The sequence below is a fragment of the Algoriphagus sp. Y33 genome, from assembly GCF_014838715.1.
Lineage (GTDB): Bacteria > Bacteroidota > Bacteroidia > Cytophagales > Cyclobacteriaceae > Algoriphagus.
Genome location: NZ_CP061947.1, coordinates 3,286,053 through 3,401,395, shown reverse-complemented (window position 1 = coordinate 3,401,395; position 115,343 = coordinate 3,286,053). Strand labels below are relative to the sequence as shown.

Below are 115,343 nucleotides of genomic sequence, written 5' to 3'. Positions count from 1 at the left end.
AAGTTCACGTCCTTTTTTCTATAATTCAGAGACAATGATGGATTAACCTTTGGGGTATTTTGATATTGGGGACGAATGCCGGGAAGATTGGCTTTCTTTTCCCAGAGTGTACCAAGGCCAAGAGCTAACCCTACTTTTCCATTAAACCCTTCCTGATTTTCCTTTTTGAGAATGATATTGACGATTCCGGCATTTCCGTTTGCATCAAACTTAGCAGAAGGGTTGTTGAAGATTTCAATTTTTTCCACCGATGAAGCGGGTAAATTGTCCAAGCCACTCTGATTCCCAAATCCGGTTAATGCGGTTTGCTTTCCATCAATTAGGACGGTTACCCGGTTATTCCCTCGGATTTGAATTTGGTTGTCCACTATGGCCACACCAGGTAAATTGGACATTGTTTGCAATATCGAGCCACCTCTTTGGCTGATATTTTCATTCAGATCGAATGTTTTCTTGTCCATTTTCAAACCAACAGCATCCTGAACTCCTACGACTTCCACAGCACCTAACTCCTGATAGGAATCACTCATTGCAATTTCTCCTATATTCAAAAATGGGGAGCTCGAGCCAACAAATACTGGGGTTACACTTGTCTGAAACCCTATGAAACTAGCTTCCAACACATATTCTCCCGGCGCTACATCCGAAAGAGTAAAAAGACCTGATTCTTCAGAAATTGCTCCGGTAACAAATGCTGAATCTGATGAGGTTTTGAGGACTATATTCACAAATGACAAAGCTTCCTGGGAAGCCTTGTCGGTAATTTTTCCTGAAAGCTTCACTTTAGTTTCTTGGGCCAGAATTGCCTGGGAGACTAATAAGAGAACTATCAGTGAGAGGTTTTTAATCTTCATCGTCTTCTTCGATCGCTTTCTTTTCCAATAATTTCCCGTTGGTGTCAAATACCAATTCCCATTCTTCTTCTCCTTTTTCTACTGCCACTTCATAGACGCTTGCATCCGATTTTTCAGAAATTTCCGCTTCTTCGATTTTGAAGCCTGCGAAATCCTGAGCTAGGATTTGTTTGATGGATTCTGGGATTTCAGTTGTTTTGATCTCATGCTCGGTCTCCTGCCATGTTCCGTCTGTTAAAAAATTGGCGGAGTATTCTTTACCATCGAGTTTGAATTCCGCTTCCCATTCGGTGGCAGATTCCATGTCCCAGCTCACTTTTTTTGCATCGGGAAATTTCTGTGAGAAAGCTGATTTGACAGCTACAGGGACGTCTTTTTCAGAATGCCCTTGGGCACAGGCTCCTGCTGATAGCAATATGCCAATCGATAAAATTGATAGGGACTTGTTCATTTGAAATTTGGGTTAGTAAAATATGATTACCCAAAAGTCACATGAGATTTAGAAGACATTTAGAATTTGCCGAGGCGAACAGAAAAAACATGGAAAAAATCAGAAAATTCGTAGCTGACTTCCCAGCCATTTTGCTTGCAGATCTCTTTCACGATGGCCAAACCCAATCCGCTGCTTGTAGTCTCCGTAGTTGAGATAGAAAAACGCTTGAAGAGAAGCTCCTGATTTAGCGCCTCCTTGCCTGAATTTTTAAATGAAAAGCCATAAGTATCCCATTCTACCATGACTTCACCATTATCGGAAGTATGCCTAATCGCATTGGAAAGCAAGTTGTTGATTAATGTTTCGGCTAAGAATTGGCTACACTGAAACACACAAAGCCCCCATTCATTTTTAAGTAAGGTCAATTTCTTTTCAGAAATATAATCCTGCAGCAGCTCTTCACTTTTTTCAACTTTCACGGCAAAATTTATATCAGTGATATCCGAAAAATGACTGTTGTCTATCCTGGCCAATAAAAGCAAATTCTTATTCACGCGGGTAAGTCTTGCGAGCGGAACCTGAATGGCATTGACCAGTTCTGATTGGGTTTCACCGAACTTTTCATCCTGAAGGAGCATATCCAATTTGGATTTCAATAAGGCAATTGGAGTTTGCAGTTCATGTGAAGCGTTGGCTACAAAAGCCTTTTGCTGGTTGTAAGCATTGATATTTTCGGAAATCAGCTTAGCTATTGTCTGATTCAATGTTTCGAATTCCTCTATATCACTTACCTCGAATGTTATTGCCTTGCCGCTACTCAGATCAAATGATTTCAGCTTAGTCAAGGTGATGTCAAAAGGCTTCCAGACATTTTTGGATATTTTTCGATTAAGCTGGATAAAGCCAAAAACCAGCAGTCCATAAAGCACTACGGTCACTAAGCCAATCGCAAAGATGGTCTCGTAAGCCTCTTCTACATTGGTTTCAATGTTTAATTGATAGGGCTTTTGATTGATAAAAATAACTGTTTGTAAACCTCGAAAGCGGTCCCATTCCGATTCGTATTCATTGAATTTTGTGACTTCATAAATGCTGTCTTTATCTGAAAAATTTCCAGCAATGGGTTTTATAGTTGAATTGGGCTGGAGCGTGTTCCATGTAGTTAGGATGGTTTCCAAATCAACTTCCGAAACATGGGCTTGCTCAAATCGATTTTCAATTCGCTCCATGATGATTTCATGATTGTCGTCGATTTCAGTCACCCAAATCCAGTCCACTACCAAAAAGTAAACAGGTATGCTTATAAGCAAAATGACCAAGGCATAAATAGTGAATGCTTTGAAGGGTTTATCAAGCAGTTTTGTCATATTTCCCATTTATAACCTGTTCCATAGATTGTTTTAAGGTATCCCCCGTACCCCTGCTCGTTGAGCTTCTTTTTGAGATTTTTCACATGGGCATAGACGAAATCATGACTGTCAAACATATCGGCCAAGTCACCTGAAAGATGCTCTGCCAAAGCACTTTTTGACAATACCCTGTTTTTATTCCCAATAAAAAATAAAAGTAAATCATACTCTTTCTTCGTCAAAACGATAGTGTTTTTACCAATTTGAACAGTTTTAGAAAGCAAATCAATTTTGATTTCTTTCTGTATTATCAAATTTGAGGGATCGAATTGCTTCCTGCGTATGACCGAGTGAATTCTGGCTGCCAACTCGGAATGGTGAAATGGCTTTGCCAAATAGTCGTCCGCACCGATATTCAACCCTTTGATTTTATCTTCAAGCGTATTTTTAGCAGAAATGATAATTACCCCATCCTGCTTATTCTGGCTTCGCAGATGCTCCAAAATTTCAAATCCGTCTCCACCTGGCAGCATCAGATCAAGTAAAATACAGTCATATTGATACAGACTCACTTTTTCTTTTGCCGAAGCAAAATCGTTGGCAGTCTCACATCGATATTCTTCCTCTGAGAGATAATTGACGATATCCCTTGCCAACTCTTGCTGATCTTCTATTACCAGGATTTTCATGGGTTCAAAATAAGCATTGAATTTGGAAGGAATTTAGAATTGGGATGGTATAAAGGATTGAAAACCCGTGGAAACTGGGAAAGAGAAATGATCATCTTGCAAATATTTGCACTTAATTGATGGATTAAAGTAGTTTGGTGTACTTGTGATGTATTTGCCAAACGAACGATTATATTTCAGAAACCCAATTTTTTTACTCCCCCGAGATCCTAGCTCAAACCTAAGTTGAGGCCTTATTTTTTGTTTTTAATAAAATCACATTAAATCTACTGATCAACAGGTCGTTAGTCTTTTTACTCTCATATAATTAGGGTTAAGGTTTGTTAATTAAATTTCCGACTATAGATTTGCGTCCTATTTGTAATAAGTCTAAATAAAAATGAAATACTGTTTAACAATAGTTGCGATATTATTCTCAATTAGCGCTTTCTCCCAATCTGTCTTAACTGGAAAAATAACCGATCAAAAGGATCAGCCACTTATTGGGGTTAGTGTTTATGTCCAATCTTTGCAAAAAGGAGCAGTCTCGGACCATACTGGTAAATTTGAAATAGCAGGATTGGACAAAGGAACGTACAAGGTTTCATTCAGTATGATCGGTTATTTGACAGAAGTAGTGGAAATTTCAGTTGATGGTGAAGGAAAGTTAGAGTGGTTTCAGGTTCTTATGGAAGATCTAGCCAACCTAAATGAAATAGTCGTGTCTGCGAGCAGGCATTCAGAATTTCTTTCGGAAATCCCCGCTTCCGTTACTGTTGTGAATGAAAAACAGTTGGAAGACCTGAGTCAATCTACAAGTAATATCAGTGAAATTCTGGAATTTACGGTTCCAGGTTTGGGTGTTTCCACAGGTACTTTTTCCAACTGGGGGCAAACATTGAGAGGTCGTTCCCTATTGGTAATGGTCGACGGGATTCCCCAATCTTCACCTTTGAGAAATGGGCAACTCGGAATCAAATCTGTCAGTCCTTTGGATATTAGCAGAGTAGAAGTGATCAAAGGAGCTACTTCAATTTTTGGTAACGGAGGAAACGGAGGGTTTATCAACTACATTACCAAAAGACCGAATGCTTCAAGAAAAATCGAAGGCACCACAAGTCTGTGGGGCACGTCCAATTTAGCTAAAACCAAGGATGCATTGGGATATGGGGTTTACCAATCCCTAAAAGGAAAATTGGATAAATTCAGCTATTTAGTAAGTGGTAGTTTTGAACAAACTGGAAATAAATACGATGCAAATGGTGATGTGATCCTGCCAACTTATGGATTGGATAATACCCAAATCGTAACCGGATTAGCGAAAATTGACTATCAGCTATCAGATAAACAGTCAATTACTTTGGGAGGGAATATTTATAATTCACGTCAGGACACTCCTTTTATACCTGTTCCAGCGAGTTTTGAGGTACAGGAGAATGGTGATTATACCTTAACTCCAGGATACGGAGTCGAGGGATCCATTGAAGGAGAGGAACCAACTGGCTCAAAATTGATCAATGGACAGTTAACGTATAATTATTACTCGATTTTTAGAGGTTCCACCGATTTTGCCACCGATCTATATTATCAGAACACCAAAAATGTGTTCTTTTATTCAGACAAATTCGAGAATGGAGGGCAATCTGTGATCAATGCAGAAAAATTCGGTATCAGACCAAATTTCACCTCTAATATCCCAACCAAAGGCTCCACAAACATTACTTTAATTTATGGTCTGGATTTATTGAATGACAAAACGAACCAAGGTCTTCTTGATGGTAGATTATGGGTTCCCAATATTGATATGTTCAGTTGGGCTCCGTATTTGCAATCTACCGTCAAATTTGACCAAGATTGGGTGCTTAAAGTTGGGATGAGGTATGATGATATGCGATTGAATATTGATGATTATAATACCCTTCCATATTCTGCCCTTAGCGACGGTAATTTTACTCCTTCAGTAGCAGTCGAAGGAGGGGTCATTGGGTTTAATAACCTATCATTTAACGCAGGGCTTAGATTTATTAAGCATCAGGAATTTATTCCATATGTTAGTTATTCTCAGGGTTTCTCTATCTCTGATTTAGGCTCTGTTTTGAGATCTGCTACGGCATCCAATATCAACGATATTCAGCTCGAGCCGGCCGTGACTGAGAATTTTGAATTTGGGTTTACTTCCATGTTCAATAATTTCAAACTGGAGGCAGTGGGATATTATAGTACGTCAAATTTGGGTACCGGGGTGGTATTTGACGAATCCATTAATTCCTTTGTTCCCTCAAAACAGCCACAGAATATCTATGGGGCTGAAGTTGCATTGGACTATAGAGCTTTTGACAGTAAACTACTATTGGGAGTGAGCTATTCTTATGTTGAAGGGGTCAACAAAAGTACTGGCAGTGGAAGCACCTTAACCTACCTTGGCGGTGATGTCATTAATGCTCCCAAATTGACAGCCTATGTTACCTACAACCCAAGTGATAAAATCAGTACCTCACTTCGGATGACCTCTTTGGGAGATAGAGATCGATTTGATCCATATCTGGATGGAGCCGGAAATTATACCTATAGACATACCCAGTTTCCAGTAGAAGGATATACTCTTGTAAATTGGTCTGCTAACTATCAAATGCTAGAAAATCTAGGCCTTTCTTTGGCTATCAATAATTTGTTGAATGAGTTTTATTTGCCAGCCAGATCACAATGGGCAGCTCCTTTAAAGACTTTTTCTGGAACAGGGGAAGGAATCAATGCGAAGTTAAGCCTTCAATACAATTTCTAAACAGAAATTGATAAACAACAAGTATGTTTTAATTCAACCCAGAGCCTATTAAGCTTTGGGTTTTGTTATTAAGAAATCAGATTGACACGCTTCCAGAAATTCAATAGAAAACTCCATCTCTGGTTAGGAATAACTTGCGGATTGATTGCATCATTCTCGGGTTTAACAGGTTCCATGTATGTATGGCAGCCCGAAATTTCCGCATTTTTAAATTCTGATTTATTGGAAATCCAGCAAAAGGAGGAATTTGATGAGAGTTGGCTGTTGAATACGGTGAAGTCCCTGATTGAAGAAAGGGGAGGGGAAATCAGTCAAATCCATTTGCCTTATAGAGAGCAGCAAACTATTTCAATCGATTTTAAAGATGGAAAAACGGAGTATTTTCATCCTTATTCGGGTACGTATCTTGGTGAAAAATCGAATTCAATTAAATTTTTCGAAAAATTATTGATTTACCACAGGACCTTGGGAATAGCCGATTATGGTAAATATATCATCGGTACCAGCGCCTTGATTTTTGTTTTCCTCCTTTTAATGTCTGGATTGAAAATTTGGTGGGATATCTATGGAAAAAAGGTGTCAAGTGGATTTAAGCTGAAATGGAATTCGCCAAAAAGACTTTTTAATTATGATTTGCATAAAGTCCTGGGAATTTTCTTCTTCCTTCCATTAGGATTTATGGCTTTCTCAGGTGCATATTTTACCTACAATTCTTCTTACAAAGAAGTCATGCAGGTTTTTGATTTGCCTGAAAAAGTAAATCAAATGTACGTAGATCATAGCATACCGTCTTATCGTTCATTTGGTGAATACTTAACTCATTATGATGAAACTTACTTCATTCGAGCCATATATTTTCCTGTGGATGGGAATGGGAAATATAAAATAAGATTGATAGAGCGTCGGGAAATTCAAACAGGACTAAGAAAAACCAAGGAAATAGAGTTGCATCAAGATGGAAGCGTCTTTACACTATCAGATTTTCCTAATGATCCCTTAAGCTTACAAACGGCCGGTCAATTCTATCCCATCCATATTGGTGAAATAGGAGGGAAAGTTGGTCGTTTTTTAGTGTTTATATCAGGATTTATCCCTTTAGTTTTGCTGGTTTCTGGTTGGGAAATTCATAAGTTAAAAAAATAGAGGATGGATATTTTCACTTAAAAAAGGATAGAAGTTTGTTTACCCAAATAACATGTTCCTCTAATATAGATTCAAACTTGCGATCAAATAACCCTTTTGTCATAATTCAATTTGCCTCTATGTCTCTGAAGTTTATACTGAATAATTTGATTCCAGCGAAAAGGTGAAATTTCAATTTGTTAAATAAATTTGAAACTGTACCCATGGAAATAAATAAGCTGTTGAAAGAATTTCCACAAAAAACAGTGTCTTAATTATTAAAGAATATTAGATTTTTTATCTAGTAAGTAATCCGCTCAACCTAAACTTTGTTCCTACGGAGATGGATTAATTTTTTTATAAAATGTAGTTTCGAAAGGAAGGTTAGTGTCTCTTGGAGTTTTGGATAATGTTTTTTAGTTTTCCTTTATGCACTTCAATTTCACCCCACTTCCCAATTTCGGATGATAAGAAGGATTATATTCTACTAACCCTCGATCTTTTAATTCGGAGATACATTTATGATAGGTAACAATACTTTTTACTCCAGATAGTTTCATGATTTTGCGTCTGGAGATCTGAAAAGGATTGCAGCGTTTCTGCTCTTTCCAGAGTTGTAGCATGGCTAAAAAAACGGATACCCGCGTTGGTTTGATATCCCTTTCTTTTACGATTCTATCCACGTAATATTCCATTTGGAGAACTTTCATAACTGGTTACTTTTATTGTTTGAATAAAGATTTCAACTCTTCGGATTTGTAGTAATAGAGGCCTGAGATTTTAACAGGATGCAATAGTCCCCGAATCCGTAAATTCTGTAAGGCTGCATCGGAAATACTCAGCATTTTTTTTACATCCCGGCTTCTTAGCCATTCCTTTTCGTTTGGTTTATTCTCAGTTGGTTTTTCCAGTAATTTTTTGAGATCTGCAAATAGCTGAAATCGTAAGGTTTCCAAATCTTCTTTAGTGATGGTTTCCATGGTCTTGGAATTGAAATTGAATTGACTTAGGCTTGGTTACTTTAAGGTTCTTTAGCTAATGCGACCCGACTTTGACTCATACGGTTGAACGTTGGCAGGTAGCATATGTAGCCATACTCATGGAGTTGCCGGATGATTTTGAAGTAGGTGGCTGTGCTGGATATCTTAGCAGCTTTCATCAGCTCTTCCCGTTTTATTGGAAAGGGTTCAGTACCTCCATATTCTTCACGTGCATGAAGCAGCACGGAGAAAACCCCGATATGGGAAAGGCATATTCTGGGATCTTTCTCAATCCCTGCCATAAATTCCTCCAATGCTTCTTTCATCTGTACATGCTTTTTTTTAAATGGTCAGATGGAATCTTGCAAGCTAAGTAATACTTCTAATGTATTGCGTTCTCTGTCATGCTTGATTTCATCTGCTCCATTTTGGGTGAATTAACCTGCTACTCCTGCACTTTTCCTTTTTCGTGTCTTCTTCTTGGGACTCTCATCCGATTCTTCATTGACTTCCTGTTTTTGGGATTTGCTCTGTGATTCACTTTTGCCTTCCCGCTGAGTTTCTGTGGTGCGTACCTGATTAGCATCGTAGGTATTCACATTTTTGAACTGTGGGTTTGCTTCTACAAAGCGCTTTTGTTCGCCTTCACTGCCAGTAAAAGTCACCGATTGTCGGTTTCCCTTTTTTAAGGAATCCATCAGCTTGCTTTGGTCTTCAGGATTACCAAGTTCTTTTATCGGGTGCTTTTCCAATGCCTTTTGCAGATCAAAGCCGTAATTCTCATGGAACTGCTTTAGTTTAAAGTTTCCTTGATTATCCGTTTCCTTAAAGTCCAGTTGGACCCAGGCATTATACTTTTCCTGTTCCTTGTTTACCAGATCTTTGTTTACTGCACGTCCGTCCAACAGATTGTATCCTTCCTTCAATGTGATGTTGTTGTCCTTGCCGATGTAAAAGGTCTGATTGATCGCCGGTTCATCCTGTCCGGATTTGGTCAGACTCAGATCGTACTTGTTAAAGAAATACATATCAGTCATTTCTGACTTTCGAAAATGCAGGTTTGAATTGACGGTATCCCCTCCAAAATTTGCTTGATGATTTAGCGTGAAATTGGATTCTCCCTTGCTGATCTTTTCTTTTAATTGAGGCTCCAAAGCTTCGCCGAATCCGGTGTACTTAACCTGGTTTTTGAGGTAATCGAAATTTTGCTCGTTCATGATCTATGTTGTTTGTGGTTAACTGATAAAGATTTATTGATTGGTTTTTCTGTAGGTAAGGAATCTTACTCTACCACAGCTGCATGGATAATGTGGTTGTTTTTGACTTTTATTTTCAAATGTCTTCCGCCTTGTTGTTCCATTAATTCAATTCCTAAATGCTTTTGGTCTGGAATGGTAAACTTGGGAAGTGCGACTACTATAGTCTGGGTTGATTGGGCAGGAATTTGTGCTGTATTGCCAAGAATCTGAATGGGGATTTGCTCCAGTTCCTGTACTGCTGTTCGTTTGTCTTTTCTGTTGTCCCGGATAAAAAAGCGGAACTGTTCCACATCGTAGGTAATATTTGTTTGGTTCTCCAGCCTGATCTGAAAATAGAGTAGGTCTTCTTCGATGTAGATACCGGTCAGACTTAGCCCGGTCATGTATTTACGTTGTCTGATCGGCTTAATTTGCCTGTTTTTTACAGCTACTTTTTGAGCTGTTTCTAAAACGGCCACTTCATTGGATGTTCCCTTTGGGAACTCAGCTGCAGGTTTTTTGGAACCTGGAATTACAGTCAAATTGAGCTGTTGGGGATTTGCTGAATAACTTACTTTAAATGAGTAAAACTTACCGTCTGATGTGATCACAGTTAGGTTGCTATTGTTCATTTCGCTTGTTTCAGCTTTCACCTGAAGGACGTTTTCAACGGTATTTGCACGTTGAACCATGATTTCTCGATTTCCTCGGTCCACACTTTTGATGGCCTGCGGGAAAATCAGGTTGGTAGTGAGCTGCTCGCTGATCTGTAAGGAAACAGAAGGGATTGCTTGCGTAGTAAAGGATGAATTTGATTGGGCTTGTACACTACGGCCAACCAGAGAAGTTATTCCCACAAGCATTAGTGTGACTGTCCATTTTGTAAGTTGATTGCTGTTCATAGCATTGGATTTAGAAGTTAGCGTTGGTTTTTTCATCACTGAGCCAGATCTGATAACCTGCTTTTAGCGTAAACTGAATCAGTTTGGTCTTTTTGCTTAAGAAGGTTTTTGCCGTTTCGATTCCCGCACTTGCAGCCTGAGCTTCCAGTGAGGTATCGAATGTGCTGATCCCAAATCCCTGAATTGCCCGATCACTAGCTTGTGCAGTCACTTCTCTTGATAGTGATCCTGGGATGTAAATTCCTTCCATTCCATCTGCATCATGAACAGTCAAAGCCACGGGTAGGATCTGGTCATGTACCCGAATGTGCTGGATTTCAATTTTTAGACGTTCACCGTTGAGTGAAGCGGTGCCATATACCAGTTGATCTTTGGGAATAGTTAGCCCATTGATACTTGCTGCCTCAGTCAACCGAAGTTTCACTGTAGCTCCTGATGTCAGTGTTTGTGTTTCATGGATTACAGCTTTAATGGAGTTTGCCTGCTCATTTATATCGTCTGGACTTTCTAAGCCAAAGAAGCCATTTCTCTCTGCCGTAACTATTTCTCCTGCAGTAGCTGCCTCAGTAGGGTCTAAACTGGAAATATGTTGAGTATTAGAAATTGGGTTTACACTAAATACCTGGTTTTGCTGCTGGATCTGGTTGGAGCGTATTCTGGCTTGTACACGTTCAGGATGCTGTATGTCCAGAATCTGTTCGAGTAACTGGCTCATTTGCTGCATTTCAGGATCTGTGCTTGCATTTCCTGCCTGCATCTGCTGCATCATGTGATCTAGCCGATCTAAGTCTGCGCTTAGTGTTGGATCACCGGCAGTTTGAGTGAGTTGGTTTGTCTCAACTTTTTTATCGTGGACTTTAGCAATCGGCTTTTCCATAAGCGTTTGGTTGAGTGCTTCCAGTTTTTCCATAATCAACCGTTCATTCGGGTCCTGAAATTCAGCCATAGGAACACTTCCCAACCTGCCATTTTCCAAGGATTGGGAATCAGTTAGTTGATCCTCAATACCGGTGCTTTTTTCCGGTTTATAAGCCATGCGATAGTACGGGTCATTCTTTACTGCCTGTAGAAATCTAGCAGAGTCTGTTTGGGACTTTTTATAATGCCCTAGCTTGTCAAGTACTTGGGTTTTATTATCTGCAATACCTGGCAGCTCCATGTTGATTCCACTTTGCTGGCTTTGCATAGGATCAGTTGCTATCCCGTTTCCACCGCCGAGAGCCCAGAATGTAAAAGTCAAAAAGGGTACTGTGAGCAGGGGTAGCATTAGAAGAAATTTTCGTTTCTGCTGTTGTTTTTGGGTTGTTGTGTTAGTCATGGTTTATATTGTTTTGAAGTGTTAGGGTTTGAAGTGAGACTGTCGGGATCGGAATTTGAATTTCCCAAATCAGGAAAGTAGGGGAGGTTGGTTGTTGGTAATGGTTCTGTTGGAGGAGAAAAGGAGGAGCTTTTAAAAACAAGCAGGTAGGCACATCCACTTAATGAAATGAGGAGAAAGAGAATTAAGTATAGGTATTTAGCTCTTTGACTGAGTTTCTCAGTTCTGTGGTGGAGCAGTTCCGCGAATTTTTGGGCTTGGAGTTGCCCAAATTCTTGGACTGCTTCGATGGGATTGGGATGTGTTTGAGGGGTATTCATGCTTAGCGGTTTTGAATATGTGTATCTGTATTTTCCAATGTCTTCCAGCCTTCGATCAGGAAACCATGAGGATTATTATCACTGCGGGACACCTCGCGCAGGTAACCTTCAGTTACTAGTTTTCGGGTAACGATGGAGCCTGTCCGGGTCAACTGCTGGGTACCATAATACCGGAAGTAAGACGGGGTTTGCTGCAGATCAATGGATACACTGTCCATGTTGATTTCCTGACTGATATTCCCTGCAATGATATTTGAGTAGTAATTGCTTTCCGTCAGGTTATCGTATTGACGTTTTGCAGAAGCATCTGCCAGATAGAGTGCTTTGGCTGTATTGGCGATGATGACTTTTTCATCAGGATCGAGTGTGAAGAAATACCGATGAAAGGCGGATATATGATCTTTTGCCTCGACTAGAATATTATCCCTGCGGTCTGTTGCAAAAGCTTCCAAAGCCTTTCCATTGGCCAGGATGTAGACTTTTTGCTGAAGCGATGCGGTCAATTGCTGACTCTTGTAGAGGGTGAAACCTGAAAAGAGGAGACAAGCGAGGATTATCGTAAGTGTGAATAACCGGATTTGTCGAAAGGCGGTGTCTATGTTTTTTGGTTTGCTGAACATGGGTAGTAAGATTAAGAGTTGCCTTTAAGTTTGCTGGATTGAAAATCACTGCCATCCTTGAAATAACCGGCAGCCGTACCACGTGAAGCCATGGACTGGTTCATGCTTCCTGCCTTATCCCCATAGGAATCAGCAGACATACTTGATCCTCGTGTTGTAGCTATTTTGGCGGCGGAGCTGGCCATGGAAACAGTGCTGAATGCAGCTTGAGTGAAAAAGCTGGATGCTTTATGCGGAAGTGCTCCACCTGAAGCAGCATGGACAATGTAGTTGGCTACTGAGGGTACTGAGAAATAGCCTATGATACCGATCACCAAAAAGATCAGGTATCCTGTATCTGTGGCAGAGAAGAAGGTGTCCCCGGTGCTTTCGATTTGTCCTATGTCCAGCACGAGCATTTTTTCCTGTACGGTGCTGATGATGGCACCGAAGATATTGGCCACGGGTAGCCAGAGGTAGATATTAATATAGCGGGCAAGCCAGACCGTAAGAGTATGCTGGAATCCATCATAGACAGATAGACCGAAAACCAAGGGACCCAGAATGGATAGAACAACCATCTGAAAGGTTCTCAGGGTATTGATGCAAAGCGCGGCAGCTTCAAATAGCAATTGCAATATTTCAGCAAGGGCTTGTTTGATCCAATGTTTAAAATTGAAGCTCCATTTTGCATTTGAGAAAAGTTCGTTGTTCCATAAAGATTCTAAAAAACCTTCCTCCGGAGCAGTAGCTTCCTCAGGCAAACCCTGAGTGTATTTCAACCATTTTTCATAATCCCCCTCCCTGTAATTACTTCGGTACATTTGGCCTTTAATAGTCCCTTTAACGACTTCTTCTTTATGCTTCAGAAGGTTTTCAATAGCTTGGTTGGAATTGTCCATCATCGAGGCTGTAGCGTTGACAGTTGGATTCATCACTCCATTGATCAGGGAAAGAACAGATGGGAATAGCAGGATACAAAAGCCGATGGCAAATGGCCGGAACAAGGGATAGAAGTCTATGGGCTCAGCATTTGCTATGGATCGCCAGACTCTGGAGGCGATATACCATAAAGCTCCAAAGGCAGCAATTCCCTGAGCCACGCTGATCAATTGACTGCATAATGGCATCATCTCAGAGTAAAGGTCTTCCAACACGCCATGGAGTCCTCTATCATAGCCCACCTGGGCCTGAGTAGTCAGTGGTAGAAGGATGGAGAATAAAATGATAGCTATGGATTTAGGAATTACTTTCATGGCGATGGTTGAGCTTAGTTCCCTATTTATTGATAGAGGTTTTTGATTCCATTTACTTCCTGATTTGCCTTGATTCGGCTAATTGCCAGAACCTGGTTCTCCTGATTGAATGCAATTAGAAAAATCAGCTGGTCTTGCATGTGGGTATGGATCTGATCAATGGCTGCCAAGCGTTCCTCATCTGACATCCTAAGTCTATTTGCAGTTAAGACTAAGGTTAGTTCGTCGAGCTGTTGCAGACTTTTTTTGAAGAGATTGTTATACACTGAAGAGAGGTAAGAAATTTCCCTGCTCGTGAACTGACCGGAGTTTTTAAGTTTCGTAAAGGCCGATTTGTAATCCTTCACCAACTTGATTTGAAAACTGATAATTTCTGCGACTTTGTAATAGTTTTTTACCGTTGGATTTACTTGTAGCAAGCCATCCAGGAAGGCTTCATGGATTGTGAAATTTCCTGACGCGATATTTGAAATCTGTGAATAGCCGGAGTTCAGTGTGTTGTATCCTTTTTCCAGATCGCTGAGTATTTGCTTGAGCTGGCTCAGTTTGGTGACATTCAATAGTAACTGAGCAATTTCGTCTGCCTGTGCAGATGCTGGCTGAATGTTTATCGTGAAAATGAGCGGGAAAAGCAGTATCAGTAATTTTTTCATGGTTGAGTAGGTTAGAGTTGATCATGGGTATGAAAGTTTCTTGCTTGGCTAATCCCGTTTAGTTCCTGCTCTCTAAGGCTGGATAATTGAATGGCTTCCTGTCCAAACCGCATTGTATAGGAATAGATGCTTTGCATGTGCAAGAGGAGTTGTTCCAGTCTGATGATGCGCTCTGAATCAGACAGGCTGAGTTCGCTGTTTTGCAAAAGGGCTTGTAGCTCAGTGAGCAGTTGCCCAATTTCTTTTTGAATGTTTAAAAAGACTTGGCTGACCACATTTTCTTCGGAAGCATTGAGCTGATTGAGTGAGCTAAGTTGCTTTTGGTATTGTCTTGATACCTGTTGAATAGTTGAAGCCAACTCTATTATTTGCCGGGTGTCTGGATGGTTTTTTACTTTAGAATTTACCTTCTCAAAAGACTGGAAATGATCCTTATGCTGATCAAAGTCTCCATTTGTAATGTTACTGACCAAGCTGAGCCCTCGTTGGCTAACCTCATAACCTTTTTTAAGGACAGTACGGTAGGATTGTAATGCAAAGATCTGCTCGGCCAGATACTTCTTTTTGGTCTGCTTTTGTTGAAACCATTCCTGGAAGTTCTGTGCTGATACTGGCAAGGCCGTAGCGATGAGGAAAAGGAAAATAAGTAGCTTTTTCATAGGTATAGGGTGTTAGGGTTGGATCCCGTAGAGTAGCTGTATGTGTGAAATCTCTGTGTTGCTTCTCGCCCGTTGTAAACTCAGCTGTCCGTTGCTGCGGTTAAATGAGAGCAAGTCCTGGTAGTTTTGGTCTACCTTTAGAGCAGTTTCATTCAGTAGGGTCAGTCTTTCTCCATCACTCATTTGAAGGGTAAATGCTTTGATAAGAATTGACAGTTGATCCAGGTTTTCTACCGTATCTCCCAGAATTCCGGCATACACCTGCCCCATGTACTCTTTTTCCTGGATGGTGAAATGATCATCCTGCTGGATTACTGCCCAGACTTTTTTGTATTCAGTGACAATCAGTGTTTGTTTTTGGGCGATGTCACGCACCCGATGGTAGCTGGAAATCGCTGATTTGACCTGTTGGAGCTCGTCGAAATATTTTTCGTAGAGTTCGCGTTGCTTTTCTGTCCAGCTGGAGATCTCATCCAACTTGAGTTTGGACATGGTGTTTTCCAATACTTTTTGGGCATTCTGTAGCCAGATCACTTTATTTTGCTGCCTCTGGATTTGAAGATCTACTGCAACGATGACTTTCTTGACAGCAGCCTTAATGATCTCCACAATAGGAATTGTTGCTGCCGCCTGAGTCCGGGTTGGCGGAAGGATAAATGCTACACAAAGTACCGTGAGCAGGACTGTAAGGCGGATGTTTTTATGGGAGCTAATCATGGCTGTGTTTTTAGTGTTGGACTTGTTCTACTGTAAGTGCTGCTATTCCTTTTTGTATGGAGCCGTATCGATGGGCATAATCCATCACCTTGATTTTCTCGGTTTCTTCAGTCGTATAGGCGAGGTACTCTTCTTTGGATACCTCGGTACGATACACTTTGGAGAGCATTCCTCCCAGACTGATGAATACCTCCTTGTAGATGCGATTGGGATCATTGGCCTTGTTGACTGAAAGTACCATTGCCCGTTCCTTGTCAGTTAAGCCCAAGAGTTCTTGGATCTGATCAAATTTGTTCTGGTACTTGGATTGGTCCAGTAGGATCTTGCAATCACTGTTGTTGATGATGGCCTGCTTAACCACAGGGGAGCTGATGATATCCTCGACTTCCTGGGTGACTACAATGGCTTCCCCGAAGAACTTTCGGACTGTTTTAAATAAGTATTTGATGTATTCAGCCATGCCTTCCTTGGCAATGGCTTTCCAGGCTTCCTCAATGAGAATCAGTTTGCGGATGCCTTTGAGCTTGCGCATTTTGTTGATGAAGACTTCCATGATGATGATGGTCACCACTGGGAATAGGATAGGATGGTCTTTGATATTGTCCAGTTCAAAGACAATGAATCGCTCCTGAAGCAAGTCCAGGTTCTCAGTGGCATTTAAGAGGTAATCGAATTCTCCCCCTCTGTAATAGGGGCGAAGCACATAAAGGAAATTGCTGATGTCAAAATCCTTCTCCTTGACTTTATCGATTTGAAGAAGAGGCAGAAAGTCTGACTTCACGTACTCGTAAAAGCTGTTGAAACTCGCAAATAGGGATGAATCTGAAGCCAATTTTTCATAATATCCTTTTAAGGCATTGGATAGCGCTACATACTCGCTACGCGTGAAGGTTTCGTTGTCTTTTTTCCAGAGTGCAAGCAGCAACGTCTTGATGCTTTCTTTTTTTTCGGTATCCAGCTGGTCACCTTCAGCAATGTAAAAGGGATTGAATTGGATCGGGTTTTTCTCATCATAAGTGAAGTAATAACCTCCGACCAGATCACAGAGTCCTTTGTAGGAATGCCCCACATCCACAAGGACTACATGCGTTCCCTGCTCGTAATAACTGCGGATCATGTGATTGGTGAAAAATGATTTGCCGCTACCACTTGGACCAAGGATGAATTTGTTTCTGTTGGTGCAGATGCCTCTTTTCACAGGTTCATCGGATAGATCCACATGAACTGGTTTTCCAGTGAGCCGGTCTCCCAAGCGAATTCCAAATGGACTGAGCGAGTTGCGATAGCCAGTTTCCAGATTTAGGAAACAACTGGCTTGCTCCACAAAGGTGTCAAAGCTATCATTCATCGGAAAGTCGGCACTGTTGCCAGGAATTCCTGCCCAGAAGATCTGGGCAGCTCCGACGGTTTCTTCCCTTGCAGTAGCCTCCATCTGGGAGAGGGCAGCGCCAACCTGCTTTTTGATTTCAGGGATCTGTAGCGGGTCTTCTGTCCAGGTTAGGATATTAAAGTGGGCTTTAACTGGTAGCCTTTGTTCACTGATCGCCTCATTCAAATAGTCATTGGTCGCATCCCTTGCAATGGCATTTTCCCTGCTGTAATTGGCAAGTGACTGGAGACGGAGCCGTTTGGATTCCAGTCTTTTTAGCGTTTGCTGTACATCTTCAATAAAGATGTACTGGTTGTAGATGTGGTTGCAGGGTAGGAGTTGCCCCAGCGCTGAGGCAAAGCCTACGCTGAATTTGGTAGTGTCCGTACTGTATTTGTCGTAGTTGATTCTGCTTCCGCAAAGAGAAGGCAAATCACTGGCATCGGAAAGGGTGAATAAACGGCAGTGCTTGTTACCAATGCTTAGGCTTTGTTTGAAGTTAATGTCTGAAAGCCAGGTTGGTTCCTTGGATTCCGAGAGACTACAGTATTTTTCCAGTATTCCCTTTTGGGTTCGAGTGCTGTAAATGTCGAGTTCTTTTAGTCGCTTTATATGCACAAATCCACTGTCGGTCAGGATGCGTTCGAACTGTCCGCAGGTATCCAGAAAGTTGGGAATGGTGCCAGCAAGAATCAATTCCTCAGGTACAATATGGGAGCGGAGTAGGGTGGAAAACAGGCTGCTTGAAACCTTCCTGTTTTTAGGACTTAGCGTTAAGTATAGGTAACAGCAATGATCTAAATAGGGACGTTCGTGAAAGAAACGCTCACTACTTCTATGCAGAAAGCTTTCTTCGGATTCCGTGAAATTAGCTTGATGGCGGCTGTCTATAAACCAATCCTGTTTGTGTAGAATACTGTGCTTGGGAAGTGATTTGATAGCCTTGATCCACACCTGATGAAAGGCTTCGTATTCCTGATTACTTAAGGTAAAGATCTCTGGAAGTTCTGCCTGGAAAGCTACCGTGATATCCCCTTGTTTGGAAAGGATACAGTCCTGCTCTATACTCAGGATAGGAGAATGGGTTTCAAGTGGTCTTTCCATGGATTGGTTTTATTTTCTCTTTGGGAATGAGGGTTTTTGTGGGTTTGACTAGCGTATATGGGCTATTTTTTAGTTTTGGGTTTCCGATAGATCCCTCTTGATTTAATGCGGATGGCATGTGGGATCTGACGGTGGGCAAGCTTTTTCATCATGCCGTATTCCCCATATTTATGGCTGAGTTGATAGACCTTGACGACTAAAACTGATCCTGAGATTGCGATAATGATCAGACAGATAAAAGGATTTACCCCAAGAATAAAGAGGATGGCGAAGCTGACAAGTAGTGCAAGCACACAGGCACCGAGATACCAGATGTACTGGGCTTTTAATCCTTTGAATTCGATGGACTTATTGATGCCTTTATTGATTTTATAGATGCTAGTTCCCATGGGTGTGTAAGTTTTGATTATACCCCGAAGAAGGATTTGATGACTGTGGCGACTACCACGAGAAACACGCAGCTTCCAAACCAGGCAGCGGCAACTTTTCCGGTGTCCGGGTCGCCTGCATTCCATTTTTGGTAAACTTTTACTGCGCCTATCAATCCCAGAATAGCGCCGATGGCATACATCAGACTTGTGCCTGCATCAAAGTAGCTTCGCACCTGTCGGTTGGCTTCGTTGATTCCTGCAAGACCATCCTGGGCTTTTGCAGTCAGTGTAGAAAAAACTAGCAGTAGGGCAGACAAGCCTGCTCTTGACTTGGATGAGGTAAGGAGTTGCTGGTTCTTTTTCATATTTGCTTTATTTAGTGGTTGTTGTGATGCTGTAAAGTTTTGGGAGGGTTATGCTTGATTGGGATTAAGGAGAATGAGCAGCCCAAGCTTCTTCGAGTTCTGTTTCGCTGAAGGAAATCCTGCACTGCTTTTCAGCGTTTTCTAAAATGAAATTGATAACGGCAACCCGGTAGGCGGGCTCCCGAAGCCCGGTGTGGTTTGACAGCATCTGGATCAGCTGCAATAGCAATGTTTCCTTGCTTGTCCTTTTTTGTCCCGCCTTCCCGAGGATGCCGCTTAATTCCGCAACTGTTGTTTCCAACTCTTCAAAATGATCAGTAGGCTTTCCATCAGTCCTCCTGTGGTCCTGCTCCTCTTCCTGTTGACGGTTCTGACTGATCTTATTTATCCTGCCGGAAAGCAGGCTGCGAAATTCTTTTGGGTAGTATGCTACCAGTATGGTTATATAGTAAGCCGCTATGCCTACTGCCAAGGTGCTGAAGTATGTGTTCCAGGTAATTGCTTCCAACATAGTGCGACTGTTTTAAGTCAGCGTCCTTGTTTTGTCTCGCTGACAGAAGCAAATGTGGGTATGATAAATCCCTGTTTTTTACACCGTTGTGGTAGCTACCAAAAAAAATGAAAGTATTTTTAGGTTGGGGAGTATGTATTTACTGACATCTTGCCTTAGTGGTATGCATATATATCTAGATGGTTATTTGGGATTTATTCTAGGGAATTTGATAGCAAAAAAAAATGAGAGTTTTGGCCCCTGAATTCCTCACCAAGTTAGTCCTCTGGGCTCTGGGCGACCGAAAGCTTCCGGCATAAAGCCGCTTGCTGCGCTGCGCTTTTTATTCCTTTGCCTTCCGGTCTTTGTCGCCCACGGCCTGATGAAGCTTCATAATTCATTGTTCCACAAAAACGAAAAAGATTATGAAGACCCAAGAAAGAAAAATTGATTTGTTTGAAGTAGCTGAGATCAAACTGAGCTACAGCGCAAAAGTAAAAGCTTCACTTCGTCCAAGAGTAGAAAGCTCAAGACAGGTGTATGAGGTTTTTGCCAAAGCCTGGGATCAGGACAGGATAGAGTTTGTTGAGGATTTTAAAGTGATGCTGCTGTCTAGGGCAAACAGGGTTCTTGGTATCGTAACTATCAGTTCTGGAGGAACAGCAGGAACTATTGTAGATGTAAAACTAGTCTATGCAGCTGCTATCAAATCAAATTCCAGTTCTGTTATCTTGGCTCATAATCATCCGAGCGGAAATCTACTTCCCTCAGAACAGGATAAAAGATTGACACAGCGAGTAAAAGAAGCTGGAAGAATCCTAGATATTCCGGTACTGGATCATGTAATCATGACTGCAGAAGGATATTATTCATTTGCCGATGAGGGGGAGCTTTAGGCTTCCTTTTTTATTTTTCTGAATTCAACTCCGTTTTTCATTTTCGATCAGTACGTATGTTTTTATTCAAAGTCATTTTTGCTTTTAGATACGATAAAAATGTGATTGTGATTTCAATAAGTTGACCTATTTCAAATCAGTAAGTCATATAGAGCAAGTTTTTCAAATGCAATTTTGAGGGTTCTTTAGTGTAATGGTTCTTTAGGGGTATTGTGTGAGCCTACAGTAAAACTTTAATTTTTTCTATTCCTTCTTCAGCCAATTTAGCCAGAACCGGTCACACGAGGCAAGAGACTTCGGCATAAATCCCATGCTTTCGCCCCTGCTGGTTTATTCCGATTCCTCTTGCACTTAGTGCCCGGCACAGGCTGGTGCAGCTTCATAAGTATTTGTCAAACCAAAACACAATAGCTATGAAGACTGAAGCAAAAAGATCAGTAAGTGAGACTCCTATAAGGAAGGGCCAGGAAGCCTATTCAAGTAAGGCTGTAATCTCAAGACAGGCAAAAGGATCATCGGATATCTATCAGAAGTTTACCGATCTGATTATCGAGAAACTGGAACAGGGAGTGATTCCCTGGAAGCAACCTTGGCATGAGATGGGATTGCCTTCCAATTACCTCACCAAGAAACCTTATAAAGGGATTAATCTCTGGCTGTTATTATCCTGTGGACATCAGTATCCGTATTACCTGACTTTCAAACAGGCCAATTCATTGGGAGGTAAAATAAAGAAGGGTGCAAAGGCTCTTCCCATCTGCTACTGGAACTTTGTCTTCAGGGACAAAAAGACAGGGAAGACGATTCCCGAGAGCAAACTGGACTTCTATGATCTTAAACAGGTGGGTAGATCCGGATTTCTCAGAGAATTCAAGGTCTTTCCTATAGAACAGATCGAAGGGATAGATTGGGAGTTTCCAGAGGCATCACCTAACACCCAGATACCGGTAAATGGGGCCTGCCAGAAAATTTATGCAGAAATGGTAAGACCTCCCGAGTTGATTCATCAAGGTTCCATGGCATATTACAGAACGGATCTTGATCAAATTACCATGCCGGAAAGGAAATTGTTTCCATCGAGCGAAGCCTATTTTGGAGTGCTTTACCATGAGCTTTGCCATGCGACAGGGCATTCTTCGAGACTTAATAGGACAGAGATCACAAAACCACATTCATTTTATGATTCCGGGTATGCAAGGGAAGAACTTTTGGCGGAAATGGGTGCAGGTTACCTAAATAACTACACAGGGATATTGGATGAAAATCTGCTGGAAAACTCAGCAGCGTATATCCAAAGCTGGTTAAAGGAACTTCGGAACGACAAACATCTACTAATAGACGCAGCCAGCAAAGCGCAGAAAGCAGTCGATTATATTCTCAATGAGTGTCCATTCTAGAGAAAGGGGAGCTATCCCCTTTTTTTGTCATGACTGGATACTGAAAAGGGTTTGGTCTATAAAAGATCCGTATTTAAAACTGAAGCTATTGAGCAGTTGGTGGATCTTTCGAAGGGTAAAAGATGAAAACATATGCTACCAATGGCCACGTGACTTACTGAATTGAAAAATTCAATGTGGCCAGGGAAGCAAGAGTTAGTGAAGAATTACCGGTGTTTGTCTTTTCAGTAGTTTACCGAAAGATGTTTTTTTAGATTGGTTGGAATTGTTTAGTGGTGGAAACTTATGATGGTTTTCTTAGGTAAGTACTTAGAAGTTCAAGCTGGGATGATCTATCTATATTGGAAAATATTCTCATTTTGAAGCTTTATAACTGAAAATATTTAACATTTTTAGTTAAAATCGCTCATGTATTGGAAAAAACTTGCAAGGATAATTTTCCTTATAATAGAAAATATTTGTCTGTTAGTTATTTATAATGGAAAATATTTATAAAATTGAGCTTCAACCTGATTTATAATGGAAAAAAACATCCCAATCCACTTACAGGAAATTATATATAGCTCCTCTGATCCAACCATCTCCAGATTTGTTTCAAAACTGGAAAAAGAAGGTAAAATCAGAAAAATTGCACCTAGATTATATTCAGCTAATTTCGAGGATAGTCCAGCAGCTATCATAAGAAGAAATCTGTTTTCTGTTCTTGGGAAATTATATCCAGGAGCAGTATTAAGCCATCGTTCTGCGCTGGAATTTAAGCCTACGAATGCAGGTCAGATATTTCTGACGTATAAATACACCAAGAAAATTGAATTGCCGGGCATAATGATCCACTTTTTGAAAGGTAACGGGCCAATAGAAGGAGACAACCCATTATCTGGGGAGTTGTATGCTTCCCAACGTGAACGGGTATTTTTGGAGAATCTACAGGTCTCAAGAAGACCGGGGCCTGATTCAAAAACGTTGACATTTCCTGAAATAGAAGATCGCCTGGAACAAATTATAAGGGTAAATGGAGAACAGGAGCTGAATAAAATAAGAGACCGGGCTAGGATCCTAGCGAAGGAATTAAATATGCAAACCGAGTTTGATAAACTAAACAAGATAATCAGTGCACTACTGACAACGCATCCGGCAACTATATTAAAATCTCCGGTAGCTGCCGCACGTGCATTTGGTAATCCCTATGATCCTGCCAGGATTAGTTTATTCGAAATGTTGTTTCAGGAATTGGTTCAACAGGAATTCAAATACAGGGAAGAGCAAAACCTCAGTAACAAGTCGTACAGGAATTTTGCGTTTTTTGAAAGTTATTTTTCTAATTACATCGAGGGTACCGTTTTCGAAGTTGCGGAAGCAAAGCAAATTATCCAGACCCAACAACCACTTTTAAAGAGAAATGAAGATTCGCATGACGTTTTGGGGACCTACAAGATTGTCTCAAATAAAAGCGAAATGAGTACTACTCCCAATTCACCTGAGGAATTACTTACCATATTGAGTTATAGACACCAGCTATTGTTATCAGCTAGGGCAGATAAGAATCCCGGAAGTTTTAAGCATATTAATAATTATGCCGGTCAAACTGAATTTGTTGATTCTTCACTTGTAAGGGGAACGCTGATCAAAAGTTTTGACTTTTACCAAGCACTCAAGCACCCATTTGCGAAGGCAGCCTATATTATGTTCGTTATCAGCGAAATTCATCCGTTTTTGGATGGAAACGGGCGTGTGGCCAGGGTAATGATGAATGCTGAGCTAACAAAAGCAATGCAATCCAAAATAATAATACCAACAGTATATAGGGAGGATTATTTGGGAGCCTTAAGAAAATTAACCAGACAAAATGATCCTAAGCCCTATATTCGAATGCTTTCCCGCACCCATGAATTTAGCGCCACGATTGTAAGCGAAGACATGGACAAAATGCAGGCACTGTTGGAACAAAGCAATGCCTTTTTGGAACATACAGAGGGAAAATTAAGAATTATTGGCTAAGTGCCCAGTAACTATTGATAGCTACATCCAATTGCACCTATTCGGATACTATTTGCGGCAATGCCTCTTTCTTATCCTGTACTCTGTATTACCTATGGTTAGGTAAGGAAATATGGAATCTGGCATTATTTCGGATTATCAGATTAAAGAATTTCCTCCCAATTGATTTCCGGTAGATCTTCCAGTATGTTGTGGAGGTAACCGTCTCCCTGGGCAAATAATATCGGAGGTGTGTTTTCGGTCTCTTTGATTCGCACCGGGATTTCATTGGTGTTTGCTAAAACAAACAACTCCCAACTTCCGGAACGTATCCCTTCGATAGCCTCTTTGGTGCTGATCGCCCATCGCTGACCAGTATTGTTAACTCCTCCGATCTTTAGGATAAGAATTGAATCTTTACTCTTGGAATCCTTTTGTATAAAATGGACGATTAATTTTCTCATGTGTTTGATCTATTCTCGTACAAATATGTCAAATAATATAGAGGAAGTATTAGTTCGTCTACCAAATGCTGATTTATTCTCTAGTCGGAGTGCAAACGGTTATATGATTTTTTTCGCTCTATTCCCTCACCGACTTTAGTTTTACTCCCTTTTCCAGAAGCATTTGTAGGAGAATAGAACCATCCTTTTCATTATCCTGCTCAATAAATCCTCGGATTGCTCTGGAAAGAGATGCAATTTCATGCGCCTTTTTAAGGCGATCAAAAGGGAATGGATCTGGATTTGTGCTTATAATCAAGCTTACTTTTATTTCCACACGCTTCTCTATCCCTTTTAATTCACTACATATTTCTGCCCAGTTGTACATGCGATTTTTGAAATGATTCTTATCGCAATATCGAATGACTTTGAGTTAATATTTTGGTTCTGCCTTGTTTTAAATTCTTTTTGAACCAAACTGTCTCAGTGGTTTTGAAAAATAAGGGAAGGGCTGTGTGTTCGCCATAATCTTCGAGGCAAGGCCTCTTTTATCTTGGCGGTTAATTTAAAAAGGTAATAAATTTCCCCGACCAAGTCATCCCGGAATTTGAGACTGAGTTTGTTGAATTAGTAAAGTGTTAACGGTCACTTCTCAAAAACTATCTTATATTTAAATGGTCATAGATAATTAGTAATGAGGAACTTAAATGGTTATTCTGATTGGGAGCATAGAAGAGACAGGGAAATCGCATTGATTGATTCAGAAACCAGGTCATTAAATGTGTGGTTTTTTAGGGTTTTCATCCTATTCCCTATTATTGTTCTAGTTTTAATTATTACAAATGAATTACTGGGTAATTCTTACAAAGCAAAAGGAACTGTAGTTGGATTTTCTTTTTCTGAGGGTGAATGGGTGGGACCGCCGTCAATGTTTTCTGATCATCCTAGTATGATGTCTTCATTTACCCATTATAGAGAAGATGCGTATAATGTGAGTGCATTAACGGAATCAGGTGAAGTCATATCGTTTTTATGTTTTTCATGTAAGGCATCCAGTTATAAAAGTGGTGATTCTGTTGATTTCATCATTTCCAAACCCTTAGTAGGCCGAGCAAAGTATTCAGAAGCGAAGAAGTAGCTTTCGGCTTATATTATACAGGATTTTTGAAGTAAATTAATTGTTTGCTCACTGTCCTGAAATATAAACTAGGATAGATCAATTCTTATAGGAGAAAAATGAAACTCACCAAAGAAACAGCTGGTGACCTGGATCTAGTGATCAAGGAGCTGATAGCAACTAATTCTAGAATAGCCTCCGTGGAGGATATGAAGGCAGTTCTTTTTTCCGGATAAACATGAGGGCTATTTGATTTGCAGAATACCAAACAGATCAATAAGACGTATTAGTGGACTTTAACCTTCGATTGACCATGATTTTTAGTTTTAATCAAATACTCGTTTTGATCTATGATTTCATTTTTTTAGTAATACGCGTACTTAAAAATAAATTTTCCATTTTGTGTTTTTTTTAAGAATTTCTCCTTAACTATGTAAAATCGTAATTGATGTACTAAGAAATAAAATTGAAAAAAGCACTCAAAAATATAGCGTCCATAAAATCCGGTGTTTTTCTAAAACCCCAGGCTCAAGGTGATTTGGTTTACTTGCAAGCTAAGCATTTCAATGCTGATGGCGAGCTTGACTCCGAGCTTTTCCCAGACGTTCAATGGCAGGATATTTCGGAGAAACATGTATTGAAGCCTGGAGATATCTTATTTTCAGCAAAAGGATTGAAGAACTTTGCAGCTGTCTATGAATCACGGAACTTGCCTGCGATAGCTTCCACATCATTTTTGATTATTTCTATTTGGGAGAAAACGGTGGATCCTGAGTATGTTACCTTGATTCTTAACTCGAGGCATAGTCAGGAATATTTGAAAGGAGTCGCTAAAGGGACTTCGATTCCCTCAATAAGTAAAAAGCAATTGGAGGAATTTGAAGTTGTGATGATTCCAAGGGGAATCCAGCAAAAGTTGGTCGCATTAAGTAAATTAAAAAAAGAAGAAAATGATCTGGTTTCAAAGATAGAGCGATTAAAGAAGCTGAGTTTTGAGCAGGATTTAAATACTATTATACAGCAATATGAGTAAAATAATAACGCAAAAAGACATCAACGACGCGGTCTGGAGAGCCTGTGATACGTTCCGTGGAAGCATTGACCCCAGTGTCTATAAGGATTATGTGTTGACCATGCTTTTTGTCAAATACCTGAGTGATGTGAATGATGACACAGAAGAGGAATACTTAAAAAAATATCACGGAGACCAAGAGCGTGCAAAGCGAGCCATGCGTCACGAGCGATTTATTGTTCCAGAGCATAGCCATTTTAAGTATTTGTATGCCAACAGAAATGCGGTAAATATTGGAGAGTTGATAGATATTGCCCTTGTGGACCTGGAAGAAGCCAATCGCCAAAAGCTGTATAGTGAAGATGGAGCAGGGATTTTTAAAAATATCAGCTTCAATAGCAGTGTATTGGGAGAGCCAAAGGATAAAAACAACCGACTCAAAAATCTACTTTTGGACTTCAATAAGCCTGAGTTGGATTTGAGGCCATCTCATCTTTCTGGGGTAGATATCATTGGGGGAGCTTATGAGTACTTGATTTCCAACTTTGCTTCCGATGCAGGAAAGAAGGCGGGTGAGTTCTTTACACCAAGTGAAGTCTCCACTTTGTTGGCTAAGTTGACTAAATCAGCACCAGGTTCAAGGATATGTGATCCTACATGTGGATCTGGATCCTTGCTGATCAAGGCAGGTCAGGAGGTTGGTTCGTCTAATTTCTCGCTCTACGGTCAGGAAGCTAATGGTAGTACCTGGGCTTTGGCGGTAATGAATATGTTTTTGCACGGATTTGATAATGCTACCATCAGATGGGGAGACACCATACGGAATCCTAAACTGAAAGAAGGGGATTCTCTGATGAAGTTTGATACTGTGGTTGCTAATCCACCTTTCTCCTTGGATAAATGGGGGAAAATCGAGGATAAAGATGGAGAAATAACTACGGTAACTTGGGACCCTGAAACGGATCTATATAATCGTTTTTGGAGAGGGGTGCCACCAAAGAGTAAAGGCGATTGGGCATTTATCACCCATATGATCGAAACGACCTATGAGGGAAAGGGGAAGGTTGGAGTGGTTGTTCCTCATGGAGTACTTTTTCGAGGAAGTTCTGAAGGACGTATAAGACAGAAAACCATTGAGGAGAATCTGCTGGAAGCAGTGATCGGTCTTCCGGCAAACTTATTTTTTGGAACGGGTATTCCAGCAGCAATCCTGATTTTCAACCGGGATAAAAAGCAGGGTAAGAGCGTCTTATTCATAGATGCTTCTCAACATTATGCTGCTGCCAAAAATCAAAATAAGCTTCGGGATTCGGATATCAAGCATATTGTAGATACGTACCGGAATTTTAATGAAGGTAAATCCCAGCCTGGTGTGGTAGAGGATAAATTCAGCTATGTCGCCACATTTGAGGAGATCAAGGAGAATGACTTTAACCTGAATATTCCACGATATGTGGACACCTTTGAGGAGGAACCTGAAGTGGATATCCAAGCGGTGCAAGAGGAGATCAGCAGATTGGAGGGAGAGTTGAAAGTAGTTCAGTTGGAAATGAAAAAGTATTTAGATGAATTAATTAAAAAATAGAAGATATGCTTTCAAAAGATCAAAGAGATCAGTTTAGTGAAATTTTAGAAGAGCTTGGTAAGACTCTGGATATTACTGAAAAACAATATAATTCAGCCGTGCAAAGTTATAATGCGGTCGGTTCTTGGTTGTCTAGCCCTGATTCTACTTTGGCACCCTACCGCCCCGAAATTTTGCCTCAAGGCTCATTTATGTTGGGTACCATGATTAGACCCATTTGCGATGACGATGACTTGGATATTGACCTAGCGTGTCAGCTTAAAGGGAAGAATCCTAACTGGACCCAAGAAGATTTAAAGAATAAAGTTGGCGATCGATTGAAAGCTCATGGTACCTATGAAGATATGATAGATGAAGAAGGTAGGCGATGTTGGACATTATTATACAGGCAAGATTCTGGGAATACACGAGAGAGGTATCATATGGATATTTTACCATCCATTGTTGATTTTGGTTATAGGATGATTCTGGAAAAAGCTTTTTCAGTGAAAGAGTTTGAAGATGTAGAACAGCTAGGAATTAGGATTACAGATCGAGACGATGATGGATATAAATGGGATACAAATCATTTGAACTGGCTTAAAAGCAACCCTTTTGGTTATGGTAGATGGTTTTTTAATCGAGCCAGTTTAGATCTTGAAAAGTCTTTTTCCTTAAGAGAATCAGTTGCTCCAGTACCAAAATATCAGAATGAAAAATTGCCATTGCAGCGTGTGGTTCAAATTCTCAAAAGGCATCGAGACATGATGTTTAATGGTGACGAAAACAAGCCAATATCAATTGTTATCACAACACTTGCTGCTCGAGCTTATCAGAAGGAAACAGATATACTTTCTGCATTAATGAATGTTGTAAGGGGAATGAGAAGTCAAATCGAGGAACGATGGTCTAGTGAGTACGTTAAGTTTATCAAATGGGTATCAAACCCTGTGAACGATAAAAATGAGAATTTTGCAGATAGGTGGCAGCAGTTTCCAGAGCGAGAAGATTCATTTTTCAATTGGTTAGATGAGGTTGAAAAAGACGTGAATTTGATTGTTTCAAAACGAGGAGATTTGAGATTGATTAAGGAATCAATGGAAAAACCATTTGGAAAAGAATTAATCGAAAAATCCTTCAGTGCATATGGAGCAAATCAATTAAAATCCAGAAATGACGGATTGATGAAAATGGCCTCAGGTTCTGGAATGCTGGGCAGTACCGGGATTACTGTCAAAAGACACGATTTTCATGGGGATGAAAGTTAAGATTCATCCTTTAAACATGGCTTTGCAAGCTCAAAGATTAAAAGCGTTGTTTCCGAATTCTGAAATAAATTTTAATTCTCAGGTTTTGAATTGGAGGTGTGTCATTACCCCAAGTCCATTAAGTAGAGAATATCAAATTAAGCTAGTCTTAGGAAGGGGGGAGCAACCAAATGTTTACATTGAAAGCCCGCTCCTTGAATTATATCCTGAGAAAAATAGTCTACCCCATGTTTATAGTACGAAAAAGCAATGGTTGTGTCTTTACTATAAAAAAGTAAAGCAATGGAATAGTGGGATGTATTTGGCTGATACAGTAGTCCCTTGGATTAGTGAGTGGTTGATGCACTATGAACTTTGGCTTTGCACAGGGATTTGGCACGGTGGAGGAATACACGATGAAAAGAAGGTCGAAAATCTAAAGGAAGAACTAATTGAGGGAAATAAAGGAAGAAGTTAAGTTTACCGAAATGGGAAAGGTGTTCTTTAATAAAGAAATCCCTAGTGATTGGGATATAAAAAAATTTGAAGATATCGCTGAAATAGATAAAGAAAGTCTTAAGAGTAGTACTTCCAAGGATTACGAGTTCGATTACATTTCACTTTCTGATGTTGACTCTGGTGATTTCAAAATTGAAACAACAAGACAAACATTTGTCACTTCGCCTACAAGAGCAAGAAGAGTCGTCAGAAAAGGAGATATATTGATGTCAACTGTTCGCCCCAATCTTCAAGGTTTCTCCATAATTAAAGATGAAGTGAAGGATTTAATCGCTTCAACTGGATTTGCAGTGATCACAGCGAGTAAATGCAACAATGAATTTTTATTCCAGTACCTGTTTAGTTCATGGGTTTCAAGGCAATTTTATCTATTGCTGGTTGGGTCTAATTATCCTGCAATAAATTCTTCAGATGTAAGAAGACTTCAAATCCCCCTCCCACCTCTTCCCGAGCAACACGCCATAGCCCAAGTGCTGGGGACGATCGATCAGTCTATTCTGACTACTGAGCGCCTGATCGCCCAAAAAGAACTCCGCAAAAAATGGCTCATGCAGAATCTACTGACGGGGAAGATGAGGTTGAAGGGATTTGATGGAGAGTGGAAGTTTATTTCTATTTCAAATCTTTTTATTCCGGTTAATAGATATGTCGATTGGAACGAAAGCGAGCTATATAAATTAATAAGTATTCGCAGGAGGAATGGTGGTGTTTTTTATCGAGACCCTCTTTTTGGATATCAAATAGGAGTTAAGAAATTGAAAACCGTTCTAAAAAATGATTTCTTGATTTCAAAACGACAAGTCTCACATGGTGCTTGGGCCATTATTAATTCCGACTTTAATAAAGCAAAGGTTTCAGACGAGTATGTTTGTCTAGAAATTGCAGATAAAAAAATAATCACAGCTGATTTTTGTAAGTGGTATTGCCAATTTCCAATTCTTACTCATTATGCAAATGTAGACTCAGATGGTGTGCATATTGAAAAGTCAATCTTTGATTATGATCTTTTCAAGAAAAGAAAGGTATTAATACCAGATACCATTGAAGAACAAACCGCCATTGCCGAGTTGCTGAAAACGGCAGATAAAGAAATCAAGTTACTCAAAGCTATGGCGGAGAAACTCAGGGAGCAGAAGAAGGGATTAATGCAGCAGTTGTTAACAGGTAAAAAGAGATTGGTATGAGTATATCCTATATTTCAGCGACAACAAAATACATTCTATGGGGCAAGGCAGCAGGAAGATGCCAATATAGAGGCTGCAACAAACCCTTGTTTGTTGATGCACTTACCAAAAGTGAGTTTAACCAATCATACATAGCCCATATTGTTGCAGACGTACCTGGCGGACCAAGAGGTGATGTGGTTCGATCTGACTTACTCAAAAAAGATATTACCAATTTGATGCTCATGTGTGACGAGCACCATAGGCTAATTGATAAAAAAGATGTCGCCGGACATCCTGAGCCATTGCTTCTGCAAATGAAAAAAGAGCATGAAGATAGAATTGAAAAAGTAGCTTCAATCAATCCAAATATGCATAGCCATATTGTGACCTATAGAGCCAATGTCGGCGTTCATACTCCAGTTATCTCCTACGAATCGGTTCGTGAATTTCTGCTCCCATCTTATTATCCTGCTCAATCGCAAGCGATTGATTTAAGCTTAAGTAATAGTCCGCAAAGAGATAGGAATTCGAGTTTTTGGCAGACTGAATTAGAGAATTTGGAAACTCAATTCAATGAACAATTAAGGCCTAAGTTCAGAAAGGGGGAAATCAGTCATTTGTCTATTTTTGCCCTAGCTCCAATTCCTTTATTGATAAAACTGGGAACTTTAATCAATGATATTCAAAATGCGGAAATTCATCAACCAGTTAGAGGTCCAAATACTTGGAATTTAAATAGTGACTCTTCTGATTTCCAGTACCATATAAATGAGAATTTGCAAAGTCCTGAATTTGTGGCATTGGCAATTTCATTTAGCGGAACGATTGATAATCAAAGGATAATTAGAGTTTTGGGCGAAGGTTGCTCGATTTATACATTAACAATAGAGGAACCTTTTAACGATTTCTTGAAGTCAAAGAAGCAACTTCAGCTGCTCAGTATCGAAATAAGGTTGCTATTTGATAGAATTAAAACAAGGTTTGGTTCTCAAAAAACTCTACATGTATTTCCGGCAATGCCGGTTGCTACAGCCATTGAATTTGGCAGAGTTTGGATGCCTAAGGCTGATATGCCTTTGAACATCTATGATGAGAATACTGCTAATGGTGGATTTTCTTTAGCAATTCAAATAAAAAACTGAAAATAAAGGAATTTAAAATGACTAAGAATTATTCCCATATTCAATTTCAAAGTAATTAAAAGGTTGACCAGATGATATCTGGTTAATATTTCCAATACTCAGCATATATGACCAAAACCTTCAATTTCTACTGCGATGAAAGCTGTCATTTAGAGAATGACGGTCAGCCCTATATGATGATCGGCTATGTCAGCAGTGCCTACAATCAGGTGAAAATGCACTCCCAAAATATCCGCCAGATTAAGGAAGAACATGGGGTGTTTTCGGAAGTGAAGTGGAGCAAGCTGTCCAAGTCTGCCTATCCGCTGTATAATGAGCTGATCGAGTACTTTTTTGCGACAGATCTCCAGTATAGGGCTATCGTGATCGACAAGAGCAAACTTCGTCATGCGGATTTTTCCCAAGACCATGACGATTTCTACTACAAAATGTATTTTCAGCTTTTGAGTAAGAAACTGGTGCCGGAATATGGTCATAATATCTACCTGGATATCAAGGATACCCGAAGTGCCAAGAAGGTAAACGGTCTCCGGTCTTTCCTTTCTTCCAATCTAATCCAGGTCCGAAACCTTCAGAATATCCGCTCCCACGAAAGTGAGCTGATGCAACTGGCGGATATTATTACGGGAGCTTTGTCTTACCACCTGCGAGGATTGGATCAGGTGATTGCCAAAAACAAAATCATCGAAAAGATCCAACAGCATTGCAGGCTTCCCCTGACTCAGTCTACCCCCAGGGATCATCAGAAGTTCAATCTTTTCTTTATAGATCTGAAGTGATATGATGCCAACCAATCTTTTAAAGAAATATCCGGATTTGCTGGAAATCATGCATTTGTCAGAGAGTGAAAGAACCGGTTCTCTACGCTCAATTTTCAATAGAGATATCGAAGAAAATCCTGGCTTGAACTTCCGAACTAAGATAATTCGCCCCATAAAAGGAGAAGAGCCTGCTATGGATTTGCTTTTTAAGCATTTGACCACGGAGGAAATCCAGGAGGTGGATGCTAATGGAAAGGAGTATCCCAAACGGATTTTTGAAAAGGACAGATCTCAACGCCTGCATTGGATTAGGTTTCATTTGGAAGAGACAAAAAAAGACAGGGTTGAAATCTTCAGTGTTGAAGAAAGAGATCAGAAAAAAAGAGAAGATATCATTAGAACTTACATTTTCGATGTAGATCAAAATTATATTATAGTTCTGGATCCACAGAGAAGTAAAAGAGATTATTATTTGGTTACTGCTTATTTTCTCAATAAGAACTATGGAGCAAAAAAAATCAAAAAACTTTTAAAGAGAAGGCTTCCTGAAGTCCATTAAAACCGCAGGGCTCGATACATATCGTGATGTATCGAGCCCCGAAACTCCTTTTTCCAATGGTAAAATGAGCAAGACAAAAGTATTAGAATGAATTGGTTATAAAAAATTTATTTAAATAAATTAACACTTGACCTCAATTGAATTAGTTGATTTCATTAGTCGATAGTTAAGTTTTGGACTAGTGTTATTTTCAATAAATTAAACGCTTTACAATCTTCCTAAGAAGAAAAAGCCAAAAAAAGCTAAACGAAAAGGATCAATGATGAGCACCAGAAATAAAGAGAATTCAGATAAGCTTTCAAATTCACAATGGAGGATTTAAGAAGAAAACCGCATTTCAATGAATGCGGTCCGCATTTACGGATCTGCGGGCAACCAGGTCTTTCACCCTTTGGGCAATGACCCTACAAATTTCACCATTCTACTTATTTTAAACAATAAAACATTTAATTTTTCCTAATCGATTAGGACTTCCCTATGGATACTCCCAGTTTCAAAGAAGATCATATTTCACAGATTCCTGCAATACAATGGCTCTGCAAACTTGGGTTTGAGTACCTGCCGGAAGGAGAGGCTTTTAAACTGCGTGGAGGAAAAACTACCCAGGTTTTGCTGGAAGAGGTACTTCGAAGGCAACTTCGTTTGATTAATTCTGAAAAGAAAGTCAGTTCCAGTCGTAACACTTACATCAGCGAAGCAAATATTGAAAACGGAATCCGAAAACTTCAGGAGATTCCTTTGAACGAAGGCTATATCCATTCCACCGAAATAATCTATAACCTGCTGACTTTGGGAATGGCCGTGGAGCAGACTGTGGATGGAGATCGGAAAAGTTTTACCCTACAGTACATAGATTGGGAAAATCCCCAAAACAATAAGTTTCAGGTTTCAGAAGAATTCAAAGTCTTACGTAGCAACGGCAAAGATCATTACATTCCGGATCTAGTGATTTTTATCAACGGAATTCCCATTGTGATCCTAGAGTGTAAGCGACCGGACATGAAGGAGCCGATCAAGCAGGCTATCTCCCAACATTTGAGAAATCAGCAGGAGGACGGGATTAGAAATTTTTATGTGTATGCCCAGCTGCTGGTATCATTGGCAAACCAAGAAACAAGCTATGCTACCAATGGTACTCCGTTGAAATTTTGGGCGCAGTGGAAAGAAAAGATTTCATCCGATTTGAAAAGGAAGGAATATGAGGATCAATTAAGGGTAATCAAAAAAGAGAAACTAGATCCTACCACACACCAGAAACTGTTTTCGGATCGCTTTTCCTATGTCAAGCGATATTTTGAAGACTTGGAGAAGGGAGAAGTACAATTTACGGCGCAAGATGAGTTTTTATTCAATTTATGCCGACCGGAGAGGCTTTTTGATTTGATATACAACTTTATTCTGTTTGATGGAGGTACGAAGAAGGTCACTCGATATCAGCAGTACTTTGCAGTCAAGAAGACATTGGCACGTCTTAAGGTTTTAGTAAAAGATGCAAAAGGTAGGGATCGACGAGAAGGTGGGGTGATTTGGCATACACAGGGAAGTGGTAAATCTCTTACGATGGTCATGATGGCGCAGGCGATTGCCATGGAAAAAAGCATTTTGAATCCAAAAATCATTTTGGTAACGGATCGGACGGATCTGGATAGACAAATTACCAGTACGTTTCGAAAATGTGGGATGGCAGTTAATAATGCGTCGACGGGAACGCAACTGGTACATTTGCTCGAAAGTCCAAGTGATGCTGTAGTCACCACAATAATCAATAAATTCACCGCTGCAATAAAGAAGATTCAAAAGCCGCTGGAAAATCCGAATATTTTTGTTTTGATAGACGAAGGACATCGGACCCAGCATGGAACCTTCAATATAGAAATGCAAAAGACCCTGCCAAATGCATGTTTTATTGCGATGACAGGTACTCCTCTTTTCAAGAAAGAGAAGAGTACAGCTGCCAAATTTGGGGGAATGATCGATGCCTACACTGTAGATGAAGCCGTGAAAGATGGGGCGGTCGTCCCACTCTTGTATGAGGGGAGATTGCCATATCTAAAAGTGAATTCAGGCCCTCTAGATCGATTTTTTGATATGGTTTCAGAGCCTTTTAATGATAGGGAAAAGGCTGATTTCAAGCGGAAATTTAGCCGTGCTGACCAGATCAACTCTGCTGAGCAAAGAATTTATGTGACCTGCTGGGATATCAGTAGACACTTTAGGGACAATTGGCAAGGAACAGGGTTTAAAGCTATGTTGGTCTGCGACAAAAAGCTAAGCGCAATCAAATACAAAGACATCTTGGATGAAATAGGACTGGTAAGCTCTGAAGTTTTGATTTCACCCATTGACGACCGGGAAGGAGAAGACAATGCCTATGAGCAAAGCAGTGACAAAGTGCAAAGGTTTTGGAAAAAGATGATGCAGGAGCATGGATCTGCCAAAAAGTACGAGAGCCAAGTGATCAGTCGCTTTCAAAACCTGCCTGATCCAGAAATTATTATTGTCGTAGATAAACTTTTGACGGGCTTTGATGAACCCAAAAACACGGTTCTTTATTTGACCAGAAATCTCAAAGATCACAAACTGCTCCAGGCTATTGCCCGTGTGAATCGAGTAGAAGAAGGTAAAGATTTCGGATTTGTGATAGACTATTATGGAGTCATTGAAAATTTGGACGATGCATTGAAGATGTATGCTGCTTTTCAGGAGTTTGATGAGCTCGATATGGAAGGAACACTGGTGAATATAGAGGTAGAGATCAACAGACTTCCGCAGAGGCATTCTGAACTTTGGGATATTTTTAAAAGTGTAAAAAACACAAGGGATGCGGAGGCTTATCAGCTTATCTTGCGTGACGAGTCAGTTAGGGTGATTTTTTATGACAAGCTCACTTCTTACGGTAAAAGTTTGAAACTTGCTCTTTCGACCATTTCCTTTCATGAGAGAACTGACCCAAAGGAAATCGATCGGTACAAATCCGATCTGCTTTTTTTTATGAAGCTACGTGTCGCAGTTGTTGCCAGGTTTTCTGACAGGATAGATTATAGTCGATATGAAGAGCAGATTCAAAAACTGCTAGATACTCATGTGACTGCAGAGGAGGTAGAGCCCATTACTGATTTGGTCAATATTTTTGACAAAGACAGTTTTGCTAGTGAAGTTGAGAAGACGGTGGGAGAGGCAGCGAAAGCAGACAAAATTGCCAGCCGGACAGCCAAGTATATTTCCGAAAAGATGGATGAAGATCCCGCTTTTTATAAGAAGTTTTCTCAACTCTTATCCCAAACAATTGCCGACTATGAGGCGAGGAGGATTTCGGAAACCCAATATCTTCAAAAGACAAAAAATGTCATGGATGCGGTGCTCAATCATACAGACTCGGACATTCCCGAGCTGCTTAAGGACGAGTCGGTGGCAGCTGCTTTTTATGGATTGACCAAGGTGTTTTTGGATGAAAAGATTTCCAACACCGATGCGCTAAAGTCTATCTGCGAAACTTCCGCATTGAAAATAAATCAGCTTATAAAAGCGGAGGTTTTTGGTCAGGGGCAGAGCCCTATTGTGGAGTGGGAGTCCAAAAGAGAGATTACCGGTAAACTTATTATCGAGATAGGGGACTACCTGATAGATGAAGTCCGTGATAAACATGCGAGGGAGATTTCCTACTCAGAGATCGATTCCTTGGCTGAAAGAATCTTGGCCGTTGCCAAAAAACGCTATCGATCATGAAAGATTCAATTCAGTTTGGTTCTAGGGTGATCGATTATGAAGTGAGTTTTTCGGATCGGAAAACCTTGGGAATAACTGTCACACCTACCTCCGAAGTCTTGGTCAAAGCACCTGCCTTCGCCAACAGAGAAAAGATTAGACAGGTTTTGCAGAAACGTGCTGCATGGATTATAAAGCAGCAGAGTTTCTTTTTGTCATTCCAGCCGAGACTAACAGAGCGTAACTATGTAAGCGGAGAGACTCATCTATATCTGGGAAGGCAGTACCGATTGATGATAGAAGAGGCAAGTCAGGATTCGGTGAAGTTACTTCATGGAGAAATTCGTGTAGAGACTACAGATCGTGATAAAGTGAAAGAATTGATGAAGGCTTGGTATCTACAACTAGCTCGGAAGAAATTTGAGAAAATTGCTTCTGAGTTAATTCTAAAATTTAGATCAGAAGGTGTGGCTCCAGATTCAGTGGTCATACGAGATATGGCTTTGAGATGGGGAAGCTGCACTCCAAAAGGAAAAATAATACTAAATCCTGAGTTGATCAAAGCACCCAAAGGATGCATAGAATATGTCATTATTCATGAGCTATGCCATTTGGTTCACCCGGATCATTCTCCTGCTTTTTTCAGACTTCAATCCCGTTATATGCCTGATTGGGAAAAATGGAAGGAGAAGTTGGAGCGGATGATGGCTTAATTTTGATTCAGAGGCTTAGAAAGTGTTCTTTGTGGGGGTACGCTAAAGCACCAGATTTTATAAAGCAAAAGTAGGTATACGGAATTGATAAGTAAGGAATGAAACAATTATATATAGAATGTAGACTAAATCAGTGGTCTGATATTTTTACTTTAAATCAGAGATTTTTAGATCAATTTGTGTTTAGAGGTCAAGCTAATGAAAATTGGCCCTTATCTACCTCTCTTGAAAGACTTATCAATTCATTGTTCCCAAACTTGGTAGACAAAGCAATGATCCCACACCACGAAAAGGAAATGTTAAAAGAGTTTAAGTGGAAATATCCGCTTTATTCGCAGAATTCGCCGGATAGCACAAATAATATCGAGTGGTTAACTATTATGCAACATTACGGAGCGGCAACTAGGCTCTTGGACTTTTCTAAGTCTCTATTTGTGGCAATAAGAATGGCTATCGCAAATAACGAAAGTAATTCTGCCGTATGGGCTATAAACAAAAATATTTTGACATACAGTATCTCAGATAGTTTTTTGCGAGAAAAATATGAAAAAACGGGGAAAGGTGGAGGTATGAGTATGGATAAAGAGTATCAGCTTAGTAATGAAAAAGCAAACTGTGTAATTACTGACAAAAGTTTCGATAGGGAATTGGAAAAGGAGTTGCTGTTGATAAACCCGGAACAATGTAATGAACGCTTATCTATTCAGCAGGGATTATTTGTTATGCCTACAAACATAATGGTTCCGTTTTCTCATTCATTAACGTACTATTTGTCCTCACCAACCCCTACAAAATTACATTTTGATGACTTGTCAGGATACAACATAAGGGAAATCGCCCTATTAAAGATTACAATAGCTAAGGAATTGAATTATAGTGTACTGAAATATTTAAGACAAATGAATATTACTCCAGAAACTTTATTTCCTGGCTTAGAGGGATTGGGGAAATCTCTAAATTATCCGAGAATTAGTTTTAATAGAGATGGTGATTAGCCTCACACGAAATACTTTTTTTGTAAACTGATAGCACTACTAATGCTATCGAATCAGATTTTAGACAGCAGGTCAAAATAAACCGATATCTAACAGGACTAGGGTGATTGCTATTGGGAATGGATTTAGCTTTATTATAGGGTATATATGATATAACTTTTTGGCATAGGCTCACTATCCCAACCTTAATTAAGATACTGCAAATGTAGAGTCATTAAATGGGTAGAGGTTTTTTATTTTGATCCTACCACGGATTTAAAGGAAGCATTTTCAATTAATGGAGATCATAGGAAGCGATCTCAAATGGAAGGTCTTCAAATGATTCCTTGAAAGCACTTAAATGGATAATATTTCTATAATCATACCAACTAGGAATTATGTTTCCAATAACTTAAGGTTGAACCTTTATTTAAAACTTTGTTCTTCATTCAATCATCTTTGGCCCAAATTAGAGAAATAGGTATGGGGATTGTATTAATATGGTTAATATTAGATGGCTGAAGCATCAGAAGAAAGCCCATTGCAAATTGTTTAGGATATGAGAATTGAATTACAAATTCCGACCAGTCAATACAAACGATCTGAATACCCCCAGAAGGGAATGTTGGCTATTCGATTTTGCTCAGAAGAGGATTTATTTTAATAAAGTTTAAATAGTATGAACCCTATTTCATTGACCATTCAATCGGTATTTCATGTTTAGACAAATTGACTATGCTAAGATCATCAGCCTTTTGGATACAACTAAATCTTTTCCTCCACAACTGGATTTATTAGAAGTTTTATTACCTAGTGATTTAGAGATTCAGGCAAACAGGAAATCAATAAGTAGTTACATCTTTTTGGATTGGCTGAATAATCAAAGAGGGTGGGAGGATTTCTTCCCAAGTCAAGGTTCACATCTGATTGACATAGAAGTTTTCCTCTTAGCTCATATTCAAGGCTGCCTGTATCAAAACCTAGATAAATGTAAAACTATCGGGTCAGTTCGTACTGCTTTGGAAGGGGCCCTGATAGTTTCAAAGTTCAAAAAACTCGAAAACCAACTTGAGTTATTGGCTTTTTCCTGTCTAGTTTACAACAATTCGGGATTTTGGAGTGGATTGGCAAAAGAGTTCGATATGGAAGATTGGGATGATATTTTTCTGCTAGCCGATTTACTTCCTTTTTCTGATGTTTCTGTGGAGGAGTTGTTTGATTGGATCATTAGGATTATGGAAAGAAATCCTAACGATGTTGGGATAGAAGATGTCCTAAAAAAAGTTGTGGTATGGGGAGATTTTTGCAAGTATGGAGCCGTTGACATTGAAAAATTTTTGCCTGTTCTTTTTACATCAGAGTCTGCGAGAAAAGCCCTTCCCGCATTGATCCGAATGATTGATAAAAAGCAATCCAAAGGAGTCAAATATTATCTAAGTTTGTTTGAATCTGATGTATTCGGTCATTTTTGGTATGAGAAAATGTTTGCCATCGGCAATGTCTTGAAAGGTGAGGAAGAAAGGGAGTACTATTTTCAGCACCTCGTCTCATTGAATGATGTTGGAAAACTTAATGCAAAAGATTTCATATTGATTTGTGGCTCTTTCGGTTTTATAGACTCCCGTGTAACAGATTTCATTGATCAGTCTTTAGCCAGACAGGGAAACGGTGACAATTATTATTTAGGAATTGGTTATTTTTTAACCAAGCAGAAATCCAATATAGATTGGGACTGGTTTTTTTCAACGTTAAAGGCTCTTATTTCTGTCGATGAGTTACAGATAGAATACTATCAATCCAGCCTTTTGAGATCTTTGATGGAAGAGAACTTGGATGCCTCCTACGAACTAGTTGAGCACAGGATACAGCTTGACGGGGGTAGCAAGGTTTTGGATGACAGTGTTTTGCGTCTTGCGCAGCTTGACATCATTTTTTTTCAGAAGAAATTTCTGTCTTGGCTTAATTCCGACGATTCCAATTTCCATAGGGGTGTGTTTCGCTTTTCTTCGGGAAAATTACCCGATACCATTTTTGATATCCCAAAAGAGCTGTTTGCGGGATTCTCCGATTTGGATTTGGCGTACATGGCTTCAAAAACTGTCGGTTTTGTATTCTCAAAGGAGCCTCTTCAAAAATTGTTGTTGTCCATAATCAGGTCGGTGAACCATGGATCTTCTGGATTATCTGGGTTTTTGGGCCGTTTGCTGAAACATTACCTGATTTACAACTATCGAAGCACACTTGAAATTATCAAGGAAGATCTAAAGTCTGGAACTCTTTCTCCTTTCACTAAGATTTTGTTCGAAGATGCATTGGTAGTATTCGAGAGATATTTTGAAAACTTGAATACCATTCTCCCAATGAAAGAGCTGAAGCCGTCTTCCAAGCTCGTTCAATGGGTGAATTTCTATGAAGGGCGGAGCCTTACGGAATATTCAAAGGCAATAAAAAAAAGAGGGATTTTTAGTATTGGTAAGACCCTAGCCATAAATTCTCATAAATGGGCTATAAAAAGGCCAAATGAGTTGCTTCATAAAGTCCAACCATTAGGTAACATCAGGGTAGAACGTGAATTTCCCTCGGGAGAGAACCTGAATCCAGTCCATCAAGAATCAATAAGAGTCCAAATGAAACTATTGAAACGGTATGAAATTAATATTGGCTGACTATGTCGCATCGCTAAAAGAAGACAGGGAACTTGATGCTTTGATTGAAGAAATTTTAAGGGAAAATGGGTTTGAGATACTTTTCGGGCCTCAAAAAGGCGTACGTCAGTATGGAGTCGATATTTGTGCGATAGGCAAAGATCCTGATGACAAAAGAAAAAAACTCTTTCTAATTACAGTAAAACAAGGAAATCTTGATCGAAAGAATTGGCAGGGCGGGAACCAGGCACTTGAGCCTTCTTTACGCGAGATTATCTCTGTCTATATCAGAAATAACATCTCGCCTGCACACAAAAGGCTTCCCATTGTCATCGTAATCGCACACAATGGAATCAACGAAGCTGCTATTCAGCAGAATTGGGCTGCATTTCAAAAAGATTACCCAAAATATAGCTTTGATATTTGGCAGCTGGAGACACTTGTCTCCATGGTATATGATTCAATGCTCAACGAGAAGGTTTTTTCCGAAAGCGCAAGGGAGTTGCTCAGAAAGGTGATTGTCAACCTTTATAATTCCGAATATGACCTTTCAGATTATTCTTTGTTGATAGATGACGTATTGGCGGCTAACTCAAAAATTAAGAACACTAGCACGAAGGAGAATCTGAAAATCCTTCATAAAATCAAGCTTATACTAGCAATTGTTTTTAACTACTGCAAAAGGGAAGAAGATAGTATGTTGGCAATCAAGGCAGGAGAACTTACGGTATTAAAGGTTTGGGAGCGATATTGGGAATCAGGGATTCTCTCAGATACATCTCTAATGGAGGTGTTTATTGGCCTGTTATTTCTAAAAAACCAAATCAATCAGTTCTATATGTCCAGGTTACTACCCGTTTGCGAGATTGAAGATGGATTTGGAAAATACTGTTCGAATCCTGTCACTTACAATTCGGTCGTCTATAGCCATTTTGGGCAGATAGCCCTCTGTGGAATTGAAAGTGTGACACTACAGGCATTGTTTGGACAAGATAATCCTGAATTGAGGGATATTCTGGATTCCTATTCAACAGCAGCTGCAAACGGATTGTTGAGGTTATTCGAGAATAACGAGATCATCACCGGGCCGGATACAGATGACAGAATGATCGAGATAAACCTTGCTTTCACGCTACTGTATCTGTTTGGAAGGGGGGAAGATATCCAAAAAATGATAGAGGATTATCTAGAAAGTATGGCTGAAGGAATTGTGCTGATGAAAACTTTTCCTGAATATGGGAATAGCCTGGAAAAAGTAGCGGAATTTCGGGCTACACCAGAATTGCGGAAGTCAGATGCAACAAATTCGTCCTCTCTTTTATCATGTCTGATGGAGTGGATTGCTGTTTTGGATGCTCCGTCATTATATGCCAGAGCACAAATATATCTCAATTCCGTTTTTAAGGAGGTCAACCTTATGCTTTGGTTTCCTGAAAAGGAAACAGAGTCAGTTATGTTCCGTCGTCGGGCTGTTCCTGAGACTGGATATACACTGACCGTGTTGTCATTTCCGGATGACTATCAGAAATTCAAAGATGGAGTGTTATCGGATTTTCTTTATAATTCCCAAGAGTATAGTTTTGGCTTTGTTAGAACTGGCTTTTGGCCAGTTGGTTTAATGTCTTGTCTTCATTACAGAACTTACGTTCCCCCTTATTACTGGCGGCGGTTTATAAAGAATTTCTCCGAATTGCAATCCTGCAATTAAATCTAAAGTTTGAATCAAGCAATTGTCAAAAATATAATGGATCGAATCTGCAAACTTTGCAACAATCATATTGCTGACAAAACAGGATCTCATATAGTGCCGCATTTTTTACTTAAGCGTATTGAAAATGAGGAAGGGAAAACAGGGAGAGGTAATGAACTAGGCTTTGTTATCAAAACTGGAGATACATTCTCTTATTTTGGAAGAGAAGTATCTCCTGAAAAACTTGAAGAGGTTTATGGTGACCTCACAGAAGAGGAAATAGAAGCAAATTCACATCCATTGATAATTGACCATATTTTCTGTTCACAATGCGAGAGAAAACTGGGTGTAATTGAAGAGAAGTATTCTCAAACTTTAAATTTGAAATCAAATAATAACTATTCATCAGGTGTTCAGTCAGCGTTGGGGCTTTTATTTTGGGCAAGTATAATTTGGAGATTATCAATTAGTGGAAATGGAGGAATGCGTCTTTCAGACCCTCAGAATGAAAGGCTTAGAGAAATGCTTTTCAAAATATTAAAAACTGATTTTAAGGAAATGGATCTAACTATTTTGAAAAAGATGAAATCGGCAAAGGGGATTACTTACAAATTGATTAGATCCCCGGATTATTCTAAATCATCCCCTACATTTCTTCATTTTTATCCGGATTCTAAATATCCATATACCCTCATTATTTGGGAATATATCTTATTCTTTTCCTTCAGTGATAACTATACTCATTTCTTAAAAGATAAGTTTTTCGGGATCCAAAATCAGATTTTTGCAGCTTCTACTAATAAACCTGCTGGTGATGAAGAGCTGATCTTTTATTTGCCAATTGATGTGATGAAGAGATTTAACAATGGCCTGATTGAATTTATTAAGAACATAAGGGTTGATAGTATTTTCTCGAAATTAGATGCGTTGCATGTTAAGTTGGGTGGGAATGGTACCTCTATGCCAGATATAATCAAAAAGGAAATAATGCAGGAAATTACCTCAGATGAGAAAAAAATCGGCAGGGCACAGACTGCAGAAGACCTGGCTGCTTCATCAATCAAAGTTCTGCAAAAATATATTAGGAAATAGGTGGGAGCATTATATAAGTTTTTTCCTTGACTTCCCTTTAGGACCAGAGAGAAGGAAGCTAAACAAAGTTTCTAATGATAGACTGAAGAGTATGGTTTTAAATTTTTGGCTCATCCGAAGGTTTAATCTTTAAGAGATTCGAAACCAGTAAAGTCCTCACATCAACCTCCAAAAAATCAGCTATTTCAAAAAGCCTTTCAATTGAGGGTTGAGAATCATTTGTCACCCACCTAGAAACTGTAGTATCTTTAACACCTAGATTTTTTGCTAAATCAATATTTTTCTTTCCTTCTTCAGCCAAAACGGCCTTAATTCTATTGTAATTCTCTCTTTTCATTTGAAAACTGCCAAGTTTCCCAAATATAAGTAAAGGAAAACTTACAGTATTCAGTATTATAATTCCATAAAAAGGGTATAAAATATATTTTAAAGTAAAAATATTATCGTTTTATGAAATCTTTTTATATTTTTGGTATAGTCATTGAAAATAGAGCCTTGATTTTCAAAGAGAAAAATTGGAGAGGTTCCTCAAATGCATTTGCACTTTATAGTCTCGTCTAAGAAAACTGCCAAATTTCAATATAGACGGTAGAAGTGAAGTGAAAATGCTCACGCTACGGCGTGAGCTCACTTTTACTAGATTATATTGAAGCCTTTTCTTTTAGGGACGATTGAAATATTTCCTGTTGGGATATCTCAAAATGACTTAGTAATAACCCAAGTATCATGGAACAGATGGTGATTTTTTCTGGATTAAGTTGCTTCCCGGGCGTAGTATTCTGGAAGAAGGATCTGTCTGAGCTTTTTTATATTGGGTCACATTGCTCACTACCTTTATCCTATTACATCCTTCCAGAGGAACATGGCATCGCCGCGGTCGATCGACTGTATCCTCTAAAGCCCAAGAATCCGATCTAAGGATCAGGGCACTTTTTCTCTCTGATTGCTTCCGATTGGGCTTTGTATGTTTGGCGGAACGATCCTTACAGATCAGAGAGTGACGATTATTTCGTCATTGCGAGAAAAGCCCCTAGATGAAAAGATAGGGGTTGCCGAAGCAATCTTATGAAGGTTTGTACTTCACACTTTGAGACTGCTTCGTCGTTCCTCCTCGCAGTGACGACAAAATGGAGATCATCTGCTGCAGCAGGTCAATAGCTCCATTACTTCTGTTTATTTCTTATTCATTAATGCTGGTTGCCTGAGAAAGGCAGGATGGAAGAGGTATGTCTTGAAAAATGTACCGAGTACCAAGTACAAAGAGCCAAGAATCAAGAAGTTAGAGTTGAGAGATTTCTCATTTGGAACTCCTTCGAAATGACCTGAAGGTCGGTTGTAAGGATTTTAGATTTCTTACTTAAGCTTTTAGCTTTCTGACTTCTGCTCACTGCGACTTCCTGCTTCCAACGCCGGACATCGGGCATCCGACACCGGACACCTTTCTTCCATCTTCGGTCTTCCGTCTTCCAGCTTAAAATCGTAAAAGCATGAAAAAACACATACTCATATGCTTAATGGGACTGCTATGTCTACCCATAAGCACCACCACAGCACAGGTTGCTGATTCACCTACTCCAGGGCAGGATTTGGTTTATTATGCCGGAGTCCATCGGGGCGGGGAGACCCGCTCCGATACCTTGAGTATAGGAGACCAGATTCCTAAGGGCATCGAATTCTCCGAGGTCTTGAAGTTTGACTCGGATAAGCTCCGATTGGACGATTACCGCGGCAAATACCTCATCCTGGAGTTTTGGGCGCCTACCTGCACAGCAAGTATTGCTTCATTGCCAAGGATGGCAAATCTGAGTCAGGAGTTTAGGGATCAGATTGCAATTATTCCTATGACCATCTTTGAAGAAGAGCGGGTTTCCGAGGTTTTTGCCGGTTACGAATCCCTTGTCGGGGTTGATTTACCCCTAGTGCTACATGCAGGTAAGATGCGAGAGCTGTTTCCGCATTCCACGATTCCTCATTTTGTTATCGTGGATCCAGAAGGGAGGGTGATTGCAATTACAGGTTTGGAGGATCTGACTAGTTCCAATCTGGAAAAAATGCTCACAGGGGATGCTTCGGTTTTCCGCTACAAAGAGGACCGTAAAATACTACTGGGAAGGTATGACAAACTGATTTCTGAAAGCCCCCAGGTACCTTCTAAAAACATCTGGTTTCAGTCTGCGCTGACAGGATATATCCCCGATGTATCGGGTTCTATCATTCAGGAATACGAGGACCTTTCCCATATCCGCATCGTCAATATGCCCTTGATCAGGCATTACCAGTTGGCTTTTTCGGAAAGGGATCTGGTGGATTATTATGGGAGAAACCGTATTCAGACTATTGGATTTGAAGCCGAAGAACTCTTTACCAAAAAGACAGGAATGGATTATCTGGACTGGAAAGAACAGGGTAATCATGTTTTTGGCTATGAGTTGATCGCTCCTCCTTCCCAAAATCCCTATGCGCTGATGCGCGAGGATCTAAACAGGTACTTCCCCCATATCAAGGCCTCTGTCAAAAAGGAGAAGCGGAAGGTGTATGCGATAGTTCAGCAGGAAGGAACTAACTACCCCAAAGCGCAAGAGGTTGAAAGCAGCTATCAAGCCGGAGCCTTTGGGCTTAGTATGCAAAATTATCCCTTGCAGGGCTTTGTCTATCACCTTAATTTCTATTTCTATCAACGATCAGAATTCCCTATCCTCAACCTGACCGGAATAGACTATCCCATTGATCTGGAACTGGAAGCACAGCTATCCAGTATTTCCAGCCTGAAGCAGGCGCTACGTCAGGTGGGTTTGGATCTGCTGGAAAAGGAAGTGGAGATCAACGTATTGGTTTTGGAAAAAATAGGGGATGCTAAAGTACTGGCTTTATGAAAAATCTACTGATTCTAATTTTTGTTTTGGCCTTTTCTTCTATGGATCTATGCGCCCAGAATCTGCAAGTTGTAGGAAGGGTGCAGGATCAAACTACCGGTGAAGCATTGATCGGAGCTTCGGTGCGTGTTCTGGAAAGCGGAACGGGGAAAATTACCAATGAGGAAGGTGTATTCCGTTTTGAGTTGGACGCAGGAACCTATACGCTTCGGATTAGCTACCTGGGTTATACTGTCCGGGAAATTGAAATGGAAGTTCCTCTTTCGGAGCAGTTAACTATCCTTTTGGCGCCAGAAGACTTTGAGTTGGGAGGCGTAGAGGTACTCGCCACTGGTTATCAGGAGATTCCGAAGAGCAGGGCTTCAGGTTCTTTTGTTTCCTTGAATGAGGAACTGGTGGATCGTAGGGTAAGTACCAACCTGATTGATCGATTGGAAGATGTTACTTCCGGTCTGATCCTGAACCGTACCGGTGACGTGGGGAGAGATCCCATTTCCATCCGAGGCAGAAGTACCTTGGGAAGGTTTTCCCAGCCTTTGATTGTGATAGATAATTTTCCATATGATGGGAATCTGGAGGATATCAATCCCAATGACGTATCCAGTATTACCGTATTGCGGGATGCAGCTGCAGCCTCTATCTGGGGGGCTCGTGCAGGAAACGGGGTGATCGTCATTACCACCAAATCAGGAAAGAACAATCAAGCCACCCGTGTCAGTTTTACAGGTAATGCCAATTGGATACAACCAACCGATCCTTTTCTTGCTCCAAATCTAGGAGTTGATGATTACATCGATGTGGAAGAAATGCTCTTCGGTCAGGGCTTTTATACTGCCTTGGAATCAGATTTTGGAAATGAGGTGTTGAGTCCGGTGGTGGAAACACTCATCGCAAAAAGGGATGGCTTGATCTCAGCATCGGAAGCGGATGCTAGGATAGCAGCATTTCGAAGTTATGACCTCAGAAATGAGTTGAAACAATATATTTATCGTCCCCAACTCAATCAGCAATACAATCTGGGAATAGCTGGGGGAGGAAATTACCATACCTACCGGATTTCTTTAGGTTACGACGATATACGTCCGGAAATCAGTGGGGATGCTTCCAATCGGATTACCCTTTCCCTCAAAAATGATTTTTCATTTCTTTCGGATAAGTTGAAGGTACAGACAGCTTTTTATGGGGTGAAAAGCAAGTCTACGGATGCCCATATGGCAGCAGATGACATTACTTTCAGCAGTTATGCAGGAACCTATCCCTACGCTAGACTGGCAGATGATTCAGGAACTCCATTGCCACTAAATCGGGATTATCGCAATAGTTTTAAGGAGGAAATGGAGACTTTGGGCTTTTTGGACTGGTCTTTTGTTCCCTTGGAAGAAAGAGGAAGATCAAATTCAAATTCAGTTCGGGATGATTGGCGGGTAAATTTGGGATTGACTTATGAAGTGCTTCCAGGTTTATCAGTTCAGGCATTGTATCAATATTGGCAAAATACTGGTCTTACAGAACGTCAGTATCAGGACAATAGCTATGATGCCCGAAACCTGATTAATCAATTTACACAAATGGCAGAAGAGGGAGCTTTGTCCTATGCAATACCATACGGAGGTATTTATAACTACTCGAATTCGAGAGCTAATTCCCATTCAGGTAGGCTGCAAGCCAATTATGCTAAAGATTGGGAACAGGGATGGAAATTAAATGTACTGGCAGGAGCGGAAGTAAAAGCCTTGGAGTCCAACGCCTTTTCAGGGAGATATTATGGGTATAATCCTGAATTGGCTACCACACAGGTTGTGGATTATGTGAGTTTGTTCCCCTTGTCTACCAATCCTTTTGCTACTGCACGTATTCCCAATACAGATGGAATCAGCTTAATGCGTGATCGATTCTATTCAGGTTTTGCCAATGCTTCGCTAATGTATCAAGAACGATACCTGCTCACTCTAAGCGCCAGAAAAGATGCTTCCAATCTCTTTGGCGTTGCTGCCAATCAAAAAGCTGTTCCGCTCTGGTCTGCTGGTTTGGGGTGGACGTTGAGCGAGGAAGGCTTTTATCACTGGAATTGGATGCCGTTTATGAAGCTTCGGGCATCCTATGGATACAATGGAAATGTGGACCGCAGCCTGACCGCCTTTACCACAGCGCGTTCCACTACATTTAATCCTATTACACAAATCCCGTATTCCATCATCGTAAATCCACCCAATGAAAACCTACGATGGGAACGCATCAAGATCCTGAATCTGGGTCTGGACTGGGAAAACAGATCAGGCAGGATTATGGGCACTTTTGAAGTCTATAAAAAAGAAGGATTGGATCTAATTGGAACAGTTCCTTATGCTCCGTCCACGGGAATTACGGCTTTTTCAGGGAATAACGCCGCTACGCAAACTCAGGGATTTGACCTCTCACTGGAAACGGTCAATCTGAAAGGGAAATTTACCTGGTCTTCGGTACTATTACTTAGTGGAATTAAGGAAAAAGTCACTTCCTACGAAGATGAGATCAATGTGAATAACCTGCTGAACTATGGTATAAACGGGTTGGGAGGAGCCTATTTTCCAATCGAAGGAAGACCGCTTTTTGGGGTTTATTCCTTGCCTTGGGAAGGTTTGAATCCTGAAACCGGAGATCCTGTAGGCTTGCTGGATGGAGAGGCGAGTGAGGAATACCGGGAGATTATTAATGAAGCTACCCTGGAATCGCTGGTTTATCACGGTCCTGCACGTCCTACTGTGTTTGGCTCTTTTAGAAATACCCTCAGCTTTCAGGGTTTCAGTCTTTCAGCCAATATATCCTATCGTTTCGGGTATTTCTTCCGCAGATCTTCGGTGCAATATGAATCTATTTTGCAGGGTCGGGGCGGTCATTCTGATTATAGTCTTCGCTGGCAGGAAGCAGGGGATGAGTTGATTACACAGGTGCCTTCCATGCCAGAGGAAAGGGATGCATTTCGAGATCAGTTTTATAGAAGCAGTTCGGTTTTGGTGGAAAAGGGGGATCATATCCGGTTACAGGATATACGGCTCGGCTATAAAATCCCTTCCTCATCAAATAAGGCTGGGATGTTCAACAATGCTGAATTCTATTTATATGCGAATAATCTAGGCATGATCTGGAAAGCTACGGATACAGACTGGGATCCTGATTTTGGAACGTTTAAACCCAGGAAAAGTATAGCGGTGGGAGTTCAGCTGGATTTCTAAACAGCGAAAAGATCATCAAGAATTAAAAGGGGACTGGTCATACATTTTCTTAATCCTCAATGGCAATCGGGAAGTGAGGGAGGTTCCTCTTTTAGATCTGTTAGGGGAGAAATTCATGGCCCTATTTATCTTATAAACAATCAATCAAATGAAAAATATACTAGAACAGATGAAACGAAAGAAAGGAAGATTGACAATCCTGCTGTTTTGTTTTTCCCTCATAGGGCTGATGTCCTGTGAGGAGTTTTTGGATGCCAAACCGGATCAAAGCCTGGTTGTTCCCAAAACTTTGGCAGATGTGCAGAGCCTGCTGGATAATACGAATGTATTCAATGGGCAGGCAACTTTACCTAGTATTGCATCCGAAGAAGTCTGGATTTCCGATGCAGGCTATGCATCCTTAAGTAATCCTATTGAGCAAGCGGTATATATCTGGTCTGATGATCCCTATCCCTCCGGGTTCAGTGGAGACTGGAACGGGTTATACGAACAGGTTTTTTATGCCAATGTCGCATTGGAAGTTTTGGAAGATTTCGAAGGGGAGAAGACTGAATTGTACAATGTCTTACTGGGTTCGGCTTATTTCTACCGTGGCTATGCTTACCTGCAATTGGTTTCTGAATTTGCGATGCCCTACCAGAAAGTAGGAGGAAATGAGTCCCTTTTGGGTATCGTCCTGAAATCCACAGCAGATGTAAATGAGAACCTGGAGCGAGCTAATCTACAGGAAAGCTATGATCAGATTTATTCAGATCTGAATAGAGCGGTAGAGCTGCTGCCTTCTACCAATGCACCCAAAACCAGACCAACCAAAGCAATAGCTTTAGGAGTGCTCTCCAGAGTATATCTAAATACCTTCCAATATGAATTGGCAGCCAAATCCTCTATAGAAGCTTTGGGGATTTATACTGATCGTCTGGATTTTAATAATATAGATGTAGAAGCTAGAAGACCTTTTACACGCTTTGATGAGGAGACTATATTTTACTCCACCTTATTTAGTTATTCCTATTTGAGATCTACTCAGGTATTTGTGGATTCAGCCTTGATAGATCTTTTTGAGGAAAATGATTTAAGAAAACCTGCTTTTTTTGATGAGACATCCTCTGGAAATTTTAATTATACAGGAAAGCTTTCTGGGGCTACACAGAATTTTGGTGGGATCAGTGTAGGGGAACTGTACCTGAATGCTGCGGAAGCATTGGTCAGAACAGGCGAGGATGACCAGGCATTAAGTATGCTCAATGACTTGCTTTCCTTAAGGTATCAATCAGATTCTTGGGTGCCATTAGCCGAATTGAACTTAGAAGAGGTATTGGAAAGAATTCTGCAAGAACGAAGAAAAGAGTTGATAGGGAGAGGGTTGCGCTGGATGGATTTGAGGAGATTGAATCAGGAAGGTGAAACAGAAACTTTGGTGAGAGAAGTGAATGGGATTCGATATGAATTGGCTCCTAATTCTCCTAGATATGCATTTCCTATTCCATTGGATGAAATCAGCAGAAGTGGAATAATCCAGAATCCTTGATCCACAAAAACCCAAGGCTCAGCAGAGCCTTGGGTTAGTGCCTATAAGTTTTAAATTATAATTCTACGAATTCTCCTTCGCTCAGGACGTTAGGGATGCCAGTCGCAGGGTTATCGTTGGAGAATTCTACCAAACAATCCATTCCACTGGCATTACACTCATAGTCCTCGGATTGAACCTGAATAGTGACATCCCGGTAGCCATTAGGTTGGGAAGTGTCTGGGGTCCAGATTTTAGTTGCCGTAGGTTCGCTGCCTATGACAGGAGCATTGAATGCAAATGCAGCAAAGGCTGCTATTACAAATGCAAAAGCAGGTAATCTTTTAATTAAAGTATTCATCGTTGTGTCCTGTTTTTTAACAAATCAAAAACAGGGAAAACGTTTAGGATTCCCGGATTGAGCTACATGCTGTTTACCGGAAGTGGTTAAAATACCTACTCTGTTTAAAGGGTTTTCGGCATCTCCCTCTTGCATCACCCAGTATAGTCTGGAGTCTCCACTTCCAGATTCGGAGACAGGTAATGCGGTGAATTGAGTTGATTTTCATTAAGCTATTTTTTGGGGTGGGATAATGCCTTTTCCTGCCCCGTTTTTTCAAATGCCTAGTGACAAGTCTTTATTCTTCAGAGCGATAGTGTTTAATTATTTACTCTTTAGATGCTGATGTAATTAATATTTAGTTTATATTGTTTAAGGAAATAGTTGCTATCACCTACTAAAAACTTAACGCCTCAAGGCGGGATCTAAGGATTCCGCTTTTTTGTGAAGTATAGTCCGATGATACTTATTCCAATCATTCCACTGTTAAGCCAGAAATGTGCTTTCCAACCTAAGCTTTCTAAAACTCCCGCACAGTTGCAGGGAACTCTGGGAAAAGCTCCTACCCAGATCAATCCCACATAGGTGGTGAAGACGGTGAGGAGGAGGATACTTGAGAGGTATCCCCACCATCTACTGACTGAAAAGAGTAGGAGTAAGGCAATCAGCAACTCAATAGTCGGTACTGCATAGGCCAGTACTTCTGCCAGCTCTGCAGGAAAGGTCTGGTTATGGAATGCTTTTCTGCTGTCCTGCCAGTGTAGGATTTTGTCAATTCCAGTATAGGTCCATAAGAGGATCAGCAGGATGCTTGGGATAGCTGATTTTTCTGTGTTTTCCATTCATTTTAATGTTCGATGGAAAGTTGGGTATTATAAAAATCCAGAATTCACAAGGTGGGTGATAAACTTAAAAAGTGTATCAATTATACAATTTTAGATGGTTTTGAAAAATAAGTGATTGATTACTTGGTTTTTAGGTGTCGGGATTTTAAACTGGACTACTGTTTTTTTAGTGAATAATAGAACTAAGCAAGTTCGGCAGTTGGGTCTTCAACTGCAAAGGCAATTTAAATGTAAGCTCTGGCAAGGAGTTTTGTTATCGGAAGTACTGTGTAATCTAAACAGTCATCATCATGAATGGGTATGATTTGGATCCAACGTTTTTAAAGAAACTTTTCGGACTGGGAGGTAAAGTGAGTGATAATGCTTTTGAAAAAGTAGGTGAATTTCTGGAAATAAGGATTGCTAAACGAAAAGCTACCATCCGTCATGCCGGTACTGTGGAAACCGAATCCAGGTTTCTGGTGGAAGGAATGATCGGGATGTACTATATGGGTAAGTTGTCCAGACTCTACTTTCCGGGTGATGTCTTTATGGATTTTGAATCCTATCAAACACAGATGCCCAGTAAATTTCGCTTTAGGTCTTTGGGAGAATCTTTTTATATAAGCCTTTCCTACCCAAATGAAACGCTATTGCTGAAGGAAATACCTGAGTTCACAGACTTTTCAAAATCCCAGATTGCAAAAGTCCGACATTCTGATGTGGAATGGCATGCATTTACCCAGATGAACTACCGGGACAAACTCAAGGTGATTGAAGAGAAGTTCCCCAAGTTCACCTATGATCTGACCAATAATGAAAAGGCGAGCCTTCTGGGGGTAAGCTACGCTACAGCAGCACGTATTAAGAAAGAGTCCACTGGTAAAAAACCTGCTGATAAAAGTGGAAAACTTGGAAAATTGCTACACTATCCATTTCCTGCCTATGTCCACACTGATGCAGCTGAAATCGAGGAACAGACTGTCTCCTGGGCTTTTCACTTCCATTCAATCCTTAGGAACAACGTTGAGATCGCCTATTACAAAGAACAAAAATTCAGTTACCTGTCCTCCTGCCTGTATCCGGAAATTGATATTGAAAAAGGGGTTTGGATTTCCAAGCTCTACCTCTGGCTGTTTTATCTGGATGATTTGACAGATGATTTGCATTTCGGGCAGAAAGCAGGTTTTTGGGATTATCTACTGACTGGGGTTGATAACATCATGGGGGGTAAGCCATTGGGATTTAATCCTGATCGTATAACAGTTTTCCTAAATGCTTTTAGTGATCTGGCTACAGAATTCGATGCGCTGGTTTCTGGCCATAAGGAACTGAAGGGACTGATATTTTCCGAGGTTCTGAATTATATGCAAAAGAATAAAATTGAAGCGGAATTTAAGGACAAAAAGACTCTGCCTAGTTGGGAAGAATACCAGGTTATCAGGCCAGCTTTTTCAGGAGGAAATCTAGCCTTGGCCCTTTGTGCCTTTGAATCAAGTGAGAATTTTTCAAGTGATTCTTTTGATTGGAAAGAAACATCCGATCTCCGTGTGCAGGCTGCCAAGCTGATCTACTTAACCAACGACTTGATATCTTACCAAAAAGAAACTGATAGAGGTGATTTTATGAATGCCGTGGCGTTATTGATGCAACATAAAGGAATGAGTTTCAAAGAGGCCCAGCAGGAAATTTTGAACCTGCATGCGGAAACACTGGAGGAATTTATGGTGCTGGAAAGAAGATGGAGAGAGGAATACAAGCCTGAAAACAGTGGTATACTGAAATACCTCAAGCAGATCAAATACAAGATTGCAGGTTCAGTGCATTGGTCACTTTCGATTTCTCCACGCTACAGGAAGAGTTGATTCTTCACTTAAAATTCTAATTTATGAGCATTCTCGCGTTTTCGGACCAGATAATCTCCAGACTGAAAAATGATCTGGAGGTTTTGAAAATGGATGGAGAAAACAAGCTCATCCAATTTGAATCTGCCTTTCACCTAGTGGATAGGGCTTTGGATAAGATCAAACTGTTCATGGATAAATACGAATTTGCGTCTGATACTGAGGAGATAGAATTCTTCAAACACCATATGACCTACCTCCTAAGGGAGTCTGTCTATTTCTCCGAGCTTTTCAATATGGAGTCTGTCAAACCGGCTGGGTCGGAACATGAAATCAGAAAATTCTACGAAAAGGAATTGCTGAGTGTACAGGAGTTCTTACAAAGCAACCAGAACCTTTACAATTATCTCCTAATGAGAAAAGAGAACCAGGACAAGGTTTTTTTCTTAAGAAGTGCTCAGGCGCCAGTATATAAGCCGAATTTATTCTGGCATACCCTGGATACCAGATATTGTACTGTCTATACTTTGTATTGTGCCAGGATCATGGGCACTCTTTCATTGGCAGGCTATATCCATGATCAACTATTGTTCTTACATGACGCCAAGAGCCCAGTTAATGAAGGTAAAAATCCCCAATTGCTTTGGACTGGGAAAAAGGCGGACTTGGTGGAATTGGTATATGCCCTGAAAACTTCAAATGCAATAAATTACGGAAATGCCAGTGTTACGGAATTGGCAACCATTCTGGCAGAAGTATTCGGTAGGGAACTGCAAGGGTATTATAGAACCTTCCTGGAAATTAAGACGCGTAAGAAAAATAGGACTGTATTTCTCGACAAGTGCAAAGAAAGTCTGGAGGCTTATATGAGTAGTTTTGAAGCTGCGAAGTAGTAATCATTCCCTACGTATTAGGATTAAAAAAAGGCACTGAATGAGTTGAGAGGCAATCAGAGTTCTGGAAATAAATAAGGAGGATATGAAAGCATTTGTAGAAAAGCTTTTTGAGGAGATGGAGTTGTCACTGAAAGAGGTGGCGAAAGAAACTTCAAGCGAAATACAAAAAGCTGAGAAAAGTGGAAGAGCTGTCCATGCTATTTTACTCAAACTTAAATTGTTTATGGGGGGATATCAATTTGCTGATAGTACCGAGGAGATAAAGTTCTTTAAGGAGTACAAACCTCTATTTTATAAAGAACTAATATTTTATTCTGAGCTTACCTACATTGAATCAAGAAGACCTATAGGAAAGAAAGAGCTTATCAAGTCGTATTATCATCATGTAATGGATCAGATTCAGGATTTTTTTGCTAGAAACCATCAGCTCTATATCTACCATCAGTTGGATAGGAGTGACCAGGACGAACAGCTGTTTTTAAGAAATTCTCTCCCTGTTTCATTTATCCCAGATTATTCCTTTGATTTTGACCCGGAGTTTTCTACAGTGAACAGCAGTAAGTTGGCCAAAATAATGGCTTATGAAAGTCTGATTGAATATATGCAAGAACAGTTAATAAAATTAGAATTGGGGCTAGGTAAAAGTGGGGACAAAAATTCAAACCATGAATGGACGGACTCAAAGTCTGCATTGATTGAATTGGCTTATGCGCTGCATTCAAGAGGCTCTGTAAATCACGGAAAGAGTGATGTGAAGATGATCATATCGATTCTGGAGAAAATCTTTCATGTGAAAGTTGGGAATTTCTACCGCACATTCCAGAGCATGAGGGGCAGAAAAAAAGGGAGAACAATCTTTTTGGATGGTCTGAAGGAAAGCTTGGTGAAGCGGATGGATGATACGGATATGGGATATCAATAGGACAAATTATGTTTTGGGAAAATTTATTTATTGTATCGGTAGGAATTTGTCTTTTGGGAGGAGGCTTTGCGTTGAGGGTATGGGTGAATCGTAGGAGGTTTTACCGGCGAGGACCTGGAGGCTTGCAATATTATTCCAGATATAGCAAAGCAGTTTTAAGTTCTATGGTTGAAGGTTTTATGATGTTTGTGAGTATTCCAATGATGATCTTGGGAATGCTGATTATATTTTTATGGAGCATTTATCTGATTGACAGAGGTAAGTATAAAATTCAAGACTCTGATAAAACAGAAAAAAGTCAAGAAGATCCCACAGCCCACTTCCTTGTTCCGGCGGAACAGGGCTTTGGCAAAAGATTGATCTACCCTTTACAAACCGATTCATTCCCTCCGTCAATGAATCGATTTGTATAAGGTAGGTTTGATCATTGTAATGATACCTAAGCTTTCTGTATTTTTTAGCAATAAGTAGCCTGTTTCTCCTAGCCTTGACTTGTCAGCCTTTTAAGTTTGGAACTTAGGGTAGTTAGTCCCGCTTTCTCCAAGCTATCGGAGATAATAGCATTCAGCTCTTCTTCTGATTCTTTTGAAATACGAATAGGGTTTTTACCGGGTTCAGATTTTTGTTCCATTCCACGTGTGATTACTTCACTTAGTAATAACACGGTTTTGCGGGGAATTTTCAGATCGATTTTTACTGTGTCATTCATGCCTGGAACGGCAAGTAGGGTATCGTAAATTGTTTCAAGAGATGAGATAGCCATGGCTTCTTTGGTTTTGAGTTGGAAATAATGTTTTCCTAAAACTACTGTCTATCAATGAAATGAGCCTATTTAGAAATTGATCAGGATAGGTAAATGATCCAAGCACTTTTTATACTTGTATCACCTACCGACTGGGATTATAAAATGGATCAGCGATTTTTCCAAAGCTTGAAAAACCTTCAATAAGCTAACGGGATTTCCTGTGTCCTCTGAAATCGGCAAGATGTACGGTTGTATCACAACCGGGATCTTGAACCCCTTACTCCGAAGTCGTGGGGTTGGAATTTGTAAAGATGTTGAACAGTGAATAAGGATCGTGATGAAGGAAAAGAACAAAAGAAGCAAATGGTTGCATGTTAGGCTGACACTTCAAGAATATGAGAAAATCCAAGTGGCATTTGAGCAGACAGTTCAGGATAATCTAAGTGATTATACCAGAAAATTGCTTTTGAAAAAGCCTGTTATCGGGAGGTATAAGGATACCGGAATGCAGGAACTTTTGGCCGAGTTAGCATCGCTGAGGAGAGACTTGCATGGTATTGCTACCAACTATAATCAGTTGGTGAAAAAGATAAATTCAACTACTGGAAATGAACTAAAAATTCACCTTTCTGAGGGAAACATATTACAGCGGGTGATTGAAGATTCACTGAAATCGGTTACCCTTTTTATCAATCAATCAGCAGCGAAATGGTTGCAATCATAAAGACCAGCGCTTCTTTAAGACGACCATTCCACTACAATGAAAATAAGGTAGAACAAGGAATGGCTGAATTGCTTTTGATCCAGAACTATCCGGTTGAGGAAGGGATCAAGTCAGCAGATATTCGTTTGAAATACATGCTTAAACTGACTGAATTGAACTCCAAAACTTCAGTGAATTCAGTGCATATTTCTCTCAATTTTGCTCCTGGAGAGGATTTTGAAAAAGAAAAATTACAAAAGATTGCCAAGGAATACATGCATGGGATTGGGTTTGAAAACCAACCTTATCTGGTGTATAAACATACCGATGCAGGCCACCCACACCTGCATATTGTGACAACCAATATTGAGCTCGACGGCAAGCGGATTCCCTTGCATAATATCGGAAAACTCAAGTCTGAACCGACCCGAAAAGCCATCGAAAAACAGTTTGGTTTGGTGCCAGCCGAGTCTCAGAAACAGGGCCTTTTTATAGCAAAGCCTGTGTCGATTTCCAAACTGGACTATGGTAAATCTGAGACTAAGAGAGCTATTGGAAATGTATTGCAACATGTGTTAAGAAACTACAGTTACACTTCCTTGCCTGAACTAAATGCGTTATTGAAAGGCTATCGGATTTTGGCTGACCGTGGGACTGAAGAATCACGAATTTTCAAAAATAGAGGACTGGTTTACCGGGTGTTGGATGGTCAAGGAAATAAAGTTGGGGTACCTGTAAAGGCAAGCAGTTTTCATTTTCCTGCTACACTTAATGCCATAGAATCAAAGTTTGAATTCAATAAAACAGAACGTAAGAAATATATCAATTCCATTCGCTCAGCAATTGATCTGACTGTATTGAAGATGCATAAAAGCAGTTTGGATGAGGTAATAAAATGCCTGGAGAAGCAGGGCATTGTCACGGTCAAACGGGAGAATCAAGAAGGTCGGCTGTATGGGATTACTTATGTTGACCACCGAACCAAATGTGTGTTTAACGGAAGTGCACTGGGTAAAAAATACAGTGTGAATGGATTGTTAAATCGATTAAAAAGTATTCAGAAAAATGAAACGGGTTCTACCGAATCGTTCCTCAAATCACCAAGTCTCCAGCAGAAAATTTCACACGCTCAGCGATCTATCATACTGAATTCTGATAAGGAAACCAGAACTTCCAATGGCTCTTCAAGTGGTTTGTTTGATGAAGTGATTACACCGATGGAGACGTATAGTTACCTGCCATTTGAATGGCGGAAGAAGAAACGGAAAAAGAGAAAGCAGGTAAAATAACAGGATTAAACTAGGAGGGGATGGGGATGCAAACTGGAGAAAACGAACAGGGATTACGCAAGATTTTGGACATGACCCGCTTAATGGGAGTTGGGGTTTTGGGACTGCATTTTTATTACTATTGCTATGCTACTTTCAAAGATTGGGGACTGGTTTCAGATCTGACTGATGGAGTATTAGAGAATGTTATAAGTACCGGTCTCTTTGAGAATTTTTATACCTCCAAGCTTATTGCGATTGCCTTGCTTGCGATCTCACTTTTGGGAATCAAGGGTAGGAAGAATGAAAAGATGAATGCCAAAACAGCATCGGTTTATGGCGTTTTGGGCCTGGTATTTTATTCAGGCAGTTACGTCTTGATGCTGTGGGAAGCGCCAATAGAATGGATTTCGATTACCTACATGACAGTTACCTCCTTAGGTTTTTTGCTTATCCTTTCGGGTGGAACTAAGCTTTCTAGAATTATTTATGACAAACTCAGTAGTGATGTTTTCAATTCAGAGAATGAAACATTCCCTCAAGAAGAACGGCTGCTAGAAAATGAATTCTCAGTTAATCTACCTGCAAAATATAAACTGAAAGGAAAGGTTAGAGACAGCTGGATCAATGTCATCAATCCATTTCGTGGACTGATGGTTTTGGGAACACCGGGTTCGGGAAAGAGCTATTTTGTCATCCGACATGTGATCACCCAGCACATCAAAAAGGGCTTTTCCATGTTTGTGTATGACTTTAAATTCGATGATCTGTCATCCATTGTTTACAATACCTGGCTTAAAAATAAGGCTAGTTATAATGTAGTTCCAGCATTCTATGTTATCAATTTTGATGATCTTACACGGAGCCATCGCTGCAACCCATTGGCACCGGAGACCATGTTGGATATTACTGATGCAGCAGAATCAGCCCGGACGATATTGATGGGTTTGAACAGGGAATGGATCAAAAAGCAAGGAGACTTTTTTGTGGAATCACCGATCAATTTCCTGACTGCTATCATCTGGTTTTTGAGAAAATACAACGGTGGAGAATTCTGCACGCTGCCGCATGTCATCGAGTTGATGCAGGTTGATTACGATGAGTTGTTCACAGTATTGCGAACCGAAAAGGACATTGATGTGCTCATCAATCCTTTTGTAAATGCCTACCTCAACGATGTGATGGAGCAGCTGGAAGGACAGATAGCATCGGCTAAAATATCCATGGCAAGACTATCTTCAGCTCAGTTATATTACGTGCTTTCAGGCAATGATTTTACGCTGGATATCAATAATCCGGAGGAGCCAAAGTTGGTTTGCATGGGAAACAATCCCCAGAAAATTCAGATTTATGGAGCAGTACTTTCACTGTATGTAAACCGTCTAGTGAAGCTGGTAAACCAAAAGGGAAAGCTAAAAAGCAGTCTGATTTTCGATGAGTTTCCGACCATCTATTTGAACGGAATGGACAGTCTGATTGCTACGGCAAGGAGTAATAAAGTTGCTACTACATTGGGAGTTCAGGATCTTAGCCAGCTTAGAAAAGACTATGGACGAGAACTTGCCGATGTGATTATGGGCATAGTTGGAAATATCATTTCAGGGCAGGTGAATGGGGATTCTGCCAAACAATTATCAGATAGGATAGGGAAGATCATGCAAGACAGGCAGAGCCTTTCCATAAACAGTGCAGATACTTCTGTCAGTCGATCAAAACAGTTGGAGTCTGCTGTTCCACCTTCTACCATATCATCTCTTTCATCAGGGGAATTTGTAGGGATGGTAGCAGATAATCCAGATTGTAAACTGAGCCTAAAAGCATTTCATTCTGAAATTATTAACGATCATAAGGTATTGAAAAAGGAGCAGGATAACTACCAGCCCATTCCTGAAATCCGAAAGCGGGACAATGCTATCGTGCAGCGAAATTATTTGCAGATCAAGCAGGATGTGCAGGATATTATTCAGGCTGAAATGGGAAAGTTATTGAATGATCCAGGGAAGAAGCATTTGGTGATTAGGAAGGGTAATTAAAAATCACTCTTAATTATTCGATGTGGGAATAGGGCAATAGTAATGTTTACATTCAATGGCTTAATAGACTAAAGTAAAGAATTTTTTGAGCGTAAATGGAATCATATTATTATTTCCATTATGTCGGTCTTCGCTTTTTAATTCGAGTGATATTTAACCTCATTAAATACATTGGAATTGATTCGAATTTCTGCCTCGTATTTCTCGTACATTTCCAGGGGTACGGACTGTACGAACCATACGAATTCTGAAATATCATTTTTTGGCAGTCTTCATTCGAACACATTCCTGAATGATGTATGCGTCACTGAATTTGAAGGACGCAACCCTTGAGAGAAAAAGGTTTCCAAAAATTATTTATAAAAAATGTATCCTTTTCCCCACTTTCTGGTCTACTAAGTGAACCAAAACAATTAAAATATGAATTCTTGTACCTGTACATCCTGTTCCTGTGATCAATGCAATTGTGTGGATTGCTCAAAGAGCAATTGTCCCTGTGAAAAATGTAATTGTGAAACCTGCTCCTGCTGTAATTAAAAGGAACAATCTCAGGATTAATTTCTAATTTACTATCTATGGATTCCGAAGAAATTTATCAGAAATATTATTCAACCCTATTCTTCTTTATCCTAAAAAGGGTGAAAGATGAGGTGGCAACAAAGGATATTCTACAGACTACTTTCCTGAAAATCCATGAAAAAAAGTATCAGCTAAAGGACAGGAGTAAACTCAAGGGCTGGCTATTCCAGATTACCAGAAATGAAATAGCCAACTATTTCAATTCACGTGATTCCCAGCCTGTAGAGGAACCAATTTCCGAGACTAATGTGGAAACTCCCTGTTGTCTGGACCGGTTTATTGATGAGCTCCCTAAACTTTACCAAACTCCTGTCCAGCTGGTCTATTTGGAAGGAAAGTCCCAACAGGAAACTGCAAATCTTCTAGGGATCAGTTTGGCATCCACCAAAGGTAGGATTAGGAGGGCAAAGGAGATATTAAAGGAAAGATTCAGGATCTGTTGTAAATATCAGGTCAATGAAAAAAATCAGCTTGTCGGAAAATCTGACTGTGAAGTATGTGATAACTGAATAGGCTATTCTTATGCTTTTTTTACCTCGAAGAAGTGGGAGTAAAACTCTAAAGATAGACAGTTGATTTAATCCAGAAACACCCTTTTTCTAACTATTGGAGCCAGTTTACAACAAATCAGAAATTCATGCTCATCTGCTTATTAAAACATCCCAAAAGGATACTTGGATTTTACTATAGAATTTTCTGCAATAGCCTTGCACTACTTTATTTTGTAGCTTTGCAAATATGAAACGGCTTGGAAATAAATCATTTATTGCGCTACTCCTTTTGGGGATGTTGTCGATGAATTTGGATTTATGCTGTCAGATACAAAAGCTTCCCTTCTTGTTTTTACATTTTGGAGAGCATCAGAAGGAGCATGGTGATTCAGTATTAGACTTCGTCGTTGAAGATTACATAGATCACGGGAATGATAATACAGGTCATGACGAAGAAAATCATGAGAATTTACCATTTCACGGAAATCATACCTGTTCCCACCCTTCAATCTATTTCTCCTCCATTGCTGAATTTGTAGTACCTCAGTCTTTTACTGAGAAGGTACAAGCAGAAAGCTATTATAATTTCCTTTTTACCTCACCGGTTTTAGGTGAACTTTTTCAGCCTCCTCGGGGCTAATTCCCTCATTTCATTTCGTAGCAATTTATCCTGATCAGAATACTTGATATTCCTGTTTAGGATTGCTGTGAGTGCTTTTTTCTTTGGGCAAATCTGCCCACTTCCATTTTAATTCATAAAACTTAATTCCTTATGCTGGATAATATAATCCGGTTCTCAGTTAAAAATAAACTGATAATCGGGCTACTTACCATAGGATTAGTCATTGTGGGCGGGTATTCACTTACCCAACTTCCCATTGATGCAGTTCCTGATATTACCAATAATCAAGTACAAGTAATCACTACTTCCCCGTCATTGGCGGCTGAAGAAGTAGAGCGTTTAATCACATTTCCCATCGAAATCACGATGGCCACTATTCCTGACATTGAAGAAATCAGAAGCTTTTCGCGTTTCGGGTTGTCAGTTGTTACCATTGTGTTTAAGGAGAATGTGGATGTCTATTGGGCCAGACAACAGGTAAATGAACGCATGTCCGAAGTCAAAGAACAAATACCTCCGGGGATAGGAGCTCCGGGGATGGCTCCGATTACCACAGGGTTAGGGGAAATTTACCAATATGTAGTTGGTGTAGAACCTGGCTATGAAGACAAATATGATGCACGTGAACTTAGAACTATTCAGGATTGGATAGTCAGAAGGCAGCTACTTGGTACGCCAGGGGTAGCTGATGTGAGCAGCTTTGGAGGGTATCTCAAACAATATGAAATCGCCATAGAGCCTGATCGGCTCAAATCTTTGAATGTATCAATTGCTGATATTTTCCAGGCGCTTGAAGATAATAATGAAAATACCGGTGGAGCCTATATTGAGAAGGATCTAACTGCTTTATTTATTCGAAGTGAAGGCTTGGTAGGTTCTTTTGAGGATATCAATAATATCCCCGTACGGGTAAATGAAAATGGGATTCCAGTTCTCATTAAAGATGTCGCAAAAGTACAGCTTGGTAATGCTGTGCGCTATGGGTCTACCACCAGGAATGGTGAAGGTGAAGTAGTCAGTGCGATTGTAATGATGCTGAAAGGTGAAAATTCGGCAGAGGTTATTGATAACGTCAAATCAAAAATCGAAGAAATTAAAGAAACATTGCCCGAAGGGGTGACTTTAGAGCCTTTTTTGGATCGATCCAAACTTGTGGACAATGCCATTGGCACAGTTAGTAAAAATCTGATTGAGGGCGCCTTGATTGTCATTTTTGTTTTGCTGCTTTTGCTTGGCAATTTGAGAGCAGGGCTGATAGTGGCTTCGGTAATTCCACTTGCCCTGCTTTTTGCTTTCTCACTCATGAATCTATTCGGGGTGTCTGGTAACCTGATGAGTTTAGGGGCAATTGATTTTGGATTAATTGTAGATGGAGCCGTCATTATAGTTGAGGCAACCATGCATCATTTAGGTTTGGTGAAAAGGAAAACAAAGCTGACACAGCTGGAGATGGACGAAGAGGTGTTTCTTTCTGCAAGTAAAATCCGAAATTCAGCTGCGTTTGGTGAGATTATAATTCTTATCGTATATCTACCAATTTTAGCATTGGTTGGAACTGAGGGTAAGATGTTCAGACCAATGGCACAGACCGTGGCTTTTGCTATTCTTGGTGCATTTATACTCTCGCTTACTTACGTGCCCATGATCTCTGCACTTTTTCTAAGCAAGAAGATCAGTGACAAGCCTAATATTTCTGATAAAATCATGGGATTTTTCCATCGCTTCTACGACCCTTCCATTCGATGGGCTATGCATCATAGGGGAATAGTCATTAGTGTAGCCTTGGTTTTATTGATTGTTTCAGGTTGGGTTTTTTCCCGTATGGGTGGAGAATTTATACCTACTCTGGAAGAGGGGGATTTTGCTGTGGAAACGCGGGTGGTCACTGGTTCTTCCCTTCAGAATACCATGAAGGCTACAACCCAGGCAGAGAAGATTCTTTTGGACCAATTTCCAGAGGTAGTTGAAGTTGTATCTAAAATCGGGGCAGGTGAAATTCCAACGGATCCCATGCCAGTTGAAGCTGCGGATATGATGATTGTCTTAAAGGATAAAAGTGAGTGGACTTCAGCTACCAACAGGGAAGATTTGGCAAATAAGATGTCTGAAGCTTTGGAAGTTTTGCCAGGGGTCAACTTTGGATTTCAACAACCCATACAAATGCGCTTCAATGAATTAATGTCTGGGGTGCGTCAGGATGTGGCTGTCAAAATTTATGGAGAAGACCTTGAAAAACTATCTGAATACGCCAACCAGATAGGACAGATAGCACGAGGTGTAGAAGGAGCGGAAGATATTTATATAGAGGAAGTGACGGGAGTGCCACAGATAGTCATTGATTACAAAAGGGCTCAACTGGCTAAATATGGACTAAGTATAAAAGAAGTGAATCGGTCTATACAGGCAGCATTTGCAGGTGCTTCAGCCGGGAAGGTTTATGAGGGGGAAAAACGGTTTGATCTGGTAATAAGACTCGATCAGACTAAAAGAAATGATATTGAGGATGTTCAGAATCTTTTTATCGCCCGGGCTAACGGAGAGCAGATCCCGCTATACCAAGTAGCTGAAGTTTCAGTAAAAGAAGGCCCCTATCAAATCCAGCGGGATGATACCCAGCGGAGAATTGTAGTCGCATTCAATGTGAGAAATCGGGATGTAGAAAGCATAGTTAATGAAATAGAGTCCAAAATTGAAAATGCTGTAACATTTGAAACGGGTTATTTTGTGACATTCGGAGGCCAATTCGAAAATTTGGTTGAAGCAAAAGCCAGACTGGGGATTGCAGTTCCGTTGGCTTTGTTATTGATTTTTGTCTTGCTGTTCTTCACATTCGGTTCTATCAAACAGAGTATTTTGATCTTTACGGCTATCCCTCTTTCCGCCATCGGAGGGATTTTCGCTTTGACCTTACGTGGAATGCCTTTTAGTATATCTGCAGGAATTGGGTTTATTGCACTGTTTGGCGTAGCTGTACTTAATGGTATAGTTCTGATTGCTGAATTTAACAATCTGAAAAAGGAAGGGGTCACGGACATATTTGAACGGATCTATTCGGGAACTAGAACCCGGTTAAGACCCGTAATTATGACTGCTTCCGTAGCATCTTTGGGCTTTTTGCCAATGGCGCTTTCATCTTCAAGTGGAGCGGAAGTTCAAAAACCACTGGCTACCGTAGTGATTGGTGGACTGATCACGGCCACCATCCTGACTTTGGTTGTATTACCTATATTATACTATTATTTCGAAAGAGGTTTGAGAAGACCCAAAGGCACCGTAGGGTTACTGGTGATTGGATTCTTGGCCTTAGGAAATTTATCTTCCTATGCACAAACTCCAATGCATGTTACTTCCCTGGATCAGGCAATAGAACTGGCTTTGGAAAACAATCCAAGTGTCAAAGCTGAAGGACTTAGATTGGAACAACAGCGGGCATTAAAAGGGGCAAGCTGGAATATTGGGAAAACAGCTGTGGACATGGAATATGGCCAAACAAACAGTGCCTTCACCAACGACAGCCGGTTTTCGGTTTCCCAGACTTTTGAGTTTCCGACCACCTATAGCCGACAAAATGGATTGGCTGAATCTAAAATAGTTTCTGGTGAGTTGGCAGTGGAGATGAGTAAAAATGAATTGATCAGATCCGTGAAATCCACTTGGTATGCGTTGTGGACTGCAAGGGAAAAAGGGAAATTACTTGCCAGGCAAGACAGTATTTATGACCGGTTTGCATCTGCAGCTTCCTTGAGGTTTGAGTCTGGTGAAACCAATCTCTTGGAAAAGGCAACCGCAGAGACCCAGGTGGCTGAGATCCAGGCTATGATAGCTCAGAACAATGCCGATGTGGAGATCAATACCAAACGGTTGACAATGCTTATCAATGCAGAAGTTACGATTGAGCCTGAAATGGGAGAATTGAAGGAAAATTCACCTCAGCTTTCTCTGGACCAGAATAGTATCGCCGACAACCCTACATTAGCCTGGGTTCAGCAGCAAATTGCCATTACAGAAAAGGAAAAGTCAGTCGAAAAATCTCGGTTGATGCCGGACATCAAACTAGGGTATTTTAATCAGTCCTTCAATGGGCCAGGTCAAACGATGTCTGGAGATCCCGTAGTTTACAGCTCAAAAGACCGTTTTGATGGATTTCAGGTGGGTTTAGCCATTCCTATTTTCAGTTTGAAATCACAATCAGCGATTATTAAATCAAAATCAATTCGAATTGCTGAAGCAGAGGAACAAGAAACAGCATTCACCATTGAGCTCGAAAACCGATTCACCTCTTTACTTCTCGAGTACCAAAAATTCCAGACCAGTTTGGATTTTTATGAAGATAGTGCTCTTCCTCAAGCAGAGCTTATCCTAAAACAATCCCAGAGAGGTTTCCAAAGTGGTGAAATTGGCTATGTGGAATACACACAAGGACTCAATAGAAGCTTGAATGTGTACTTCAACTATCTGGATTTACTGGACAAATCCAATCAAACACTTATTCAAATCGAATTCTTATCGGGTATCAACTAAAACCGATCAAACGGAAATAATATGAAATCAAGCATGAATAAAAAGTCAGATTCTAAGGTGATTAAGGAATGCGAGATTCATATAACCATAGCAAATCAAACTATAAACAGATGAAAAAATATATCATAAATAGTCTCTTCACATTACTTGTTCTTGGAATTGCCACGTCCTGTGGGTCTAAGGTTGACAGCATTGAAATTCAGGGGGATCATGAGGAAAATGAATCTAGGGTCGAACTGAGTCAGGCACAATTTGATGTCACCGGGATTGAGCTAGGCAAGCTGGAATTTAGGGAAATTGGCAGCGAACTGATGGTCAACGGGGTGATAGACGTTCCGCCTCAAAATAATATTTCCATCACAATGCCTTATGGGGGATTTGTGAAGAATACTACACTCCTTCCTGGGGATGAAGTGAAAAAAGGCCAACTACTCGTGACAATAGAAAATCCTGAATTCATTCAGTTTCAACAGGATTATTTGGAAAGCCTGGCAAACAGTTCTTATCTGAAGTCTGAATATGAACGCCAGGAGAAATTGTACAGTGAGCAAGTGGCATCCGGAAAGACATTTGAAGAATCCAAAAGTAATTTTCTGGCCAATGAAGCTAGAATCAGAACCTCCAAAGCCAAGTTGACCATGATTGGCTTTGATCCGGAGAAAGTGGAGTCCGGGGAAATCAAATCTGTCGTGAATATTTACTCTCCTGTGGCTGGAGCTGTGCTGGATGTATATACCAATATTGGCAAATATGTAAACCCACAGGATGTAATCATGGATTTAACGAATTCAGATGATCTCCATGTGGAGCTTTCTGTCTATGAAAATGACATCCCCAAAATCAAGAAAGATCAGCGCATCAAATTCAATCTCGCCAATACGAATGATGAATGGAGAGAAGCCCATGTGTTTTTGGTTGGTAAGGGAGTTCGAAAAGATAGGTCGGTGACTGTTCATGGGCATTTTGACAGTAAAAACACCGATTTGCTCCCAGGGATGTATGTGACAGCAAAAATAGAAACTGCAAGCGAAGAAGTCTTGGTAGCACCAGATGATGCGGTGGTAAGATTTGGGGAGAAGCATTTCATTTTTTCTTACTTGGGGCAACGGGACGAGAATGGAGAGCCCGCATATGACTATGAAATGATAGAAGTAGAAATGGGTAATAAGGAGGACGGATTTACGCAGGTGACCCTTTTGGATTCCAGTCTTGTCTATCAGGATATTAAACTGGTGACAAAGGGAGCATTTACCTTACTTTCAAAGGCAAAGAATAGTGAAGAAGAAGGCGGGCACCATTAATCATTTTGTGAAAAACACTACTAACATGAAACTTAAATAGAAAACCTATGGAACAGGAAAAAGTGGAACACTCTGGGATATTCGGAAAGAATAGTGAATTGATTTTCTCCATTTGCTGTGGAGCTCTTTTGGGAATTGGGTTTGGCCTGAGTTTTTTAGAAGATGTGCCTCAATGGGTAAGTCTTGCCATGTATATAGGAGCCTATTTTTTTGGGGGCTTCTATACCGCGAAAGAGGCGATAGAAACCATATTAAAGGGAGGTTTTGAAATTGATTTTCTCATGTTGGTCGCAGCCATAGGTGCTGCGATCCTGGGAGAATGGGCAGAAGGTGCATTGTTGCTGTTTCTATTTAGTCTTGGGCATTCATTGGAACATTACGCTATGGGAAAAGCGCATAAGTCCATTGAATCACTTGCAGCTCTTGCACCAAAAACCGCCTTAAAGAAAACTGAAGGCAGTTCGGTGGAAGTGGGAATTGAAGAGTTGGAGGTCGATGATATCATCATTGTTAAGCCTAATTCCAGAATTGCGGCAGATGGGGTTATTGTAAAGGGAAGTAGTGCTGTGGACCAATCTCCTATTACTGGTGAAAGTATACCTGTGGACAAGGAAGCTATAAAAGAACAGGATGAACAGCATATTTCCCTAGATAATGTGCCTCAGGAAAACAGGGCATATTCAGGAACGATCAACGGAAACGGCACCTTGGAAATTAAGGTGTTGAAAATTGCAGAAGACTCTACTGTTTCCAGGTTAATTACCTTAGTCAATGAAGCCAAAGCGCAGAAATCACCCACTCAGCTGCTGACCGATAAATTTGAGAAGTATTTTGTCCCATCGGTTCTGGTATTGGTAGTACTACTGTGCTTTGCCTTTTTGGTGTTGGATGAGCCTTTTAGTGATAGTTTTTATCGCGCAATGGCAGTTTTGGTGGCAGCAAGTCCGTGTGCGCTAGCAATTGCAACACCTAGTGCGGTATTGAGTGGCGTTGCCCGGGCAGCAAAAAAAGGAGTTTTGATTAAGGGAGGAAGACCACTGGAAGATTTGGGAGTTCTAACCGCAATTGCATTTGATAAAACGGGAACTTTGACAGAGGGAAAACCAAAAATCACAGTGGTAATCGCATGGAATAGTATTTCAGAAGACGAGTTGCTGGGAACCGCAGTTGCGGTGGAAGGGCTAAGTGATCACCCCTTGGCGAAAGCCGTGGTGAGAGACGGTAAAGAAAGGATGGAAGGAAAGAAAATCCCAGAGGCGGATTCATTGGAAGCCGTTCTTGGCAAGGGCATAAAGGCAAATGTGGGAGCAGATAAAATTTATATTGGCAATCTGGATTTGTACGAAGCGCTGGATGATAACAAACCCTCACAAGAAATTATCGAGAAAATAGAATCTTTGGAATCCAATGGGAACACAACCATACTGGTGAGGAAAAACGATACTTATATTGGTATCATCGGGTTAATGGATACTCCAAGAGCTGCGGCAAAGTCCACCCTTGCGGCGCTCAAGGAAATTGGGATTAAAAAGATGATTATGCTCAGCGGGGACAATCAGAAAGTAGCAGATGCAATAGCCCAAGAGGTTGGACTGACGGGGGCAAAAGGAAGTCTGTTGCCTGAAGAAAAGGTTGAGGCTATCAAGCAATTAAAGCAGTCAGAATCCAAGATAGCTATGGTAGGTGATGGGGTGAATGATGCTCCGGCTATGGCAGCTAGTACTGTTGGTATTGCAATGGGGGCAGCAGGGTCTGATGTAGCTCTGGAGACTGCCGATATAGCTTTAATGGCTGATAAGTTGGAAATATTACCTTTTGCAATTGGACTGAGTAGAAAGGCTAAAGGGATTATCAAACAAAATCTGTGGATCAGTTTAGGTGTAGTGGGACTTTTAATACCTGCTACAATTTTTGGATTCGCATCTATTGGAGTTGCTGTATTGATTCATGAAGGTTCTACCATTGTAGTTGTAGTAAATGCATTGAGACTGCTTGGCTACGAAAGGAATTGATAATATTGAATGAATGAGCAGCAGTTTAATTATTTTACTAAATGGAGAAGTCACTATTTGAAATAAAACAGATGGATTGTCCTTCCGAGGAAAATCTGATTCGGATAAAGTTGGATGGAATTACTTCTGTTAAAAACCTGGAGTTTGATATACCCAACAGAAGATTGATTGTCTTTCATATGGGGGAAATAGAACAGATTGAAAAGTCAATTTATGAATTGAATTTGGGAAGTAGGAAACTATCCACAGAACTTACTAACCAGACTGATTTCCTTGAGGATTCCAACCAGAAAAGGCTCCTCTGGTATGTACTTGCAATCAACTTCGTTTTTTTTCTTATCGAAATGGCTACAGGAATATTTTCCAAATCCATGGGGTTGGTTGCGGACAGTTTAGATATGCTTGCAGATAGCTTAGTGTATGGCATTAGTATATTTGCGGTGGGAGGGACTATTCGGAAGAAAAAACGAATTTCAAAACTTGCGGGGTATTTTCAAATTGTACTTGCTCTAATAGGTTTTTCAGAAGTGTTAAGTAGGTTTTTCGGGATGGAAGAAGTCCCCAACTTTTCAACGATGCTTATAGTTTCAATTTTTGCACTACTCGCTAATGCTCTTTGTCTTTACCTTTTACAAAGGTCAAAAAGTAAAGAAGATGCTCACATGAAGGCAAGTATGATTTTCACCTCCAATGATGTAATCATAAACTTAGGCGTTATAGTAGCTGCTCTTTTGGTCAACTGGTTGAATTCCAGTCTTCCAGATTTGATCATTGGAGGAGTAGTTTTTGTTTTGGTGGTCCAGGGTGCATTCAGAATTTTGAAATTGAGCAAATAGGGAGTTATATAATTTTAATAAACTTTACTCAACATGGAGAATTCTATTTTTTAGATTGCCTTTTTTTCTTAAGAGTCATGATGAATAAAGTGAAACCTGACCCTACAGCCGCTAACCCAGCAAGAGAAAATATCCTTAAGAGGAGGTTGTTGAAGTTGTCTCTCCCCGCATAGTCCATAGTGTGGAACATCCAAAGAAAGTCAAACCAACGCCAAGCTCGGTGCCTGACTTTGGTAAACTGGCCACTCTTAGCATCTACATATGCTACCAGATTTTCAGAGGTATCGAAATGTATTGCCCATGCAGGAAGCGATGTACCTCGGTATTCGTGATGAGCCCCAGCATCAGTCAGGTAATTAACTTCCCTGATTTGGAGATTTTCTTTGATATAAATTTGAGCGATTTCTCGTGCTTCAGCCTCAGAAATCTCTGAATGAAGCTTTCCTGATTTGGCATCAAATAGCTTGCTTTCATTCACCCAATAGTAGGGTTCATGATTTACAAATCTAAGTTCTAGGGTTGAGATCTTTAGGGTGGAATCGAGCTGATTGATGTCGATTAGTTCGCTAGCATTTTCATGCATCATATGATCATTACGAAAATGATCTCCATGTATTTCATCGATATCTGTCCAACTGAAGTATAGCCCGGAAATAGTCCAAAAGATAAATTGGATTCCTATAAATACACCTAGAAATCTATGGATTCTCCGTGCATAATATTGATTGTTTTTTCTCATTATTCAGCGTTCACTGCTTCAAACGAGACCTTAGTCTTGTCCCATGAAATTGCGACTGTAGTTGTTTTGGCATCTTTTTCTTTGACTTCGAAAGTCAGCGCTTCCACAGTTTCATTTAATTTTTCCGGTTTTACATTGATCCTGATCAGATCATTGGAAGCATTATAGTCATCTGCCAAATGCATGTCCCAATCCTGATTCAGTAATATTGTCCATTCCTCTTTTCCTGGGATGGTAAAAAACCCATATTGGCCAGCCTTTATCGTTTCGCCGTTTATGATCACATCTTTGTCAAATTTGATATTGGTAGCTTTGTGGGCACCTGTCACCCAGACTTCATTATAAGCCACAAGCCCGCCAAAAATCTGTCTCCCTCTTACACTTGGAGCACTGTAATCAATATAAATATGATTACCACCTGTCATGGCCATAGCTGAAGTTCGGGGGCTTTTGGGTACTTCCGCGGGCTTCGCCTCATGAATTTCATGAGATTCTGATTCCATTTGATGTTCCATGTGATCCATTTCATGGTTTTCTTTATTTTTTGGATTGCAGGCTGCAGTCGCAAATAAGGCTAGTAATATTAGTTTGATTTTCATGTAGTTGGGCGGTTTTATTATTGAATTGTTTTGGTGACTTCTCCACAGGAGAGCATAGCTTTTCCAAAGTATGGGTTCATAACTTTTTCCTCCAGACTCAGCCAATCAGCACCTTTGTTGGAATCTGCCATTGGACAATGCTGCACATAAATTTTGGAAGCCAAAGGCGTGAAATTTTCGGCCAAATCAACCATTTCGTCTGAGATAGAAAGAAATGAATTTCGGATCTCTTCCAGAGATTTGGCACTCTTAATTCTAACCAAATCGACTTTAATGTTTTTTTCGTATTTCATCCATTCCACATGGGCATCTCCTTTGAACTCGGACATATTTACTTTTTCCACTGAAGCAAGCATTGTAGCAGCGCTAGCTTTGGCAATGGACAGATCATCTTTGGTCAAAGCATTTTTTAATTCGAAATAGCTGTCAAAAATCAGCTTCAGCTCATCTTTAGCTTGGGGCGTTAACACTACCGCTCTTGGCGATGAGTGATTAGTAGTTTCCATTTTCATTCCAGGCATTCCACCATGATTGTGTCCAGTCATTGCAGCTCCTCCATCAGGAGACATCATACTCGGTTTCCCCGCAAGTTGAGCGGCAGCATCAATGCTGAATGTGCCATTTACTGCGATTTCTTCTCCTGATTCTAAACCTGAAGTAATGACATATTCTGAGCCCAAAGATGCGCCAAGAGTTACTTCCCGAAGCTTAAAACTTACTGCTTGATCTGAAACATTCTTCACATAAACCACAGATCTCGTTCCTGTCCACATCACAGCCGTTTTTGGAACTATGATGCTGTTATCTATAGACTTACCGTTACTTTCCACTTTCCCGGATACAAACATTTCAGGCTTGAATTTCAGGTTAGAATTACTCACTTCCAGCCTTGCTTTTGCTACTCTTGTCTGAGGGTTGATCATCGGGTCGATGTAGCTGAGTTTTCCGGTGAAAGTCTCACCAGGAAGGGACTGAACAGTAAATTCGATTTGATCACCTTTTTTCACCCATTGCAATTCTGATTCATAGACGTCAAATAATACCCAGACTTTGCTGAGATCAGCAATTTGATATATAGGTTCCCCTTTGCTCACATAGTCGCCCAGATTCACCATTTTATCAGTGACATATCCTGATACATTCGCTAAAATTGGTAGTTGCTCGGTTACTTTTCCTGTAGCAAGAATTTGTGCTATCTGGGAATCAGTCAGTTTCCAATTTTTAAGTTTTTCTTTGGCTGCATTGAAAAGCGCAGGTTGGGAATCCTTGATCTTCTGTGCCTGAAAAAGTTCTTCTTGGGCGGTAGCCAATTCCGGTGAATAAATTTGGCCTAATACCTGGCCTTTTTTTACATATTCACCCGTGAAGTTTACGGACAATTCTTCAATCCTTCCCGGTATATGCGCTGATTGTGTATAATTCTGACGTTCATCAGCTTGAATTTTTCCGTTCAGACGAATTGACTTTCCAGCATCAGCATTACCAACTAGGATTGATTGTACCCCTGCAAGTTGCATTGCAGTAGGAGACATGGTTACAGCCATAGGATCAGCATCAGCATTATCATTCTCCAATGGGATTAGGTCCATTCCGCAGATTGGACAATCACCTGGCTCATTCTGTCGGATTTGAGGGTGCATGGAGCAAGTGTAGGTAATAGGGATTCCAGCGATCGACTCGACATGCTCATGTTCATCGGCTTCTAGTTTTGGAGAAGGAGCAGGCTTAAGTAGCCAACCTATGGTCAGTCCGATCAGCAAAGTGACAGCAATCAGGACAAATTTGTTATTGAATATATTTTTCATTTTGTGTATTACTTAGAATTTTTAATCCTAATGTTTACTATGTCAAATTCAATTTTTAAACTAAAATCATGAATTTGTTAAATTCCATTCACTGTAAGTTTTGCAGGTAAGCAACGAGTTCCTTTCGGTCTGAGTCAGATAATATTGCATCCCGATGTATGAGAGTGTATGAGGAAATAGGCATTTTTTTTTGCTCAATTTGTTTAATCATACTCTCTAATTTCATTTTTTCCATTCTCTCGGATAGTGATCCATATTGAGAAAGATTTAATTCTTCCTTACCCTCCCGGATATGTTTTTCAAGTAACCAAGCAGCAGGCTGAAGTTTGCTATACCATGGGTAGTTGATCTGATCACTATGGCAGTTGTAGCATGAAGTTTTAAGCATCTTTCCAATATTCACAGGTGGATTATTAAGAATTATGAAATCATTGGAATCTTTAGGCAGGTAAGGATTTTGATTGGTGGGAATGAATTGAATTCCCACCAAGACAATAAGGAGTAAGGTTGTAAAAACCCCGACTACTTTTTTCATCCGATTTCTATCACTTGCTTTACAGCTCCACAGGTTTTCATTTTACCAGCAAACAGGGGATTCTTTATTTCTTCTGAATCACTCAGCCATATGCCACCTTCATTCTTGTTATACATTGGACACTGCTGCTGATATAGCTTTCTGTCCGAGCCTACAATTGCCAATAGATCTGTGAAGTCTTTTCCCATTGCCTCAAAATGCTCAATCTGATGATCCATTTCACTTTTGGCGATGTGCTCGCTGTGTTCTTGGATAACTTCCAATATGCTACTTACTTCGGATTTCTTTTCATCGGTTAACTGATCGAATGAAATGGTTTTTGCATTCTCAGCCAGTTTAGTTGCTGCTTTTGCAGCTTCTTCCTTACTGTTGTTTCCAAGAGCTGTTTTGATTTCCAAGTACTCATCTATTAGATCAGTCTTAGTGGCCGGTCCACTCATGTCCATTCCTTTATCCATGTTGTCCATAGATTCAGACATTGCATTATGGTCTTCTGATCCCATGGTATGATCCTCTTGTTTCTTTTCTCCACATGCAATTAGTGAAAAAGAAAGTCCAGCAATTAATGCCAGCGATAGAATTGTTTTTTGAGTTTTCATTTTACTTCATTTTGAATTTTACGGATACTTAGTTTTATTTATTGATGTTTACCTATGCTTTAAGTTTCTTATCTAAGCGCCTAGCAGCCAGAAATCTTATGTGCCAATGGGTGGTTTATGTATTTCTTTTTTAGATAATGTCAGTTAAGATTTGATCTGCCGTTTTAATAATTGTGCGTTGAAGGCCACGATGACTGTACTTAAACTCATCAGAGCTGCACCAATTGCTGGGCTTAGAATAATTCCGGCGCCAGCCAATACTCCTGCAGCCAAGGGAACGGCTACGATATTATATCCTGCTGCCCACCAGATATTCTGCATCATTTTTTTGTAAGTAGCAGTTCCGAATAGGATCAGGTTGGCGATGTCTATTGGGTTGCTATTGACCAAAATGATATCGGCAGTTTCAGCAGCAACGTCAGTACCTGATCCAACAGCGATTCCTACATCTGCCTGAGCTAAAGCTGGGGCATCGTTGACACCATCTCCGGTCATAGCCACGAATTCACCTTTAGCTTGTAGGTCTTTGATGATCTTTTGCTTGTCTTCCGGCAATACTTCTGAATAATAGCCGTCCAGCCCGAGTGTCTCACTTACTGCTTTGGCAACTATTTCATTGTCGCCGGTAGCCATTAAGATCTTAATTCCGTGCTTTTTAAGTGTATTGATAGCTTCTTGAGACTCATCACGGATTTCATCCGCTAATGCGATGTAACCAATAAGCTTTTCATCCGAAAGTACAAAGACTACTGTTTCATCTTCTGTTTTGAAAGCACCTTCAGGTTGTTCTATTTCTTTTTGTTTTAACCCGCCCGGGCTTAAAATACTAATCTCTTTCCCGTCAAGATTGGCTTTTATGCCCATTCCAGTGATGTTTTGGAAGTTTTCTGGCTTGCCTAGTTTTAATTCTAGCTCCTTTGATTTTCTTACAATTCCAGCTGCAATTGGATGTTCAGAACTATTTTCAAGTGCTGCTGCAATGGCGAGTAACTCTTTATCATCCATTCCCTCTGCTACACTTTTGAATCGAGTCACTCCGAATTCACCTTTGGTCAAGGTTCCTGTCTTGTCAAAAATGATGGTGGTCAGGTTCCTTGAATTTTCGAATGCAGTCCTGTTGCGAATCAACAAGCCGTGCTTAGCAGAAACGGAAGTGGAAATAGCAACAACCAATGGCACTGCCAGACCTAATGCATGGGGACAGGATATTATCATGACCGTGACCATTCTCTCCAGGGCGTAATTGAATTCTTTGCCAAGGCTTAGCCATACTACCAAGGTGATAATTCCTGCTGCCAAAGCGATGTAGAACAACCAGCCTGCAGCTTTGTCAGCCAAATTTTGAGTATTGGACTTCGTTTTTTGTGCCTCTGTAACTAATCCTATTACTTTGGACAAGTACGACTCTTCTCCAGTGTGCTTCACTTTGATTTTTAGGGCACCATTATCATTCACTGATCCACCGATCACTTCATCGTCTTTCTGTTTTGCCACTGGTTTGGACTCACCTGTAAGCATGGATTCATTTACATGACTGCTCCCTTCCAGGATTTCACCATCAGCTGGAATTTTTTCACCTGGTCTCACTAAAATTGTGTCTCCAGATTTTAGCTCTGCAATAGGAACATCTTCGGATTCACCATTTTCCTTTATTCTCCTAGCTTCTGAAGGCATCATTTTAGCCAGTTCCTGAAGAGCATTAGAAGCTCCCATCACTGATTTCATTTCTATCCAATGTCCTAGCAGCATGATATCAATCAAACTAACCAATTCCCAAAAGAATATTTTTCCAGAAAGGCCAAAGACTACAGCTGAGCTATAGAAATAGGCTACTGAAATCGCCAGTGCAATCAATGTCATCATGCCTGGTTTTTTCTTTTTCAGTTCCTCTACCATGCCCTTTAAGAATGGCCAGCCTCCATAAAAGAAGACCACCGAGGAAAGGGCGAATTGCAAGTATCGGTCTCCTTCAAATCTGAATTCATAGCCCAAAAGCCCTTGGATCATTGGTGCCAAGACTACTATTGGCAAGGTGATCACCAGAGAAATCCAGAATCGCTTTTTGAAATCTTGGATCATATGCATATGATGCATGCTATGGTCATGACCTTTCATTCCATGCTTTCCCTTTTGATGGGATTCATGTTCCTTACGTTTATGGTCTGAATGTTCCATTTTATCTTTGTTTAAATAGCTGTCTAAAAGATTTTAAAATCTAACTGTCAATCCACCACCGGCGCCAAAACGATTGTCGTAACTTCCCATGACAGAGAAGTTTCTGGAGAAAATATAACTAGCACCCGCTGACCAGGTAGTCTCCCCTTTGTAGTTGGAGTTTTCGCCTGATTCGGGAAGGGTATTTGTCCATCCAAAATCCATTTGATATTCATAATTAGCGAAAATGGTAGTTCGTGGGAAAATCATGATTTCTCTGTTGATTCTGAATTCTGGTCTGAGTTTGCTATCAAGCCTTACATCGAGATTGAATAAGTAAGGTGTGAGGAATCGAATCCCGACCACTGCCGTAGCATTGATCTCATCAAGACTTTCGGCCACCTCATTTTCCAGGTTCACTCCAGCGAATACTCTGAAATAATCATAGAGATATCGTTCGTAGCTTACCTCTGCTTCAAAATTCTGGTTATATCCATATTCCATATTCAGGTTGAACTGATTGCGAATATTTGAAGACATTAGGTTTAGACCTACCATTTGAGAGGCTACATTCGCAGTTCCCCAGTTAAAATATTCATCACTTTCTTTAATAAGTTTTTTTAGCGGAAAGCCTTTTAATCTTGGATCTCGTGGGTTTTCGTAAGAGAATATCCTGGCCATTCCACCCATCATATGATAAAGCACATGACAGTGGAAAAACCAATCTCCCTCTTCGCTACCTTCAAATTCAATAGTGATCTTTTGCATTGGAGGCACATTCACCGTATGCTTGAGAGGTGAATATTCGCCTTTATCGTTGATTACTCTGAAGAAATGGCCATGAAGGTGCATCGGGTGATGCATCATCGTGAGGTTGTTCAAGGTAATTCGGGTCACTTTTCCGCCTTCGATTTTTATCTTATCAGCTTCAGCTAGTGGTACTCCATTCATGCTCCAGATGTAGCGCCACATATTTCCTGTAAGATTCAGCAGAACTTCATTTACAGCTTCATTGGCTGGGAAGCTGGTTTTTTCGGGTGATTTTAGGTAGTCGTAATTGTATTCGGCGAACATATCCATACCAGGCATTTTGTCCATAGACGCACCCATGTCCATTTTACCATCCGTTTCCATAGGTTTAGCCATTGGTTGATTGTGGTCCATTTTGGAATGATCCATGCCTTGCATAGTAACTTTTTTAGAAGAATCACTTGAGCTTTTCTCCTCCATATTCATCTTGGAATGATCCATTGTCATTTCAGTCTTCTCCATCTTCGAGTGATCCTTATTCATTTCATTAGGATTCATGTCGTCCATGTTCAACTTATCATCCATTTGCATTCCCCACTTATCCATCATTTCTATTGGATTCTCTTCGGAAGGTTTAAACTTCATGGCTGGGGCTCCCATTTTCATGTCCATCTTTGCCATTTTCATCATCATTCCTATTTTGTCGGGGCGGGGGACATCTGGAGCACTGAGGATATTTCCATTTCCTAAGAAAGCAGACGTTTGCCCTGAGCCGTCTTGTGCAGTTGCTCTGATTTCTATCTTTCCAGAATCTGGAATAGTGACAATGAAGTCGTAGGTCTCGGCGATGGCGATAAAAGTCTTATTGTGGACTATTGGCTCCACGTCCAGACCGTCAGCAGACACAAGCAGGGGATCCGCTCCTCCGAAAGTCAACCAAAACTGTGATGATGCAGATCCGTTGATAAACCGTACACGCACTTTCTCCCCAGGTTTCAAATCGGGGTACTCTGAGGTAGACTGGCCATTTGTAAGGAAAGCATTGTAGTAAATGTCTGCAATGTCAGCACCTTCCATTCGTTGTTTCCAAAAATTCATCTGAGCACCGAAGCCTCCTCTTGCTATCACTTGATTTAGAGGTGTTGCAGTGCCTTTTTTGATGTTATACCATTCATTTCCTCGCTTTAGGTTTCGCATTACATTCATGGCTTTCTGATTAGTCCAATCAGACAGGAGAATGACCAAATCTGTATCATATTCCAGTGTTTTTTCCTTCGGCTCAATAACTATAGAGCCGTAAACACCACTTTGCTCCTGAAGCATTGTATGCGAATGGTACCAATAGGTTCCAGCCTGCTTCAGAGGGAACTCATATTTTTGGGTTTCTCCAGGCAGTATCGGAGGTGTGGTCAGATAGGGGACTCCATCAAAGAAATTTGGCAATAATATTCCATGCCAGTGCACGGAAGTTTCCACATCCATTTCATTTTTGACATAGATGACAGCATATCCACCTTCATGAAAAGTCAGTGTAGGGCCTGGAATTCCACCATTAACAGTCATAGCGGGCACAGGTTTTCCAGCTTTGGTTACCATATCTTTTTTTATAGATAAAGTATAAGTGGCAGTGTCAGCTGGTGTCTGATCTGCTTTTGCCAAACTGCTGTTCTCGCCCATGCAAAGAAGAAACAGAATGGAACCAATGAGATATTTTAGCATAAGTCTCATCGCTTATTTTGTCGCCTCCAGTCGCTCAATCATTGCCTGCATCTGAGCGATCTCCCGCTGCTGTGCTTCTATGATATCCTGCGCCAATTTCTGTGCTTCTGGATCTTGGAGATGAGCTTTTTGGCTTACCATGATGGCTGAAGAGTGATGTGGAATCATGGCTTTCATCCATTGCACATCTGCAATTAAGGTTTGATTTCTCAGCATAGTCAGCGTACCTATGAAAACGATTAGGGAAGAGGCTAGAATAATGTAATTGGTCTTTTTATTCTCATACATTCCCCACATAAATAGAAGCATGGAAATGGCCATAGGGGCAACCATCAAGATGGTCATATAGGTCCTGGTAGTGCTTAGCATGACATGCTCGAATAAATCTGCATTTAGAAACATTACTCCATACATAATGACAAAGGAAACTGCCATCATTGCTGCGAATTTTAAATAGTTCTTACTTTTCATAATCAGTAGGTTTTAGCGGTTATATAATTGATTTGAGCCAAGGAAGTTTGATAAGCTACCGTGGCTTTGAGTTTCATTTTTTGATATTCCAACAGTTGTTGCTGTACCCTCAAGACCTCTTCAAAGTCGTTTCCTGAATTGCTATAGGCAGAATAAAGTAATTCCAGAGTTTGCTCGGACGTTTGCACTTGTTTGCTATACAGCGAGATCAGATTCTCCTGAATCTCCATGTCGGTGGAGAAGCGGTAATAGGAGCCAAATAGTTTATTGTTGAGTTCGTCCTTCTCCAGTTGATAAGATTCCTGCATAAGTTTGGCTTCCTTCTGTGCACCCTTATATTTCCCTCTGAAAATCGGTAGGCTCATCGTGACCATAGGCATCAAGACATTTTTCCCGTTATCTGGGATGTCCATATCTGTTCTTTCGCCGACAAGTACATAATCGACACCTGCACCTAGCTTTGGCATTCCTTGCTTTTGGGCAACACGCACGCTTGCTTCACTGGCCTGAATTTTCAAATCTATACTCCCCAACATGGGGTTTGCCTGGATTGAATCAGTTGAAATCTGCCGGTCAGCATCCGTGATTTGGAGCATCTCAGAGATCTCAACGGGGGAATCATGAGATCTGGAAAGCAGGGAATTGAACCATGAATTGCTTCCTTTGATTTTCATCTGTAGCACTTCGATGTTAGTTTTGGTTGCCTGAATCATAATTTCTACTCGTAGTGCATCTGCAAGAGAACCTTGACCGTTTTCGAATTTTGAAGTAGCTAATGAGTAATAAGTTTCCAGGATTTTCAGATTCTCCCGTTCTAGGTTTATCAATTCGTGCGTTTCTACCAAAGGATAATAAACAGTGGCCAATTGGCTGTATAGTTGGTTCTTAGCATCCAGAAATTCCTGATATTTTGCTTCAGCCATGAAGGAAGCTACATCTTCCTGAGCTCTTAGCGTACCGAACCAAGGGAACATCTGCGTCAAAGAAAAGCGGGCATTCTGAGGACCAACTCTGGTTTCAACCGGAGATATGAAATATCCAAAAGACAGGTTTGGATCTTGTAAGGATCCTACCTGCGGGATTTTTTCCATGGCAGCTTCAAATGCCTTGTATTTAGCTTGAAGACCTGGATTGTTTTCAGCGCCTATTCGAAAATAGTCTTCTAAACTTTGCGAACTAGCTGAGAAACTCATACCCAGAAGCAAAAGAATGGAAAGTGTGATAGTTTTCATTTTCAGCTTTTTTTAAGTTTTCGTTCTTCCCGGATGGAGTATAAGACAGGTACAATAAAGTAGGTGATAGCAGCCACGATCATTCCTCCAAAAGCCGGAATAGCCATCGGAATCATGATATCTGACCCTCGTCCCGAGGAGGTTAAAATCGGAAGTAAGGCTATAATGGTAGTAGCCGAAGTCATGACTGCCGGTTTTATTCGACGCTGTCCAGCTTCCACAATTGCCTTTCGTATTCCTTTAAAATTGTCAGTTTTGTTGCGTTCAAAACTCTGGTCCAGATAAGTAGCCATCAGCACCCCATCATCGGTAGCAATACCAAAAAGCGCAATGAACCCAACCCAAACCGCTACGCTCAGATTTATTTGGTGTACTTGGAACAGGTCCCGCATATTTGTGCCAAAGAGGTTAAAATCAGCAAACCAAGGCTGGCCGTAGAACCATAGCGTAATAAAAGCCCCGGAGAACGCCATAGCAATTCCAGTGAAGACCATGAAAGTGGTGCTTACGGATTTGAACTGGAAATAAAGAATCAAAAAGATAATGACCAATACTGCCGGGACGATGATGCTCAGGCGTTTTTCTGCACGAACCTGATTTTCGTAGCTACCGGAGAATTTGTAAGTCACTCCAGTTGGGACTTCCAGCTCGCCTGAATCAATTTTGCTTTGGATCAGCCGTTTGGCATCCTCGACTGTGGTCACTTCAGAATTCCCATCCCGCTTATCGAATAGCACATAACCCACCAAAAAAGTCTCCTCACTTTTGATTGCCTGAGGTCCTCGGACATAGTCGAAGTCAACAAGTTGCCCTAAAGGGATTTGAGCTCCTGTAGGGGTAGAAACATAGATTTTGGACAAGCTCTCAGGATCATCTCGTAATTCCCGTGGATAGCGAACACGGACAGGGAATCGCTGCCGTCCTTCTACGGTGGTACTGATATTCATGCCTCCAATAGCCGTTTCTATTGTTTGCTGTACATTTTCTATTGTTAACCCAAATCGGGCGATTTTCTCTCGGTTTATATTCAGCTGTAGATAGGGCTTCCCGACAATTCTATCAGCGAATACTGCTTCTTCTTTGACTGAGGGAACCTGCTTTAATATAGTTTCCAGTTGAATACCAAAGTTCTCGATGGTCTGCAAATCAGGCCCATAGACTTTGATTCCCATAGGTGCCCGCATGCCAGTTTGGAGCATAACCAGTCGGGTTTCAATGGGTTGGAGCTTAGGTGCGGATGTGATTCCTGGGATTTTTGTGACTGCAATAATTTCATTCCAGATATCATCTGGGGATTCTATATGATCGCGCCAGTTTCTGTAATACATCCCATTCTCATCAGGGATCAAATTTTTTGTAGACTTATTTTGTGCAAGAGCGTCCTGATTCGATAGGGTGTCACCAGAGGCAAATATGAACCTACCTTCTTTATCAATTTTGAAACGCTGTTTATGCCCTTTGGAGTTGAGAAGATATTCTGACTTGTAATTAATGATATTCTCGTACATGGAAATCGGAGCTGGATCCAGTGCAGATTCTACTCTTCCCAATTTCCCAACTGTCAGATCAACCTCCGGAATGTTAGTCAACAGCATATCCAATTGACCAATAATTTTTCTATTGTAAGCAATGCCAGAGTGAGGCATCGCAGTTGGCATGAGTAGGAAGCTTCCTTCATTCAGAGAAGGCATAAATTCCTTTTGCATCCCCGGGAAAGTATGTGATAAGCTAGACCATGGTTTACTGGATTGAATATCCCAACCTATGAGATTGGTGGCTTTGGGAATTAGTCCAAAGGCGGCATTAAAGCCAAGCCAAACGGTTGCTCCTAACAAAATTAAGGCTGCAGGAATACTGAGGAAGGCAGTTTTGTGGTCTAGGCACCAGGTTAATACACGTTTGTAATTGTATTCCAATATGGAGAATGCACCTAAGATCAGGCTGACCAAAATGGCGACAAATAACACATTGGCAATAATAGAATGAGAAGCTCCTAGTGGTAGCCAATAAGTAGCTAAGAGCCATACCACTCCTACGATTGCCAGAATAATTTCAAGTTGATTGTATACTGGTAGAATGCGAGTTGGAATTGTTATCGCTTCTTTTTCTACATAGAATTTTGCAAAAGAAATGATACTAAAGAATACCAACATTATCCCTGCCCAAGTATAACCGTAAATCAGAACTCCAATACCGAGCATAAGTAATAAACCATTACCTATTAGCTTGTACCGCTGATTTTTGACTTTGAAACCAAAAAATATATGAGCCAACATGGGTAGAATTAATAATGAAACTATCAAAGCTGCTATAAGAGCAAAAGTCTTGGTATAGGCTAGAGGACCAAATAGTTTTCCCTCTGCAGCTTCCATGGTAAAAACAGGAATAAAGCTCACAATAGTTGTAGACACTGCAGTTAGAATTGCAGTAGCTACTTCGGAAGATCCCTTGTATATGGTGGTGATTAATTTTTGCTCAGGTGGAGCTTCGTCAATGTGTTTGATGATATTTTCAGAAAGTATAATTCCAAGATCCACCATAGTTCCGATAGCGATGGCTATACCTGAAAGAGCTACGATGTTTGCATCTACTCCGAAGTAGCGCATGGCTATAAAAACCATGAGAATGGCGATCGGTAATAAACTGGAAATCAAGATGGAAGCTCTGAGATTATAAACCATCACGATTACCACCAAAATAGTAATCAGGATCTCTAGCGAAAGAGCCTCTTCCAACGTTCCTAAAGTTTCCTGGATCAGGGTTGACCTATCGTAAAATGGCACTATAGTCAACTGACTTATACGGCCATCTGCCAAAGTCTTTTTGGGAAGACCCGGAGCTATTTCGTTGATTTTCTCTTTGAGGTTATTGATGACCTGAAGGGGGTTGGAACCGTATCGAGCGACTACAACTCCGCCTACTACTTCAGCCCCATCTTTATCGAGAAGCCCTCTTCTGTTTGCAGGTCCTAGGCTCACTACGCCGATATCCTTTATTCGGACCGGAACGTTTTGCTCGACAGCAACTACAGCTTCTTCCAGATCTTCTACCTTTTTGATGTAACCTAAGCCGCGGACTAAATACTCAGCTTGATTGATTTCTATAGTTTTAGCACCTACATCCCGGTTGGATTGCTTTACCGCCTCCATGACTTTCATTAAGGGAATATTGTAGGCTTTAAGTGCGTCAGGGTTAACATCCACTTGATATTCCTGTACAAATCCACCAATAGAAGCTACTTCAGAAACGCCTTCGACTGCATTTAATCCATATTTCACAAAGAAGTCTTGGACAGTTCTGATCTCATGGAGATCCCAGCCCCCAGTAGGATTTCCTTGTTCATCTCTACCTTCGAGTGTGTACCAATAGACTTGCCCCAGTGCTGTGGCATCGGGTCCCAATCCTGGTTGAACAGCTTCTGGAAGTAGCCCTGCCGGTAATGAACTGAGTTTTTCCAGAATTCTGGATCTTGACCAATAAAATTCTGTGTCTTCATCAAAGATGATGTAGATGCTTGAAAAGCCAAAAATAGAGGAACTGCGGATGGACTTGACACCTGGAATTCCTAATAAGTAAGTCGTAAGTGGGTAGGAAATCTGGTCTTCAATATCCTGGGGAGATCTTCCTGGCCATTGTGTGAATACGATCTGTTGATTTTCGCCAATATCTGGAATGGCATCCACTGGAACAGGATCGGAAGGTAGAGCACCGACTTTCCAACCAAATGGAGCAGTCACTATGCCCCATGCAATCAGAGCAATCAGTAAGAGTACGGTAACGAGTTTATTCTCAAGAAAATACTTGATAATTGAGTTAAGCATGATTTAATCCTGGTAAAAGGGGAAACTAGAATAAAGAGGCCAGGTAGTTGAAAGCTACTAGGAAAAAAGAGGTCGGATGACCGATTACCAGGAAGTATTAAATCAGGAATGATTGAAAAAGAACTGTGTAGTTTTTTTCAATCGAAGGGGGGGAAATAAATGGATTTATATAAGCTTCAGTACTTGTTAATTCAATACCAAAGATAAAGGATTGGGTAAATGCCGCAACAAAAATTAGTTGGGCTGAATCTAATTGAAGAACTTTTAATTGTTGATCCCCATCGTTATGAACAAGTTCAAAACTATTTTGACAACATGGGTTTGCTTCACTTAAGCCCCCTTCTTCAGAAGAAGAAGACTTTTGGTGTTTCATACCACAATCCAAATTTTTGGCAGAAAGACCTATTGCATTTAACATTTCAGATCCCATGCATATATGACTGCTTTTCGCCAAACCGATGTTTGTGAAAAGAAGTAAAAATGCTAAAACTATGGAAAATGATTTTTTCACTAATACAATTATAGGATAAATTCCTGAGGCTTTGAAATAATTTAGCTGAATCTTAATCTACGCAATTTTCTTAATTGGGTTTAAGATTTCCTTTAAACTTTGCAAAGAAATATTTTTTGCAACTTCTGACTTATCTGAAAGCATGTGAGAATTGGAAGTGTATTTGGCTTATTGCAATGGTTTTTAACAACAACTTTCGTTTTCTTGAATTAGTGAACAAGGTACTGTTCCATATAGAAAAACTGCCATGCATTTTTTGGCAGATCCTCTGATTTATTATGTCTGCAGTTTGGACAATTTATTTCTGGTTTTAATTGAACTACCATTTGTTTTCATCTTTGTCGGTTACGCTATAGACTGTTGAATTAATTGCTTTCTCGATTTCTGTTTTTTCAAATTCAATAATTACATTTCCATTTTCAAAGGACGTTTTTGAGTATACGATTCCGTTGAATTTATTTAATTCGTGACTTAAGTGGACTTAGCAACTCACACAAGTCATTCCGTTGATTTTGGTTTCAGTTGTTTCAATGTTCGATTTTTCGGCTATGAATAGGTCCATTTCTATTTGGGTAAATTAATTTTGAAAAATATGGTTTGTTTACTAGATAGTTTCCTATTTAAACTTGACCTCAATTAGAGTTTCCCCCTCCCCATCAATTCCCTGGCATATTTTGATTTTCCGTTGTTCTTGTTCAATGTAAGATTCATTTTTGAGTTTTGGACTCTCCATAAAATAAGCTGTATTCTTAATTTATTTTAACTTATCTCGGAGTGCCTTCATGTCAAAACTTATCTTCGTATCTAGGATTTTGGCATAGTGCTGTGTCTGCTTAAGGGATTTGTGTCCGAGCATTTTTGATACGGTTTCGATAGGGACTCCGTTGGCAAGCGTGATTGTTGTCGCAAATGTGTGCCTTGCTATATGAAAAGTTAGTGGTTTATTGATCTCGCAGACATCTGCGATTTCCTTAAGATACGAATTCATCTTTTGGTTGCTCAATACTGGTAGGACATGAGCCTCGTCCTGGCATTGAGGATGGTTCTTATACTTTTCAATAAGTTCCAAAGCTTTTGGTAATAAGGGTAAACGGGTAGGAGAATCTGTTTTTTGTCGATGGGTATAAATCCATTTTTCCCCATCTATTCCCGTAGAAATCTGATTCCTTTTTAGATTTTTGACATCAATATAGGCTAGTCCAGTAAAGCAGCTAAAAAGGAAAATATCCCTAACCTGGCTAAGACGTTGTATAGAGAATTTTTTCTCTATTAAATTTTCTATTTCATGCCAAGTAAGAAAAACCCTGTTGTTGACTTTGGTCGCCATCTTGAAACGGATGAATGGGTTTCTGTCAAGCCATCCATTATTGATGCAGATTAGAACTACTTTTTTAAAGTTGTTGAGATATTTTACAGTGGTATTGTGATTGCAATTTCTAATACTCTTAAGCCAGAAAGCGTAGGATGAGATAAACTCGTAATCTAACTGCTTTATGTCCATATCCTTTTTCTTGTACTTCCAGTTAATAAATGAGCGGGTGTGGTCCAGCGAGGTTTTGTAGCGTAGCAGGGTCCCTTCTGCGAAATCCTTTCCTACCAATGATTCTAAATTATCATTGTGTTCTTGGAAGATTTCTAGGATCATTTTTCTTTTTTCTCCAATACCAAGGATAATATTTTTCAAGGATTCGGCGGAAATTTCCTTGTCTGATTCAAGTAATTGTTTTTTCGCCTGAAGTACTTTGTGATGGATGGTGTCCAAATAGGCATTTAATTCTCTGGCATCTTCTTTTGTCCCCTCTGCTCTACCAAAAGCTGTATTCCATCGTGAAACTGCCCACAATCTTTTGGTAGACAGTTCTTTTGATTGACCATCCACGGTAATCCTGAGGTAGACATACCTCGCTGATCCGGTTTCTTTTTTGGATTGTTTCAAGAAGAAATGCAATCCGAAGCTTTTTTCTAACATGACAAATTAGTTTAAAGTTAAATAAAACTCGAAAATCAGGCTCTAAATAACAAGAAGCTCAATATATGAACATGTTCATAATCAGTTAACTATGACTTCCAGCCAGCGTCTTTTTTTTGGGAGAAGCCGAACTACACGAATGACGCAACTGAATTTTGAGTAATTGTGAAGATTTTGGTGGTTTTAGCCACAAAAAAAAGCCTGCAAAGAGTCTTTTTGCAGGCTTTAATTTTACAATTCTGAAAAGCTAAAATCTGATAATCTAAAATTAAAAGACTGTTAATCAGCTATTTAATTCCTTTTAATCAATTTATTGAAGTCATTTTGTATAATTTCTTCAACTTTTTTTTAGCTTTTTCCGTGGAGCTGGCGAGATTCGAACTCGCGTCCAGATAAGGAAACAACGTACCGTCTACATGCTTAGTCACCTGTTGGATTTTCGACCGGATTATGCTGGGTGACACACCTGAATCCGGCTTAGCTATTTGTCTTAGACCTGCTTAATAGCATCACAGGCCGCAGTCCGGTCAAGTCGACACCTCAGATCCACCCGGATCAGACAACGGGCGGTGAGATGTGGCCGGGGAATTACTCTCGTAACTCAACCCTTTAAGCTTTCTTTCCTGTTAAGGTAAGATTAGGCAGCCATAGCGTAAGATTCTTCGCCATTTATAGTGCGTATGAATTTTTTAAGGCCATACATACTCCAGCCTGCATGCGAGCCCGATCTTTACACTTACTGTCAAAACCGGTCAGCCCCATTTGAATTTGGATTACAAAGTTAATTGTATTTTCGTTCCAAAGTGGAGCTGTTAAGAATTTCGTGTGGGAAATTTTAAACATAAATTCCAAAATGCCATAATCCGCTTTTTGGTGGTGCTGATGTCTCTGCGACTTTGACATACTCTACAACTTTATTTCCTTCCTACTTTCAACCCACCAAAATCAATCTTCTAATTCTCTTATATTTCATCTTCCTAGTGCTCAAATAATTAGCGAAAATTGTCTCAAATTGCGATTTTTCAGGCTTCCCGAGTATAGAGTTTTTTATATCTTGCGGTGATGGAAAATTTCGTCGTTTCGGCAAGAAAATACAGACCGGCAGATTTCAAAAGCGTAGTTGGGCAGCAGCATATTACTACCACGCTTCAGAATGCCATAAAAAACAATCACTTAGCCCAGGCTTTTTTGTTTTGTGGTCCACGTGGGGTGGGTAAAACTACCTGTGCCCGTATCCTAGCGAAGACGATTAACTGTGAAAATCTTCAGGCAGATTTTGAAGCCTGCGGTGAATGTGAGTCCTGTGTCTCTTTTCAGAACAATAGCTCTTTCAATATCTACGAACTCGATGCTGCTTCGAACAACTCGGTAGATGACATTCGTAATCTGGTAGACCAAGTACGATATGCCCCCCAAAAAGGGCAGTACAAAGTCTACATCATTGATGAGGTTCACATGCTGTCCAACCAGGCCTTTAATGCCTTTTTGAAGACCTTGGAAGAACCTCCGAAGTATGCTATTTTTATTTTGGCTACAACCGAAAAGCATAAAATCATACCTACTATTCTTTCGCGGTGCCAGATTTTTGATTTCAATAGAATTCAGATCAAAGACATCGCGGTACACCTCAAGTACATCGCAGAGAAGGAAACGGTAGATTATGAAGATGAAGCACTTCGATTAATTGCCACCAAAGCTGATGGGGCGCTAAGGGATGCCTTGTCTATGTTTGATTTGATAGTGACGTATTCCGCCGGGAAAAAGGTCACTTATCAAGAAACCATCGGCAATCTCCATATTTTAGATTATGATTATTATTTCAAAGTCGTGGATGCATTGGTCTCGGAAGATCTTTCCAGGGTCTTGTTGATTTTTGATGAGATTTTAAAGAAAGGGTTTGATGGTCATAATTTCATAGTTGGACTTTGTGAACATTTCAGAGACCTTTTGGTTGCCAAGGATCCCGAGACTGTGGAATTGATAGAAGTTTCTGAATCGGCTAAAGAACGCTATTTGCAGCAGACAGAAGCAACTTCTGCCTCCTTTTTGCTTTCGGCTCTGAACATCGCCAACTACTGCGATATCAATTACAAAACTTCTAAAAATCAGCGGTTGCATGTGGAATTGGCATTGATGAAAATGGCTAAGCTTCCGCAGGCGTTCCGCCTCTCTATGATTGCGGCTGAAGACGCAAAAAAAAAAGTCTGACAGAAGTAGCTCCTGAGCCACTTAAAGAGCCTATTTCCCTTCCTACTTCTTCCGGCACTTCTAAGTCTGGTCTACTGAAGACTATTTCTATTCCAAAAAACCTTGGGCATACCAAACAATTGGCTGATCAAAAGGCCAAGGTTGAGCTTGAGAATGCCAAAGCAAAGGTTAGCGAAGAGGTAGTCGAAGTAATACAGAAGGGAAGAGATCTCACGCAGGGGATTTTGGATGAGGTGTTTCCAAACGTAAGAGAACACTTCCAGAAGCTTGGGAAAAGTATGGAACTGGCCATTCTCGGGCAAGCTATGAGAATGAACGGGGAGGGGAAGGTAGTTCTGGAAGTAATGGGGCATGTGCAGGAAGAGCTTGCGTTGAAGATGAAACCGGAGCTTGTTCGGATTGTCAGAGAACTGGGTAAGGTCAATCAGTTTAAAGTGGAATTGGAACTGAAGGAGGAATTGGAATCTGAGCGTAATAAACTCTATACAAGTACTGATAAATTCAATTTTTTGAAGGACAAGCATGCGGCACTGGGGGAGTTTCAGCGCAGATTTGGATTGGAGACAGATTTCTAAAAATCCAGGGATATCCCAAAGTTGATGAGGTTTTGCAGCTGCACAGCTTGCTTGGAAGTGCCATCATCTTGGTTGATAAATACCTCTTCATCATAAATAAGCACCGTTTCTATCCGGGTTGAAATGAATTTATTTACTTTCATTCTAATCACGGAATTGAAGTTGACTACCATGTTTCCAAATACCTCGTAATTGGAGAATAAATTAAGGTCGGATTTCCATGTGATATTTTTCATCAACTGAACGTCCACCACAGAAGCAGCAATGGAAACCCCAGCCTCAGCCCGTACATTTTCTCCGGGAACTATCCCGAATGCACCGGCTCTGCTTAACGAATCGTCTAAAACAATAGTAAATCTACCCGTGAAAGGGGATAGGATTACAGAAAATTTACTTTTATCGTTGTAGGTTTTTCTGTAATTAAGACCCGTAGAAGATTGTATATAGCCAGGGGAAAGTAGGTCTGATATTTTGGTTCGCTCATCCCGATCACTTCCAGAAGGTCTAGTGTATTTATATCCTGCAAGGAGTTGGGCCCTTGCGTCTAACTGGGTGGATAAATAGAAGAATTTTGATAGTTCTCTACCATAGTTAGTGACAAAGGTAAAGTTGTCGTTGGTTTTTCGAGTTCTGTAAGATCTGTCATCCTGTCTGTTGAAGCCCAAACTTACCGTAAGTTGGGTATCCCAGACTTTATTGTCTTTCTTGTAATTTGCAAAAAGAGTCAAACCTGAATTTAGTGCAAATGTACTCGATCCGCCTGCAGCCCAGTTTGACAAGGTAACCTGTTGTATATTGAGATTGTAATTTCCCCCCGTCTTCCAGAAGATTTCTTTTTTAGGTTCTTCTATCAGTAAGGAATCTCCAAGCATCAGCAAGGTGTCGCCGTTGATCAGTACAGTGTCAGGAATGAATTGCCTATCCTGAGCCTGAATGGTATGGCTGAGGCACAGTAGGAATAATCCAAAAACCGGGAGATACTTTGACATTTAAAAAGCTTAGGGATTGCAGATTAGGGGCGAAAGATAACCAATTTCTGCCCAATGGATATGATATTTTGAGTTCCAATATTGTTCCAGTCTTTCAATTGATTGACAGTCACTCCGTATTTTTTACTAATGGCAAATAATGTTTCCCCACTGCTCACAGTATGCGTAATTCTGGAGGGCTGTGCTACTGAAGTGTTATCTTGGGCAGCAGGGCTAGGTGAAGCAACGGAAGTAGTGGTGGCGACTGCCTGTCTGGCCGGTGCCGGGGTATTCAGCTTTACCCTTGGTATTTCCTCACCACGTTTTCTATGCTCCTGTAGGTTGAGTACCATCCCGGCTTTTAAATCCCTGTCTTTTCTAATTCTATTTTTGGACTTAAGAGCAGCTAGTTTAATGCCGTATTTTTGGGAGATGCTCCAGAGCGTTTCACCGGGTCTTACAATATGGGTAGCGACTTCTGCACTGGCTTTCTTTTTCTCCGTATAATAATATTCTCCGGCTTCGACACGCTCCCCTTTGTCAAGGTCATTCAGTCTTCTGAGTTTGTTTTCTTTGACCCCTATGCGATCAGAAAATGTACCCAGGGTTGTAGCTTGAGCAGCTTGTACACCGTCGAGGTTGTTTACTTTGATCTGATCAGGCAGTGAAGCTTTGGTGGTGTTTCCTGCTATTCTAGGATAAGAATCGGCTTGCTTATAAACAGGAGAAGAGCTTGTAACTACTGCCTGTCCTCCGGTTTGCGGCTGTGCGGCAGCGATGACTGCCTGCTGGATAGGTGCTGACCCATCTTTCACATAGACCACTGTGTAAGCCCTGTCTCCGGGGATTTTCCCGTTGCGGGTCCACAGGTTGTATTCTTGTAAATGCTTCTCGGTTACCCCGTATTTTTTAGCAAGGGCTGTGAGTGTTGTAGGGCCTTGAACACGCTCTTCTACCATATAGCGTCCGCTATTGGTAAGCATTACCGTTGGGCTTCCAAATGCGATTTTATGGGCTAGGAATTTCTTGAAATACCAGTGGCTATTGCGGTCCACATCTACTATGCGCTTCCCATTGTATTGAGATCCAAAGTAAGCTTTGGCTCCACCCAAGCCCATCTGATAGGATACCAAGGCGCACATCCAGTTGTCGAATGAATTGTTGTGTTTTTGCAGGTACAGTGCTGCGCCCTTAGTAGAAGAAACGATGTTTTTTCGCTCATCGATTTGATTGTCTACTCTAAGAAAGACCTCTTCGGCGGTTCCTTGCTTAAACTGCCAAAAGCCAACTGCATTTGAGGTGGACACTGCATCTCCGATCAGCCCACTTTCCTGAATTACCAGGTATTTTAGATCCACAGGTACTCCTGCATTTCTAAGCTCCCGTTCGATGATGGGCATATACAGATTGACCCGTTCCTGCTTGATTTTGAAATAGGAGGGGTTGCGATATTGTGCGTCCACATCTAATTGGATTTCACGACGTGCCTGAGAATTGATTCTTACGATAAGGTCTGCAAATTCCAGTTCAGCAGGGACTTGTGGGATTTGAGCCATGGACTCTCGGCCAAAAAGTACTAGCAGGATGAAAATTAAATAGGTGATTTGTGTTTTTTTCATTCGAAAAAGGCTTTCATCGTCGTTTCGGGCTCATTTTAGCAAAAATGATTCCCCTTTTCGTTTACCTTAGATTTTTCTTGCCATCATCACTCCGTCGCGTATGGGAAGCAAGGCGTTTTCTACCCTGGGATCATTCTGGATTAGGGCATTAAAGTCTAAAATTGCCTGTGTATTCTTGTCTATTTGTCGGCTTTCGTCTGCCAAAATTTTCCCGGACCACAGCACATTGTCGGCTAAAATAATCCCCCCTGGATTCATCTTGTCGATTATCAGCTCATAATAGTTGATGTAGTTTATTTTGTCTGCATCTATAAATACCATGTCGAAAGGCCCCGGTAGTGTAGGGATGATTTCCATGGCATTTCCTAATCTGTAATCGATTTTGTCATTAATACCGCTTTCTTCAAAAAATCCACGTACCATCACTTCCAACTCATCATTGATGTCCAGGGTGATCAACTTCCCGTCTTTATCGAGTCCTCTTGCCATGCAGATTCCCGAATACCCTGTGTATGTACCGATTTCCAAAATTGTTTTTGGATTTTTCATTTTGGTGAAAAGTTCCAGCATTTTTCCCTGCAAATGACCGGAGATCATGCGGGGCATCATTACTTTCGCCTGAGTTTCTCTGGCGATCTTTTTTAGCAAATAATCCTCTTCACTGCTGTGAGTTTCGCAATATGTTAAAAGAGCTGGGTCGATGAATTCCATGATTATTGAGGGGTATAGGTGAGAAAGGTCAGCATGTCCGGATTGAAGATTTCACTCGCGATTTCCTGTATATCTTTTCCTGTAGTTTTTCTGATTTGATTGAAGATGTTTTCCAAAGGATCTACTTTATCGTGATCAAGTAAGCTTTTGCCATAGACCAGCATCAAAGCGGAGTAGTTTTCCTCAGCTATTGCCATTTGTCCTATAGCTTGCTCTTTGGCCATATGAAGCTGAAGTGTTCCCAAAGTCCCGTTGGCCAACTTGCTCATTTCTTTGAGAACAAGTGATTGGGCTTTTTTCAGCGTTTTGCCCTCTGTGCCAAAGTAAATCCCAAAGAAACCTACATCTGAAAAAGGCTGATAGCTGGATTCGATACTGTAGACATAACCATGTTTCTCACGGAGCATGAGGTTTAGACGGCTGTTCATACTGGGGCCTCCCAGGATGTTGTTGAGAAGATAAAGCTTAAATCGATTGGGATTGTAAAGGGAGAATGCCGGTCGGCCAATAGCACAGAGTGACTGACTGACGTCCCGTTCCTGGATTTTTACCTTAGGTGTATAATTAGTGAAGTTATTTCGGATATATAGACTTCTTTTTGTCTGGATCTGGGACAAAGAGCCTTCTATTCCGCGCAACACTTTCTGAAAAGAAATATTTCCCACAACTGAAAATACCAGTCTGGAAGTGTCCAATCGGGTGGATATAAAATCGAAGAAGTCCTGCTGTGTAAAGCTTCCGACTGTTTGTTCTGTACCCAAAATATTTCTCCCCAGCGCATGATTCTCAAAAACCAGCTCATCCAGTTCATCCTGTATCGCATCATCGGGCGAATCCCGATACATGGCCATCTCCTCTAAAATAACTTGACGCTCCTTTTCGATCTGTTTTTCAGGGAAAGTACTATTGAAGGTGATGTCAAACAGTAATTCGGAGGCTTTGCCGTAATGTTCCTTAAGGGTGGAGGCATAGAAGCAAACCTTCTCTTTGGTGGTGTAGGCATTGAGTTCACCACCGAGTGATTCCAGTCGATTGAGTATATGGAATGTTTTGCGCTTTCTAGTACCTTTGAAGGCCATATGCTCCCAAAAGTGAGCCAACCCTTCTTGTTCTTTGGTCTCGTCTCTACTCCCTATATCTAATATAAATCCACAGTGAACTAGTCTGGTATGGGTAACTTCCTGATGGACAATCCGAATGCCGTTACTTAGTTCTTTGATGTTTAATTCCATGCTATAATTTACCCTTTCGGTAATATACAAAGTAACGCAGGAAATTGGTTCTTGGTGAATTTCTAACCTAATTTTCACCATAGAATTAGTAACTTTCCGTTTCAGAATCAGAAAAAAAAGGGGCAAATCGAGCCTGTTTGGCGGCAGACAGACATGTCAAATGCGTTACATGGAAGGATGATTATCCGTAATGCGGGATTCTCCCGATCCGCCGCTGCGGACGGGACAGATTATGGCCGCTAAAAAGTAAATTATAAACGTATGAAATCGACACGATTAAAATCATCATTGAAACACACAGGGTTCCGCCGGTTGGCGGGTTAATCGTTAAAGATTCCACCCCGACATATCGGGACAGGTAATGACCATTGAAATCAATTATAAACAGATGAAATCGAGCATGTCGAAGACGACACACAGTGGGATGATTATAAACCGTGCGAGATTCCATGTGGCCAATAGAAAACAATTATAAACACATGAAATATCAACCTCTTTCCAGTTCACTTTATATCAAGAATCGCGAGAAATTTTGCTACAAGCTTGCCGAAGGAAGTGTGGCAGTTTTCCATTCCAATGACATCATGCCTACCAATGCTGACGGGACGATGCGTTTTCGTCAGAACAATGATTTATTTTACCTGACAGGAATAGATCAGGAAGAAACCATCCTGTTGGTAGCCCCTGACTGCCCTAATCCACACATGCGGGAAATTCTTTTTCTCAGGGAAACCAACGAGCATATTGCAATTTGGGAAGGGCATAAATACACCAAGGAAGAAGCCGAGGCCACTTCCGGCATCAAAAATATTCAGTGGCTGGCGAATTTTGACCAGGTCTTCAATACAGTAATGGCACTTTGCTGCAATATCTACCTGAATACCAATGAGCATTTGCGTGCCGGTGTAGTAGTAGAAACCAAGGATGCACGATTTATCAAAGAGTGCAAAAAGCGCTTTCCGCTACATACTTACCACCGTTCAGCTCCTATCATGCATAAGTTAAGAGGAGTAAAGGAAAAGGAGGAAATTGATCAGTTGCAGACTGCATGTAATATTACAGAGAAAGGGTTTAGAAGAATTCTTTCTTTTGTAAAACCCGGGGTCACCGAATATGAAATCGAAGCTGAATACCTGCACGAGTTTGTAAGAAACCGTAGCAAAGGATTTGCCTATGAGCCCATTATCGCTTCCGGTGCATCTGCCTGTGTTCTCCATTACATCGAAAATCATAAGGAATGTCTGGCAGGTGAAATGCTTCTGATGGATGTGGGGGCAGAGTATGGAAATTACAATGCGGATATGACCCGTACCATTCCGGTGAGCGGTAGGTTTACGGAGAGACAGCGGGCCGTTTATGATGCTGTATTGCGGGTGCAAAAGGAGGCTTCACGCATTTTGATCATTGGAACAACTATTCAAGACTATCACAAGGAAGTGGGATTGATCATGCAAAGTGAATTGGTTGGGTTGGGATTGATAGACCAGACAGATATCAAAAATCAGGATCCGGCTTGGCCCGCATACAAAAAGTACTTTATGCACGGTACTTCCCATCATCTGGGATTGGATGTACATGATGTAGGCACGATGCATGGACCGATCAAGCCGGGGATGGTATTTACCGTGGAGCCGGGGATCTATATTCCAGAAGAGGGTCTGGGAGTCAGATTGGAAAATAATATTGTGATTCAGGAAGGGAAAGGCTATTTTGATCTGATGCGAAATATCCCTGTTGAAGCTGAGGAGATCGAGGAATTGATGAATAGTTGATTGAGTTCCTGCTGCTTTCAGGAAGAAAGTAGATTTCCCATTGAAAGTGCGGGTACCTACCTATCAATAGGTGGATCTCACTCACTGGAAAAAGGTGGCTGAGGGTAGCCCGTGATGACACGAACGGCGGCTTGGCAATAATTGCGAATGCTTAAGATCTCTCTTCTTTGAGCGAAGAAACTCACAGAAGCTTTCAGCTTTATAAAGCGTACTACCTTAATCAAAAAAAGCTTTACCCAAGTTAAGGGTAAAGCTTTTTTTGATGTCCGTACATGAATTAATCATTGGGATAAGGGATATACACAAAGCTGGTAAATGCTCCGTCCATCACAAAAAGGCAGCAAAATTCATCAGGGTCTTTGTAGGATTTTTCGAATTCAGGCAACGCTTCCTCAGCGATTAATTTTCGCTGCACAAACTCATCTACATAGGTCATGAAGTAATTCCAGTCCAGTCCTTTCTCCTCTTTTCCGACAAAGATTTTACCTATAGGCTGCATTTCTTTCGAGATAGGGAAAATCGGGTAATCTGAGAATTTCCGTGTTCTGATCTGATAGGAAGCTTCTTTAAGCGCATCTGAGATCTTTATAAAATCACTGGTAATTGTACCCAGGTATTTTCCACTCAGTTCGGGATCGTTGAAATCTGAAATCATGATTTTAAAGTTAAGAGTACGACATTTTCTACATGGTAGGTTTGTGGAAACATATCCACGGGCTGCACTTTTTCCACTTTATATTTTTCGCTTAGAAGTGCCACATCCCGGGCCTGAGTGGCGGGATTGCAGGATACATACACTATTTTTGGCGCATTCAGTCTTAGAAGCATCTGTACTACTTTTTCATCCATTCCGGCACGCGGAGGGTCGGTAATAATCAAATCCGGTGCGGCATGATTTGCGATGAACTCATCGTTTAGCATGTCTTTCATATCCCCCGCGTAGAAGAGCGTATTGTCCAATCCGTTGATTTCCGAATTAAGCTTTGCATCTTCTATGGCAGCCGCTACGTACTCAATTCCGATTACTTGCTTGGCCTGTTTGGCTACGAAGTTGGCGATTGTGCCGGTGCCGGTATAGAGATCGTATACGACCTCATTGCCTTGCAGATCGGCAAAGTCACGGGCAACTTTATATAGCTCGTAAGCCTGCTCCGAATTGGTCTGATAGAAGGATTTTGGGCCGATCCGGAATTTCAATCCTTCCATTTCCTCTTCTATATAGGACTGTCCCGAGAAAGTGACCAGTTCTAGGTCATGGAAAGTTTCATTTCCTTTGGTATTGATGACATAGAGAAGAGAGGTGATTTCAGGGAATTTTGCATTCAAATGCCGCATCACCATCTGAATTCCCTCAGGATCATTTTCTCCAAACTGTACAATCACCATAGCTTGACCGGTGCTGGTGGTGCGGATAATCAGATTCCGAAGCAGGCCTGTTTGATTTCTAATGTCATAAAAGCTTAGTTGCCTAGTCAAGGCAAATGCTCTAAGTTCATTTCTGACCTCATTTGATATGCTTCCCTGCAGATAGCAATGATCCACATCGATGATTTTGTCAAACATCTTCGGAATATGAAATCCCAGGGCGTTTCTGTCAAAATCCTCTCCCGAGCGGATTTGATCAAGAGTCAGCCATTTTTTATTGGAAAAAGTGAAGTCAAGTTTGTTTCTGTAATAGCGGGTTTTTTCTGAACCCAGCGTCGGCCATACTTCGGGAATGTCCACTTTCGCAATCCGCTGAAACTGGTCTACAACCTGCTGGCGTTTGTAGGTTTTCTGCAGGTCGTAATTGATGTGCTGCCACTTACAACCGCCACATGTGCCGAAATGCGAGCAAAATGGATCGATTCTTTCTTTGGAATACTCGTGGAAATTGACGGGTTCCCCTTCCATGAAAGAGTTTTTTCCTTTCGTAATCCGTACATCTACCACATCTCCCGGAGCAACTCCCGTTACAAAAACCACTTTTTCCTCATGATGTCCCAGACATTTACCCTCCGAGGCAATCCGCTCGATAAGTAGGTTGGTGATCACCTTGTTCTTCATTTTTCGCGACATGGGCGCAAAATTAGAAAAAAAAGACGAGGAGGTTTACTAGAAGGAGAATTAGGGAGAAAAATGGAGCGGTTATTCTGTTAGTTGGATGAATAGCTGTCCTTTCTATTATGACAGCTAATCTCATTTAGAGGGTTTTCAGCGATATATACACAAACGGGAGAAAAACTCTTTATGTGGAAATCCTTGTCCAACTTGGTCTTTATATCCCTCGTACAATGAGCTATACCTTATAAAAAGTTCTGAATAGGAAAACTTAAAAATTGAAATTTTGGTTAAAAGTTGGTCCAGTAGGGATGTTACTAATTGATTGGGATATTGGATGAATCAATTTAGATGCTCTTCTAAACCCGAACTTGAAATTTAAAAATCACAAATTCAGTATCTTTGAATCATCAATGAAACAAGATAGTCTTAAAGATAAAGTAGTTATTGTCACAGGAGCCACCTCGGGAATAGGAGAGTCCTGTGCCAGAGTTTTTGGAAAAACAGGCGCTAGAATCGTTATTACAGGTAGAAATCAGGAGAAATTGGATGCCAGCAAGGCAAAATTGGAAGCGGAGGGGATAGCTGTTTTTGCGGTTTTGGCCGATGCAAGTGTGGTGGATGACAATAAGCGAATGGCTGAAACGGTTATTGCGGAATTCGGCAAAATAGATATCTTAATAAACAATGCGGGGATTTCGATGCGTGCACTGTTTGAAAATCTTGATTTCGAAGTCTTTCATAAGGTGATGGATACAAACTTCTGGGGCACAGTCTATGCCACTAAGTTTTGTCTTCCCTCAATTGTTGAAAATAAAGGTACGGTAATAGGGATTTCTTCCATCAACGGTTTTCGTGGGACACCCGCCAGAACGGCCTATACGGCCAGTAAATATGCCATGAACGGATTTTTTGAATCATTACGGACTGAGGTGATGAAAAAAGGAGTACATGTATTGGTGGCTTGTCCCGGATTTACAGCCTCAAATATTCGAAAGAATGCACTTACTGCACATGGTTCTTCTCAGGGAGAATCTCCCCGGGATGAATCAAAAATGATGAGCTCGGATGAAGTTGCCGAAGAGATTTTGATGGCAACTTTAAAAAGAAAACGTGATTTGGTGCTGACTACCCAAGGTAAATTACTGGTGTTTTTGAATAAATGGATGCCGGGTAGGTTGGACCATATTGTCTATAATCAGATGGCTAAGGAAAAAGACTCACCTTTCCATTAAATGCCTGAATCGATTTTTCAGACTTACCGGAATCGATTGGTAGACCTGTCTTCCAAAAACAGGTCACTTTATTTGCCTAATACTGAGGGATTTGGGGTTGTAGATCTGAAAGAGTTGGATTTTTTGAATGGAGAAAATAGCTTTGAGATCATAAGAAAGGTTATTTCCTCAAAAAAAGCATTTCCTTTAATTCCCGAATCTGATCCTAGGCTTGCCGGCGTTAATACATATTCAAAGATATTTTCAAGACTTTCTTTTCGGGATCAACTGACAAAGGAGGAAACGGGCGAGCGATCTTTATTTCTGGGATGGCCCTTCGTGGAAGGGAAATTAATCAACGGGTATGTTCTTAGAGCCCCATTGTTACTTTTGAGTGTTGATGTTCAGCTCGATAATGGGCAATGGATTCTTGTGAAACTGGATGAATGGCAATGGAATCCGGCTTTTCTCTTGGCTTACAGTCATGGCTATGGGAAATCCTTGGATACGGATTTTTTGAATGAGTCAGTGCGGGGGCTGTCGACTGACGCCACAACGTTTAGAACTGAGTTTTCCAAGATTCTCCATGACAATTTTTCCATTCAGCTAAGTTCTTCGCTATTTGAAGATCAGTTGATAACCTTCCCTGTTTCGCAAGTGAGTGTGGATTCAGGCAAATTTCAAGATGGAAAGCTGGCGTTGAAAAACTATGCCCTGTTAGGCCAATTTGCCCAAAAGGGTAATTATCTCTTTGCGGACTATGAAAAACTGGAAAGCGGGTTTGGTGAAATAGGCTTGGAGGAGTTGTTCACCAAGCACTTTGCGGCTGATGAAAACCAGCCCTTACTTAGAGAAGAACAGCTTTTTCCGGCGTTTCCTTTGGATGCTTCCCAGGAAAATGTCTTGATGAAAGTCCGGCAGGGAAGAAGTTTAGTGGTGGAAGGACCTCCTGGAACGGGTAAGTCTCAGTTGATCGCAAATTTAGTTTCTGACTATTGCTCAAGAGGCAAAAAAGTGCTGGTGGTTTCTCAAAAGAGAGCAGCTTTGGATGTGGTCGTTGAGCGGATGACATTGGCCGGTTTTGGTGATTTTCTAGGTTTGGTGCATGATTTTCGGGTAGATCAAAAAGTGCTTTTCCGCAAGGTAAAAGCTCAAATCGAAGCTATTGAGTCTTATCAGGAGCATAATAGAGGCATTGATTCTATTCAGTTGGAGCGGGAGATTTCTCAATACTCCAAGGTGATTTCAAGACTTTCGGAGAAATTCGAGGTTTTTCGCACGGCATTGTTCGATGCGAAAGAAGGGGGGATGCCTATTAAAGCTATGTATCTGAAGGCAGATTTGAAAAAGCCGTTTTTTGAAGATCAGGATTTAACGAAGCTGGATTATCAGAAAGCGCAGGATTTTGAAAAATCCTATAAAATCTACCATTCGTATCAGTTACAGTTCAAAGGATCTTTTTGGGAAAAGAGAGTCTCATTTGCCCATTTCGAGCATGTGGTTTTTCCGAGAATTATCCAGGGTTTGAATGAAATTGAGTCTTTTAGAGCGAAATGGGTAGCAGAAGATTCTGATCTTCACTTCGAAAAGCTAGCTGGTCAGATTTTGGCAACTAATGATTTTGCATCAGTTGTAAATTTGCTCAATGATAAGTTGAATCGATTGGAGAAACCTGAATTAGCCATTTCGGCGATTTTTGATTCGAAGGTTCGATTAGCACTGATCAAGGGTCACAATTGGATGTTATCCTCAGTCGAAAAGCTTCAGCAGCTTTCATTTGGAATATCGTCCAATCCCGAAAATCTTTCCACTCTTGAAACTGAACTTGATATATTGGAAGCAAAATCAAGCTCATGGTTTGGGAGAATCCGGATACAATTGAATAAGAGCAAATTCCCGTTGACTTTTGATATTTTGGACAAATCGAATCTGAAACTTGACTCAAAAACCATATCGGGTATTCGCACTGAACTTGAGACTTTCAAAGGATTAAGTGCTGAATCTGCGGAGTTTTCAAAAATGAAAGAGGTAGAGTTTGCTGAACTTTCTGTTGAAGGGTTAGGAGATCGGCTTGGATTATTATTACAAATTCTTGAGTGGGTTGATTTATGGGAGAGTCGAAAGGAACTGCATTCATTGGCTTGCCGGACAGCAGACGGTTTTAAAGCCTGGCTTGACAAGGTTTGCGAGTTTTCGGAATCATTTCAGAACTCATCGATCAACTGGAAAGCTTACCTGAGTGATGAGCAGATTTTGCATGTTTTTCATAATAGAGCTGTTGCGATTGGTCCTGAATCGAACTTAAACCGGATTTTTTCGGAGCTTGTATCTTTCGATAGATTTCTGGAAAATTCCTGTCCGATTACGATTTCACTTGCTGAGAAACTGGAAAAGGAATATCCGCAATCGGGTAGTAAGGATCAGCTGGGAGCATTTTGGAATTCATGGTATTTGGCATGGATAGTTTACTTGGAGGTCAAAAATCCTGTTTTGGCAGAAGCGGGAAGTCTCGCGATGCAACATGAGTTGGCAGAATTGAAAGAAGCGATTCTTGAAAAAAGGAAGATAGCTAGGCATATTGCTTTGCTTAGGCTTCGGGAGCAGATCACAGGCGGACTGGAATTTAACCGTCTGGGAAATCGACTGACTTATCGGGATTTGCTTCATCAGGTGAGTAAAAAGAGGCAGCGTTGGTCGATCAGGAAGTTATTGGAAGAAATGGGAGAAGAGGTCTTTCGCTTGTTGCCCTGTTGGTTTGCCAGTCCTGAGACAGTTTCTGCATTGTTTTCATTGGAGCAGAATTTTGATTTGGTGATTTTTGATGAAGCATCACAGTGCCGGGTAGAGCGTGGACTGCCCTCCATGCTACGGGGCAAGCAGGTGGTAATTGCGGGTGATTCCAAGCAACTTCGCCCTTCGGATTTCTATCAGGTAAAATGGGAATCTGATGAGGAGGGGCTGGAGTATGAGAGGGAATCCCTACTTGAGTTGGCTGGGGATCTTTTTGAAAAACACCAACTAAAAGGCCATTACCGCTCAGCTGATCCTGCGTTGATTCATTTTTCCAATGCACATTTCTATGAAAATCAGCTGGATACTTTACCTGATTATGCGACTTTTATTACTGCCGGTCCGGCATTTACATGGGAGAAGATCGAGGGGATTTGGCTTAATCAGGTAAATAAAATAGAAGCAGATGCAGTTGTTTTGAAAGTCGAAGCTATTCATCATTCGTCTCCTCTGGATAGCATCGGGATCGTGACGGGGAATTATTTTCAAATGGAATTGATCCGTGAAAATCTTTGGAAAGCGGGTTTCATAGACGTGGGAATCAAAGTGCGAAATATTGAAAATGTGCAGGGAGATGAGTTTGATCAGGTGATTTTGTCCTTGGGTTATGCTCCCAACCCCGAAGGGAAATTGGTCACTAATTTTGGATTGCTAGGTAAGTCAGGTGCAGAAAATAGACTGAATGTGGCCATCACCCGGGCCAGAAAGAGAATGCATGTAATTTCCAGTATTGAGCCTGTTGATTTCCGCCCCGGTCAACTTAATAATCCCGGATTGGCCTTACTGCGGGAGTTTCTTTCTTTTGTGCAGACACAGAGTGAAAATCCTTCCAGTGCTTTTACCGCATCTATAAACGAGGGCTATGAGATTGATTGGAGCTTAAAAAACAAACTGTTGAAATCTGAATTCTTTTATTCTGCAGAGGTCCCCTCTACTTTAATGGACTTGATAATGAAAGATGCTGATGGCGGAAAGAGGGCTGTACTCACTGATGATCAGCGATTTTTTAATTCGTCTACAGCAAAAGCAGCTTTAGCATATCATCCTATTTTGCTTGAGCAAAAAGGCTGGAACTATGAGTGGAAATGGAGTCGATCTAATCTCTATTCTTAAGAAATTTTTGAATGATTAATCAGTCATTACAAGTAATATTAGACTTAAAGACTGATTAATCATTCCTTAATAATATTAAATAATGTATGATAATTCAGTCGTTAATTTGTATATTTGTGGATAATGAATGATAGTTAAGTCATGGATTACAATCAGCTAAGTGATACTGCAATTCTCCATCAGCTAGGACGCTTTGTGAAGCATCATCGGATGGACCAAAATAAATCCCAAGAGCAGCTGGCTACTGCTGCAGGGATTAGTAGGTCTACTTTGAGTCTTCTGGAGCGCGGTGAAAAAGTGAATCTAATCACCTTGATTCAGGTGCTTCGGGTGTTGGATAAGCTACAGTGGCTTGAATCCTTTGAGGTGAAGAAGACAATCAGCCCCATAGATTACATCAAGCTTCAAAAGAAGCACGAAAGACAGCGGATTCGTAATTCTGATAGGGCAGCAGAAAATCCTCCTTCAGAATGGTAGTGGCAGCAGAAATCCGGATTTGGGATAAACTTGTCGGAGCGGTTCTTTGGGATGATTCAGAGCAGTTGGGGAGTTTTGAATTTCATCAGGATTTTCTTCGTTCCGGGCTGGATATTTCCCCTGTAAAAATGCCCTTAAGTCAAGGAAATAGAGTGCATGCATTTCCTGAGTTGCGAAGAGCCCGGGGTGATGCTTTTGATACCTTCAAGGGGCTTCCGGGCTTACTGGCGGATATGTTGCCGGATAAATACGGCAATCAGCTGATCAATACATGGTTGATCCAAAATGGCAGAGTGGCGGACAGTCTCAATCCTGTAGAGCAACTCTGTTTTATAGGAAAACGGGGAGTAGGGGCCTTGGAGATCAGACCGTCCCTTCGGGATGAAACGATCAAAGCCAGTTCGATCGAAATAGACAGCTTGGTCAATATCGCCGGCAAAATTCTCAATTCCAGAGAAGATTTTCAGTCAAATCTGACCGGAGAGGAGCGGTCTGCCTTATCGGATATTCTTAAAATCGGTACTTCTGCGGGAGGAGCCCGCGCTAAAGCCGTAATAGCGTACAACCCCAAAACAGGAAAAGTAAAAAGTGGACAGGTGAAAGCTCCTTCTGGATTTTCGTACTGGATCATTAAGTTTGATGGGGTTCACGATTCTCAATTTGGTTCCACACTGGGTTATGGTCGGGTAGAAATGGCCTATTTTCTTATGGCTCAATCCGCTGGAATCGAGATGAGTGAATGCCGATTATTCGAAGAAAATGGCAGGGCGCACTTTATGACCAAGCGTTTTGATAGACATGACGATGGTCAGAAAATCCACATGCAAAGTTTATGTGGATTAAGACACTTTGATTTTAATCAGGTGGGGGATTACAGCTACGAACAGGTGTTTGAGACGATGAGGATGCTAAGGCTTTCCTATCCGGAGGCAGAGCAGATGTTTATTCGTATGGTGTTTAATGTGTTGGCCAGAAATTGCGACGATCACACGAAGAACTTCGCTTTTTTGATGGATAAAGACGGTAAATGGAAGCTTTCGCCGGCTTATGATATTTGCTATGCCTATAGGCCTGGAAGTGTATGGGTAAGTGCCCAGTCCTTACTGGTCAATGGAAAAAGGGAGGGAATACAGCATGCTGATTTTTTGGAAGTTGCCCACAAAATGAACATTAAAAAACCCGAAGAAAAGATCGATGCTGTCGTCACTGCGATCAAAAAATGGAAAGAGTTTGCTGAGGAAGCAAAAGTAGATTCGGAATTGCGGGATGGTATCGCTTCTACGCTTTTGGTGTGATATGCAACTTATAGTCTGGCCATCCATCGGGCAAGCTGGACTTCATGGACCAGGTAGTATTCTTCGTCTTTGATGACTAATTCTAATTTTTCCAATGCTTTCAGTGCAGTTCTGACTGTGCTTGCAGCACCTAGGTTGTGCTTTTGCAGAAAATCCTTGCTCATCGGATTTTGCAGCGGTTCTTCTTTGGCAATAGCCCGGAATACATTCCATTGGGCTTTGGTGAGCATTTTTTGGAAGTTGGCAAATACGGACTGCTGCTGCGTCAGAATCTGATCAAAAACCACATCGAGAGTAGAATCGGTTATTTTTTTATAGTTGGCGAAAAGCTGGTTGCAGATTAGCTGGACGGTGTAAGTCTGTCCGCGGCTCCAGCGGTAAATCTTCTCAATTGAATCCGGGCTGATTGACTTTTTTGCAGCTTGAAAATGGTGCAGGATAAATTCAGTGTACGCAGCCAAGGCAATCGGCTGGAGCGATTCAAGTTGGGAACTTTGATAAAACGGCCGCTTTTTCTCCGTAAACATTGCCTCCATCAATGTCCTGTGGCTGCCGCTGAAAATGAATCTCACTGCCGGAATCTGCTGCACCCAAGTGCGGAACACTGCCTCCGCCTTCACATTTTCGTAATCGGCAATCTGCTGAAACTCATCGATGGCGATTACTATCCTCTTTTTTCGGGCAAGCAGAAACTCTCCCAGTGCTTTGAGAGATTGGTCTTGTTGTCCTGATTTGATGATTCCAAGGGTGATTTCCGGCAGTCCCGTCAGCCCGTTGAAATGGATGGTGGCACCGATGGATCCGAATAATTTTTGTATTGCGGCACTTAGTCCGGACGTGGTTTTTCCGTATTTTTCATAGATAGCTGAGGCGATGGATTGAATGGCTTCATCCATATTCTGTGAAACTAACAAATCTATGTAAATCGTTTCGTAGTCCTTTGAAGTTTCTAATTCTTCAAAAAGACGATGAATAAGTGCTGATTTCCCCAATCTTCTCCAGGCATAAAGCACTACATTTCTATCATTTTCTATATGTGAAATGAGCATTTTTAGATCGTTTTCACGATCAAAAAAATAGTCTTTTCCCTGATATGTGTTGATTACAAATGGATTGAAAGGCTCTTTCATGATTCTGATTATTCAGTATTACGCAAAGTACGTCACGCAAAGTACGTAACGTAAAGTACGTCATAAATATTCAAATCATCAAACCAGCCTTGATTTAATTCTCCTTTTAAAATCCAAGGGGATTGTCAGGGGAATTGGGGATTTTCAGAGAAAGGTTAAGCTCCTTGTTTAGCATTTTGATGAAATGTTCTGCAAGAAGCGGTGATTCCTTTTCCACATTCTGATGGATAAAGAAATAGAGCTTTTGCAGGCCTTGGGATCTCCACACCTTGATTCTCTCCACCCAGTCTTCAAGTCGCGTATAATCACTCGCATGATTGGCACCTACGTATCGGATGAAAGCGGCATTATTGGAAAGCCGCATATGCAGCATGTCTCTACGTGCAGCCGCATCCACGATGATATTGGTGATATCATTATTCTTTAAAATTTGATAGTATGCATCAAAGACTTCGCCTTTAAACCAGTCTTCATTGCGAACCTCGATTGCCAGTGGAACTCCTTTGGGGAAGTCTTGGGCAAAGCCTTCTACCCGGTCTATAAACTTCGGTTTGAAATTGTCAATCATCTGTAGAAATACCATTCCCAGTTTTTCTTCAAACATGCTTACAGAATCAGCAAATTCATCAGTCAGATTCTTGACATCATTAAGCCTGCGGTAGTGGCTGACGGATTGACGGATTTTAGGGAAAAACTTAAAGCCTTCCGGGGTTTTCTCTTTCCATTGCACAACCTGATTTTTGTCGGGTGAGTTGTAAAAAGTCGCATTGAGCTCAATAGAATTAAACTGCCTTGAGTAATAAGTCAGCTCATCTTTGGTGCCCCGGGGATAGAAGCCTTTGAGATCTGCTTTGTTCCACTTGGCGCAGCCCACATACACTTCAAAAGGGGCGTCACTTTTATATTTCTTAAGTGTCTCAGCCGTGTCAGGGTGATCAGGCGGTAGAGTGAAGTCAATATTCTCAGGATGATCTGTGCTGCCAAATTTCATATTCAGTATATTTTTAATTTAGAGTTAAAGCGTAGAGATTATAAATATTCTTTATGATTATCCGCCTATTTCAAGTAAAAGACAAAAGCATCATAGGATTCGGAAAACACTGTCGTCAAGGCCACTTAGGTCACCCGTCATCCCCGCCTGCCGTCGGGCAGGGGGCTTCTGTCCAGTAAAGCAAAGAGAATATGGTTACTGGCATCATTGCGGATAATCACATATCAAATATACCCGACTAACTTATATACTAAAATCCCGATCCATTCCTTTGACAATTTGTGCCAGTTTTCGATTGATGAAGGGTTAGGATATAAAAATGCAGGAAGGTCATATTTTGTGTCATGACTGTAGTAGTCTGTTGGGAAAGTTTGGGTTTTTAAACCTGCCTTATCAAAGCACCCTTTCGCTCTATACATGTGAAAAGCAGAAGTGATCAGCAAAAATTCCTGATTTGTATCAATTCCTTTTGCATCTAAAAACTCCTTCGTAAACGCTGCATTTTGAGCAGTATTTTTCGATTTATCTTCGATCATAATGTCTTCTGCAGGAACACCGGTCATCAACAAAAACCGCTCCAAAAGCTCAGCTTCTGATTGAGGATTGACAGGATTTAGACCCTGACCGCCTGTGATAAGAATTTTCTTGATTTTCCGTTCCCGGTATAGCTGCAATGCATGTGTGATCCGATCAGCACCTTTATTGAAAAAAGTACGGTCATATGCTGTTTTGCTCAGGTTGGTTACACCGGTAAGCACGATGCCGATTTCATGATTTTTCACCTCATTGAAGCCCTTAAATTCAGGTTCCCAAGCCAGCATCGCTTGATTTGCAATAAACTGATTGGAGAAAAACCAGAGTAGTATCAATCCGATCCAGAGACATCTTTTCCCCCATTTTTTCCTGATATACAGCAGTCCAAATAGCCATAAAAGCGATATAATCGTCAGTGGCATTGCAAGAAAGCTCAGGAATTGGGATAGATAGAAAAACATGAAGGTGATTTGATATTTGCCGTAAAGAAAGCTGGGAAATGATCAATTATCCAATTATCAATGGTCAAATTCAATGTACAATTATCAAGTGGGGTATGCTTTGAAAATTGAGAATTGAATTTTGTCTCTTATGTATATCTACTTTTCCGCCGGTAAAACAAGGAAATATGACTACTGGCATCATAGCGGATAATCATTTGTCTATTGATCATTTCCAAATTCTTTTGCCTTAGTTTTCCTTAAATCCGCTACATCGGCTTATTTTTGACCATGAGTTCAAACCTACCTAACCTTTTGCCCTTACTTCAAGAACTTTCCACCCAGCTGGAAGGAACATTGCAATTTGATACGCTTACCAAAACACTGTATGCTACGGATGCATCAGTATACAGGGAAATGCCTTTGGCCGTAGCCTTCCCAAGGTCCGAGTCGGATATAAAGAAACTGATACATTTTGCGGCTAAAAATGGGACTTCATTAATTCCCCGTACCGCAGGCACTTCACTATCAGGTCAATGTGTAGGGAATGGGATAGTGGTGGATGTGTCCAAGCATTTTACGGGAATATTGGAATTGAATGTGGCTGAGCGATGGGTAAGGGTGCAGCCGGGTGTGGTGCGTGATGAACTCAACCGGTACCTGAAACCTCATGGACTTTTCTTCAGTCCTATTACTTCTACTGCCAGTCGGGCAATGATTGGCGGTATGGTGGGAAATAACTCCTCCGGCACCACATCCATAGTCTATGGAGTGACTAGAGATAAGGTGATTTCATTGAATACCATCTTGAGCGATGGAAATACAGCTAAATTTGAAGCGCTTACAAAAGACGAGTTTCAGCAAAAAACCAAACTTCAGTCACTTGAAGGAGATATCTATAGAAAGGTAGTTGAAGAGTTAAGTGATCCGGCAGCCCGGGAAGAGATTCATGCGCAATTTCCCAAAAAGACAATTCACCGGAGAAACACGGGCTATGCGGTGGATGAACTGCTGAAGGCTGAGATTTTTGAAGGACAGGAAAAATTCAATTTCTGTAAATTATTAAGTGGTTCGGAAGGGACATTGGCCTTTACTACTGAGATCAAAATCAGTCTTGACCCGCTTCCCGAACCCATAGAAATCGTAGTGGCGGCACATTTCGAGACAATCCACCAAAGTATGGTATCTGCCCAGACAGCGATGAAGCATCCCGCAACGGCTGTGGAGCTGATGGACAAAATAATTTTGGACTGTACCAAAGAAAGCATAGAATACAGCAAGAATCGCTATTTCGTGGAGGGTGATCCTGAAGCGATTTTGATGGTGGAGTTTCGGGGGCACACGCTCGATGAGGCCATGGCCAAAGGTGAAACGTTGGTAGAAGACCTAAAAAGGACCGGATTGGGATATGCGTATCCTATCATTGAACCGGCAATGGTTTCTACCGCCTGGGCTCTTCGCTCGGCTGGACTGGGATTGCTCGCCAATATTCCAGGTGATCCCAAAGCCGTGGCATGTATTGAAGATACGGCAGTGGATATAGAGGATTTGGCAGATTACATTGACGAGGTAGATGAGATGATGAAAGGCTTTAATCAGAAGCCTGTCCATTATGCCCATGCAGGTGCCGGAGAGATACATCTGAGACCTATTTTGGATTTGAAAAAATCAAAGGATGTGGAGGAGTTTTATCAGATCTCCAAAGCTTCTGCTGAGTTGGTGAAAAAGTACCAAGGCTCGCTGAGTGGTGAGCATGGAGACGGTAGAGTCCGGGCAGCATTTATTCCGTTGATGGTAGGGGAGAAGAATTACGGGCTTTTCCGCAGGATCAAATTTTCATGGGATCCCCAGAATATTTTCAATCCTGGCAAAATCGTGGATGCAGCTCCGATGAATAAGTTTCTGCGCTACGAGCCGGATATGGAGACCCCAAGTCATGATACGTTGATTGATTTTTCTCATGTGGGCGGAATTCTCCGTCTTGCAGAAAAATGTAACGGATCAGGTGATTGCCGAAAGCTGCCTGGCTCCGGAGGTACGATGTGTCCAAGCTACATGGCTACCCGAAATGAAAAGGATACAACCCGGGGCCGCGCCAATACACTCCGTGAGTTTCTCACGATGGACAAAAAGGAAAATGCCTTTAACCATCCTGAGATCAAGGATGCCATGGATTTGTGTCTTTCCTGCAAAGGCTGTACAGCGGAGTGTCCATCCAATGTGGACATGGCAAGTATGAAAGCTGAATTTCTTTACCAATACCAAAAGACAAACGGTATCCCACTACGATCAAGAGTATTCGCCCATATCAATGAGCTGAATGAGTTAGGAGCCAAAACAGGTGGCTTGGCCAATTTTATGCTGAGCAATAGATTTACAGGAGGAGTGATGAAGTCTGTTTTGGGAGTTGCTCCTCAGCGGAATTTGCCCGCCATCAGCAAGATAAGTCTTCGTAAGTGGTACAAAAAGAACTATGTCTCCCTTCCCGGTGCGCCAAAGCAGCTTAAATCAATTTATTTCTTCGTCGATGAGTTTACCAATCACAACGATACTGAAATCGGAATCAAGGCGATTTCCTTGCTTAAGAGATTAGGCTATGACGTGAAAGTCGTGGATCATGAGGAGAGCGGTAGGTCTGCACTTTCTAAGGGCTTGCTGGAAAAAGCCAGGAAACACGCTGAAGCGAATGTGCAAATTTTTGACAAGCTTATCAGTGGAAATTCCCCGCTGATAGGCTTAGAACCTTCCGCTATTTTGAGTTTTCGTGATGAATATCCAAGAATAGTCAAGAAGGAATTGGCAGAGACTGCCAAGAAATTGAAATTTCATGTGAAGCTGATTGATGAATTTTTGGCGCAGGAGATCGCTGCCGGAAACATCAAAGCTGATTTGTTTACTTCCAAAACCCAGAAGATCAAACTCCATGGACATTGTCACCAGAAGGCACTTTCATCCATGACTTGGACACAGAAGTTATTGTCTTTGCCTGCAAATTATAGTGTGGAAACCATCCCAAGCGGATGCTGTGGTATGGCGGGAAGTTTTGGCTATGAGGCAGAGCATTATGCAGTTTCTCAGCAGGTAGGGGAGCTGGTGCTATTTCCTGCTGTAAGAAAAGCTGATGCGGAAACTATCATAGCAGCACCGGGGACATCATGTAGGCATCAGATAGCGGATGGTACAGGGAGAAAAGCCAAGCATCCGGTGGAGATTTTGTGGGAGGCACTAAACTTCTGAGGTCTTTAAGACCTCGAAGGTTTGCCAAAACTAAGCTATAAATTTAGTTGATTTTTGGTATTCACCTTGTATTTAATCAAAACAGGATCTTCAAAGTCCCTCAGTTCGCCTAAAGTCTTCTCTAGTTTCTCTCCATACTTCCCAAGGATACCTTTGTCCAAGGCATTGATCCAATCGTCAGCTCTTAGGACATCATAGAAATAGCCTTTTGTAGCATCGCCTTTTCCATTTGACCAACCAGCAAGTGAGGGAAACGCAATTACGTTGTTTGTTTCGTGGTCTATAAAAACTTCATGAACAGGGAATGTTCGCACATTGGAAATATCCATGTTCGGGTTTTTGGCTAGTGCAAAAGTTTTTAATCTTGAGATGTTATCCGTATACCAGATTTTGCCGACATTGAAGGCTAGGGATTGGTTCATAATAGCAGTCTCAAAACCCTCAGCATTCATTTTCAGATCTTCTGAGCTTGGCTTTCTTTTTCCAAAATCCAGACCTATAAACGGAGACGTTTTGTTATTTTCAAATAGATATAAAGTGTCCGAAAATGCGTAGTTAAGCAAATAGGAATGTCCCAGCCTTGCGAACTCTCCTTCACTGATTTCTGCAGTCAATGGAGTTGTTTTGAGAGGCAAATCCGTGATTTGCTTATTGGAACTGTCCATGATTTTGAAAATGCTGAATTCTCCATTTTGGTCAACATTTCCATCAAACATAGGAGAGGTCATCCACTTAGTTTTGGAGATCTTGGTAAAAGAGGGGATGAAAGTAGCCTCTTCATCCAAAGAAACCATTCCGATAAATGCAAAATCAACAAAATGGTATTGCTTGATAATTCCTCCTCCTACAGCAATATTGATCGTGTCTTGTTCAATGTTGATTCCCTGAATGGTCTGATATTCTTCAGGACCATCTCCGTTTTTTGCGAAGGTTTTAACATAATTTCCTTCCAGATCGAAAAAATGAATTTTGGCTTCGGGGTTACAAATGGTTGAATAGACAAAGTAATTATCTGTGACTTTAAGATCCCAAACACTGCAATTCAAGTTGACGGGTGAATTCACTTGATTCAGAAGTGGAATAAATTCGACAGCTTCTATTGCCTTATCAAAATCCACAATATCACTTTCGGAAATTTCTATAATTGGCAAAACTGCCTCTTCCTTACTTGAAGAACAGCTTAAAATTAAAATGGAAACTAGTACAAGAACTTGGTTTCTGTTTTTTAAATTCATGGGGCTGATCTTCAATGGTTAGGTAATAGTGAGCTTATATTATTCCGTTTTTCCCAGAACCTTCCTTGCTACATATTCTGCACATCTTGCAGCCAATCTTGCCGTAGCATGATCATGGTCGAAAGCAGGATTGAGCTCTACTACATCCATAGAAATAAGCTTTTTGCTGGATGCAAGCAGCTCAAAAACTTTAAATGCGAATTCCGGCCTGAAACCCATCGGAGAGGGTGCAGAGACTCCCGGGGCAAAAGCGGAAGAAAAACCATCCATATCTACACTCAGGTAGATTTTGTCCACAGAATCCAGAAACCACAGGATTTTTTCCTGGATAACCTCCCAGTTATTCAGCCTGAAATCCTCCATGACCATCCATTTTGCACCGACTTTATCCGCAGTCTCAAAAAGTGATTTGGGGTTCACAGATCGCTGCACCCCTAGACATAAATATTGGAAAGTATCCGGGTTTTCCTCTGCAAGTTGAAGGAATGGAGATCCTGAATGACCCTTTCCGTCAATAGTCGGTCGCAGGTCAAAATGAGCATCCATATTGATGATTCCCAGTTTCTGGTTTTTAGCATCCAAATACTGATAGACCCCTCTCCCATGTGCCAATGCCAGATCATGTCCGCCGCCTAGTAGGATTGGGAAATGTTTACTATTCAGTAGGTTAAGAACAGTTTTGGAAATCAAATCATGGCTTGATTCTAAGTCAGAGTTTTCTGTATATATATCCCCATAATCAAATATTCGGCTTTTATCGGGTAAGTGAAAAGCCAACGTTCCAAGACTTTTCCGGATTGCATTTGGCCCTTCAGCAGTTCCCAATCTGCCTTGATTTCTTTTGACACCCTCTTCCCCTGCATACCCTAGGATACCTACTTTTGGAGAATTTTGATTTTCATCCAATTTGAGGTCCTTTACAGAGATTGCAGCTTGGTGCCAGTATTCAACTGTTTCCGATTTTCTGCCTGTCCAAAGGGAAGGGTTTGGATTTTGATGGAGCATATGGAGTTTTTATTTATTTTATGCTAAATTATAAACTGCTGTCTGATATTTTAAATAACAGAAACAATGTATATGGTTTTTAGGTAAAATTCAAAATGCAGTTTAGTTATGAAATCGAGCAAATCGAAAGCGACACACGGGAGGTTATTTTAAGCT

93 protein-coding genes and 1 other RNA gene (1 of these 94 only partly in view) are annotated in these 115,343 nt (G+C 40.8%); 44 read left to right on the top strand and 50 right to left on the bottom strand.

Translation table 11 applies throughout. The annotated features are described in order from the left end of the window. The 4 genes in view from ID165_RS13660 to ID165_RS13645 are tightly spaced (at most 59 nt apart) and all read right to left on the bottom strand, a layout consistent with a single transcriptional unit that may run on beyond the window. On the bottom strand, positions 1–854 hold the start of the coding sequence (locus tag ID165_RS13660; protein WP_192085387.1) for a TonB-dependent receptor domain-containing protein. It extends 1,555 nt beyond the left edge of the window; 854 of the gene's 2,409 nt are visible here — the first part of the coding sequence; it begins with the start codon at positions 852–854; the stop codon falls past the left edge of the window. Further along, positions 844–1,305: a PepSY-like domain-containing protein gene (locus tag ID165_RS13655; protein WP_192085386.1), complete on the bottom strand. Its 462-nt coding sequence runs from the start codon at positions 1,303–1,305 to the stop codon at positions 844–846. The genes ID165_RS13660 and ID165_RS13655 overlap by 11 nt, the downstream gene beginning before the upstream one ends. Positions 1,306–1,364: 59 nt before the next feature. Continuing rightward, entirely contained in the window at positions 1,365–2,654 is a 1,290-nt protein-coding gene (locus ID165_RS13650; protein WP_192085385.1) for a HAMP domain-containing sensor histidine kinase, read from the bottom strand. Beyond that, a complete protein-coding gene (locus ID165_RS13645) occupies positions 2,651–3,325 on the bottom strand; it encodes a response regulator transcription factor (protein WP_192085384.1) in 675 nt (224 codons plus the stop codon). Before ID165_RS13645 ends, ID165_RS13650 begins: the two co-directional genes overlap by 4 nt. 379 nt (positions 3,326–3,704) lie before the next feature. On the opposite strand from ID165_RS13645, the gene ID165_RS13640 reads away from it, so the two are divergent. Together ID165_RS13640 and ID165_RS13635 are read left to right on the top strand one after the other, a co-directional pair. Beyond that, a complete protein-coding gene (locus ID165_RS13640; RefSeq protein WP_192085383.1) occupies positions 3,705–6,086 on the top strand; it encodes a TonB-dependent receptor in 2,382 nt (793 codons plus the stop codon). A gap of 81 nt (positions 6,087–6,167) precedes the next feature. Continuing rightward, the gene (locus ID165_RS13635) at positions 6,168–7,229 is read left to right on the top strand and encodes a PepSY domain-containing protein (protein WP_192085382.1); all 1,062 of its coding nucleotides are present in this window, start codon (positions 6,168–6,170) and stop codon (positions 7,227–7,229) included. 395 nt (positions 7,230–7,624) lie between these two features. Here the strand turns inward: ID165_RS13635 and ID165_RS13630 are convergent, their stop codons facing one another. The 16 genes from ID165_RS13630 to ID165_RS13555 all read right to left on the bottom strand — a co-directional run bounded on the left by ID165_RS13630 (position 7,625) and on the right by ID165_RS13555 (position 19,570). Continuing rightward, positions 7,625–7,918 carry a hypothetical protein gene (locus ID165_RS13630; protein ID WP_192085381.1) on the bottom strand — a complete coding sequence of 98 codons (294 nt, stop codon included), beginning with the start codon at positions 7,916–7,918 and terminating at the stop codon, positions 7,625–7,627. 12 nt (positions 7,919–7,930) lie between these two features. Next, complete coding sequence (locus tag ID165_RS13625; RefSeq protein WP_192085380.1) at positions 7,931–8,188, bottom strand: helix-turn-helix domain-containing protein; 258 nt, start codon at positions 8,186–8,188, stop codon at positions 7,931–7,933. Positions 8,189–8,229: 41 nt separating this feature from the next. Then, positions 8,230–8,514, bottom strand: a complete 285-nt coding sequence (locus tag ID165_RS13620; protein ID WP_192085379.1) for a hypothetical protein — start codon at positions 8,512–8,514, stop codon at positions 8,230–8,232. Between the two features lie 111 nt (positions 8,515–8,625). Next, complete coding sequence (locus ID165_RS13615; RefSeq protein WP_192085378.1) at positions 8,626–9,405, bottom strand: hypothetical protein; 780 nt, start codon at positions 9,403–9,405, stop codon at positions 8,626–8,628. 65 nt (positions 9,406–9,470) lie between these two features. After that, positions 9,471–10,328 carry a conjugative transposon protein TraN gene (gene traN / locus ID165_RS13610; protein WP_192085377.1) on the bottom strand — a complete coding sequence of 286 codons (858 nt, stop codon included), beginning with the start codon at positions 10,326–10,328 and terminating at the stop codon, positions 9,471–9,473. A gap of 10 nt (positions 10,329–10,338) precedes the next feature. Beyond that, positions 10,339–11,646: a conjugative transposon protein TraM gene (gene traM / locus ID165_RS13605; RefSeq protein ID WP_192085376.1), complete on the bottom strand. Its 1,308-nt coding sequence runs from the start codon at positions 11,644–11,646 to the stop codon at positions 10,339–10,341. Further along, the gene (locus ID165_RS13600; protein ID WP_192085375.1) at positions 11,643–11,966 is read right to left on the bottom strand and encodes a hypothetical protein; all 324 of its coding nucleotides are present in this window, start codon (positions 11,964–11,966) and stop codon (positions 11,643–11,645) included. The genes traM and ID165_RS13600 overlap by 4 nt, the downstream gene beginning before the upstream one ends. A 2-nt stretch (positions 11,967–11,968) precedes the next feature. Then, positions 11,969–12,586 (bottom strand): conjugative transposon protein TraK, encoded by a 618-nt coding sequence (gene traK / locus ID165_RS13595; protein WP_192085374.1) that lies wholly within the window; start codon positions 12,584–12,586, stop codon positions 11,969–11,971. An 11-nt stretch (positions 12,587–12,597) separates the two neighbouring features. Then, positions 12,598–13,821: a conjugative transposon protein TraJ gene (traJ, locus tag ID165_RS13590; protein ID WP_192085373.1), complete on the bottom strand. Its 1,224-nt coding sequence runs from the start codon at positions 13,819–13,821 to the stop codon at positions 12,598–12,600. Between the two features lie 26 nt (positions 13,822–13,847). Further along, positions 13,848–14,474: a TerB family tellurite resistance protein gene (locus ID165_RS13585; protein WP_192085372.1), complete on the bottom strand. Its 627-nt coding sequence runs from the start codon at positions 14,472–14,474 to the stop codon at positions 13,848–13,850. 11 nt (positions 14,475–14,485) lie between these two features. After that, complete coding sequence (locus ID165_RS13580; RefSeq protein WP_192085371.1) at positions 14,486–15,133, bottom strand: hypothetical protein; 648 nt, start codon at positions 15,131–15,133, stop codon at positions 14,486–14,488. Positions 15,134–15,145: 12 nt separating this feature from the next. Continuing rightward, complete coding sequence (locus tag ID165_RS13575) at positions 15,146–15,850, bottom strand: conjugal transfer protein TraI (RefSeq protein ID WP_192085370.1); 705 nt, start codon at positions 15,848–15,850, stop codon at positions 15,146–15,148. Between the two features lie 10 nt (positions 15,851–15,860). After that, positions 15,861–18,323: a TraG family conjugative transposon ATPase gene (locus tag ID165_RS13570; RefSeq protein ID WP_192085369.1), complete on the bottom strand. Its 2,463-nt coding sequence runs from the start codon at positions 18,321–18,323 to the stop codon at positions 15,861–15,863. Positions 18,324–18,385: 62 nt separating this feature from the next. After that, positions 18,386–18,712 carry a DUF4133 domain-containing protein gene (locus ID165_RS13565; protein WP_192085368.1) on the bottom strand — a complete coding sequence of 109 codons (327 nt, stop codon included), beginning with the start codon at positions 18,710–18,712 and terminating at the stop codon, positions 18,386–18,388. A 17-nt stretch (positions 18,713–18,729) separates the two neighbouring features. Next, positions 18,730–19,059 carry a DUF4134 domain-containing protein gene (locus ID165_RS13560; RefSeq protein WP_111612336.1) on the bottom strand — a complete coding sequence of 110 codons (330 nt, stop codon included), beginning with the start codon at positions 19,057–19,059 and terminating at the stop codon, positions 18,730–18,732. A 64-nt stretch (positions 19,060–19,123) separates the two neighbouring features. Next, positions 19,124–19,570, bottom strand: coding sequence for a hypothetical protein (locus ID165_RS13555; protein ID WP_192085367.1), 447 nt, complete (start codon positions 19,568–19,570; stop codon positions 19,124–19,126). A 404-nt stretch (positions 19,571–19,974) separates the two neighbouring features. Here ID165_RS13555 and ID165_RS13550 point away from each other — a divergent pair, with 404 nt between their 5' ends. The 3 genes from ID165_RS13550 (at position 19,975) to ID165_RS13540 (ending at position 23,840) form a co-directional block, all read left to right on the top strand. Next, positions 19,975–20,445 (top strand): JAB domain-containing protein, encoded by a 471-nt coding sequence (locus ID165_RS13550; protein WP_192085366.1) that lies wholly within the window; start codon positions 19,975–19,977, stop codon positions 20,443–20,445. 413 nt (positions 20,446–20,858) lie between these two features. After that, positions 20,859–21,842, top strand: a complete 984-nt coding sequence (locus ID165_RS13545) for an ArdC family protein (RefSeq protein WP_192085365.1) — start codon at positions 20,859–20,861, stop codon at positions 21,840–21,842. A gap of 519 nt (positions 21,843–22,361) precedes the next feature. Further along, entirely contained in the window at positions 22,362–23,840 is a 1,479-nt protein-coding gene (locus ID165_RS13540) for a Fic family protein (protein WP_192085364.1), read from the top strand. Positions 23,841–23,983: 143 nt separating this feature from the next. Here ID165_RS13540 and ID165_RS13535 read toward each other — a convergent pair whose 3' ends face one another. Both ID165_RS13535 and ID165_RS13530 read right to left on the bottom strand, forming a co-directional pair. Then, positions 23,984–24,283: a DUF3892 domain-containing protein gene (locus ID165_RS13535; protein WP_192085363.1), complete on the bottom strand. Its 300-nt coding sequence runs from the start codon at positions 24,281–24,283 to the stop codon at positions 23,984–23,986. A gap of 118 nt (positions 24,284–24,401) precedes the next feature. Further along, complete coding sequence (locus ID165_RS13530; RefSeq protein ID WP_192085362.1) at positions 24,402–24,650, bottom strand: hypothetical protein; 249 nt, start codon at positions 24,648–24,650, stop codon at positions 24,402–24,404. Positions 24,651–24,956: 306 nt separating this feature from the next. Between ID165_RS13530 and ID165_RS13525 the strand changes: the two genes are divergently transcribed. The 15 genes from ID165_RS13525 to ID165_RS13455 all read left to right on the top strand — a co-directional run bounded on the left by ID165_RS13525 (position 24,957) and on the right by ID165_RS13455 (position 44,168). Continuing rightward, entirely contained in the window at positions 24,957–25,400 is a 444-nt protein-coding gene (locus tag ID165_RS13525) for a hypothetical protein (RefSeq protein WP_192085361.1), read from the top strand. A 445-nt stretch (positions 25,401–25,845) separates the two neighbouring features. Beyond that, on the top strand, positions 25,846–26,412 hold the full coding sequence (locus ID165_RS13520; protein WP_192085360.1) for a hypothetical protein: 567 nt from the start codon (positions 25,846–25,848) through the stop codon (positions 26,410–26,412). Then, positions 26,405–27,976 carry a type I restriction-modification system subunit M gene (locus ID165_RS13515; RefSeq protein WP_192085359.1) on the top strand — a complete coding sequence of 524 codons (1,572 nt, stop codon included), beginning with the start codon at positions 26,405–26,407 and terminating at the stop codon, positions 27,974–27,976. The genes ID165_RS13520 and ID165_RS13515 overlap by 8 nt, the downstream gene beginning before the upstream one ends. A gap of 5 nt (positions 27,977–27,981) precedes the next feature. After that, entirely contained in the window at positions 27,982–29,223 is a 1,242-nt protein-coding gene (locus tag ID165_RS13510; RefSeq protein ID WP_192085358.1) for a nucleotidyltransferase, read from the top strand. Beyond that, positions 29,213–29,680 (top strand): hypothetical protein, encoded by a 468-nt coding sequence (locus ID165_RS13505; RefSeq protein WP_192085357.1) that lies wholly within the window; start codon positions 29,213–29,215, stop codon positions 29,678–29,680. Before ID165_RS13510 ends, ID165_RS13505 begins: the two co-directional genes overlap by 11 nt. 10 nt (positions 29,681–29,690) lie before the next feature. Then, positions 29,691–30,905, top strand: coding sequence for a restriction endonuclease subunit S (locus ID165_RS13500; protein WP_192085356.1), 1,215 nt, complete (start codon positions 29,691–29,693; stop codon positions 30,903–30,905). Further along, a complete protein-coding gene (locus ID165_RS13495; protein ID WP_192085355.1) occupies positions 30,902–32,029 on the top strand; it encodes an SAVED domain-containing protein in 1,128 nt (375 codons plus the stop codon). Before ID165_RS13500 ends, ID165_RS13495 begins: the two co-directional genes overlap by 4 nt. A 107-nt stretch (positions 32,030–32,136) precedes the next feature. Then, positions 32,137–32,808: a DUF3800 domain-containing protein gene (locus ID165_RS13490; protein ID WP_192085354.1), complete on the top strand. Its 672-nt coding sequence runs from the start codon at positions 32,137–32,139 to the stop codon at positions 32,806–32,808. Position 32,809: 1 nt separating this feature from the next. Then, entirely contained in the window at positions 32,810–33,349 is a 540-nt protein-coding gene (locus ID165_RS13485; RefSeq protein ID WP_225586723.1) for a hypothetical protein, read from the top strand. A 477-nt stretch (positions 33,350–33,826) separates the two neighbouring features. Next, a complete protein-coding gene (locus ID165_RS13480) occupies positions 33,827–37,075 on the top strand; it encodes a type I restriction endonuclease subunit R (RefSeq protein WP_192085353.1) in 3,249 nt (1,082 codons plus the stop codon). Beyond that, the gene (locus tag ID165_RS13475) at positions 37,072–37,767 is read left to right on the top strand and encodes a M48 family metallopeptidase (RefSeq protein WP_192085352.1); all 696 of its coding nucleotides are present in this window, start codon (positions 37,072–37,074) and stop codon (positions 37,765–37,767) included. Before ID165_RS13480 ends, ID165_RS13475 begins: the two co-directional genes overlap by 4 nt. 98 nt (positions 37,768–37,865) lie before the next feature. Continuing rightward, positions 37,866–38,762 carry an FRG domain-containing protein gene (locus ID165_RS13470; RefSeq protein ID WP_192085351.1) on the top strand — a complete coding sequence of 299 codons (897 nt, stop codon included), beginning with the start codon at positions 37,866–37,868 and terminating at the stop codon, positions 38,760–38,762. A gap of 695 nt (positions 38,763–39,457) precedes the next feature. Further along, positions 39,458–41,407 carry a hypothetical protein gene (locus tag ID165_RS13465; protein WP_192085350.1) on the top strand — a complete coding sequence of 650 codons (1,950 nt, stop codon included), beginning with the start codon at positions 39,458–39,460 and terminating at the stop codon, positions 41,405–41,407. Beyond that, positions 41,388–43,094, top strand: coding sequence for a hypothetical protein (locus ID165_RS13460; RefSeq protein WP_192085349.1), 1,707 nt, complete (start codon positions 41,388–41,390; stop codon positions 43,092–43,094). The genes ID165_RS13465 and ID165_RS13460 overlap by 20 nt, the downstream gene beginning before the upstream one ends. A gap of 9 nt (positions 43,095–43,103) precedes the next feature. Beyond that, on the top strand, positions 43,104–44,168 hold the full coding sequence (locus ID165_RS13455) for a hypothetical protein (protein WP_192085348.1): 1,065 nt from the start codon (positions 43,104–43,106) through the stop codon (positions 44,166–44,168). Between the two features lie 97 nt (positions 44,169–44,265). Here ID165_RS13455 and ID165_RS13450 read toward each other — a convergent pair whose 3' ends face one another. Then, on the bottom strand, positions 44,266–44,505 hold the full coding sequence (locus ID165_RS13450) for a helix-turn-helix transcriptional regulator (protein ID WP_192085347.1): 240 nt from the start codon (positions 44,503–44,505) through the stop codon (positions 44,266–44,268). 1,150 nt (positions 44,506–45,655) lie between these two features. Between ID165_RS13450 and ID165_RS13445 the strand changes: the two genes are divergently transcribed. The 3 genes from ID165_RS13445 to ID165_RS13435 all read left to right on the top strand — a co-directional run bounded on the left by ID165_RS13445 (position 45,656) and on the right by ID165_RS13435 (position 51,781). Then, positions 45,656–47,041 (top strand): TlpA disulfide reductase family protein, encoded by a 1,386-nt coding sequence (locus ID165_RS13445; RefSeq protein WP_192085346.1) that lies wholly within the window; start codon positions 45,656–45,658, stop codon positions 47,039–47,041. After that, positions 47,038–50,253 (top strand): SusC/RagA family TonB-linked outer membrane protein, encoded by a 3,216-nt coding sequence (locus ID165_RS13440; RefSeq protein WP_192085345.1) that lies wholly within the window; start codon positions 47,038–47,040, stop codon positions 50,251–50,253. Before ID165_RS13445 ends, ID165_RS13440 begins: the two co-directional genes overlap by 4 nt. Before the next feature lie 148 nt (positions 50,254–50,401). Next, positions 50,402–51,781 (top strand): RagB/SusD family nutrient uptake outer membrane protein, encoded by a 1,380-nt coding sequence (locus tag ID165_RS13435; protein WP_192085344.1) that lies wholly within the window; start codon positions 50,402–50,404, stop codon positions 51,779–51,781. A 55-nt stretch (positions 51,782–51,836) separates the two neighbouring features. Here ID165_RS13435 and ID165_RS13430 read toward each other — a convergent pair whose 3' ends face one another. Together ID165_RS13430 and ID165_RS13425 are read right to left on the bottom strand one after the other, a co-directional pair. Further along, the gene (locus ID165_RS13430; protein WP_192085343.1) at positions 51,837–52,121 is read right to left on the bottom strand and encodes a DUF6520 family protein; all 285 of its coding nucleotides are present in this window, start codon (positions 52,119–52,121) and stop codon (positions 51,837–51,839) included. Between the two features lie 404 nt (positions 52,122–52,525). Continuing rightward, on the bottom strand, positions 52,526–52,942 hold the full coding sequence (locus ID165_RS13425) for a MauE/DoxX family redox-associated membrane protein (protein ID WP_192085342.1): 417 nt from the start codon (positions 52,940–52,942) through the stop codon (positions 52,526–52,528). Positions 52,943–53,235: 293 nt separating this feature from the next. On the opposite strand from ID165_RS13425, the gene ID165_RS13420 reads away from it, so the two are divergent. The 4 genes from ID165_RS13420 (at position 53,236) to ID165_RS13405 (ending at position 56,999) form a co-directional block, all read left to right on the top strand. Further along, a complete protein-coding gene (locus ID165_RS13420) occupies positions 53,236–54,789 on the top strand; it encodes a terpene synthase family protein (protein WP_192085341.1) in 1,554 nt (517 codons plus the stop codon). Positions 54,790–54,812: 23 nt separating this feature from the next. Continuing rightward, entirely contained in the window at positions 54,813–55,661 is an 849-nt protein-coding gene (locus ID165_RS13415; protein WP_111612305.1) for an RteC domain-containing protein, read from the top strand. An 85-nt stretch (positions 55,662–55,746) separates the two neighbouring features. Continuing rightward, positions 55,747–56,586 carry an RteC domain-containing protein gene (locus ID165_RS13410; RefSeq protein ID WP_111612304.1) on the top strand — a complete coding sequence of 280 codons (840 nt, stop codon included), beginning with the start codon at positions 55,747–55,749 and terminating at the stop codon, positions 56,584–56,586. A gap of 8 nt (positions 56,587–56,594) precedes the next feature. After that, complete coding sequence (locus ID165_RS13405) at positions 56,595–56,999, top strand: hypothetical protein (RefSeq protein ID WP_111612303.1); 405 nt, start codon at positions 56,595–56,597, stop codon at positions 56,997–56,999. Positions 57,000–57,067: 68 nt separating this feature from the next. On the opposite strand, the gene ID165_RS13400 is transcribed toward ID165_RS13405, so the two are convergent. Next, on the bottom strand, positions 57,068–57,349 hold the full coding sequence (locus ID165_RS13400) for a hypothetical protein (RefSeq protein WP_111612302.1): 282 nt from the start codon (positions 57,347–57,349) through the stop codon (positions 57,068–57,070). Positions 57,350–57,668: 319 nt separating this feature from the next. On the opposite strand from ID165_RS13400, the gene ID165_RS13395 reads away from it, so the two are divergent. The 9 genes from ID165_RS13395 (at position 57,669) to ID165_RS13355 (ending at position 71,697) form a co-directional block, all read left to right on the top strand. Continuing rightward, positions 57,669–58,055 (top strand): plasmid mobilization relaxosome protein MobC, encoded by a 387-nt coding sequence (locus ID165_RS13395; RefSeq protein WP_192085340.1) that lies wholly within the window; start codon positions 57,669–57,671, stop codon positions 58,053–58,055. Further along, positions 58,040–59,323 (top strand): relaxase/mobilization nuclease domain-containing protein, encoded by a 1,284-nt coding sequence (locus ID165_RS13390; RefSeq protein WP_192085339.1) that lies wholly within the window; start codon positions 58,040–58,042, stop codon positions 59,321–59,323. The genes ID165_RS13395 and ID165_RS13390 overlap by 16 nt, the downstream gene beginning before the upstream one ends. Before the next feature lie 26 nt (positions 59,324–59,349). Further along, positions 59,350–61,335 (top strand): conjugal transfer protein MobC, encoded by a 1,986-nt coding sequence (mobC, locus tag ID165_RS13385; RefSeq protein ID WP_192085338.1) that lies wholly within the window; start codon positions 59,350–59,352, stop codon positions 61,333–61,335. A 575-nt stretch (positions 61,336–61,910) separates the two neighbouring features. Beyond that, a complete protein-coding gene (locus ID165_RS13380) occupies positions 61,911–62,423 on the top strand; it encodes a sigma-70 family RNA polymerase sigma factor (RefSeq protein WP_111612299.1) in 513 nt (170 codons plus the stop codon). A 229-nt stretch (positions 62,424–62,652) separates the two neighbouring features. Continuing rightward, positions 62,653–63,045: a hypothetical protein gene (locus tag ID165_RS13375; RefSeq protein WP_192085337.1), complete on the top strand. Its 393-nt coding sequence runs from the start codon at positions 62,653–62,655 to the stop codon at positions 63,043–63,045. Between the two features lie 132 nt (positions 63,046–63,177). Further along, positions 63,178–67,548 carry a CusA/CzcA family heavy metal efflux RND transporter gene (locus ID165_RS13370; RefSeq protein WP_192085336.1) on the top strand — a complete coding sequence of 1,457 codons (4,371 nt, stop codon included), beginning with the start codon at positions 63,178–63,180 and terminating at the stop codon, positions 67,546–67,548. Between the two features lie 110 nt (positions 67,549–67,658). After that, entirely contained in the window at positions 67,659–68,849 is a 1,191-nt protein-coding gene (locus ID165_RS13365) for an efflux RND transporter periplasmic adaptor subunit (RefSeq protein WP_111612296.1), read from the top strand. 47 nt (positions 68,850–68,896) lie between these two features. Continuing rightward, positions 68,897–70,861, top strand: a complete 1,965-nt coding sequence (locus tag ID165_RS13360; protein WP_192085335.1) for a heavy metal translocating P-type ATPase — start codon at positions 68,897–68,899, stop codon at positions 70,859–70,861. Positions 70,862–70,902: 41 nt separating this feature from the next. Further along, positions 70,903–71,697, top strand: a complete 795-nt coding sequence (locus ID165_RS13355) for a cation transporter (protein ID WP_111612294.1) — start codon at positions 70,903–70,905, stop codon at positions 71,695–71,697. 43 nt (positions 71,698–71,740) lie between these two features. On the opposite strand, the gene ID165_RS13350 is transcribed toward ID165_RS13355, so the two are convergent. From ID165_RS13350 to ssrA, 13 genes are all read right to left on the bottom strand, one after another. Beyond that, the gene (locus ID165_RS13350) at positions 71,741–72,436 is read right to left on the bottom strand and encodes a PepSY domain-containing protein (protein ID WP_192085334.1); all 696 of its coding nucleotides are present in this window, start codon (positions 72,434–72,436) and stop codon (positions 71,741–71,743) included. Continuing rightward, positions 72,436–73,035, bottom strand: a complete 600-nt coding sequence (locus ID165_RS13345) for a DUF2911 domain-containing protein (RefSeq protein ID WP_225586721.1) — start codon at positions 73,033–73,035, stop codon at positions 72,436–72,438. Before ID165_RS13345 ends, ID165_RS13350 begins: the two co-directional genes overlap by 1 nt. Positions 73,036–73,052: 17 nt before the next feature. After that, entirely contained in the window at positions 73,053–74,840 is a 1,788-nt protein-coding gene (locus tag ID165_RS13340) for an efflux RND transporter periplasmic adaptor subunit (protein WP_192085333.1), read from the bottom strand. Positions 74,841–74,928: 88 nt separating this feature from the next. Further along, a complete protein-coding gene (locus tag ID165_RS13335) occupies positions 74,929–75,375 on the bottom strand; it encodes a heme-binding domain-containing protein (protein ID WP_192085332.1) in 447 nt (148 codons plus the stop codon). After that, complete coding sequence (locus tag ID165_RS13330; protein ID WP_192085331.1) at positions 75,372–75,974, bottom strand: DUF3347 domain-containing protein; 603 nt, start codon at positions 75,972–75,974, stop codon at positions 75,372–75,374. Before ID165_RS13330 ends, ID165_RS13335 begins: the two co-directional genes overlap by 4 nt. Positions 75,975–76,118: 144 nt before the next feature. Further along, positions 76,119–78,149 carry a copper-translocating P-type ATPase gene (locus tag ID165_RS13325; RefSeq protein ID WP_192085330.1) on the bottom strand — a complete coding sequence of 677 codons (2,031 nt, stop codon included), beginning with the start codon at positions 78,147–78,149 and terminating at the stop codon, positions 76,119–76,121. Between the two features lie 33 nt (positions 78,150–78,182). Continuing rightward, a complete protein-coding gene (locus tag ID165_RS13320) occupies positions 78,183–80,597 on the bottom strand; it encodes a multicopper oxidase domain-containing protein (protein WP_192085329.1) in 2,415 nt (804 codons plus the stop codon). A gap of 12 nt (positions 80,598–80,609) precedes the next feature. Further along, a complete protein-coding gene (locus ID165_RS13315) occupies positions 80,610–81,068 on the bottom strand; it encodes a DUF305 domain-containing protein (RefSeq protein ID WP_192085328.1) in 459 nt (152 codons plus the stop codon). Between the two features lie 2 nt (positions 81,069–81,070). Beyond that, positions 81,071–82,300, bottom strand: a complete 1,230-nt coding sequence (locus ID165_RS13310) for a TolC family protein (protein ID WP_192085327.1) — start codon at positions 82,298–82,300, stop codon at positions 81,071–81,073. A gap of 2 nt (positions 82,301–82,302) precedes the next feature. Continuing rightward, complete coding sequence (locus tag ID165_RS13305) at positions 82,303–86,121, bottom strand: efflux RND transporter permease subunit (RefSeq protein ID WP_192085326.1); 3,819 nt, start codon at positions 86,119–86,121, stop codon at positions 82,303–82,305. A gap of 97 nt (positions 86,122–86,218) precedes the next feature. Next, positions 86,219–86,632 carry a hypothetical protein gene (locus tag ID165_RS13300; protein WP_192085325.1) on the bottom strand — a complete coding sequence of 138 codons (414 nt, stop codon included), beginning with the start codon at positions 86,630–86,632 and terminating at the stop codon, positions 86,219–86,221. A 754-nt stretch (positions 86,633–87,386) separates the two neighbouring features. Then, complete coding sequence (locus ID165_RS13295) at positions 87,387–88,601, bottom strand: site-specific integrase (protein ID WP_192085324.1); 1,215 nt, start codon at positions 88,599–88,601, stop codon at positions 87,387–87,389. A 358-nt stretch (positions 88,602–88,959) separates the two neighbouring features. Continuing rightward, positions 88,960–89,361: a transfer-messenger RNA gene (gene ssrA / locus ID165_RS13290) on the bottom strand. 302 nt (positions 89,362–89,663) lie between these two features. On the opposite strand from ssrA, the gene ID165_RS13285 reads away from it, so the two are divergent. Continuing rightward, the gene (locus tag ID165_RS13285; RefSeq protein WP_192085323.1) at positions 89,664–90,809 is read left to right on the top strand and encodes a DNA polymerase III subunit gamma/tau; all 1,146 of its coding nucleotides are present in this window, start codon (positions 89,664–89,666) and stop codon (positions 90,807–90,809) included. A 119-nt stretch (positions 90,810–90,928) separates the two neighbouring features. Further along, positions 90,929–91,384, top strand: a complete 456-nt coding sequence (locus ID165_RS13280; protein WP_192085322.1) for a hypothetical protein — start codon at positions 90,929–90,931, stop codon at positions 91,382–91,384. Here ID165_RS13280 and ID165_RS13275 read toward each other — a convergent pair. The 4 genes from ID165_RS13275 to ID165_RS13260 all read right to left on the bottom strand — a co-directional run bounded on the left by ID165_RS13275 (position 91,381) and on the right by ID165_RS13260 (position 95,914). Beyond that, positions 91,381–92,373, bottom strand: coding sequence for a DUF3078 domain-containing protein (locus tag ID165_RS13275; RefSeq protein ID WP_192085321.1), 993 nt, complete (start codon positions 92,371–92,373; stop codon positions 91,381–91,383). The genes ID165_RS13280 and ID165_RS13275 overlap by 4 nt on opposite strands. Positions 92,374–92,396: 23 nt before the next feature. After that, positions 92,397–93,971, bottom strand: coding sequence for a lytic transglycosylase domain-containing protein (locus ID165_RS13270; RefSeq protein ID WP_192085320.1), 1,575 nt, complete (start codon positions 93,969–93,971; stop codon positions 92,397–92,399). Positions 93,972–94,037: 66 nt separating this feature from the next. Beyond that, complete coding sequence (locus ID165_RS13265; protein WP_192085319.1) at positions 94,038–94,682, bottom strand: O-methyltransferase; 645 nt, start codon at positions 94,680–94,682, stop codon at positions 94,038–94,040. 2 nt (positions 94,683–94,684) lie between these two features. Continuing rightward, on the bottom strand, positions 94,685–95,914 hold the full coding sequence (locus ID165_RS13260) for a pitrilysin family protein (RefSeq protein ID WP_192085318.1): 1,230 nt from the start codon (positions 95,912–95,914) through the stop codon (positions 94,685–94,687). A 479-nt stretch (positions 95,915–96,393) separates the two neighbouring features. Between ID165_RS13260 and ID165_RS13255 the strand changes: the two genes are divergently transcribed. Next, entirely contained in the window at positions 96,394–97,686 is a 1,293-nt protein-coding gene (locus ID165_RS13255; RefSeq protein ID WP_192085317.1) for an aminopeptidase P family protein, read from the top strand. A gap of 277 nt (positions 97,687–97,963) precedes the next feature. Here ID165_RS13255 and ID165_RS13250 read toward each other — a convergent pair whose 3' ends face one another. Continuing rightward, positions 97,964–98,341 (bottom strand): hypothetical protein, encoded by a 378-nt coding sequence (locus ID165_RS13250; protein WP_192085316.1) that lies wholly within the window; start codon positions 98,339–98,341, stop codon positions 97,964–97,966. Further along, positions 98,338–99,744, bottom strand: coding sequence for a 23S rRNA (uracil(1939)-C(5))-methyltransferase RlmD (rlmD, locus tag ID165_RS13245; protein WP_192085315.1), 1,407 nt, complete (start codon positions 99,742–99,744; stop codon positions 98,338–98,340). The genes ID165_RS13250 and rlmD overlap by 4 nt, the downstream gene beginning before the upstream one ends. A 395-nt stretch (positions 99,745–100,139) precedes the next feature. On the opposite strand from rlmD, the gene ID165_RS13240 reads away from it, so the two are divergent. The 4 genes from ID165_RS13240 to ID165_RS13225 all read left to right on the top strand — a co-directional run bounded on the left by ID165_RS13240 (position 100,140) and on the right by ID165_RS13225 (position 106,615). Beyond that, positions 100,140–100,961 carry an SDR family oxidoreductase gene (locus ID165_RS13240; protein ID WP_192085314.1) on the top strand — a complete coding sequence of 274 codons (822 nt, stop codon included), beginning with the start codon at positions 100,140–100,142 and terminating at the stop codon, positions 100,959–100,961. Further along, on the top strand, positions 100,962–104,843 hold the full coding sequence (locus ID165_RS13235; RefSeq protein ID WP_192085313.1) for an AAA domain-containing protein: 3,882 nt from the start codon (positions 100,962–100,964) through the stop codon (positions 104,841–104,843). A 141-nt stretch (positions 104,844–104,984) separates the two neighbouring features. Then, positions 104,985–105,320, top strand: coding sequence for a helix-turn-helix domain-containing protein (locus tag ID165_RS13230; protein WP_192085312.1), 336 nt, complete (start codon positions 104,985–104,987; stop codon positions 105,318–105,320). Then, positions 105,314–106,615, top strand: coding sequence for a type II toxin-antitoxin system HipA family toxin (locus ID165_RS13225; RefSeq protein WP_192085311.1), 1,302 nt, complete (start codon positions 105,314–105,316; stop codon positions 106,613–106,615). Before ID165_RS13230 ends, ID165_RS13225 begins: the two co-directional genes overlap by 7 nt. Before the next feature lie 8 nt (positions 106,616–106,623). Here the strand turns inward: ID165_RS13225 and ID165_RS13220 are convergent, their stop codons facing one another. The 3 genes from ID165_RS13220 to ID165_RS13210 all read right to left on the bottom strand — a co-directional run bounded on the left by ID165_RS13220 (position 106,624) and on the right by ID165_RS13210 (position 109,731). After that, entirely contained in the window at positions 106,624–107,745 is a 1,122-nt protein-coding gene (locus ID165_RS13220) for an ATP-binding protein (RefSeq protein ID WP_192085310.1), read from the bottom strand. A 106-nt stretch (positions 107,746–107,851) separates the two neighbouring features. Further along, positions 107,852–108,736, bottom strand: coding sequence for a DUF72 domain-containing protein (locus ID165_RS13215; RefSeq protein ID WP_192085309.1), 885 nt, complete (start codon positions 108,734–108,736; stop codon positions 107,852–107,854). A 224-nt stretch (positions 108,737–108,960) separates the two neighbouring features. Beyond that, positions 108,961–109,731 carry a YdcF family protein gene (locus ID165_RS13210; protein ID WP_192085308.1) on the bottom strand — a complete coding sequence of 257 codons (771 nt, stop codon included), beginning with the start codon at positions 109,729–109,731 and terminating at the stop codon, positions 108,961–108,963. Positions 109,732–110,001: 270 nt separating this feature from the next. Here ID165_RS13210 and ID165_RS13205 point away from each other — a divergent pair, with 270 nt between their 5' ends. Next, on the top strand, positions 110,002–112,947 hold the full coding sequence (locus ID165_RS13205; protein ID WP_192085307.1) for an FAD-binding and (Fe-S)-binding domain-containing protein: 2,946 nt from the start codon (positions 110,002–110,004) through the stop codon (positions 112,945–112,947). Between the two features lie 35 nt (positions 112,948–112,982). Here ID165_RS13205 and ID165_RS13200 read toward each other — a convergent pair whose 3' ends face one another. Next, on the bottom strand, positions 112,983–114,182 hold the full coding sequence (locus ID165_RS13200; protein WP_192085306.1) for a 6-bladed beta-propeller: 1,200 nt from the start codon (positions 114,180–114,182) through the stop codon (positions 112,983–112,985). Between the two features lie 39 nt (positions 114,183–114,221). Continuing rightward, positions 114,222–115,187: a formimidoylglutamase gene (gene hutG / locus ID165_RS13195; protein ID WP_192085305.1), complete on the bottom strand. Its 966-nt coding sequence runs from the start codon at positions 115,185–115,187 to the stop codon at positions 114,222–114,224. Between the last annotated feature and the right edge of the window lie 156 nt (positions 115,188–115,343).

What these genes read in the sequence shown, in the direction of transcription:
- ID165_RS13200 (WP_192085306.1), bottom strand. Translation starts at nt 114,182, where the DNA reads ATGAATTTAAAAAACAGAAACCAAGTTCTTGTACTAGTTTCCATTTTA.
- ID165_RS13550 (WP_192085366.1), top strand. Translation starts at nt 19,975, where the DNA reads ATGAAGACCCAAGAAAGAAAAATTGATTTGTTTGAAGTAGCTGAGATC.
- ID165_RS13360 (WP_192085335.1), top strand. Translation starts at nt 68,897, where the DNA reads ATGGAACAGGAAAAAGTGGAACACTCTGGGATATTCGGAAAGAATAGT.
- traJ (WP_192085373.1), bottom strand. Translation starts at nt 13,821, where the DNA reads ATGAAAGTAATTCCTAAATCCATAGCTATCATTTTATTCTCCATCCTT.
- ID165_RS13585 (WP_192085372.1), bottom strand. Translation starts at nt 14,474, where the DNA reads ATGAAAAAATTACTGATACTGCTTTTCCCGCTCATTTTCACGATAAAC.
- ID165_RS13260 (WP_192085318.1), bottom strand. Translation starts at nt 95,914, where the DNA reads ATGGAATTAAACATCAAAGAACTAAGTAACGGCATTCGGATTGTCCAT.
- ID165_RS13270 (WP_192085320.1), bottom strand. Translation starts at nt 93,971, where the DNA reads ATGAAAAAAACACAAATCACCTATTTAATTTTCATCCTGCTAGTACTT.
- ID165_RS13380 (WP_111612299.1), top strand. Translation starts at nt 61,911, where the DNA reads ATGGATTCCGAAGAAATTTATCAGAAATATTATTCAACCCTATTCTTC.
- ID165_RS13390 (WP_192085339.1), top strand. Translation starts at nt 58,040, where the DNA reads ATGGTTGCAATCATAAAGACCAGCGCTTCTTTAAGACGACCATTCCAC.
- ID165_RS13375 (WP_192085337.1), top strand. Translation starts at nt 62,653, where the DNA reads ATGAAACGGCTTGGAAATAAATCATTTATTGCGCTACTCCTTTTGGGG.
- ID165_RS13305 (WP_192085326.1), bottom strand. Translation starts at nt 86,121, where the DNA reads ATGCTTAACTCAATTATCAAGTATTTTCTTGAGAATAAACTCGTTACC.
- ID165_RS13570 (WP_192085369.1), bottom strand. Translation starts at nt 18,323, where the DNA reads ATGGAAAGACCACTTGAAACCCATTCTCCTATCCTGAGTATAGAGCAG.
- ID165_RS13515 (WP_192085359.1), top strand. Translation starts at nt 26,405, where the DNA reads ATGAGTAAAATAATAACGCAAAAAGACATCAACGACGCGGTCTGGAGA.
- hutG (WP_192085305.1), bottom strand. Translation starts at nt 115,187, where the DNA reads ATGCTCCATCAAAATCCAAACCCTTCCCTTTGGACAGGCAGAAAATCG.
- ID165_RS13600 (WP_192085375.1), bottom strand. Translation starts at nt 11,966, where the DNA reads ATGAATACCCCTCAAACACATCCCAATCCCATCGAAGCAGTCCAAGAA.
- ID165_RS13450 (WP_192085347.1), bottom strand. Translation starts at nt 44,505, where the DNA reads ATGAAAAGAGAGAATTACAATAGAATTAAGGCCGTTTTGGCTGAAGAA.
- ID165_RS13355 (WP_111612294.1), top strand. Translation starts at nt 70,903, where the DNA reads ATGGAGAAGTCACTATTTGAAATAAAACAGATGGATTGTCCTTCCGAG.
- ID165_RS13235 (WP_192085313.1), top strand. Translation starts at nt 100,962, where the DNA reads ATGCCTGAATCGATTTTTCAGACTTACCGGAATCGATTGGTAGACCTG.
- ID165_RS13225 (WP_192085311.1), top strand. Translation starts at nt 105,314, where the DNA reads ATGGTAGTGGCAGCAGAAATCCGGATTTGGGATAAACTTGTCGGAGCG.
- ID165_RS13555 (WP_192085367.1), bottom strand. Translation starts at nt 19,570, where the DNA reads ATGTTGGAAGCAATTACCTGGAACACATACTTCAGCACCTTGGCAGTA.
- mobC (WP_192085338.1), top strand. Translation starts at nt 59,350, where the DNA reads ATGCAAACTGGAGAAAACGAACAGGGATTACGCAAGATTTTGGACATG.
- traM (WP_192085376.1), bottom strand. Translation starts at nt 11,646, where the DNA reads ATGACTAACACAACAACCCAAAAACAACAGCAGAAACGAAAATTTCTT.
- ID165_RS13505 (WP_192085357.1), top strand. Translation starts at nt 29,213, where the DNA reads ATGAAAGTTAAGATTCATCCTTTAAACATGGCTTTGCAAGCTCAAAGA.
- ID165_RS13580 (WP_192085371.1), bottom strand. Translation starts at nt 15,133, where the DNA reads ATGAAAAAGCTACTTATTTTCCTTTTCCTCATCGCTACGGCCTTGCCA.
- ID165_RS13410 (WP_111612304.1), top strand. Translation starts at nt 55,747, where the DNA reads ATGAAAGCATTTGTAGAAAAGCTTTTTGAGGAGATGGAGTTGTCACTG.
- ID165_RS13470 (WP_192085351.1), top strand. Translation starts at nt 37,866, where the DNA reads ATGAAACAATTATATATAGAATGTAGACTAAATCAGTGGTCTGATATT.
- ID165_RS13435 (WP_192085344.1), top strand. Translation starts at nt 50,402, where the DNA reads ATGAAAAATATACTAGAACAGATGAAACGAAAGAAAGGAAGATTGACA.
- ID165_RS13265 (WP_192085319.1), bottom strand. Translation starts at nt 94,682, where the DNA reads ATGGAATTCATCGACCCAGCTCTTTTAACATATTGCGAAACTCACAGC.
- ID165_RS13220 (WP_192085310.1), bottom strand. Translation starts at nt 107,745, where the DNA reads ATGAAAGAGCCTTTCAATCCATTTGTAATCAACACATATCAGGGAAAA.
- ID165_RS13475 (WP_192085352.1), top strand. Translation starts at nt 37,072, where the DNA reads ATGAAAGATTCAATTCAGTTTGGTTCTAGGGTGATCGATTATGAAGTG.
- ID165_RS13275 (WP_192085321.1), bottom strand. Translation starts at nt 92,373, where the DNA reads ATGTCAAAGTATCTCCCGGTTTTTGGATTATTCCTACTGTGCCTCAGC.
- ID165_RS13330 (WP_192085331.1), bottom strand. Translation starts at nt 75,974, where the DNA reads ATGAAAACTCAAAAAACAATTCTATCGCTGGCATTAATTGCTGGACTT.
- ID165_RS13370 (WP_192085336.1), top strand. Translation starts at nt 63,178, where the DNA reads ATGCTGGATAATATAATCCGGTTCTCAGTTAAAAATAAACTGATAATC.
- ID165_RS13320 (WP_192085329.1), bottom strand. Translation starts at nt 80,597, where the DNA reads ATGCTAAAATATCTCATTGGTTCCATTCTGTTTCTTCTTTGCATGGGC.
- ID165_RS13230 (WP_192085312.1), top strand. Translation starts at nt 104,985, where the DNA reads ATGGATTACAATCAGCTAAGTGATACTGCAATTCTCCATCAGCTAGGA.
- ID165_RS13295 (WP_192085324.1), bottom strand. Translation starts at nt 88,601, where the DNA reads ATGTTAGAAAAAAGCTTCGGATTGCATTTCTTCTTGAAACAATCCAAA.
- ID165_RS13615 (WP_192085378.1), bottom strand. Translation starts at nt 9,405, where the DNA reads ATGAACGAGCAAAATTTCGATTACCTCAAAAACCAGGTTAAGTACACC.
- ID165_RS13575 (WP_192085370.1), bottom strand. Translation starts at nt 15,850, where the DNA reads ATGATTAGCTCCCATAAAAACATCCGCCTTACAGTCCTGCTCACGGTA.
- ID165_RS13510 (WP_192085358.1), top strand. Translation starts at nt 27,982, where the DNA reads ATGCTTTCAAAAGATCAAAGAGATCAGTTTAGTGAAATTTTAGAAGAG.
- ID165_RS13480 (WP_192085353.1), top strand. Translation starts at nt 33,827, where the DNA reads ATGGATACTCCCAGTTTCAAAGAAGATCATATTTCACAGATTCCTGCA.
- ID165_RS13440 (WP_192085345.1), top strand. Translation starts at nt 47,038, where the DNA reads ATGAAAAATCTACTGATTCTAATTTTTGTTTTGGCCTTTTCTTCTATG.
- ID165_RS13430 (WP_192085343.1), bottom strand. Translation starts at nt 52,121, where the DNA reads ATGAATACTTTAATTAAAAGATTACCTGCTTTTGCATTTGTAATAGCA.
- ID165_RS13485 (WP_225586723.1), top strand. Translation starts at nt 32,810, where the DNA reads ATGATGCCAACCAATCTTTTAAAGAAATATCCGGATTTGCTGGAAATC.
- ID165_RS13545 (WP_192085365.1), top strand. Translation starts at nt 20,859, where the DNA reads ATGAAGACTGAAGCAAAAAGATCAGTAAGTGAGACTCCTATAAGGAAG.
- ID165_RS13560 (WP_111612336.1), bottom strand. Translation starts at nt 19,059, where the DNA reads ATGAAAAAGAACCAGCAACTCCTTACCTCATCCAAGTCAAGAGCAGGC.
- ID165_RS13535 (WP_192085363.1), bottom strand. Translation starts at nt 24,283, where the DNA reads ATGAGAAAATTAATCGTCCATTTTATACAAAAGGATTCCAAGAGTAAA.
- ID165_RS13655 (WP_192085386.1), bottom strand. Translation starts at nt 1,305, where the DNA reads ATGAACAAGTCCCTATCAATTTTATCGATTGGCATATTGCTATCAGCA.
- ID165_RS13500 (WP_192085356.1), top strand. Translation starts at nt 29,691, where the DNA reads ATGGGAAAGGTGTTCTTTAATAAAGAAATCCCTAGTGATTGGGATATA.
- ID165_RS13540 (WP_192085364.1), top strand. Translation starts at nt 22,362, where the DNA reads ATGGAAAAAAACATCCCAATCCACTTACAGGAAATTATATATAGCTCC.
- ID165_RS13405 (WP_111612303.1), top strand. Translation starts at nt 56,595, where the DNA reads ATGTTTTGGGAAAATTTATTTATTGTATCGGTAGGAATTTGTCTTTTG.
- ID165_RS13525 (WP_192085361.1), top strand. Translation starts at nt 24,957, where the DNA reads ATGAGGAACTTAAATGGTTATTCTGATTGGGAGCATAGAAGAGACAGG.
- ID165_RS13530 (WP_192085362.1), bottom strand. Translation starts at nt 24,650, where the DNA reads ATGTACAACTGGGCAGAAATATGTAGTGAATTAAAAGGGATAGAGAAG.
- ID165_RS13365 (WP_111612296.1), top strand. Translation starts at nt 67,659, where the DNA reads ATGAAAAAATATATCATAAATAGTCTCTTCACATTACTTGTTCTTGGA.
- ID165_RS13565 (WP_192085368.1), bottom strand. Translation starts at nt 18,712, where the DNA reads ATGGGAACTAGCATCTATAAAATCAATAAAGGCATCAATAAGTCCATC.
- rlmD (WP_192085315.1), bottom strand. Translation starts at nt 99,744, where the DNA reads ATGTCGCGAAAAATGAAGAACAAGGTGATCACCAACCTACTTATCGAG.
- ID165_RS13460 (WP_192085349.1), top strand. Translation starts at nt 41,388, where the DNA reads ATGAAATTAATATTGGCTGACTATGTCGCATCGCTAAAAGAAGACAGG.
- ID165_RS13350 (WP_192085334.1), bottom strand. Translation starts at nt 72,436, where the DNA reads ATGAGAAAAAACAATCAATATTATGCACGGAGAATCCATAGATTTCTA.
- ID165_RS13445 (WP_192085346.1), top strand. Translation starts at nt 45,656, where the DNA reads ATGAAAAAACACATACTCATATGCTTAATGGGACTGCTATGTCTACCC.
- ID165_RS13420 (WP_192085341.1), top strand. Translation starts at nt 53,236, where the DNA reads ATGAATGGGTATGATTTGGATCCAACGTTTTTAAAGAAACTTTTCGGA.
- ID165_RS13335 (WP_192085332.1), bottom strand. Translation starts at nt 75,375, where the DNA reads ATGAAAAAAGTAGTCGGGGTTTTTACAACCTTACTCCTTATTGTCTTG.
- ID165_RS13255 (WP_192085317.1), top strand. Translation starts at nt 96,394, where the DNA reads ATGAAATATCAACCTCTTTCCAGTTCACTTTATATCAAGAATCGCGAG.
- ID165_RS13310 (WP_192085327.1), bottom strand. Translation starts at nt 82,300, where the DNA reads ATGAAAACTATCACACTTTCCATTCTTTTGCTTCTGGGTATGAGTTTC.
- ID165_RS13285 (WP_192085323.1), top strand. Translation starts at nt 89,664, where the DNA reads ATGGAAAATTTCGTCGTTTCGGCAAGAAAATACAGACCGGCAGATTTC.
- ID165_RS13340 (WP_192085333.1), bottom strand. Translation starts at nt 74,840, where the DNA reads ATGAAAAATATATTCAATAACAAATTTGTCCTGATTGCTGTCACTTTG.
- ID165_RS13400 (WP_111612302.1), bottom strand. Translation starts at nt 57,349, where the DNA reads ATGGCTATCTCATCTCTTGAAACAATTTACGATACCCTACTTGCCGTT.
- traK (WP_192085374.1), bottom strand. Translation starts at nt 12,586, where the DNA reads ATGTTCAGCAAACCAAAAAACATAGACACCGCCTTTCGACAAATCCGG.
- ID165_RS13465 (WP_192085350.1), top strand. Translation starts at nt 39,458, where the DNA reads ATGTTTAGACAAATTGACTATGCTAAGATCATCAGCCTTTTGGATACA.
- ID165_RS13205 (WP_192085307.1), top strand. Translation starts at nt 110,002, where the DNA reads ATGAGTTCAAACCTACCTAACCTTTTGCCCTTACTTCAAGAACTTTCC.
- ID165_RS13415 (WP_111612305.1), top strand. Translation starts at nt 54,813, where the DNA reads ATGAGCATTCTCGCGTTTTCGGACCAGATAATCTCCAGACTGAAAAAT.
- ID165_RS13630 (WP_192085381.1), bottom strand. Translation starts at nt 7,918, where the DNA reads ATGAAAGTTCTCCAAATGGAATATTACGTGGATAGAATCGTAAAAGAA.
- ID165_RS13250 (WP_192085316.1), bottom strand. Translation starts at nt 98,341, where the DNA reads ATGATTTCAGATTTCAACGATCCCGAACTGAGTGGAAAATACCTGGGT.
- ID165_RS13620 (WP_192085379.1), bottom strand. Translation starts at nt 8,514, where the DNA reads ATGAAAGAAGCATTGGAGGAATTTATGGCAGGGATTGAGAAAGATCCC.
- ID165_RS13345 (WP_225586721.1), bottom strand. Translation starts at nt 73,035, where the DNA reads ATGAAAATCAAACTAATATTACTAGCCTTATTTGCGACTGCAGCCTGC.
- ID165_RS13645 (WP_192085384.1), bottom strand. Translation starts at nt 3,325, where the DNA reads ATGAAAATCCTGGTAATAGAAGATCAGCAAGAGTTGGCAAGGGATATC.
- ID165_RS13425 (WP_192085342.1), bottom strand. Translation starts at nt 52,942, where the DNA reads ATGGAAAACACAGAAAAATCAGCTATCCCAAGCATCCTGCTGATCCTC.
- ID165_RS13395 (WP_192085340.1), top strand. Translation starts at nt 57,669, where the DNA reads ATGAAGGAAAAGAACAAAAGAAGCAAATGGTTGCATGTTAGGCTGACA.
- ID165_RS13640 (WP_192085383.1), top strand. Translation starts at nt 3,705, where the DNA reads ATGAAATACTGTTTAACAATAGTTGCGATATTATTCTCAATTAGCGCT.
- ID165_RS13210 (WP_192085308.1), bottom strand. Translation starts at nt 109,731, where the DNA reads ATGTTTTTCTATCTATCCCAATTCCTGAGCTTTCTTGCAATGCCACTG.
- ID165_RS13240 (WP_192085314.1), top strand. Translation starts at nt 100,140, where the DNA reads ATGAAACAAGATAGTCTTAAAGATAAAGTAGTTATTGTCACAGGAGCC.
- ID165_RS13650 (WP_192085385.1), bottom strand. Translation starts at nt 2,654, where the DNA reads ATGACAAAACTGCTTGATAAACCCTTCAAAGCATTCACTATTTATGCC.
- ID165_RS13490 (WP_192085354.1), top strand. Translation starts at nt 32,137, where the DNA reads ATGACCAAAACCTTCAATTTCTACTGCGATGAAAGCTGTCATTTAGAG.
- ID165_RS13215 (WP_192085309.1), bottom strand. Translation starts at nt 108,736, where the DNA reads ATGAAATTTGGCAGCACAGATCATCCTGAGAATATTGACTTCACTCTA.
- ID165_RS13495 (WP_192085355.1), top strand. Translation starts at nt 30,902, where the DNA reads ATGAGTATATCCTATATTTCAGCGACAACAAAATACATTCTATGGGGC.
- ID165_RS13315 (WP_192085328.1), bottom strand. Translation starts at nt 81,068, where the DNA reads ATGAAAAGTAAGAACTATTTAAAATTCGCAGCAATGATGGCAGTTTCC.
- ID165_RS13325 (WP_192085330.1), bottom strand. Translation starts at nt 78,149, where the DNA reads ATGGAACATTCAGACCATAAACGTAAGGAACATGAATCCCATCAAAAG.
- traN (WP_192085377.1), bottom strand. Translation starts at nt 10,328, where the DNA reads ATGAACAGCAATCAACTTACAAAATGGACAGTCACACTAATGCTTGTG.
- ID165_RS13625 (WP_192085380.1), bottom strand. Translation starts at nt 8,188, where the DNA reads ATGGAAACCATCACTAAAGAAGATTTGGAAACCTTACGATTTCAGCTA.